This is a genomic window from Rhodoferax sp. GW822-FHT02D07 (assembly GCF_058802405.1).
On the sequence record NZ_JBXAOD010000001.1, the window covers coordinates 1 to 110,237 of the forward strand.

Here is a 110,237-nt window from a genome sequence, read left to right on the forward strand (position 1 = left end):
GGGTTGGCTTTAGACACGTTCGTTCGCTCCGGAGAAGTACCCCCCGTGATTACCATCGGGGGGTGTTGTCTGCGCCTGCGGCGCAGCGAGGCGGTGCTGCGCCCCGCTCTTCGCTGCGCCGTCTTGGTAGGCTGACCAAAGGTCAGAACCAACAGCGCAGCGTTTGCCGTACAAAGAACCGCGACCACCAGCGATGCACTGGATGCAGTTGATGTGGTGGCGGTTGTAGAGAACGGCGGCAGGTTCGCAGACTTGGGAGAGGGTGGAACCCAGCGCCGGAGACACTGGGGAAGCGGCCAAGCCACTCAGGGCCTTTTCGCCCGTCGCTGAGTTCCGTAATGTGGTTTGTTGCATGGCCGCTTAAACTTCGTTAATACTCAACGTGAGTACGAAGCGGATGCTACGAAATACACAACACGAGTACAAGCGAAAAGCGATAATTACTCATGTCGTGTAGCTTGTACACAACACGTGGAAAGGCCCTATATGCAAAACACAATGAATCTGCTTGACGATGCCTTGAAGGTCAAAGACATCGGCGAGTGGACGAAAGCGCTAAATCTTTCGGAAAAGGCCCTCTACAACGCAAAGTACAGAGGCCACCTAAGCCCTGCAATCGCTGGCGCAATTGCAGAAGACCTAGGTCAGGACAGCGACCAATGGATCGTCATCGCTGCACTTGAATCCGAACGCGACTCGGCGTGCAAAGAGCGCATGCTCAAGCGCCGAAAGAACATTAGTAATCTGTAATGACCGACCAGGAATTCATGGACCGTGCAGAAGCGCTGCTCAAGGCAGTGGAAGTCTGCTGCGACCGGATAAACGACGATTCGGACGCCGACATCGACAACCAGCGCGTGGGTGGCATGGTGACTTTGAGCTTTCCCAACCGCAGCCAGATCATCATCAACCTGCAAAAGCCGCTGCATGAAATCTGGATGGCGGCCAAATCGGGTGGCTACCACTACCGCTGGCTGGATGGGCAGTGGCAGGACACCAAGGGGCAGGGCGAGTTCTTTGCCGCACTGACTGCCAATGCCAGCCAGCAGGCAGGCATGGTGCTGCCGTTCAGCGCCTGATGCTCCCGGGCGTCATTGGCTGAACAAATCCAGAATCTTTTTCTTCTCCTCGGCTGCAGGAATAGGGATGGTAGTGGGCGCTTCACCTTCTGGCTTGTCGCCCATGCCCAAGGAGGACACGCCGGCGCCCTTGGCAAATTCATCGTAGTACCACTCGCCGCCTTGGTAGACCACGCCTTCGGGCGCTGAAAGCTCGGCCACCGGCACGCCCTTGAGCGCGGTTTCCATGAAGCTGATCCAGACTGGCAGACTCAGACCACCACCGGTTTCGCGGTCGCCCAGTTTGCGCGGGGTGTCATAACCAATCCAGGTCACCGCCGCCAGGGTGGGCTGGAAGCCAGCGAACCAAGCGTCCATGGAGTCGTTGGTGGTGCCGGTTTTGCCGTAAACGTCGGGGCGCTTGAGCGTTGCTTGCGCGCGTGCGGCGGTGCCCGAACGGGTGACTTCCTGCAACAGGCTGGTCATGATGAAAGCGTTGCGCGGCTCGATGGCCCGTTCCGTGTCAGACAGCACCGGGGGGGTTGATTCGACCAGCACCTTGCCGCGTTGCTCGCTGACCTTGGAGATCACCCAGGGATTGACGCGGTAGCCACCATTGGCAAATACGGCATAGCCCGTAGCCATTTGCATGGGTGTGACCGTCCCGGCGCCCAGGGCCATGGTCAGGTAGGCGGGGTGCTTCTCGGCCTCGAAGCCAAAGCGTGTGACCCATTGCTGGGCGTATTCGGTACCAATGGACTGCAGCACGCGGATGGAAATCATGTTCTTGGACTTGGCCAGGCCGCGTCGCAAGGTCATGGGGCCTTCAAAGGTGCCGTCGTAGTTCTTGGGCTCCCAGGGCTGGCCGCCCGTGACGCCGGCGCTGAAGAACAGCGGTGCGTCGTTGACCACGGTGGCTGGCGTGAAGCCTTTTTCCAGCGCCGCTGAATAAATGAAAGGTTTGAAGCTGGAGCCGGGCTGGCGCTGGGCTTGGACCACGTGGTTGAACTTGTTCTTGGCAAAGTCGAAGCCGCCCACCAGCGCCTTGATGGAGCCGTCGCGCGGGTCCAGCGCAACAAAGGCGCCTTCCACTTCGGGCAACTGGGTCATTTCCCAGCCGCCCTTGGCCGTTTTGGCCACGCGGATCACGGCGCCACGGCGTATCTTGATATTTGGGGGCGCCTTCTCGGACAGGCCGGATTGGGCGGGTTTGAGGCCGTCGCCGGTAATCTCCACCAACTCTGCGTTCTGGCGGATGGCTTTGATCAGCTTAGGGTTGGCTTCCAGCACCACGGCGGACATGACATCGCCGTTGTCGGGATGCTCGTCGAGCGCGTCGTCAATGGCGTCTTCGAGTTCCTGCGGGTTGGTGGGCAGGTTGAGGAATTTTTCAGGGCCGCGGTAGACCTGCCGGCGTTCGTAGTCCATGATGCCGCGGCGCAAGGCTTTGTAGGCGGCGATCTGGTCCTGGGTGCGCACGGTGGTCTGCACATTCAGGCCCCGGGTGTAGGTCTCCTCGCCATACTGGGCATAAACCAGCTGACGCACCATTTCTGCCACATATTCGGCGTGGATGGGGTTGGCAGCGGCGCCATGGCGGATTTTCAGCTCCTGGGCCTTGGCGGCCTCGGCCTGCTCTTCGGTGATGAAGTTGTTCTCCAGCATCCGGTCGATGATGTAGAGCTGGCGAGAGCGTGCGCGTTTGGGGTTGACGACGGGGTTGTAGGCTGAGGGGGCCTTGGGCAGGCCGGCCAGCATGGCAGCTTCGGCAATGGTGATGTCCTTGAGCGGTTTGCCGAAGTAGGTCTCGGAGGCGGCCGCGAACCCGTAGGCACGGTTGCCGAGGTAGATCTGGTTCATATAGATCTCGAGGATCTGGTCCTTGCTGAGGAAGTGCTCAAGTTTGAAGGTCAGCAGGATTTCATAGATCTTTCGAGTAAAGGTCTTCTCGGACGACAGGTAGACATTGCGGGCCACCTGCATGGTGATGGTCGACGCACCCTGGCTCTTGACCCGACCCACGTTGGCCAGACCCGCGCGCACCACGCCGACATAGTCGATGCCGCCGTGTTCGTAAAAACGGGCATCTTCCACTGCCAGGATGGCCTGGGTCATGACTTTGGGGATGTCCTTGATCGGAGTCAGGTTGCGCCGCTCCTCGCCAAACTCGCCGATCAAATCTCCGTCGGCGGAGAAAACGCGGAGTGGCAACTTGGGACGGTAGTCCGACAAATCAGATATGTCGGGCAGATTGGGAAACGCCATGGCCAAGGCCAAGGCGATCAATGCCAGCACGGAGACCAAGCCCGCCAATCCCAGCCCGACCAACCAGACAAGCAAGCGCAAGGCCCAATGCATGGGTTTGGTGGAGGCGGGAGATTCTGGTGTGGTGGCGGACATAAAGCGTGTGCGTAAGTGCGTGCCGGATTATAAAAATGGAGCACAGAGCTCTCCGGCACCCTGAGAATGGCGTTTCCCGAGCATAGCGGGCGCATGGGGTGGTCGTAGGCCGGGAAAGTTCCATGCGACTTACTTTGCGTAACAAAACGTCTGCTTTTGACAACGCTGCAATAAGTCGGAATGGCAAAAAACCTTTGCCGCTCAATGATCTTGCTGCTAGCATTGAAGTGATTTCTTAAGTTTTGCCGGCCTGCAGCTGGTTTCTTTCAGGGGACCGTTTTGATCTCATTGGGGTCGTTATTCAGTCGACAGCCTGCTCCCATGCTGGGGTTGGACATCAGTTCGTCCAGCGTCAAACTGGTGGAGCTTGGCCGTGATAAGGCGGGCAATCTGGTTTTGGAGCGCTGCGCCATAGAGCCTTTGGAGCGAGGCTGGATTTCCGATGGCAATATCGAGAAATTCGACGAAGTCGCCGAAGCGGTGCGTCGCTTGGTCAAGAAAAGCGGTACCAAGACCAAGCAGGTGGCCATGGCACTGCCTCCTTCGGCCGTGATTACCAAGAAGATCATCTTGCCTGGTGGCATGACCGATCAAGATCTGGAGCTGCAGGTCGAGTCAGAGGCCAATCAATACATTCCCTTTCCTTTGGACGAAGTGAGTCTGGACTTCTGTGTCATTGGCCCCAGTGCCTCTTCTGCTGGTGATATCGAAGTGCTGATCGCGGCCTCTCGCCGTGAAAAGGTCCAGGACGTGCAAGGCTTGGCAGAAGCTGCCGGATTGACGCCCGTGGTGGTCGATGTGGAGTCATACGCCTCACGTTTGGCTGCCGGACGGCTGATTGCCAACCTGCCCAATGAAGGCAGCGGATTGATCGTGGCCCTGTTTGAAATTGGCGCTCTGACCACCAGCATGCAGGTGATGCGTGACGAGGAAGTGCTCTATGACCGTGACCAGGCTTTTGGCGGCGCTCAATTGACCCAGCTCATCGTGCGCCAGTACGGCTTTTCCCAGGAAGAGGCCGAAAGCAAGAAGCGCAGCGGAGAGCTGCCCGAAGACTATGAGTCGGCGGTGCTCAAGCCATTTATTGACACCATGGTGCAGGAATTGGGCCGCGCGCTGCAGTTCTTCTTTACCAGCACGCCACACAACAAGGTGGACTACATCATGTTGGCAGGTGGTTCTGCTGCGCTGCCTGGACTCACCAATGCGGTGACGCAGCACACCAGTTTTCCTTGCAGCCTGCTCAATCCTTTTGACGGAATGGAAATTGGGGACGGAGTTCGCCTAAAACGCATGACGCGTGAAGCACCGTCGTACCTCACCTCGTGCGGGCTGGCTCTGCGGAGGTTTGCGCAGTGATCCTTATCAACCTACTGCCCCACCGCGAAGCGGCGCGCAAGCGACGCCGTGATGTCTTCAATGTTTCTCTGGGTGCCTCTGCACTATTGGGTGGATTGATTGCGGGTACCGTTTTCCTGTGGTATCAGGCGGCGATAACTTCACAGCAATCCAACAATTCATTGCTGGAAATTGAAATCAAGAAACTCGAGGCCCAGATCAAGGATATCGCGACCCTGGAATCCGAAATCGCGGCCTTGCGTGCACGCCAGCAGGCTGTGGAAGATCTTCAGTCTGATCGTAATTTGCCAGTTCATTTGCTGACAGAGCTAGTGAACCAATTGCCTGACGGTGTGTATGTGAACAAGGTCACGCAAGTTGACCAGTCGGTGACTTTGAATGGCGTAGCTCAGTCCAACGAGCGGGTTTCAGAGTTGTTGCGCAATCTTGCCAACAACACCCCTTGGTTTGCGAAGCCGGAACTGATAGAAATTGTTTCGGGTACCGTTGCAGTTTCGCCCAAGGATCAGAAGCGCGTGGGTAACTTTGTGATTAAAGTCCGTCTGGTGCGAGCCAGTGAAGCCGAAAAAATTGCAGCGCAAAAGGCTACCGCCACATCGGCGCCAGTGCAGCCTCCTGTCCCGGCAGCGTCCGCGCTTGTCAAACCATAAGTGGCGCGTATGGCAACAATCAAATCCCCTTCTATCGACTTCCAGGCATTGCAGGAGAAGCTGGCAAGTCAATTTCGCGATCTGGATCCCAAGGATCCGTCGTTGTGGCCCGCCATTCCTCAATATGCCCTATTTGCTTTTACCAGCTTGGCGATTTTGGTGGCGCTCTGGTTTATCTGGCTTAGCGGCTCAGAGGATTTGCTCAAACAAGAGCAAGAGAAGGAAATCGTTTTGCGGGAGGACTACAAAAAGAAACTCTCCAAGGCAGTCAACTTGGACGTTTTACGCAAGCAACGTGAGCAAGTACAGCAATATGTGACCCAATTGGAGAAGCAATTACCCAGCAAGGCGGAAATGGATGCTCTGCTGTCTGATATCAATCAGGCGGGTCTCGGGCGTAGTCTTCAGTTCGAATTGTTTCGCCCCGGACAGATCGCTGTCAAAGAATATTACGCAGAGTTGCCTATTACTTTGCGTGTCACTGGCCGCTACCACGATATTGGTGCGTTCGCTTCGGACGTTGCGCATCTCTCTCGTATTGTGACGTTGAACAATTTGACGGTGGCGCCGCGTGCAGACAACACACTCATATTGGATGCCACTGCCAAGACTTTCCGTTATCTGGACACAGAAGAGGTTGCCGCCCAGCGCAAGGCGACGGGAGCGAAGAAATGATAGCTACCCGTCCTCTCTTCCTGTTGCTTGCGGTCAGTGCTTTGCTGGCAGGTTGTGGTTCGTCCAGTGAAGATGAAATCCGGCAATGGATGGTGGATGAGCGCAACCAGACGCGCCCCAAGGTGGATGCTATTCCTGCGCCCAAGCAATTCGTCCCCCAACCCTATGACAATGTGGCCGCGATAGACCCTTTCAGCAATCAGAAGCTGACTCAAGCCCTGAAGCGGGATTCGGCCCAGACTGTATCCAACGCGGCCTTGGTGGCGCCAGAACTGTCGCGTCGCAAAGAGCCGCTTGAGGCCTTTCCCTTGGACTCCATGGCACTGGTGGGTAGCCTTATCAAGGCTGGTCAACCTGTGGCACTGGTTCGGGTGGACAACCTGCTCTACCAGGTCAAGGTGGGCAACTACCTTGGTGCAAATTTCGGTCGTGTGATGAAAATCAGCGAGACTGAAGTGACTCTGCGTGAAATTGTGCAGGATGCCGCTGGCGAGTGGATTGAACGCGCTGCAACCTTGGCGTTGCAAGAGGGGTCGAAATGATGATGCTTAAGTTAATGCGAGAACTTCGAATGTACAAAAGAGTTTGTGCGGCCTTTCTATTGTCCTTATCTGGGCTGGCGTTTGCACAACCGGCGATTGAGGCGGTGACGGGGTCGATGCAAGGTGGCGGCGAAGTGGTCAAGATTGACCTTTCTCAAGCCTTGACCTCTGTGCCAACGGGTTTTGCAATCCAATCCCCCGCACGCATTGCACTAGACTTTCCTGGCGTATCGAACGCTATGGGACGTTCCACAATCGATGTGAATCAGGGGAATTTGCGTTCTGTGAGTGTGGTACAAGCAGGAGAGCGAACACGTGTTGTTTTGAATCTGAAGCAGCCTGCTGCCTACAAAGCGGAGATTCAAGGCAAGTCCCTGCTGGTTGTACTGGCCCCAGTGGCTGCTACAGGCCCTACTACGGTGACCAATTTTGCGGAGAACCGCAATCGCGATAGCGCGCCGCTCAAGGATTTAGACTTCCGCAGGACTGCAGATGGTGCTGGCCGTATCGTTGTGTCCCTGCCAAACAACCAAGTAGGCGTTGATATCCGCCAACAAGGTCAGGCCTTGGTGGTTGATTTCATGAAGTCGACTTTGCCTGAGGGATTGCGTCGCAAGCTGGATGTCAGTGACTTTGGTACACCAGTTAAATCCGTTACCACCGTGCAGTCCGGTGATCGCGTGCGCATGACCATTGAGCCCCAAGGCCAGTGGGAGCACAGCGCTTATCAAAGCGATGATCAGTTTGTCGTGGAAGTCAAGGAGATCAAGGTTGATCCCAAGAAGCTGACCCAAGGCGTTGGCTACAACGGTCAGAAGCTGTCGCTGAATTTCCAGAACATTGAAGTGCGCAGCTTGCTGCAGGTGATTGCGGATTTCACCAATTTCAATATTGTGACTTCCGACTCCGTGTCGGGCTCTGTCACCCTGCGCTTGCAGGATGTGCCATGGGACCAAGCCTTGGACATTATTTTGCAAGCCAAGGGTTTGGGAATGCGCAAGACTGGCAATGTGCTCTGGGTTGCGCCTAAGGACGAGATTGCAGCTAAGGAAAAGCTGGATCTGGAGTCCGTCGTAGCTGTACAAAATCTGGAGCCCTTGCGGACCCAGGCCTTCCAGATCAATTACGGCAAAGCCTCTGATATCGCTGCTGGCTTGGTGGCAGCGGGTTCCGGCCCTGGCCAAGGCGTGACCCCTAGTCGCATTCTGAGCAGCCGCGGCAGCGTGATTTACGAAAATCGAACCAACCAGTTGTTTGTGACGGATATTCCAAGCAAGCTGGAGCAGGTGCAACAGTTGATTGCCAAGATTGACGTGGCGGTTCGCCAGGTTCTGATCGAAGCGCGTATCGTGGAAGCGTCGGACAGCTTTGGCAAGTCACTGGGTGTGAAGCTGGGCGGAGGCGGAACCGCGGCGGCATCTGGTGACAAGCCCGGTTTGGCTTTCGGATCCAGCTATGTTGTCGGCTCAGCTGCAACAACTTCCGGTAATTTTGTGAACTTACCTTCTACCGGGGCTTTGGGCTCTAATACGCCAGGCCAGTTTGCTGTATCGATCTTTGGTGCGGGTGCTGATCGTTTTCTGAACCTCGAAATTTCGGCGCTAGAAGCTGATGGTAAAGGCAAGGTGGTGTCCAGCCCCCGAGTAGTTACTGCCGACCAAATTAAGGCTTTGATTGAACAGGGAACTGAACTTCCCTATCAGGTGGCTTCCTCTAGCGGTGCTACTTCGATAGCGTTCCGCAAGGCCAATCTGAAACTAGAAGTACTGCCACAGATTACGCCTGAGGGTAACATCATCCTGACTCTGGACATTACTAAAGATACTGTGGGTCAATCGACACCGGCTGGATTTGCAATTGATACCAAGCATATTCAAACTCAAGTACTCGTAGAGAACGGTGGTACGGTGGTCATCGGTGGCATTTTCACCGAAGATCAGACTGACTCTGAGATCAAAGTGCCGTTCTTTGGTGACCTCCCTGGCTTGGGTGTGCTGTTCCGCAACCGCTCCAAGTCCACGACCAAGCGTGAAATGCTGGTGTTCATCACCCCCAAGGTGCTCTCTGACAAGGCGATTGCCCGCTAAATTGTTGCGGGGTGGGGTGGGTGTGTTTTGCAGTTGAGCATCAGTCTGGTGGGCTTGCCCGGATCGGGCAAGACCACGGTAGGGCGGCAGCTTGCACGCAGGCTACGCCTGCCATTTGTTGATTCAGACCATGCGATCGAGGCCCGTCTGGGTTGCTCTATCCGCGAGTTTTTCGACCGGGAAGGCGAAGCCAGATTCCGTGACATCGAGCAGGAAGTTCTGGACAGTCTGACGCAAGGGACTGTTTCTGTCATCTCCACGGGTGGTGGTGCGGTGTTGCGCCCCTTGAATCGCGAGCATTTGCGTGATCGCAGCCATGTGGTGTACCTAAAATCCACGCCCGAAGAGTTGTTCCGGCGTCTACGACACGATGTGAGTCGCCCACTCCTGCAAGTTGCCGATCCCCTCGCTCGCATGCGGGATCTCTTTTCCGTGCGTGACCCTCTGTATCGAGAAACAGCGCACTTTGTACTGGAAACAGGACGTCCCTCGGTGGCGACCTTGGTCAACATGGTGGTCATGCAGCTGGAGTTGTCGGGGCATTTGCCGGCGGCATAACCCGGGTGTCAAAGCGCCGCGAGTCAGGGGCAGCGGCCTCAGGCTCTAAACTCCGGGGATGACTACGCAAATTTTCTCTACTGTTTCCATTGATCTGGGGGAACGGAGCTACCCGATTCACATTGGCACCGGCCTGCTGGACCAGGGTGCCCACTATGCAGTCTTGCCCAAGGCCAGCCAAGCGGTAGTGGTCAGCAACACGACGGTATCCCCCCTGTACGCGGAGAAATTGATCAATGCCTTGCGGACCCAGTACAAGGCCGTGGAGTTGGTGGTTCTGCCGGATGGCGAGAGCCACAAGCATTGGCAGACGCTCAACCTGATTTTCGATGCCATGCTGGCCAAAGGTTGCGATCGCAAGACCGTGCTGTTTGCCTTGGGCGGTGGTGTCGTGGGCGACATGACTGGCTTTGCTGCTGCGAGCTACATGCGTGGGGTGCCCTTTGTGCAGGTCCCCACGACGCTGTTGTCGCAGGTGGATTCATCCGTGGGTGGCAAGACCGGCATCAATCACCCGCTGGGCAAGAACATGATCGGTGCGTTTTATCAGCCGCAGATGGTGGTGTGCGACATCGACAGTTTGAAGACCCTGCCCGCGCGCGAACTCAGCGCGGGGCTGGCGGAAGTCATCAAGTACGGACCGATCGCCGACCTCGCGTTTCTGCATTGGATCGAGAGTCATCTGGACGCTTTGCTGGCCCGTGACCCGCTGGCCCTCGCGTACGCCGTGCAGCGTAGTTGCGAAATCAAGACCTGGGTGGTGGGGCAGGACGAGCGTGAGGCGGGACTGCGTGCCATCCTGAACTTTGGCCATACCTTTGGCCACGCCATCGAGGCCGGCATGGGCTACGGTGAGTGGCTGCACGGTGAGGCCGTGGGCTGTGGCATGGTGATGGCGGCCCATCTCTCCAAGGATCTGGGGCTGGTAGATGTCGACTTCGTCGACCGTCTGACCCGTCTCATTGCCGCCGCAGGCCTGCCGGTGCGCGGTCCGCAACTGGATGCGAAGGACAACGCCGGGCGTTATCTGGAGCTCATGCGGCTGGACAAGAAATCGGAAGCGGGCGATATCCGCTTTGTGGTGATAGATGGCCCAGCCCGGGCGGCGGTGCGTGGTGCGCCGGATGCGGTGGTGCGCGCTGTCATTGACCGCTGCTGCGCCTGATTGCTATAAAGTTGATAGCTGCTTGCGCATATTCCATGGGGGCTAGTGCCTGTTTATGAGCGAAGAATTGCGGACATATGCTTGCGACCCTGCCCAGACGCGGGGACGCCGGTATGCACAGCCTGACGCGCCGACGCGCACGGCCTTCCAGCGGGACCGGGATCGCATCGTGCACTCCACGGCATTCCGTCGGCTGGTCTACAAGACGCAGGTCTTCATCAATCACGAGGGCGATCTGTTCCGTACGCGGTTGACCCACTCGCTGGAGGTGGCGCAGCTGGGGCGCTCCATGGCGCGTACTCTGGGCCTCAACGAAGACTTGGTGGAGACCATTGCCCTGGCGCATGACTTGGGCCACACCCCGTTCGGTCACGCGGGGCAGGACGCCTTGCACGACTGCATGGTGGCCCATGGCGGCTTTGAACACAACCTGCAGAGCCTGCGCGTGGTGGATTGGCTGGAAGAGCGTTACCCGCAGTTCAACGGACTCAATCTCAGCTTCGAGGCGCGCGAGGGCATTCTCAAGCACTGTTCGCGCGCCAATGCGGAGGCCATCGAGGCGCTGGAGCCGGCGTATGCCGATGGCGGCGGCGGTGTGGGGCAGCGCTTTCTGCACAAGACCCAGCCCAACCTCGAGGCCCAGCTCTGCAATCTGGCCGACGAGATCGCCTACAACGCGCACGACATTGATGATGGTGTGCGCTCCGGCCTGCTGCGTTTCGACCAGCTGCAGGATGTCCCACTGTTTGCAAGCTTCAGCGCCTCGGCGCTGCAGCAGCACCCGGAGCTGGGGCACATCCGCAATCAGAAACGGTGGCTGTACGAGTCCATTCGTCTCATGCTCTGCGCGCAGGTGTATGACCTGATGGACGCGACGCAGGCCGCCTTGGACACAGCTCGGCCTGCGTCCGTGGCCGACGTTCGTCAGCAGGGCAGGGGACTGGTTTGCTTCAGTGCGGACATGCGCGCGCAGTCGCAGGCGATGAAGACTTTCCTGTTTCGCCATCTGTACCGGCACCCGCAGGTTATGCAGACCATGGAGCAGGCCAAGCAGGTGATTGCCGACCTGTTTGTGGCTTATTGCAACAGCCCGGCGCACATGCAGAACGAAGCTACCGTGCCGGATGGCGTTGCCGGCAACCCCCAGGTGGTCAGTCTGGAGCGCCGGGTGGCGGACTACATTGCCGGCATGACCGATCGCTTTGCGCTGCGGGAGCACGAGCGCCTGACCGGTCGGCGCCTGTTTGCGGTTTGATGCAGGACTTGTGTATGGATACCGGAGCCTCGCCAGATTCCGGGGTGCCCTCTGATGCCCCCCAAGTGATTGCCGCCACACGGCTGTGGCTGGAGCGCGCGGTCATTGGCCTTAACCTCTGTCCTTTCGCCAAGGCGGTGCACGTCAAGGGGCAAATCCATTACGTGGTTTACGAGGGAGTTGACCCGGTCGAATGGCTGGTACAGCTCCGCCAGGAGCTGTTGGATCTTGCTGCCACCGATCCGCAGCTGCGCGACACGACCCTGCTGATGGCACCCCGCTGCCTGCCGGACTTTCTGGATTTCAACGACTTTTTGGACCGTGCGGACCGCGTATTGCGCAAAAGCAAGTTGGACGGCGTGTTGCAGATCGCCAGCTTTCATCCCCAGTTCCAGTTTGCCGATGCGCAGCCGGATGACATCGGCAACTACACCAACCGCGCGCCATTCCCGACGCTGCACCTTCTGCGCGAAGACAGTCTGGACCGTGCGGTGCAGGCCTTTCCCCAAGCCGAAAGCATTTTCGAGAAAAACATCGAAACCTTGCAGGCCCTCGGGCACAGCGGCTGGGATGCACTGGGCCTGTACGCCCCCAAGAAAACACCATGACCAAAAAATCCCGCCCCGCAACCCCAGCCAAATCAACCGCGCCAGCCGCGGCCCATCCCTTGGCTGACGAAGTGCGCCCTGGCCAGTCCTTGCGCCTGTTGCAGGAGCTGCACATCCTCACGCGCGAGGGCAAGCTCAACCAGGACTCGCGCCGCAAGCTCAAGCAGGTTTACCACCTCTACCAGTTCATCGAAAAGCTCATGCAGGAGTTGCCGCCCACCGCCGAGGGCGCACTGACGCTGGCAGACCACGGGGCCGGCAAGTCCTATCTGGGCTTCATCCTCTACGACCTGTTTTTCAAGAACCTGCCGGGTAGCCACCTCTATGGCATCGAGACCCGGGCCGAGCTGGTGCAGAAATCGCAGGCGCTGGCGAAAGAGCTGGGCTTTGAGCGCATGAGCTTTCTCAACACCAGCGTCGCTGAGTCCACCCAGTCCGCGGCCCTGCCCGCCAACTTTGACGTGGTAACCGCGCTGCACGCCTGTGACACGGCGACCGATGACGCCATCGCCTTCGGTCTGGAGAAGAAAGCGCGTGCCTTTGTGCTGGTGCCTTGCTGCCAGGCTGAGGTGGCGCGTCATCTGAGCCAGGGCAAGGCCCTGTCGCTGTCACGCACGCCATTGGCCGAGCTGTGGCGCCACCCGCTGCACACGCGGGAATTGGGCAGCCAGATTACCAACGTACTTCGCTGCCTGTATCTGGAAGCCCATGGTTACCAGGTCACGGTGACCGAGCTGGTGGGCTGGGAACATAGCATGAAAAATGAACTCATCCTGGCGCGCTACACGGGCCAGCGCAAGCGGGCTGCGGGCCAGCGCCTGCGGGTGATTCTGGAGGAGTTTGGGCTCTTAGCCCTGCTTGACACGCGGTTTACATTGCCGGACGACAATCGGCAGGACAACGCTTTGGCGGTCTGACCCGTTAAGGATGTTGGTGGCAAGCGCCACCGATGTGAAACAGGAGTTTGTATGCAGAAATTGATGAAACTGGTGGGCTCGGTGTCCGTGGTGCTGGCCTTGGCCGCTTGCGCCAGCAGCAGCCCCGACGTGATCCAGCGTGGCGATGCCCAGCGTTTGGCCCAGGTGCAAGACGGCGTGGTGCTGTCGGTGCGGAATGTGGTGGTGGACGGCAGCCAGTCTGGTATCGGCGCGGCTGTGGGTGGTGTAGTCGGTGCCATTGGCGGCTCGGCCGGCAGCGGTGTGCAGCGCGAAGCCCAGGTGCTGGGTGTGCTGGCCGGTGTGGCGGGTGCTGCAGCGGGCAATGCCATCGAGCGTTTCTCCACCAAGGAAGAAGCCATCGAAATCCTGGTCCAACTCAAGGGCGGCGACCGCCGTGCCATTGTCCAGGCCAAGGGCAGCGAACAACTGGCCGCCGGCGACCCGGTGATTCTGGTCACCACCGGTGGCAAGGTGCGCGTGACCAAGGCGCCCAAGTAAGTTGACCTGAGTCAATACCGGCCGGGAGCACCCGCTCCACAATGGAATCCAACGAGCGCATCGGGCGCTCGTTGTCTTTTGGGGTTCCATGCCATGCCGATCGAGCTGTACAGAGATGACCATCACTGCTGCGTGATGTTTACCGACCTGGTGTCGGACGAAGCGGAGGCGGTGCAGGCCAACCAGTTCCTCATCGTGGACCACGGTGCCGGCGTCATCCTCGATCCGGGCGGGAACATGACCTACAACGAGCTGAACCTGACCATGCGCAAGTACATTGCGCCCCAGGATCTGGACTACATCCTTGCTTCCCACGCCGACCCCGACATCATTGCCTCGCTGGACCGGTGGATGACGTCTTCCCAGGCCAAGCTGCTGATCTCCCAACTCTGGGCCCGCTTTGCGCCGCATTTCTGCAAGATCGGCAAGACCGAGGACCGCATCATCGCCATCCCCGACGAGGGCGGGCGCCTGCGCTACGGCAAGAGCGAACTCTGGCTGCTGCCCGCGCACTTCATGCACTCCGAGGGCAACTTCCAGTTCTACGATCCGGTCAGCAAGATACTGTTCTCCGGTGATCTGGGTGTCTCCCTCATCAGCGGCCAACAGGCGCAAGAGCCCATCACTTCGCTGACGCCCATGCCACCGGGCATGGAGGCCTTCCACCGCCGCTACATGGTCAGCAACAAGATTCTGCGGCTCTGGGTGCGCATGGTGCGGGAGCTTGATATCCGCATGGTCGTACCCCAGCACGGCGCGCCCTTGCAGGGGGAGGCCATTGGCCAGCTGTTCGATTGGCTGGAATCCCTGTCCTGCGGCATCGACCTCATGGGCGCCCCCCAGTACCAGCTTCCTGTCCAGCGGCTCTAAAGAGGGCGTTTAGGGCACACTAAGGCCATGGCACGTCTCCCCCGATTGACCCTGGCGGCGCATCCGCACCACGTGATACAGCGTGGCAACAACCGCCAGCCCATTTGCCTGGACACGGCGGACTTCCAGGTGCTCAAGGACGTGATCGCAGAGAGTGCCAGGCGCTACCAGGTGGCGGTGCACGCCTTTGTGCTGATGGACAACCACTTCCACCTGCTGGCTACGCCCCCCACCGACGATGCCCTGCCCAAGATGATGCAGGCCCTGGGCCGCAGCTATGTGCGCTACTTTAACGACCGGCACCAGCGCAGCGGCACCCTGTGGGAGGGGCGCTACCGTTCCACCCTGATCGATGCCGAACGCTACCTGTTGGCATGCATGGCCTATATCGACCTGAACCCGGTGCGTGCGGGGATGGTGCTGCAGGCGGCGGACTATCCTTGGTCCAGCTACGCCCATTACGCCGGCAGCCGGGCTGACAAGCTGCTCACGCCACATCCCCTGGTCTGGAATCTGGGCAACACCCCGTTCGCGCGCGAGGCCGCCTACGCCCAGATGGTGCAGGCCGGAATTGGCCAGACGCTGCAAGGTGCATTGACGGATGCAGTCTTGCGCGGCTGGGCCATGGGGGAGGGTGAGTTTCTGGACGCCCTGCAGAAAAAAACGCCGCGTCGCGTCCGCAAGGGACAACCAGGTCGTCCCCTCAGCCCTGCTGCTTCCGAATAAAAATTGGCTCTAACCACCGTCAAATAAGCGCAAGCAGCTATCAATTTTGATGTGTCCCCATTTAATTTCCGATTGTTTTGTTCAACAAATAATTATGATCTGACCCCATTTATTGTGCTTGGCACCTTTGTTGCATTGCAGTATTCTTCGCTTCCACTGCAATTTTCAGGAGTGCGCCATGACGACGGCAGCCGAAATCCAACACCTCAAAGACAACGGTCTGTATTCCAACGCCAATGAGCACGATGCCTGCGGCGTCGGCTTTGTGGCCCATATCCGTGGCGAGAAGAGCCACGACATCGTCAAGAACGCGCTCAAGATCCTCGAAAACCTGGACCACCGCGGTGCCGTGGGTGCCGACCCCCTGATGGGCGACGGCGCCGGCATCCTGATCCAGCTGCCCGACGCGCTGTACCGCGAGGAAATGGCGGCCCAGGGCGTCACCCTGCCGCCTTTGGGCGAGTACGGCGTGGGCATGATCTTCCTGCCCAAGGAGCACGCCTCCCGCCTGGCTTGTGAGCAGGAGATGGAACGTGCCATCAAGGCCGAAGGTCAGGTGCTGCTTGGCTGGCGCGATGTGCCGGTGAACCGCGACATGCCCATGTCGCCCACCGTGCGCGAAAAAGAGCCCATCCTGCGCCAGGTCTTCATCGGCCGTGGTGCCGACGTCATCATCCAGGACGCGCTGGAGCGCAAGCTGTATGTGATCCGCAAGACCGCCAGTGCAAACATCCAGGCCCTGGGCTTGAAGCACTCCAAAGAGTATTACGTGCCCAGCATGTCCAGTCGCACCGTGGTCTACAAGGGCCTGCTGCTGGCCGACCAGGTGGGTGTGTACTACCGCGACCTGGAAGACGCGCGCTGCGTGTCCGCCCTGGGTCTGGTGCACCAGCGCTTCTCCACCAACACATTCCCTGAGTGGCCGCTGGCCCACCCCTACCGCTATGTGGCGCACAACGGTGAAATCAACACCGTCAAAGGCAACTACAACTGGATGAAGGCGCGCGAAGGCGTGATGTCGTCGCCTGTGCTGGCAGCCGACCTGCAAAAGCTCTACCCCATCAGCTTTGCCGATCAGTCCGATACGGCCACCTTCGATAACTGCCTCGAGCTGTTGACCATGGCCGGCTACCCTATCAGCCAGGCCGTGATGATGATGATTCCCGAGCCCTGGGAACAGCACACCACCATGGACGAACGCCGCAAGGCCTTCTACGAATACCACGCCGCCATGATGGAACCCTGGGACGGCCCGGCCTCCATCGTGTTCACCGACGGTCGCCAGATCGGCGCCACCTTGGATCGCAACGGCCTGCGTCCCTCGCGCTACTGCATCACCGATGACGACTTGGTCATCATGGGCTCCGAGTCCGGCGTGCTGCCCGTGCCCGAAAACAAGATCGTGCGCAAATGGCGCCTGCAACCTGGCAAGATGTTCCTGATCGACTTGGAGCAGGGGCGCATGATCGACGACGAGGAGCTCAAGGCCAACCTCGCCAACAGCAAGCCCTACAAGCAATGGATCGAGAACCTGCGCATCAAGCTCGACGACGTCACGTTTGATGAGCGCCGCGCCGAGCCCGCCCTGTCGGCTGTGGTCGCCGGTGTGGAGCCCAAGCGCATCACCGACACCGTGAGCCTGCTGGACCGCCAACAGGCCTTTGGCTTCACCCAGGAAGACATCAAGTTCCTGATGGCCCCCATGGCCACCAATGGCGAAGAGGGCATTGGCTCCATGGGCAACGACAGCCCGCTGGCCGTGCTGTCTGACAAGAACAAGCCGCTATACAGCTACTTCAAGCAGTTGTTCGCGCAGGTGACCAACCCGCCCATCGACCCGATCCGCGAAGCCATCGTGATGTCGCTGGTGTCCTTCATCGGCCCCAAGCCCAACCTGCTGGACATCAACCAGGTCAACCCGCCCATGCGCCTCGAGGTGAGCCAACCGATCCTGGACTTCGCCGACATGGCCAAGGTGCGCGACATCGAGCAGCACACCCAGGGCAAGTTCCGCAGCTACACGCTGGACATCACCTACCCGCTGGCCTGGGGCCACGAGGGCGTGGAAGCCAAGCTGGCGTCGCTGTGCGCCGAAGCCGTGGACGCGATCAAGAGCGGCAAGAACATCCTCATCATCAGCGACCGCAGCATCAGCGCCACCCAGGTAGCCATCCCCGCGCTGCTGGCGCTCTCTGCAGTTCACCAGCACCTAGTGCGTGAAGGCCTGCGGACCACGGCCGGTCTGGTCGTGGAAACCGGTACTGCGCGTGAAGTGCATCACTTCGCAGTGCTGGCGGGTTACGGTGCCGAAGCCGTGCACCCCTACCTGGCGATGGAAACCCTCACCGACATCCACAAGGATCTGCCGGGCGACTTGAGCGCCGACAAGGCCATCTACAACTACATCAAGGCGATCGGCAAGGGCCTGTCCAAGATCATGTCCAAGATGGGCGTGAGCACCTACATGTCCTACTGCGGTGCCCAGCTGTTCGAAGCCATTGGCCTGAACAGCGAAACGATCGACAAGTACTTCACGCGTACCCCCAGCAAGGTGGAAGGCATTGGCGTGTTCGAGATCGCCGAAGAGTCCATCCGCATGCACCGCCTGGCCTTTGGCGACAGCCCCGTGCTGGCCAACGCGCTGGATGCTGGCGGCGAGTACGCCTGGCGCACCCGTGGCGAAGAGCACATGTGGACGCCTGACGCGATTGCCAAGCTGCAGCACAGCACGCGTGCCAACAACTGGAACACCTACAAGGAATACGCCCAGATCATCAACGACCAGAGCAAGCGCCACCTCACGCTGCGCGGCCTGTTCGAGTTCAGGATCGATCCGGCCAAGGCGATTTCCGTGGACGAAGTCGAACCCGCCAAGGAAATCGTCAAGCGGTTCGCCACTGGCGCCATGTCCCTGGGCTCCATCTCCACCGAGGCCCATGCCACCCTGGCTGTGGCCATGAACCGCATCGGCGGCAAGAGCAACACGGGTGAGGGCGGCGAGGACGCGGCCCGCTACCGCAACGAGCTCAAGGGCATCCCGATCAAGCAGGGCGACAGCCTCAAGAGTGTGATCGGTGCCGAGAACGTGGAAGTGGACCTGCCCCTGCAGGCCGGCGACTCGCTGCGCAGCCGCATCAAGCAGGTGGCTTCCGGCCGCTTTGGTGTGACCGCCGAGTACCTCTCCAGCGCCGACCAGATCCAGATCAAGATGGCCCAGGGCGCCAAGCCCGGCGAAGGCGGCCAGCTGCCTGGCGGCAAGGTGTCCGAGTACATCGGCAAGCTGCGCCACAGCGTGCCCGGCGTGGGCCTGATTTCGCCCCCGCCCCACCACGACATCTACTCCATCGAGGATTTGGCCCAGCTGATCCACGACCTGAAGAACGTGGCGCCGCACAGCGACATCTCGGTCAAGCTGGTCTCTGAAATCGGCGTTGGCACCATCGCCGCCGGCGTGGCCAAGTGCAAGGCCGACCATGTGGTGATCGCCGGCCATGACGGCGGTACCGGCGCCTCGCCCTGGTCCTCCATCAAGCACGCCGGCTCCCCTTGGGAAATCGGTCTGGCCGAAACCCAGCAGACTCTGGTGCTGAACCGCCTGCGCAGTCGCATCCGTGTGCAGGCCGACGGCCAGATGAAGACCGGCCGCGACGTCGCCATCGGCGCGCTGCTGGGCGCGGACGAATTCGGCTTCGCCACCGCACCGCTGGTGGTCGAGGGCTGCATCATGATGCGCAAGTGCCACCTCAACACCTGCCCCGTGGGCGTGGCCACGCAAGACCCCGAACTGCGTGCCAAGTTCTCCGGCAAGCCCGAGCACGTGGTCAACTACTTCTTCTTCATCGCAGAAGAAGTGCGCCAGATCATGGCCCAGCTGGGCATCCGCAAGTTCGACGACCTGATCGGCCGTGCCGACCTGCTCGATACCCGCAAGGGCATCGCCCACTGGAAGGCCCAGGGCTTGGACTTCGGCCGCCTGTTTGCGCAGCCGCAAGTGCCGGCCGATGTGCCCCGCTTCCAGGTGCTCACACAAGAGCACGGTCTGGAAAAGGCTTTGGACAACGTGCTCATTGCCAAGAGCCGTGCGGCGATCGACAAGGGCGAGCGCGTGCAGTTCATGGAAGTGGCCCGCAACGTGAACCGCTCCGTGGGCGCCATGCTCTCAGGTGCGGTGACCAAGGTTCATCCCGAGGGCTTGCCGGATGACACCATCCGCATCCAGCTCGAAGGCACGGGTGGCCAGTCCTTCGGCGCCTTCCTGACCCGCGGTATCACGCTTTACCTGATTGGTGATGCCAACGACTACACCGGCAAGGGCCTGTCCGGCGGCCGCGTGGTGGTGCGCCCCAGCATCGACTTCCGTGGCGACGCGATTCGCAACACCATCGTGGGCAACACCGTGATGTACGGCGCCACCACGGGTGAAGCCTTCTTCAGTGGCGTGGCTGGCGAACGTTTCGCCGTGCGCCTCTCCGGCGCCACTGCGGTGGTGGAAGGTACGGGTGACCACGGTTGCGAATACATGACTGGCGGCACCGTGGCTGTGCTGGGCAAGACCGGCCGCAACTTCGCCGCCGGCATGAGCGGTGGCCTGGCCTATGTGTACGACGAGGACGGTCAGTTCGCCAAGCGCTGCAACACCGCCATGGTGAGCCTGGAGAAGGTGCTGACCAGTGCCGAACAGGAGGCCACGATGGACAAGGCCATCTGGCACCGTGGCGAAAGCGACGAAGTCCAGCTCAAGAAGCTGCTGGAGGACCACAACCGTTGGACTGGCAGCAAGCGCGCACGTGAACTGCTGGACAACTGGGAAGTTTCCCGCGCCAAGTTCGTCAAGGTGTTCCCCAACGAGTACAAGCGTGCCCTGGGTGAGATCAATGCAAAGAAAGAGGCTCAAACCGCCGTCAAGACTGCGCAAGCAGCTACTAAAAAAGCAGCAGCTCCCGCCAAGTAAGACCGTTTGAACCAAGCAAGAAGGATAGACATCATGGGAAAAGTCACTGGCTTCATGGAGTACCAGCGCATCGAGGAGGGCTACAAGCCCGTTGCCGAGCGTCTGAAGCATTACAAAGAGTTCGTGGTGGGCCTGGACGATGCGCAGGCCAACAAGCAGGCTGCGCGCTGCATGGACTGCGGCACTCCGTTCTGCAACAACGGCTGCCCGGTCAACAACATCATCCCGGACTTCAACGACCTCGTGTTCCGCAAGGACTGGAAGGCTGCGATTGAGACGCTGCACAGCACCAACAACTTCCCCGAGTTCACCGGCCGCATCTGCCCCGCGCCTTGCGAGGCCGCCTGTACGCTCAACGTGAACGATGACGCGGTGGGCATCAAGTCCATCGAGCACGCCATCATCGACCGCGCCTGGGCCGAAGGCTGGGTGCAAGCCCAACCGGCCAAGATCAAGACCGGCAAGACCGTGGCCGTGGTTGGCTCCGGCCCCGCCGGCATGGCCGCTGCCCAGCAGCTGGCGCGCGCCGGCCACAGCGTCACACTGTTCGAAAAGAACGACCGTATTGGCGGCCTGCTGCGCTACGGCATCCCCGACTTCAAGATGGAGAAGTCCCATATCGACCGCCGTGCCGAACAATTGGTGGCCGAGGGCGTGACCATCCGCACCAGCGTGCTGGTGGGTGAAATGCCCAAGGGCTCCAAAGTCACCAATTGGGCCAAGGAAACCATTTCTGCAGACCAGCTCAAGAAAGACTTTGACGCTGTGCTGCTGACTGGGGGCTCCGAACAGTCGCGCGACCTGCCTGTGCCCGGCCGCGACCTGGACGGCATCCACTTCGCCATGGAATTCCTGCCCCAGCAGAACAAGGTCAACGCGGGCGACAAGCTCAAGAACCAATTGCGCGCCGATGGCAAACACGTCATCGTCATCGGCGGTGGCGACACCGGCTCTGATTGCGTGGGCACCAGCAACCGCCATGGCGCCGTCAGCGTGACCCAGTTCGAGGTGATGCCCCAGCCACCCGAAGAGGAAAACCGCCCCCTGACATGGCCCTACTGGCCGCTCAAGCTGCGCACCAGCTCCAGCCACGAAGAAGGCTGCGAACGCGTGTTCTCCATTTCCACCAAGGAGTTCATTGGTGAAAAAGGCAAGGTCACCGGCCTGAAGACCGTGCAGGTCGAGTTCAAGGACGGCAAACTGGTCGACGTGCCCGGTACCGAAAAAGTCCTGAAGGCCGACCTGGTGCTGTTGGCTATGGGCTTTGTGAACCCCGTGGCAACCATTCTGGACGTGTTTGGCGTGGACAAGGACGCCCGTGGTAATGCCAAGGCAAGTACCGAGTTCATCGGCGGTTACGCTACCAACGTGCCCAAGGTGTTTGCCGCCGGCGACATGCGCCGTGGCCAGTCTCTGGTGGTGTGGGCGATCCGCGAAGGCCGCCAGGCTGCCCGTGCAGTGGACGAGTTTCTGATGGGCTTTAGCGATCTGCCGCGCTGATTCCGGGTAATCCCTTATGATGCCAAGGCCGGGTAAACCCCGGCCTTGTTACTTGTATGGCCGAACACGTTTCTGACCCCCTCGTTGAACTGAAAGACATTTCGTTTGGATACGGCGACCGCCTGATCCTGGACGGTGTCAGCCTGACCATTCCGCGTGGCAAGGTGACCGCGCTCATGGGCGCGTCGGGCGGCGGCAAGACCACCGTGCTGCGGCTCATCAGTGGCCAGCATCGCGTGCAAAAGGGCCAGGTGCTGCTGCATGGCGAACGCCATGGGCAGGATGTGCAGGATATGGGCCTGGCCAACGCGCAGCAGCTTTACGCTGCACGGCGCCGCATGGGCATGCTGTTCCAGTTTGGCGCCTTGTTTACGGATTTGAGCGTGTTCGACAATGTGGCCTTTCCATTGCGCGAGCACACCAGCCTGTCTGCCGCCCTGGTGCGTGATGTCGTGCTGATGAAGCTCAATGCCGTGGGTTTGCGCGGTGCGCGGGACCTCATGCCCTCCGAGATTTCTGGCGGCATGGCGCGCCGGGTGGCGTTGGCCCGCGCCATCGCGCTGGATCCGGAACTGGTCATGTACGACGAACCCTTTGCCGGCCTGGACCCGATTTCGCTGGGTACAGCGGCGCGTCTGATTCGCCAGCTCAATGACACCATGGGCCTGACCAGTGTGATCGTCTCGCACGACCTCGAAGAAACTTTCCACATCGCCGATCAGGTCATCGTCCTGGCCAACGGCAAGATTGCGGCCCAGGGCACGCCCGATGAGGTGCGCCACAGTGTGGATCCGCTGGTGCACCAGTTTGTGCACGCCGAGGTCGAAGGCCCGGTACGGTTCCACTATCCCGCACCGGATGTGGACACCGACTTTTCCGTGGGAGCTGGTCGATGAGCTGGTACCGTCCTACGGACACGGGTTTTGCCGTGCGTTCCAAACTGGCTGATTTGGGCTATGGCGCGCGCCTGTTCCTGCGCCTGCTCGCCAGCCTGCCCGCTGCACTGCGCCGCTTTGGCCTGGTGCGCGACCAGATCCATTTCATGGGCAATTACTCGCTGGCCATCATTGCGGTGTCCGGCATTTTTGTGGGCTTTGTGATGGGCCTGCAGTACTACTACGGCCTGCAGCGCTTTGGCGCGGCGGACTCGGTGGGCATGCTGATCAGCCTGAGCCTGGTGCGAGAATTCGGCCCGGTGCTCACGGCCCTCTTGTTTGCGGGCCGGGCCGGTACCTCGCTGACGGCCGAGATTGGTTTGATGAAGGCGGGCGAGCAGCTCAGCGCCATGGAGATGATGGCGGTGGACCCGGTGACCCGCATTCTGGCGCCGCGCTTTTGGGGCGCCGTGATCGCCATGCCCTTGCTGGCGGCGGTGTTTAGCGCGGTGGGCGTGCTGGGTGGCTGGGTGGTCAGCGTGGTGATGATCGGGATTGACCCCGGCGCCTTCTGGGGCCAGATGCAAAGCAATGTGGACGTCTGGGCCGATGTGGGCAACGGCGTGATCAAGAGTGTGGTGTTCGGTTTTACCGTGAGCTTCATTGCCCTGCTGCAAGGCTATGAGGCCCAGCCCACGCCCGAAGGCGTGGCCCACGCGACCACGCGTACGGTGGTGGTGGCCTCGCTCACGGTGCTGGGGCTGGACTTTGTCCTGACCGCCATGATGTTCAGTATTTAGGGGAACGCGATGCAACGCTCCAACAAAGATGTGTGGGTGGGTCTGTTTGTCATGCTGGGTGCAGCGGCCATTCTGTTTCTGGCCCTGCAGTCGGCCAATCTGCTTTCGCTCAATTTCGAGCGCGGCTATCCGGTCACGGCCAAGTTCGACAACATTGGTGGTCTCAAGCCCAAGGCCGCCGTCAAGAGCGCTGGCGTCGTGGTGGGCCGTGTGGAGGCGATCACCTTTGACGACAAGAGCTTCCAGGCCAAGGTGATGATGTCCATGGACAAGCGCTTTGCCTTCCCCAAGGACAGTTCCCTCAAGATCCTCACCAGCGGCCTGCTGGGCGAGCAATACATCGGCATCGAAGCCGGCGCCGACTCGGCCAATCTGGTGGCGGGCGACAGCATCAGCACCACCCAGTCGGCCGTGGTGCTGGAGAACCTGATCAGCCAGTTCCTCTACAGCAAGGCGGCTGACGGCCCGTCCACCGCGAAAGAGGGCAAGTAAGCATGTTGCGCCGCGTCTGTTTGTCGGTGTTGCTGCTGGGCGCCCTGCTGCTGCAGGGGTGCGCCACCGTGAGCAACCCGGACCCGCGCGACCCGATCGAGTCTTTCAACCGCGGCATGTTCAGCTTCAACGATGGCGTGGACCGTGTGGTGCTCAAGCCTGTGGCTACGGTGTACCGCGACACCCTGCCCAGCTGGATGCGCAAAGGCGTGACCAACTTCTTTGGCAACCTCAGCGATGTCTGGTCTGCCATCAACACCGGGCTGCAGGGACGCGGCCAGGAATTTGGTGATAACGTGGGACGCGTCATGGTCAACAGCACCATAGGCTTGGGCGGCTTGATCGACGTCGCCAGTGATCTAAGTATCGATCGCCATCCCGCCAACTTCGGCCTGACGCTGGGCCGGTGGGGCGTGAGTCCCGGCCCCTACGTGGTGCTGCCTCTGCTGGGGCCGGCCACGCTGCGCGAGGTGGCGGCCTTGCCGGTGGATCAGCAGGGTAATCTGGTGACCCAGATGCCCGACGAGGCTACGCGCAACGCCCTCACCATCGTCAACGTGGTCGATACCCGGGCGAATTTCCTGGGTGCGGGCAATGTGGTGGACGGCGCGGCGCTGGATCGCTACTCTTTCATCCGTGATGCCTATTTGCAGCGCCAGCGCAATGCCGACTATGACGGCAACCCGCCCGAAGAGGAAAACCCGGATTCCAAGGAAAACACCGAGCCTTGAGGGGACATGCCGGCCCCGTGGCGCGGGGCCGGGCGGCTGTGGATAATGGGCTGCATTGGAGAACCCTGCATGATTCTGAGCAAACGACACCTGATGCGCGCCATGGCCTTTGCCGTGGCGGCTGGCGCTATGGCCTTTGTGCCGGCGGCGTACGCCGAAGACGAGGCGCCCGACGCCATGATCAAACGCCTGTCCACCGAGGTGCTGGACGCGATCAAGGCGGACAAGGCTATCAAGTCCGGCGATCTGGGCAAGGTTGTGGCTCTGGTTGACAGTCGCATCATGCCCAACGTCAATTTCCAGCGTATGACGGCTTCGGCTGTGGGGCCGGGCTGGCGCCAGGCCACACCCGAGCAGCAAAAACGCCTGCAGGACGAGTTCAAGACCCTGCTGGTGCGTACCTATGCGGGTGCGCTGGCCCAGGTCACCGACCAGACCATCGCCATGAAACCCCTACGCGCCGCGCCTGAGGACAAGGAAGTGGTGGTGCGCAGCGAGATCAAGGGCAAGGGTGACCCCATCCAGCTCGACTACCGCCTGGAGAAAACCCCCGGTGTGGGCGCGGGCTGGAAGATCTATAACCTCAATGTGTTGGGCGTGTGGCTGGTGGAAACTTACCGCAGCCAGTTTGCCCAGCAAATCAACGCCAAGGGCCTGGACGGCCTGATTGACGCCCTGGCTGAACAGAACAAGGCCAACGCCAAGAAAGGCTGATGTGCTGAACTTGCCCGCCACCCTGACCCAGGAAGTCGCCCACAGCTGCCTGGACACCCTGCGTTCTGGCCTCTCGGCCGAGCCGCAGACCATTGTGGTGGACGGTGCCTCGCTGCAGCGTTTTGACTCCTCGGCTCTGGCCGTGTTGCTGGAGTTGCGCCGCGAGTGCGCCCGGGTGGGCAAGCAGTTTGCGGTGCGTGGCCTGCCCGCGCGCCTGCGTGACCTGGCCGCTCTGTACGGGATTGAAGGCCTGCTGACCGCTGCCTGAGTCAGCCCGCGTAAAATGGCCGGTTCCCATGCCAGCCATATCCTTCCAATCCGTCTCCAAAGCCTACGCCTCGCCCAAAGGCCCCAAGGGCAGCACCTTTAAAGCCTTGGACCAGGTCAGCCTGGACATTGAGGAGGGCGAGTTCTTCGGCCTCCTGGGGCCCAACGGCGCCGGCAAAACCACCATGATCAGCATCCTGGCCGGGCTCACCCGCGCCAGCAGCGGGCGCGTCAGCGTCATGGGCAGCGATGTGCAGTCGGCCTACGCCGATGCGCGCCGCAAGCTCGGCGTGGTGCCGCAGGAACTGGTGTTTGACCCCTTCTTCAACGTGCGCGAAATGCTGCGCATCCAGTCCGGCTACTTTGGCGTCAAGAACAACGACGCCTGGGTGGACGAACTGCTCGAAGGCCTGGGCCTGACCGACAAGGCCAACGCCAACATGCGCCAGCTCTCGGGTGGCATGAAGCGCCGTGTGCTGGTGGCGCAGGCATTGGTGCACAAGCCGCCCGTCATCGTGCTGGACGAACCCACGGCCGGTGTGGACGTGGAACTGCGCCAGACCCTGTGGCAGTTCGTCGCCACGCTCAACAAGCAGGGCAGCACCGTACTGCTGACCACCCACTATCTGGAAGAGGCCGAGGCCCTGTGCGGGCGCATCGCCATGCTCAAGACCGGCAAGATCGTGGCGCTGGACAAGACCAGCGACCTGCTCAAGGCGGCCAGCAGCAATGTGCTGCGTTTCAAGACCGGCGATGCCTTGCCGATCGAGTTGGCGGCGCGTGCGCGCATCACCGGGCGCATCGTGCAACTGCCGGCACACAACGCGCTGGAGATTGAGCAGTACCTGGCCGCCGTGCGCCAGGCCGGCGTGACGGTGGAAGACGTGGAAATCCGCAAGGCCGATCTGGAGGATGTGTTCCTCGATGTCATGGGCAATACCGAGGAGGTCGGCGCATGAACGGCTGGCAAACACTTCTCTATAAAGAGACTCTGCGCTTCTGGAAGGTCGGCTTTCAAACAGTCGCGGCCCCCGTGTTGACGGCCCTGCTGTACCTGATGATTTTTGGTCATGCGCTCGGCGACCATGTGAAGGTTTACGAGACCATCAGCTACACCGCCTTTCTGGTGCCTGGCCTGGTGATGATGAGCGTGCTGCAGAACGCTTTTGCCAACAGCTCGTCCTCGCTGATCCAGAGCAAGATCATGGGTAACCTGGTGTTCCTGCTGCTTACGCCGCTGTCGCACTGGAGCTGGTTCTTTGCCTATGTGGGTTCCAGCATCGCGCGCGGTTTGGTAGTGGGTGCTGGCGTCATGCTGGTCACGGTGTTTTTCACACCGATCCATTTTGTCGCACCACTGTGGATTCTGGCCTTCGCCTTCATGGGCGCCGCCCTGTTGGGCACACTGGGACTGATTGCCGGCCTGTGGGCCGAGAAGTTCGACCAGCTCGCGGCCTTCCAGAACTTCATCATCATGCCGATGACGTTTCTGAGCGGCGTGTTCTATTCCATTCACTCGCTACCCGCCTTCTGGCAGGGCGTGAGCCACCTCAACCCCTTCTTCTACATGATTGACGGATTCCGTTTTGGCTTCTTTGGCCAAAGCGATGTGTCCCCCTGGCTCAGCCTGGGCATCGTCGGCGTCGCACTGGCAGTGACCAGTGCCGTGGCGGTGCACCTGCTGCGTACGGGCTACAAGATCCGCAGCTGATTGTTTTCTCCATGACCGCAGACCAACTCCAAGCGCTGATCACTGCCGGCCTGTCCTGCGAGCTGTGCCAGCTCGAAGGCGATGGCCGTCATTGGTACGCCACCATCGTGTCCCCCGCCTTTGAGGGCAAGCGCCTGATCCAGCGCCACCAGCAGGTCTATGCCACGCTGGGCAGCCGCATGCAGACCGACGAGGTGCACGCCCTGTCGATGAAGACCTACACCCCGGCCGAATGGGCCGCGCAATCCGCCTGAGCCCGCCATGGACAAACTTCTGATTCGTGGCGGCAACCGGCTCTCCGGTGAAGTCCTGATTTCCGGTGCCAAGAACGCCGCCCTGCCCGAGCTGTGCGCCACGCTGCTGACGGCCGATCCGGTCACGCTGCTGAATGTGCCGCGCCTGCAGGATGTTTCCACCATGCTCACGCTGATCCGCAATATGGGTGTGCAGGTGGAGCAGGGCGCCGACGGAGCCGTGCATATCAACGCCGGCCCGCTGAATTCGCCCGAAGCCCCCTACGAGCTGGTCAAGACCATGCGCGCGTCCGTGCTCGCGCTGGGCCCACTGCTGGCGCGCTTTGGTGAGGCCACGGTGTCCCTGCCCGGTGGCTGCGCCATCGGCTCGCGTCCCGTGGACCAGCACATCAAGGGCCTGCAGGCCATGGGCGCCGAGATCGTGGTCGAACACGGCTACATGATCGCCAAGCTGCCCAAGGGCTGGACACGCCTGAAGGGCGCGCGTATTGCCACCGACATGGTGACCGTGACCGGGACCGAGAACTTCCTCATGGCCGCCGCGCTGGCCGAGGGCGAGACGATTCTGGAAAACGCTGCCCAGGAACCTGAAATTCCTGATCTGGCTGAAATGCTCATCAAGATGGGCGCCAAGATCGAAGGCCACGGCACCAGCCGCATCCGTATTGAAGGCGTGGAAAAGCTGCACGGCTGCACCCACCAGGTGGTGGCCGACCGCATTGAAACCGGCACCTTCCTCTGCGCCGTGGCGGCTACTGGTGGTGAGGTGGTGCTCAAGCATGGCCGTGCCGACCATCTGGATGCCGTCATCGACAAGCTGCGCGATGCCGGCGCCACGGTGGAAGCCGTGGAGGGTGGTATCCGCGTCAAGTCCGAAGGCCGCCTCAAGGCGCAGAGCTTCCGCACGACGGAGTACCCCGGCTTTCCCACCGACATGCAGGCCCAGTTCATGGCGCTCAACGTCATCTCGCAGGGCGCCAGCAAGGTCACCGAGACCATTTTTGAGAACCGCTTCATGCACGTCAACGAGCTGGTGCGCCTGGGCGCACACATCCAGACCGATGGCAAGGTGGCAGTGATCGAGGGCGTGGAGAAGCTGTCTGGGGCCACCGTGATGGCGACCGACCTGCGGGCCTCGGCCAGTCTGGTGATTGCCGGCTTGGTGGCCGAGGGTGAAACCATGGTGGACCGCATCTATCACCTGGATCGCGGTTACGACCAGATGGAAGCCAAGCTGCGTGGCATCGGCGCCGACATTGAGCGAATCAAATGAGCACAGAAATGATCACCCTGGCCCTGTCCAAAGGCCGCATCTTTGAAGAAACCGTGCCCCTGCTCAAGGCAGCCGGCATCGAGGTGCTGGACGACCCCGAGAAATCGCGCAAACTGATTCTGGCCACCAACCAGCCGCATGTGCGCCTGCTGGTGGTGCGCGCCACCGACGTGCCCACCTATGTGCAGTACGGCGGGGCCGACCTCGGCATTACCGGCAAGGACACCTTGCTGGAGCACGGCAGCCAGGGCCTGTACCAGCCGCTGGACCTGCAGATCGCCAAGTGCCGCATCAGCGTGGCCGTGCGTGCCGACTTTGACTACGCCTCCGCCGTTAAGCAGGGCTCGCGCCTCAAGGTCGCCACCAAGTACGTGGCCATTGCGCGCGACTTCTTTGCCAGCAAGGGCGTGCACGTAGACCTGATCAAGCTCTACGGCAGCATGGAGCTGGCGCCCCTGGTGGGCCTGGCTGATGCCATCGTCGATCTGGTGTCCACCGGCAACACGCTGAAGGCCAACCACCTGGTCGAGGTAGAGCGCATCATGGACATCAGCTCGCGCCTCGTCGTGAACCAGGCTGCGCTCAAGCTCAAGCAGGAACCCATCCGCAAGATCATCGAAGCCTTTGCCGGCGCGGTGGGCAAGTAAACACTCTTTGAATTTGCTATGACTTTTGTAGCTGCTCCCGCACTGTTGACGACGGCTGATGCCCAGTTTGAGGCCCAATTCAAGGCGCGGCTGCACTGGTCTGCCGACACCGATGCGGCCATCGAGCAGCGCGTGGCCGACATCCTGGCCGATGTGCAGGCCCGAGGCGACGCCGCCGTGCTGGAGTACACCGCCCGTTTTGACGGCCTGAGCGCACCCAACATGCAGGCGCTGGAGCTGACGCAAACCGAGCTGAAGGCCGCGTTCGACAGCATCCCCACCGCGCAGCGCGAAGCACTGCAGGCCGCTGCCGCCCGCGTGCGCCGTTACCACGAGGCGCAAAAGAAGGCCTCCGGCGAGAGCTGGACCTACCGCGACGAAGACGGCACGCTCTTGGGCCAGAAGGTCACGCCGCTGGACCGCGTCGGGATCTATGTGCCCGGCGGCAAGGCGGCCTATCCATCCTCCGTGTTGATGAACGCCATTCCCGCCCACGTGGCCGGGGTGGGCGAAATCATCATGGTCGTGCCCACGCCCAAGGGCGAGAAAAACGCCCTGGTGCTGGCCGCTGCCTATGTGGCCGGCGTGACCCGCGCCTTCACCATCGGTGGCGCGCAAGCCGTGGCCGCGTTGGCCTATGGCACAGAGAGTATTCCCGCCGTGCACAAGATCACCGGCCCCGGCAACGCCTACGTGGCCGCTGCCAAGCGTCGTGTGTTTGGCACCGTGGGCATCGACATGATTGCCGGCCCCAGCGAAATCCTGGTGCTGGCCGATGGCACCACGCCGCCCGACTGGGTGGCCATGGACCTGTTCAGTCAGGCCGAGCACGATGAGCTGGCACAAAGCATTCTGCTGTGCCCCGATGCGGCCTACATTGCCCAGGTGCAGGCGTCCATCGACCGCCTGCTCAACGAAATGCCCCGCGCCGAGATCATCGCCAAGAGCCTCACCGGCCGTGGCGCGCTGATCCACACGCGCAGCATGGAAGAGGCCTGCGAGATCAGCAACCGCATTGCGCCCGAGCATTTGGAAGTGTCCAGCAACGACCCGCACAAGTGGGAGCCGCTGCTCAAGCACGCCGGCGCCATCTTCCTGGGCGCCTACACGTCCGAGAGCCTGGGCGACTACTGCGCGGGCCCCAACCACGTGCTGCCCACCAGCGGCACTGCACGCTTCAGCAGTCCGCTGGGTGTGTACGACTTCCAGAAACGCAGCAGCCTCATCGAGGTGAGCGAGCAGGGCGCGCAGGGGCTGGGCCAGATTGCCAGCGTGCTGGCGCATGGCGAAGGCCTGCAGGCCCATGCCCGCGCGGCCGAGATGCGCCTCAAATAAACGCGTAAGAATGGACGCTACCGGACGACCAACCCCCATGCGCCTTCAACACACACTCTTCACCGCCCTGCGCGCTGCGCTGGCCATCGGCCTGGGCGCAGCCCTTGCCTTACCTGCCAGCGCCATGACCATTCGCGAAATGCGCGCGCTGGAAAAGACCGAGAAGCAAGGCAGCACCTATAGCGACTACTACCTGGTCGGCGTCATGGAAGGCGCCGTCGAGGCGCAGACCCAGGCCTCGCGCGCCGGTGCTCAGCCCACCATCTGCCTCAACGGGCGGCGGCTGGAGCCCAGCATGGCCAAGAACCTCTACACCACCGAACTCAAACGCAACGCCGACCTCTACGAGGCCGACATGCCAGTGCAGATGGTGCTGGTGAACGCGCTCAGCACGGTCTACCCCTGCTAGCGCGGGGGCTGGGCTTAGTAGCTGTAGCGCATACCCAGCGTGGTGGCGCTCACCCGCTCGTTCTTGCCGGGGTACTTCACATAGTGCTCGTCGTACTGCAGCACGCCCGACCAGTTGGTGCTGAGGTGGTACTCCGCCCCCAGTCCATACGACCAGTCAAAACCGCGTTCCGTGCCCGTGGTCACGCCAGATGCGGGGCTGGCCGACACATCGGTACGGGCGTAGGTGGTCCCGACCTTGCCCAGCAGGTTGAAGCTGGGGCTCAGCGGCAGGCGGCCAATCAGGCTCAGGTTCAAGCCATCTACTTTGGTGGTGCCGCCTGACCGGTTCACCGACCCGAAGTCGGTGTAACCGATCTCCACGCCGTAGTTGCTGTTGTTGAAATAGTTGCCCAGGTACAGGCCGTAGGCGCCGGACTGGTTGCTGCCGCCCCAGTTGCCAAAGCCCGTGATGGGGCGCGACAAATCGGCCGAGCCACCGTTGAGGCCGAAGTAGCTGGACCCTGGGGTGCGCGCATTGTTCAAGCTCAGACCTGAACCCGAACTGGTGTTGGCGGTGCTGCCGTCGCTGGTGGTCGTGGTGTTTTGTGCCAAGGCCAGGCCGCCTGTGAGCAGGGCGCTCATACCCAGCAACAGGCTTGCCGACCGGAGTCGGCCCGAGGGAGTGTGGAGTGTGTGCATGATGACGGATTCCTCGTAGAAGGGTGAAACACCCGTCCACTGTGGATTTTTCGCCGTTCACGCTCTGTGCGATACCGTGCACAACAGAACATGGAAGGTAAGCAGTTGCAACACGCGATGCGGGTGGCTAACCTCTTCTCTGCTAATTTGCTATTGATTTGGTAGCTGCTTGCGCATATTCCACGCGGGCTAAGGACCTCTTTTATTCAAATCGTCAGCGCCGCCCGTCCCCAGAGCGATGAGAGCCAAAGCCAGAGCGCTACGTTGAGCAGCACCGTCGCCCAGAACACGGCGCGAAACGCCGGCTTGACCGACTTGTGCCGCAGCCACTGCTGTGCCAGCAGCGCCCCCGGCCAGCCGCCTGCCAGCGCCAGCAGGTGCAGCGTGGATTCCGCCGTCCGCCACCGCCCGGCCCGCGCCGCCGCCTTGTCCCAGGCGTAGACCGTGAAGGTGAGCAGACTCATGCTGGCGTAGAAAGCTGCGACCCACCGCGGAACTCCCCACGCCAGCGTCACGGCCAGGTACAAGCAGGCGAAGGCGGGGAGGGGCCACAGCGCAGCGTTACCGCGCGAACCAGATCGGCTGGCACCCATGTCAGATTGCCGGAGCTTCATCCAACCGCAGGTACATATGCACCTTGGCCTTGTAGCCTGTGGGCGTGGCAATCGCCATGGGCTCGGTGCCGAAGGCGTGGAAGCCGCAGCGGGTGTACAGGGCGATGGCGGCCGCATTGCCTTCGGTCACCGTGAGCGTGACAAGGTTGACTCCGGCACGCGCGCGGGCTGCTGCCAACGCGGCTTGCACCAACTGGTGGCCTGCGCCCAGCCCGCGGCACGAGGCGTCCACAAACATGCCGATTAGATGCGCCTTGTGGCGCGTTTTGCTGCGCTCCGAGAACTCCATGGTGGCGGTGCCGACCAGGCGACCGTCGTGAAACGCCCCCAGTCCCACACTCAGCCCCTTGGGGTCGGCCAGCCGCTGCACCCACCAGGCGTCTGGCAGCGCGGCGCGCTCTTCGGGCGTGGAGGTGAACGCATCCGGCTCGGCTGCGTAGGCGTGCAGCATGAGGGTGCGGTAGGTGGGGGCGTCGGCGGCGGTGAGTGGGGCGATGTGCATGGGGCCAAGTTCTGTGCTGGTCAATGGAGTGCTATGTCTAGAAACCATCTCAATGCAAAGACGGTGAGCCGTATTGCTGCAAACACCAGAAATCCAAACCAGATGGATCTCCATTTGGATCGGAATAGCCCGTTTTCATGGTGGAACTGGTTGTGAGTGTCGGATAACAGGTGTCGCACAACGATCCACCATAGGAAAACTTGTGGGATGTATGGGATGAGTTGGGAGATAAAGTCGGGCGGTACGACCAGAATCATGCAGATCCAGAGTGCGACCAGTGGTGTGAACCAAATCAACACGCGTCGGAATTTTTGGGGGTGACCGATCACCTGCAAGTCGCGATAGGTTAGCAGGAGGATGGCTAGTGGCCCACCTGAGAGACCTGCCAATGCGAGTCCGCTTGCGCTGTTGATTCGAGGCCTGCTATTGGGCTGATTCACTTTTTCCTCTCTCGATTGTTTGGCCGGACTATAGCGAGGTCTGGATACGTCGCAGCCCCCTTTGCTGTCGAAGATGTCAAAAATACACGAATTTCGTGTAACACGAATTTCGTGTAAACTGCATCCAAGATGAAAAACGTCACCATCACCGTCGAAGACGCCACCCTGGAGTGGGTGCGCATCGAGGCTGCCAGGCGCAATACCAGCGTGTCGCGGCTGGTGGGGGAGATGCTGACGGACAAGATGCAGCATGACGATGCCTACGCCCGCGCGCAGCGGGATTGGGTGGCGGATACCTCCTCGTTCAGTTCGGGCGGCCGGGCCTACCCCGTGCGGGAGCCGTTGAATGGCTAGCGCTTTGCCGGACCGCGGTGCGGTCGTCTTTGTGGACACCAATGTGCTGTTGGCGGCGGACGATGCCTTCGACGCGCAAAAGCAAGCCCGCGTGCGCGACTGGTTGCAGGCGCTGTGGGCGCGCCGGGCTGGGCGCATCAGCACGCAGGTGCTCAACGCCTATTACGTGGGTGCCACCCAGCATTTCGCCATGCCGCAGGGCGACGCGCGGGCCAAGCTGCGCCGCTACCAGCTCTGGCAGCCCTGGCAGATCGACCACCAGACGGTGGAAACCGCCTGGGGCGTGGAGGCGCGCTTTGGCCTGCCGTACTGGGACGCGCTCATCGTGGCCGCCGCGGCGCAAAGCGGCGCCAGCCACGTGCTCTCCCTGGACCTGCAGCATGGCCAGCAGATCGATGGCGTGACCATCCTCAGCCCCCTGCAGGCCGCGCCCGCCGATCTGGCGCTGACCGATTAACTTTTAGAAAGCCCTCGCATGACCACTGCCATCGACACCGCCGTGAACGCGCTGATTGCGCGCCGCATCCGCCAGGACGTGCAGGGCATGCACGCCTATGCGGTGCAGGAGTCCAAGGGCATGGTCAAGCTCGACGCGATGGAGAACCCCTTCTCCCTGCCGCCCGAGTTGCAGGCCGCGCTGGGCCAGCGCCTGGGCGCCCTGGCGCTGAATCGCTACCCCGATGGCCGCGTCAACGACCTGCGCACCGCGCTGGCCGCCTACGCCGACATGCCTGCCGGCTGCGAGATCATGCTGGGCAACGGTTCGGACGAACTCATCAGCCTGCTGGCCATGGCTTGCGATGTGCCGCCCGCGCCCGGCGCCGCCAAACCAGTGATCCTGGCGCCGGTGCCCGGTTTTGTGATGTACGCCATGAGCGCGGCCCTGCAGGGGCTAGACTTCTGTGGCGTGCCGCTGACTGCCGACTTTGCCCTGGATGTACCCGCCATGGTGGACGCCATCGCCCGCACGCAGCCCGCCATCGTTTACCTCGCCTACCCCAACAACCCCACGGCCAATCTGTGGGATGTGGCCGACATGCGCGCCGTCGTGGCCGCTGCCCGCGCGGCCGGCAGCATCGTGGCGGTGGACGAGGCCTACCAGCCCTTCTCCAGCCGCAGCTGGCTGGACGAAATGCACGCCCAGCCGTTGGATAACGCCCACGTGCTGCTGATGCGCACCCTCTCCAAATTCGGCCTGGCCGGCGTGCGCCTAGGCTACATGGTCGGTCCTGCCGCGCTGGTGGCGCAGGTGGACAAGGTGCGCCCGCCCTATAACGTGAGCGTGCTGAACTACGAGTGCGCGCTGTTTGCGCTGGAACACCAGGATGCTTTTGCGGCCCAAGCCCGCGAAATCTGTGCGCAACGCGCTATCCTTTTGGAAGCATTGCGCAAGTTGCCGGGTGTGAAAGCCTGGGACAGCGATGCCAATATGGTGCTGGTGCGCTTCGCCGGTGAGGGCGAGCCTGCACAAAAAGTGTTCGACGGCCTGAAGGCGCGCGGCGTTCTGGTCAAGAACGTTTCTAAAATGCACCCATTGCTGGCCCAATGTTTGCGTTTCACCGTTGGCACCGCCGACGAAAATACCCGTTTGCTGAAGGCCCTGCAGGAAATCCTATGAGCACCCCGAACTACCCTCTCACAGAAGTGACCGCTGCTGCGGCCCCCCGCATTGCGGAAGTGACGCGCAATACCGCCGAAACCAAGATCCGCGTGCGCGTGAATCTGGACGGCACCGGCCAGGCCCGCCTGGCTACGGGTATCGGCTTCTTCGACCACATGCTCGACCAGATCGCCCGCCACGGACTCATCGATCTGGAAATCGAGGCCGACGGTGACCTGCACATCGACGGCCACCACACGGTGGAAGACGTGGGCATCACCCTGGGCCAGGCCTTCCACAAGGCCATTGGCGACAAGAAGGGTATCCGCCGCTACGGCCACGCCTATGTGCCGCTGGACGAGGCCCTCTCCCGAGTGGTGATCGACTTCTCGGGCCGCCCCGGGCTGGAGCTGAATGTGCCTTTCAAGAGCGGCATGATCGGCGCGTTCGACACGCAGCTGACGCACGAGTTCTTCCAGGGCTTTGTGAACCACGCCTTTGTGACCCTGCACATCGACAACCTGAAGGGTGAGAACGCCCACCACCAGGCCGAGACCGTGTTCAAGGCCTTTGCGCGTGCGCTGCGTTCGGCCATCGAGTTTGATCCACGTGCGCTGGGCGTCATCCCGTCCACCAAGGGTTCGCTCTGATTTTCAAGAGAAATTGGCTGCCAGCCCGCATGGAATATGCGCAAGCAGCTACCAAAAACGTAGCATAGAGAAAGCAGCATGAAAAAGGTCGCGGTCGTCGATTACGGCATGGGCAATCTGCGTTCGGTCACCCAGGCAGTGATGCACGTGGCCGCCGATGCAGGCGTGGACGTGGTCTGGGCCCGTACGGCGCAGGAAGTGATGGACGCCGAGCGCGTGGTGTTGCCCGGCCAGGGCGCCATGCGCGACTGCATGCGCGAGCTGCACGACTCCGGCATGTTTGACGCTGTCATGCACGCCGCTGCCAACAAGCCGCTCATGGGCGTGTGTGTGGGCATGCAGATGCTGCTGGACCGCAGCGATGAACAGGACACCGCCAGCCTGGGCCTGATCCCCGGCAAGGTGGTCAAGTTCGAGCTGGCGGGGCAGACGCAGCCCGACGGCAGCCGCTACAAGGTGCCCCAGATGGGCTGGAACCAGGTCTGGCAAACCAACAACGGCGGCGTGCCTCGCCACCCCGTGTGGGGCGAGGTGCCCGATGGCAGCTACTTCTACTTTGTACACAGTTACTACGCCCGACCGTCAGATGCACGCCACAGCGTAGGTGAGACGGACTACGGCCAGCGCTTCTCGGCGGCGATTGCACGCGATAATATTTTTGCAACCCAATTCCACCCCGAAAAGAGCGCAGAACACGGCTTGGCCCTGTACCGCAACTTCCTTCACTGGAACCCCTGATTCACTCAACCCTTGCCGCATTTCTGCACCTGGCAACGCGTTCCGCTTTTCCTCCAACCCTGAAGCACCATGCTTTTAATTCCTGCAATTGACCTCAAAGACGGCCACTGCGTTCGCCTCAAACAAGGCGATATGGACCAATCCACCACTTTCGGCGAGGACCCCGCGGTCATGGCCCGCAGCTGGGTGGACAAGGGCGCGCGCCGCCTGCATCTGGTGGACCTGAACGGCGCCTTTGCCGGTCACCCCAAGAACGAGCAGGCCATCCGCAAGATCCTGAAGGAAGTGGGCAGCGAGATCGATGTGCAGCTGGGTGGCGGCATTCGTGACCTGGACACCATCGAGCGCTACCTCGACGCCGGCCTGCGCTACGTCATCATCGGTACCGCTGCGGTCAAGAACCCCGGCTTCCTGCAGGACGCCTGCACCGCCTTCGGCGGCCACATCATCGTCGGCCTGGACGCCCGCGACGGCAAGGTGGCTACCGACGGCTGGAGCAAGCTGACCCGCCACGACGTGATCGACCTGGGCAAGAAGTTCGAGGACTACGGCGTCGAATCCATCATCTACACCGACATCGGCCGCGACGGCATGCTATCGGGCATCAACATCGACGCCACCGTCAAGCTGGCACAGGCCCTGACCATCCCCGTCATCGCCTCCGGTGGCCTGTCCAACATGGCCGACATCGAAGCCCTGTGTGCGGTGGAAGACGAGGGCGTGGAAGGCGTGATCTGCGGCCGCGCGATTTACAGCGGGGATTTGGACTTTGCAGCTGCTCAGACACGCGCTGACGAGCTCAACGGCTGATGCTGGCCAAACGCATCATTCCTTGCCTGGATGTGACAGGCGGCCGGGTTGTCAAAGGCGTGAACTTTGTCGAGCTGCGCGACGCCGGTGACCCGGTGGAAATCGCCGCCCGCTACAACGACCAGGGCGCCGACGAACTCACCTTTCTGGACATCACCGCGACCAGCGACGGCCGCGACCTGATCCTGCACATCATCGAAGCCGTGGCCTCGCAGGTCTTCATCCCGCTGACCGTGGGCGGGGGCGTGCGCGTGGTCGAAGATGTGCGCCGCCTGCTCAATGCGGGTGCCGACAAGGTCAGCTTCAACTCCGCCGCCATTGCCAACCCGCAGGTGATTGAAGATTCCTCCCTCAAGTACGGCGCGCAGGCCATTGTGGTGGCCATCGACGCCAAGCGCCGTTCCGACGAAGACGCCGCCACGCGCGGTCCCGGCTGGGATGTGTACAGCCACGGCGGACGCAAGAACACCGGCCTGGACGCCGTGGCCTGGGCGACCGAGATGGCCCGCCGTGGTGCTGGAGAGATTCTGCTCACCAGCATGGACCGCGACGGCACCAAGAGCGGTTTTGACCTCGCGCTGACGCGCGCCGTGGCCGACGCCATCAGCGTGCCTGTGATTGCCAGCGGCGGCGTGGGCAACTTGGACCACCTGGCCGACGGTGTGCAGCAGGGCGGTGCCGACGCGGTGCTGGCCGCCAGCATCTTCCACTACGGTGAATACACCGTGGGCCAGGCCAAGGCCCGCATGGCCGAGCGCGGCATTCCGGTGCGCGCATGAGCTGGCTCGATGCTGTCCGCTGGGACGCCCAGGGCCTGGTGCCCGTGATCGCGCAGGAGCAGGGCACGAACGACGTGCTCATGTTCGCCTGGATGAATCGCGAGGCGCTGGAGAAAACCGCCGAGCTGGGCCGCGCGGTCTACTTCAGCCGCTCACGCAACAAGCTCTGGTTCAAGGGTGAGGAGTCCGGCCACGTGCAGACCGTGCACGAAATCCGCCTGGACTGCGACAACGACGTGGTGCTGCTCAAGGTGACCCAGCTGGGCCACGAGCCCGGCATCGCCTGCCACACGGGCCGCCACAGCTGTTTTTTCAGCGTGTTAAAAAACGGCGTCTGGCAGGCCGTCGATCCGGTCTTGAAAGACCCCGAATCCATCTACAAATAAGCGTATGTCTCCCCCCACCTCCCAGGATTCCCTGGCCGCCCTGGCCGCCGTTATCGAAAGCCGCAAGCCCGGCAACGGTGGCGACCCGGACGCGAGCTACGTCTCCCGCCTGCTGCACAAGGGCCCCGACGCCTTCCTGAAGAAGATTGGCGAAGAAGCGACCGAGGTGGTCATGGCGGCCAAGGATGCCGACCACGGCGGCGACGCGAGCAAGATCGTCTACGAGGTAGCCGATCTCTGGTTCCACAGCATGGTGGCGCTGGCGCACTACGGCCTGTCGCCCGCGGACGTGATTGCCGAGCTGGAGCGCCGCGTGGGTACCAGCGGTTTGGAAGAAAAAGCCCTGCGCAAGGCGATTGCGCGGGACAGCGAATCCAAGTAGCAGGAGGTTCTCCATGCCCGATGACGATTCCTTGAGCAAGGTACCGGCCAGTGTGAGCATGGAGCAGCTGCAGTCGCTCAACACGGTGGGCACCATCAGCTATGTGCTGCACCTCATCGTGGCGGTCAGCGCTTTCATCCCCGGTGGCCAGTTTGGCGTGGCGCTGCTGCTGGCCGCGCTGATTCTGGATATGGTCAAGCGCGATGACGCCGCAGGCACCTGGCACGCCTCCCATTTCCGCTGGCGCATCCGCTCGGTGCTGATCGCCGGCCTGCTCTACATCGTCACGGCGCCACTCTGGCTCCTGCTCATCATTCCGGGCTTTGTCGCCTGGGGGCTGGTGTCGCTGTGGTTCCTCTATCGCATCATCAGCGGCTTCATCGCCATGAACAAAGGACAGGAGATTGGTGCATGACTGCACACGGCCATACCGCCCACGACCCGAACTGCATCTTTTGCAAGATCGTCGCCAAGCAGATTCCGTCCAAGGCGGTCTACGAGGATGAGCAGGTCTACGCTTTCCATGACATCAACCCCTGGGCACCGGTGCATTTCCTGCTGATCCCGAAGGCCCATATCCCCAGCATGGCCCAGGTCGGGCCCGAGCACGGAGCCCTGTTGGGCCACATCATGGGTTTGGTGCCCAAGCTGGCGCTGGAGCAGGGCTGCAACCCCTACCCGGAAGGGGGCTATCGCGTGGTGACCAATACTGGCGCCGAAGGCGGGCAGGAAGTGCATCACCTGCACTTCCACGTCATGGGCGGTCCACGCCCTTGGGCGCGAGGATGAGCGGCTTTACTTGCCGCGACTAGAATTCAACACATCGTTAGGAGTTAATCATCATGGGTTCTTTTTCTATCTGGCACTGGCTGATTGTTTTGCTGATCGTCGTCATGGTCTTCGGCACCAAGAAGCTCAAGAACATCGGCTCCGACCTGGGCGGCGCCGTCAAGGGCTTCAAGGACGGCATGAAGGACGGTGGCACCGCAGCTGCTGACGACAAGCCTGCCGCTCCCGCGCAGCAAGTCACCAACACTGCAGCTGCTGACAAGACCACGATCGACGTGGAAGCCAAGCAAAAGAATTAAGCGAAGCACTGCGTGATTGATCTCGGCATATCCAAGATGGCGCTGATCGGCGCGGTGGCGCTGGTCGTCATCGGGCCCGAGAAGCTTCCCAAGGTGGCCCGCACCGTGGGCACCCTGCTGGGCAAGGCGCAGCGCTATGTGGCTGACGTCAAGGCCGAGGTCAACCGCTCCATGGAGCTCGACGAGCTAAAGAAGATGCGCGAGACGGTGGAAGGTGCCGCCCGCGACGTGGAAAGCAGCATCCAGACACAGGCCAGCGACTTCGAGAAGTCCTGGACCGACGCCACCGACGCCGCGCTGGAGCCGGAGCCCCTGCAGTACAAACACCCCCGCAAGAACTGGCGCCTGAAACAGGGCGCCACACCGCAGTGGTACAAGGCCCGCAATGGCGTGCGGACCAAGGCGCAGTCGGGCGCGGCGCGCGTGGCGCGCTTCCGGCCTCCGGGTCTGCGCTAAGTCGCCCTCACTTTCCCCCCCCCCATGGCATCAGACAACCAACCGCAAGACGAGCTTGCCGGCACCGAGCAGCCATTTGTGCAGCATTTGATGGAGCTGCGCGACCGCCTGCTCTATTCCATCTATGGGATCGTGTTGGCCACGGCCGCGTTGGCGATTTGGCCCGGTCCATCCCGTTTGATGGATTTTGTGGTTCACCCAATTTCTGCGCATCTGCCACCGGAGACACCGAAGATGATCGCGACGGGCGTCATCTCACCTTTCTTCATTCCGCTCAAGATACTGATGTTGGCTGCCATTCTTTTGGCGCTGCCCTGGTTGATCTACCAAGTCTGGCGGTTCGTGGCCCCAGGTCTATATAAGCATGAAAAGAACTTTGTACTGCCACTTATCCTGATGGGTAGCGTTCTGGCCTACTCGGGAATGGCGTTCGTGCAGTTCTTTGTGTTGGACAGGGTATTCGCGTTTGTGCAGCAATTCACGCCGGCATCGGTACAAGCTACGCCCGACATCGCCAATGCCGTGGAGTTCATTCTCTCCATGTACATTGCGTTTGGTGCTGCGTTTCAAGTTCCCGTGGTGGTCATTTTGGTGGCTCGAATGGGACTGGTCAGCATCGAGAAGCTCAAGGGCTTCCGCAGCTACTTCATCGTGGTGGCCTTTGTGGTGGCCGCCATCGTCACCCCGCCCGACGTGGTGTCCCAGCTGGCGCTGGCGATTCCCATGTGCATCTTGTACGAACTGGGTATCTGGGCTGCGGTGATCTTCATCAAGAAAACCCAAGCCCCGCCGGAAGAGGCGCCGGCTACGGATGCATCCTCCTAGCCGGATAAGGGTCTGAATGGCCCTTGGCCCCCGTGGATAGTGCGCAAAAAACTCCTGAATTCATAGCAAAAGGCGACCCGTAGGTCGCCTTTTTTTGTGCCCATCGTTCAGGGTCGGCGGGGTTTACCGCGCCGGTGTCGCCTTGGGCTTGGGGCGTACACCGGGAGTCACGTTGAGTTGCAGCTTCTGGTTCTTGCGCTCGACAGTGAATGCCGCCGGCGTACCGGGCTTGAGCGAAGCCACGATGGAGAGCAGCTGTGTGACATCGGCCACGGGCTTCTCGGCAATGCTCAGGATCACGTCACCCGGGCGCACGCCGGCCTGGGCGGCAGGACCGTTTTGCAGCACGCCCGTGATGATCACGCCTTCCTTGGTCTTGACGTCGAAAGTCTCGGCCAATTCGGGTGACAGATCGTTGGGTTCCACGCCAATCCAGCCGCGTGTGACCTGACCGTCCTTCACGATACCGTCCAGCACCATCTTGGCTGTGGCCACGGGGATGGCAAAGCCAATGCCCATGCTGCCGCCCGAGCGGGAGTAGATGGCGGTGTTGATGCCCAGCAGGTTGCCGTGCGTGTCCACCAGCGCGCCGCCCGAGTTGCCGGGGTTGATGGCGGCGTCGGTCTGGATGAAGTTTTCGAAGGTGTTGATGCCCAGCTGGTTGCGGCCCAGCGCGCTGACGATGCCGCTGGTCACGGTCTGGCCCACGCCAAAGGGGTTGCCAATGGCCAGGACCTGATCGCCCACTTGCAGGTTGTCGGAGTTGCCCAGCACGATGGTGGGCAGCTTGTCGAGCTCGACCTTGAGCACGGCGAGGTCGCTGTCCGGGTCGGTGCCAATCACCTTGGCGGGGGCATGGCGGCTGTCGTTGAAGAAGACTTCGATCTCGTCGGCGCCTTCGATCACGTGGTTGTTGGTCAGGATGTAGCCACTGGGGCTGACGATGACGCCGCTACCCAAGCCGCCCTGGGGTTCGTTGCCCTGGTCGCCATAGAAGAACTTGAACCAGGGGTCGTTGGCATTGGGGTTCTTGGTGGCGGCCTTGCTGGTGTTGATGCTGACCACGGCGGCCGAAGCCTTCTGCGCCGCCAGACGGAAGCTGCCGGGCGGTGCTTCGCCGGGTTCGCCGCCCGGGGCTTCCAGCAGGGCGATGGTGCCGCTGGCTGCTGTGTGCCCCAGCCATTGGGGTTTGAGGGTGGCGACCACGAAGTAGGCGGCCAGCAACACGGTGGTGGTCTGGGAAAACAGCAACCAGAGACGTTTCATGAGGGAGTCCAGCAGAGGGCGCCGAGAAGCGCCACAGGCTGCAAATTGTAGGCGCCCGGCGGCGGGCGTTACAGTGCGGAACTGCTGCCATGCCCACCATCTGGATCCAACCCGACGCTCCGCCCAAGCCCGCCGAGGGCGCGGCCTGCAATGGCTGCGGGGTCTGCTGCCTGGCCCAGCCCTGCCCGTTGGGCATGCTGCTGTCCGGGCGGCGCCAGGGCGCCTGTACGGCCTTGCGCTGGGATACCCCGGCGGCCGTGTACCGCTGCGGCGCCATCACCGAGCCGCAGGCCGTGTTGACCCAGTCCCTGCCACCGTGGCTGCGCGGGCTGGCGCCCGCCCTGTCGGCGCTGCTGGGGCGGCTGGCTCGGCGCTGGATTGCTGCGGGCCAGGGCTGCGACAGCGACTGGCAGCCCCCCGCCTCAACGACAATGCCAGCTTCAACCGACGACAGAGCGCCATGACAGACCGCATCACACTGCTTGCCCATCTGGACACCTTGCTCCAGCCCGAGCGATTCAAGGACTACGGCCCCAACGGCCTGCAGGTGGAAGGGCGCGCGCAGGTGCGCAAGATCGTCTCCGGCGTCACGGCCAGTCTGGCCCTGATCGAAGCGGCCGTGGCGGCGCAGGCCGATGCCATCTTTGTGCACCACGGCCTGTTCTGGCGCGGGCAGGATGGCCGGGTGACCGGCTGGATGCGCCAGCGCCTGGGCCTGCTGCTGGCGCATGACATCAATCTCTTTGCCTACCACCTGCCGCTGGACGCCCACCCTGAGTTGGGCAACAACGCCCAACTGGGGCGGGTGTTGGGTCTGCAGGGGGATGCGCGCTTTGGCGAGCAACAACTGGGGTGGCTGGGAAGCCGCGCAGGTGGCGAAGGCTTTGCCGATGCCCGGGCGTTGACGACGCATGTGGAGAAAGCATTGAATCGGCCTGCAACCCTTGTGGATAGTTCGCAAAGAGCTATTAAAAACATAGCGTGGTGCACTGGCGGAGCGCAGGGCTACTTTGAAGCGGCCATTGCTGCCGGGGCCGACGCCTACATCACCGGCGAGATTTCCGAGCCCCAGGCTCACTACGCGCGCGAGTGCGGCGTGGCCTACATCGCCTGCGGCCACCACGCCAGCGAACGCTACGGCGCGCCGGCTGTGGCAGCCCACGCAGCGGCAGCGCTGGGCCTGGAACACCAGTTCATCGACATCGACAACCCCGCATAGACACGATGCATCCGATTGCCATCACCCTGGGCGATGCTGCCGGCATCGGCCCCGAAATCATTGCCAAGAGCTATCTGGAGCAGTCCGAGTCTTTGGAAGGCTGTTTCGTGGCCGGAGACGTGCAGGCCATGCGCCGCGCGCTGGCCACCGTACAGGGCGGGGCGGGGCCGCTGCCCGTGGTGCAGATCTCCACGCCTGCCGAGGTGGCTGATTTGCCCCCGCGCTGCCTGCCGGTGCTGCAGGTGGGCGAGGCCCTGCCGCCGGTGGCGCTGGGCCAGGTCAGCGCCGCTGCGGGTGAGTTTGCCGGCCGCTGCGTGATGTGGGCGGCTGATGCCGCCTTGCGGGGTGAGGTGGCCGCGTTGGTGACTGCGCCGCTGCACAAGGAAGCGCTCTCTGCTGCTGGCGCCCCGTACGACGCCTTCCCCGGCCATACCGAAATGCTGCAGGCCGCCGCTGCGCGCCATGCGGGTGTGGCGGTGGATGCCATGCCGGTGCGCATGATGCTGGCGAACGACGAACTGCGCACGGTGCTGGTGAGCATCCACGTGTCCCTGCGTGACGCGCTGGCGGCCGTGACGCACGACAACGTGTTGCAAACCATCCTGATCACCGACGCCGCGCTGCGCCGTACGCTGGGCCGGGCCCCGCGCATTGCGGTGGCGGGCGTGAACCCGCATGCGGGGGAGGGTGGTCTCTTCGGCCGTGAGGAGCTGGATACCGTGATTCCGGCGGTGGAGGCAGCGCGCGCGCAGGGATGCCAGGTTTTTGGCCCCTACGCGCCGGACACCGTGTTCATGCGGGCCCGCAACGCACCTGGCCACCCGGGCGAGTTCGACGCGGTGGTGGCCATGTACCACGACCAGGGCCTGATTCCGGTGAAGTACCTAGGGGTGGAGCAGGGCGTGAACGTGACGCTGGGCCTGCCGCTGGTGCGTACCAGCCCGGACCACGGTACCGCGTTTGACATTGCCGGAACGGGCCAGGCCGATCCGTCCAGCTTGCTGGCGGCCATCCGCATGGCGCGGCAGCTCTGCCAAGCGGCCACGTCATAAGAAAAGGGGGCATCAGCCCCCGTATTCATTGCGCAAACAGCTACTGAATTGATAGCGTTTTGCGCTGCCTCCTAGCTTATTTCTTGAGGCTGTCGCGGATTTCACGCAGCAGTAGCACGTCTTCGGGTGTTACCACGGGTGCGGGTTCGGCGGCCGGGGCTTCCTTCTTCAGGCGGTTGATCTGCTTGACCATCAGGAAGATGATGAAAGCCAGAATCGCAAAGTTCACCGCCACGGTGATGAAGTTGCCATAGGCAAACACCGGCACGCCGGCCTTTTTGAGGCCTGCCAGCGTTGCATCGGTGCCCGGCGGCACGGCGCCCAGCACCACAAAGAGGTTGGAGAAGTCCAGCTTGCCGATCACTGCGCCCACCAGCGGCATGATCAAGTCGCCCACCACAGAGTCCACGATCTTGCCGAAGGCGCCACCGATGATCACACCCACGGCGAGGTCGATGACATTGCCCTTGACCGCGAAGTCCTTGAATTCTTGAATCATTCCCATCGCTGCATGCTCCAGAGTGTTTGAAAGGTGCCAAGTATTACCCACAAAACAGGGGTAAACCAGAGCGGTCGGGCCCATGGGCGCGTTGAATAACCCTACTGCCGTCAGCTACAATGCCCGCTTACCCCTACTAGCGATGTTCATTGAGGATTCTCATGAGTGAAACCCTTGTCGACACCAAACAGATCGACGCCAGCAAGCGGACGTGGTTGATTGCTTCCGGCTGCGCTGGTGCAGTGGGCGGCGTTGCAACCGCCGTCCCCTTTGTGAGCACCTTCCAGCCCTCCGAGCGCGCCAAGGCCGCCGGTGCTGCCGTGGAAGTGGACATCGCAGACATCAAGCCCGGTGAGAAAAAGACGGTGGAATGGCGCGGCAAGCCGGTCTGGATCGTGCGCCGCACGCCTGAACAGGTGGCCGCACTCCCCAGCCTGGACGCTGAGCTCGCCGACCCAAAGTCCGAGCGCAAGCCCAATGAACTGACCCCCGAATACGCGCGCAACGAAGGCCGCTCTATCAAGCCCGAAGTGTTTGTGGCCGTGGGCATCTGCTCCCACCTGGGTTGCTCGCCCTCCGACAAGTTCCAGCCCGGTGCCCAGCCCTCGCTGCCCGACAGCTGGAAGGGCGGTTTCCTCTGCCCCTGCCACGGTTCCACCTTTGACATGGCCGGTCGCGTGTTCAAGAACAAGCCCGCGCCGGACAACCTCGAAGTGCCGCCGCACATGTACCTGTCCGACAGCAAGTTGCTGATCGGCGAAGACAAGAAAGCCTGAGGACCGACGACATGGCGACATTCAAGGAAATCTCTCCCAACGCCTCGGCTGGCGAAAAGGTGACGAACTGGTTTGAAAACCGCTTCCCCACCGCCTTCGATGCCTACCGCGTCCACATGTCGGAGTATTACGCTCCGAAAAACTTCAACTTCTGGTACATCTTTGGTTCGCTGGCCCTGCTGGTGCTGGTGATCCAGATCGTCACCGGCATTTTCCTGGTGATGCACTACAAGCCCGACGCCAACCTGGCTTTCGGCTCGGTTGAGTACATCATGCGCGACGTGCCATGGGGCTGGTTGATCCGCTACATGCACTCCACCGGCGCCTCGGCATTCTTTGTGGTGGTCTACCTGCACATGTTCCGTGGCCTGCTCTACGGCAGCTATCGCAAGCCGCGCGAGCTGGTCTGGATCTTCGGCTGCGCCATCTTCCTGTGTCTGATGGCCGAAGCCTTCATGGGCTACCTGCTGCCCTGGGGCCAGATGTCCTACTGGGGTGCCCAGGTGATCGTGAACCTGTTTGCCGCCGTTCCCTTGGTCGGTCCCGACCTGGCGCTGCTGATTCGCGGTGACTACGTGGTGGGCGATGCGACCCTGAACCGCTTCTTCAGCTTCCACGTGATCGCTGTGCCCCTGGTCCTGCTGGGCTTGGTGGTGGCGCACTTGCTGGCGCTGCACGATGTGGGCTCCAACAACCCCGATGGCATCGAGATCAAGGGCCCCAACGCTCCCCGCGATGCGGCTGGCCACCCCCTGGACGGCGTGCCCTTCCACCCCTACTACACGGTGCATGACATCTTTGGCGTCAGCGTGTTCCTGATGGTGTTCACCGCCATCATCTTCTTCGCACCCGAGTTCGGTGGCTACTTCCTGGAGTACAACAACTTCATCCCGGCTGACCCGCTCAAGACCCCGGCCCACATCGCCCCGGTTTGGTACTTCACGCCCTTCTATTCGATGCTGCGTGCCATCACCAGCGAGATGATGTACGCGCTAATCGCCTGCGTGCTGGGTGCTGCTGCTTTCAGCATCTTCAAGTTCAAGATGCCCGTGATCTTCAAGGGCGTGTTGGCTGGTGCCGCCGTGGTGGCGACTGTGCTCATGCTCTCCATCGACGCCAAGTTCTGGGGTGTGGTGGTCATGGGTGGCGCGGTCATCATCCTGTTCTTCCTGCCATGGCTGGACCACAGTCCGGTCAAGTCCATCCGCTACCGCCCCGATTGGCACAAGTACCTCTACGGCATCTTCGTGATCAACTTCGTGGTGCTGGCCTACCTGGGCGTGCAGCCGCCGTCCCCCATTGGTGAGCGTGTCTCGCAAGTGGGCACCCTGTTTTACTTCGGCTTCTTCCTGCTGATGCCCTGGTGGAGCACGCTGGGCGAGTCCAAGCAGGTGCCTGACCGTGTGACCTTTGCGGCCCACTGAGCGCCGGAGACGACTGACATGAAAAAAATCCTCATCACTCTGTTGGCCGCCGTCGGCTTCGTGGCTGGTGCCCACGCCTCGGGCGGTGGCATTCCGCTGGACAAGGCCCCGATCAAGACCAATGACCTGGTGTCCCTGCAAAACGGTGCCAAACTGTTCGTCAACTACTGCCTGAACTGCCACTCGGCAGCCTTCATGCGCTTCAACCGCCTGAAGGACATTGGCCTGACGGACCAACAGATCAAGGACAACCTGCTCTTCACCACTGAAAAAGTGGGTGAGACCATGAAGGCCGCCATTGATCCCAAGCAGGCCAAGGAATGGTTTGGTGCCAATCCGCCCGACCTGACTGTGATCGCCCGTTCGCGTGCCGGTGCTGGTGGTTCGGGTGCAGATTACCTGTACACCTACCTGCGCACCTACTATCCTGACGAAACCAAGGCTACCGGTTGGAACAACCTGGTGTTCCCCAGCGTGGGCATGCCCCACGTGTTGTGGGAACTGCAGGGCAAGCGCGAACCTCAATACGATGTGCGCGAAGAACACGGCCACGAGGTTCATGTGCTCACCGGCTGGAAGCAACTGACCCCCGGCACCATGACGCCTGTGCAGTACGACCAGGCCATCGGGGATCTGGTGAACTATCTGCAGTGGATGGGCGAACCGGCCCAGAATACCCGTGTGCGTGTGGGCGTCTGGGTGTTGTTGTTCCTGGCTGTGCTGACCTTGTTCACATGGCGTCTGAATGCGTCGTTCTGGAAAGACGTCAAGTAAGCGTATCGTGCTGTCGCACGGGCCCTGAGGGCCTGCGGTGATGGTGTCAGAGTGGGTCTGCCAAGGCGACCCACTCTTTTTCATTTTTTAGGAGTCCCCCGCCATGATGGTGCTGTATTCAGGAACAACCTGCCCCTTCTCTCACCGTTGCCGTTTCGTCCTGTTCGAAAAGGGCATGGACTTCGAAATCCGCGATGTGGACTTGTACAACAAGCCCGAAGACATCAGCGTGATGAACCCCTATGGCCAAGTGCCGATTCTGGTCGAGCGCGACCTGATCCTGTACGAGTCCAACATCATCAACGAGTACATCGACGAGCGTTTCCCCCATCCCCAGCTGATGCCTGGCGATCCGGTGGATCGCGCACGCGTGCGCCTGTTCCTGCTCAACTTCGAGAAGGAGCTGTTCGTCCACGTGTCCACGCTGGAAGCGCGTGCCTCCAAGGGCAACGAGAAGGCGCTGGACAAGGCGCGCTCGCATATCCGCGACCGCCTCACGCAGCTGGCTCCCGTGTTCCTCAAGAACAAGTACATGCTGGGTGAGAACTTCTCCATGCTGGACGTGGCCATCGCGCCCCTTCTCTGGCGTCTGGACTACTACGGCATCGACCTCAGCAAGAACGCTGCGCCCTTGCTCAAGTACGCCGAGCGCATCTTCTCGCGCCCCGCGTACATTGAGGCGCTGACCCCCTCGGAAAAGGTGATGCGCAAGTAAGCAGGCACAATACAGCCATGATGGATGCCGACAACGCTTTGTCCACACGCCCGTACCTCATTCGTGCCCTGTACGAATGGTGTACGGACAATGGCTTTACCCCTTTCATTGCCGTTCAGGTTGACGACTCGGTGCGCGTACCGCACGAGTATGTGAAGGACGGCGAGATCGTTTTGAACATCAGCTTCGACGCTACCAGTGCCCTGCAACTGGGCAATGAGTTCATCGAGTTCAAGGGGCGCTTTGGGGGAGTGGCGCGGGACATTCTGGTGCCGGTGCATCGTGTTCTCGCTATCTATGCGCGCGAGAATGGCCAGGGCATGGCCTTTCCCGTGATGGCCGCTCACGATGTTGCCGGCAAGCCTGCAGCCGCAGAGCCCAAGCCGGCTGCCTTGGCCCCTGTGTCCAGCGGCGAAGAAGGTGGTGGACCAGAGACTCCGCGGCCGACTGGCGGTGGCAGGCCTGCGTTGACCCGTGTGAAATAGCGAGGCTTCCAGTCCAGAAGTCTCTTGGGGCTGATGTAGAATGCAGCCCGTGCCGCTTTAGCTCAGTTGGTAGAGCACCCGCCTTGTAAGCGGTAGGTCGTCAGTTCGAATCCGACAAGCGGCACCATTCTTTTCCCGTCCGGATTTACATCTTGCCCGACGGCGACACTTGGACCTTTAAGCGAATTGAGTTAACCTCCCAGCCTTTGGAGCGCAGGTGCGCTTGCATGGCGGGCAGCAGTTGGCGCAGCTTGGCCGCCACGGCATTGTTGTCCAGTAGCAGGCACCACTCGTCTCCTTCAATCGGACCCGCCTGTACCGCCTTTCGCAAGGCGCGCGGAATTACGGTGTCCAGACTCTTGAGCCGTGCCGAAGACTCTGCTGCAAGGTCGCTGAGCCGTGCCAGAGTTGGAGATTCGCGGCTGGCCTGCAGGGCCGTCACGGCACGGTGATTCCGGGTCAAGGATTGCATGAAGAAGGTGTTGGAGTATGCAAATCATTATCACGGATGCCTGGATGGCCAGAAGCCGGGCATTTCATTTGAGCGGCGGGCGTTTGGTCTTGTCCCTGCTGGCTCTTTCGCTGGCCCTGATGCTAGTATCCGCCGGTTTGTACCACTGGGTTTTTCTCAAGGGTGCGCGTGAAGGTTGGCCCATCATCGGTTCCCTCGTGCGTTTGGTGGTGAAGGACGAGTTCGCCCAGAGGGACCGCTACATGCGGGAGAACATCGACGTTCTCGCCAAAAAAGTCGGTGAAATGCAGGCCAAGCTGCTGCAACTGGAGTCACTCGGCGAGCGTGTATCGGGGTTGGCGGGCATCAATCCTGCCGAAATCAAGGTCAAACCCGGCCAGGGCGGGCTGCTGGTGGAAGGGCGGCCTTTGACGATGGAAGAGCTGGATTCCAGTCTGGGCGCGCTGGACCTGCTGGCGGGCCAGCGCGCGGACGCGATGACTGTCATGGAGTCGCGCCTGTTTGAGCAGAAGATCAAAAAGATGATGGTGCCGACGCAATTGCCGGTGCTGGATGCGAATCTGGGCTCGGCCTTTGGCTGGCGTATTGATCCCATCACTGGCCGTTCGGCACTGCATACCGGGCTGGACTTTCCTGCAGAGACAGGCACCCCCATTTATTCGGCTGCGGGCGGCATGGTGGTGACACAGGAGTTTCACTTCCAGTATGGAAACATGATCGAAATTGACCATGGGAACAACCTGATCACCCGGTACGCCCATGCGTCCAAGGTGTTTGTCAAAAAAGGCGATTTGATCAAGCGAGGACAAAAGATCGCCGAAGTGGGCACCTCGGGCCGTTCCACGGGCCCCCATTTGCATTTTGAAGTGCTGGTGCAAGGGGTGCCGCAGGATCCGCAGAAGTTCCTGAATGCGGGGCGCCAGCTGCCCGCTAGTCATTTGGCGCAGTCCAAAGCGGCTGATACGCAACGCTAAAATGGGCGGTTTGGTATTTGTGGTGGGGCCAAGTGCGCGGCGCTTGTCTTCCATCTGAATGCCCCCATTTACCCAGACGAGAAAAAGGACTGCGCTGATCTGCTGCCCATGGTGGGGAGCAGGCCAGTCTTGCATGCATGGCCATCAATATCCTCACCAAAATCTTTGGCAGTCGCAATGACCGCTTGCTCAAGCAGTACCGCTCCGTCGTCGCGCGCATCAATGCGCTGGAGCCGCAATTTGAAGGACTGAGTGACGAGGCCTTGCGCGGCAAGACCCAGGAATTCAAGGATCGCGTGGCCAAGGGCGAGACTCTGGATTCCATCCTGCCCGAGGCCTTTGCGGTGGTGCGTGAGGGCTCCAAGCGCGTCATGAAGATGCGCCATTTTGATGTGCAGCTGCTGGGTGGCATGTCCTTGCACTACGGCAAGATTTCTGAAATGCGGACAGGTGAAGGGAAGACGCTGACGGCCACGTTGCCGGTCTACCTCAACGCGCTGAGTGGTAGGGGCGTGCATGTGGTGACGGTCAACGATTACCTCGCCAGCCGCGATGCGACCTGGATGGGACGCCTCTACAACTTCCTGGGTCTGACGGTGGGTATCAACATGCCCCAGGTGCCTCGCGAGGAAAAGCAGGCTGCCTACCGCGCCGACATCACCTACGGTACCAACAACGAATACGGTTTCGACTACCTGCGTGACAACATGGTCTACGAAGTGGCCGACCGCGTGCAACGCGGCCTCAACTTCGCCATCGTCGATGAGGTGGACTCCATCCTGATTGACGAGGCGCGCACGCCGCTCATCATCAGCGGCCAAGCCGAAGACCATACCGACCTCTATATCGCCATCAACAAGGCCATTCCCAAGCTGGTCAAGCAGGAGGGCGAAGCCGATCCGCGCACTGGTGAGGGCATCATCAAGCCCGGCGACTTCACGCTCGACGAGAAGAGTCACCAGGTATTTCTGACCGAGCAAGGCCATGAGGTGGCCGAACAGATTTTTGCTGAGCTGGGATTGATCCCCGCCGGCTCTTCGCTTTATGACCCGGCGAACATCACGCTGATGCACCATCTGTATGCTGCGCTGCGGGCCAATCACCTTTACCACCGTGACCAACACTATGTGGTGCAGAACGGTGAGATCGTCATCGTTGACGAGTTCACCGGTCGCCTGATGTCGGGTCGCCGCTGGAGCGATGGCCTGCACCAGGCTGTGGAAGCCAAGGAAGGCGTGCAGATTCAGGCCGAGAACCAGACACTGGCTTCCATCACCTTCCAGAACTACTTCCGCCTCTACAGCAAACTCGCTGGCATGACCGGTACGGCCGACACCGAGGCCTATGAATTCCAGGAGATTTACGGCTTGGAGACGGTGGTGATTCCGCCGAACCGCATTAGCCGCCGCGAGGACCAGCTCGATCGCGTCTACAAGACCACGCGCGAGAAGTACGAGGCAGCGATCAAGGACATCCGCGAGTGTTATGAGCGTGGCCAGCCGGTGCTGGTGGGCACGACATCGATCGAAAACTCTGAAATCATCGCCCAACTGCTGGAGAAGGAAAAGCTGCCCCACCAAGTGCTCAACGCCAAGCAGCACGCGCGTGAGGCCGATATCGTGGCCCAGGCAGGTCGTGCCAAGATGATCACCATCGCTACCAATATGGCCGGTCGTGGGACCGACATTGTGTTGGGCGGCAATATCGAGAAAGACATCCAGGCCATCGAGGCCGATGAAGCGCTGGACGAGGCCGCCAAGGCTGCTGGTATTGCAGCCCTGCGTGCGCAGTGGTCGCAGGATCATGAAACCATCAAGGCCCTGGGCGGTCTGCGCATCATCGCCACCGAGCGCCATGAGTCGCGCCGTATCGACAACCAGTTGCGTGGCCGTTCGGGCCGTCAGGGCGACCCTGGTTCCTCGCGCTTCTACCTGAGCCTGGATGATTCGCTGATGCGCATCTTTGCAGGTGACCGCGTCAAGGCCATCATGGACCGCCTCAAGATGCCCGATGGCGAAGCCATCGAAGCCGGCATCGTGACGCGCAGCATCGAGAGTGCCCAGCGCAAGGTGGAAGCCCGCAACTTCGACATGCGCAAGCAACTGCTGGAATACGACGATGTGTCCAACGACCAGCGCAAGGTGATCTACCAGCAGCGCAATGCGATTCTGGATGCGCAGGATCTGGGTGCGCAGATTGCATCGCTGCGCGAAGGTGCGTTTGAAGACCTGGTGCGCCAGTATGTGCCGGCCGAGTCCGTTGAGGAGCAATGGGACATTCCCGCGCTGCAGCAGGCATTGAGCGACGACTGGCAGATCGCGCTGGACCTGCAAAAGCAGGTGTCGGACGCCAGCTCCATCACCGATGAAGAGCTAGTGACCCGCGTGGTGGAGGCGGCCAATGCGGCCTTCCAGGCCAAGGTGGATCTGGTGGGGGCTGAAAACTTCACCCAGTTCGAACGCATGGTATTGCTGCAAAGCATCGACAGCCATTGGCGCGACCACCTCAGCGCGCTGGACTACCTGCGCCAGGGCATCCATCTCCGCGGCTATGCGCAGAAGCAGCCAAAGCAGGAATACAAGCGAGAAGCCTTCGAACTGTTCGGCCAGTTGCTCGACTCGGTGAAGAACGAAGTCACCAAGATTCTCATGACGGTGAAGATCCAGTCCAGCGAGCAGCTGGAGCAGGCTGCTGACGCCATGGAAAGCCGTGGCGAAAGCATTGCCAATGTGACCTACAGCGCGCCCACCGAAACCGGTGAAGTGGAGACCACAGTGGATAACACCACCGTCAAGCCCAGCGCCAGCGATGTGCCGCGCGTGGGCCGCAACGACGCCTGCCCCTGCGGTAGCGGCAAGAAGTACAAACACTGCCACGGCCAACTGAGCTGAGGATCCCATGCCTGTGAACCTTCCCCTGCCCGATGCGGCATCCCTGTTCCCCATCGCGGGGGTGCGTATTGGTGTGACCGAAGCGGGCGTGCGCAAGCAAGGTCGCAAGGACTTGACTGTGGTGCTGCTCGATGCGGGCGCCAGCGTGTCGGGGGTATTCACCTCCAACCGCTTTTGCGCTGCGCCCGTGCAACTGTGCCGCGAACACCTGGCCGCAGGCCAAGGCGTGCGCGCACTGCTGATCAACACTGGGAACGCCAATGCGGGCACTGGTGCAGACGGCTTGGCGCGTGCGCAACGTAGCTGTGAGGCGCTAGCCGCCAAGCTGGGCATTGGTGCGCAACAGGTGCTGCCCTTTTCCACCGGTGTGATCATGGAGCCGCTGCCAGTGGACCGTATCGAGGCGGGGCTGGACGCGGCGATTGCTGATGCGCGCCTGGATCATTGGGCCAAGGCAGCCGAAGGCATCATGACCACTGACACCCAGCCCAAGGCCTATGGCGCGCAGCTGGAACTGGGCGGCAAGCGCATCAGCATCAGCGGTATCAGCAAGGGTGCTGGCATGATCCGCCCGAATATGGCCACCATGCTGGGCTTCATCGCTACCGACGCTTGTGTAAGCCAATCGGTCATGCACCAGCTTTCGCTGGCCCTGGCCGAAGGCTCCTTCAACCGCGTGACGGTGGATGGCGATACCTCCACCAACGATTCGCTGGTGGTGATTGCGAGCAACCAAGTAGGCAATGCCGAGATCACTTCGCTGGAGTCGGCCGATGGCCAGGCCTTGCTGGCCGCCATGCTGAGCGTGGCACGCCAGTTGGCCCAAGCCATTGTGCGTGACGGCGAGGGCGCGACTAAGTTCATCACCGTGCAGGTCCAGGGCGGCCGCACGGAAGACGAATGCCGCAAAGTAGCGTACGCGATTGCGCACTCGCCCTTGGTGAAGACGGCCTTTTATGCCAGTGACCCGAATCTGGGCCGTATCCTCGCGGCCGTGGGCTATGCGGGCATTGAGGACCTGGACCAGACTGGTATCGAGTTGCATCTGGACGATGTGCATGTGGCAACGCGCGGCGGGCGCAACCCCAGCTACCGTGAGGAAGACGGCCAGCGCGTGATGAAGCAGAGCGAAATCACCGTGCGCGTGGGCTTGGGTCGTGGCAAGGCGGCACAAACTGTCTGGACCTGTGACTTCAGCCACGAGTACGTGACCATCAACGCCGATTACCGTTCCTGAGCCGGCCCATGAGTGACAGTCTGAGCAAGGAACTGGTGAGCTTTCTGGCGCGTGCGGAGCAGTTCATGGCACGGGTGGAGGCCTCGTTGCCGCACGGGGTGGAGCAACCGGACTGGAATGCCTCCATCGCCTTCCGTTACCGCCGTCGCCGCTCCGGCCAGGGTGTGATCACGCCGGTGCAGCACGTGGGTGCCATGGCGCTGGACGATCTCAAGGAGATCGATGACCAGAAGGAAAAAATCCAGCGCAACACGGCCCAGTTTGTGCGCGGCGCGACGGCCAACAATGTGCTGCTGACCGGCGCACGCGGTACTGGCAAGTCCTCGCTGATCCGGGCCTGTCTGCACACCTATGCCGCCCAGGGCCTGCGCCTCATCGAGGTGGACAAATCGGACCTGGTGGACCTGACCGACATTGTGGAGTTGGTCGCTCAGCGGCCCGAGAAGTTCATCGTGTTTTGCGACGACCTGAGTTTTGATGAGGGTGAAGCGGGCTACAAGGCCCTCAAGTCGGTGCTCGATGGCTCCGTGGCAGCAGCCACGCCGAATGTGCTGATCTATGCGACCAGCAACCGCCGCCACCTGCTCCCTGAGTACATGTCGGAGAACCTCAGCTACAAGCACACGGACGATGGCGAAGTACACCCGGGAGAGGTAGTTGAAGAAAAGATTTCGCTATCCGAGCGATTTGGCCTCTGGGTCAGCTTCTACCCCTTCAGTCAGGACGAGTACCTGACGATCGTCGGCCAGTGGCTGGGGGCCCTGGGCATCAGCGCAGAACGCATTGCCAGTGCACGCGCCGAGGCCCTGCTGTGGGCGCTGGAGCGCGGTTCGCGCAGCGGACGCGTGGCCTACCAGTTTGCCAAGGATTTTGCAGGGCGGGCGCCGGCATGAACCAGCCTTTGGTTGCGGATCCAAAAGCGGCACGCGAAGGCGGACCAGACCGCAAGGCGGTGGAAGTGGCCGTGGGTGTGCTGGTGCGCGCCGACGGTGCGTTTCTGCTGACTTCGCGCCCTGCGGGCAAGGCCTATGCGGGCTACTGGGAGTTTCCTGGCGGTAAGCTGGAAGCGGGGGAGACCGTGGAGCAGGCGCTGCGGCGCGAGTTGCAGGAAGAGATTGGCATCACCATAGCGGCCGCTGTGCCTTGGAAGGTGGAGCTGGTGGACTACCCGCACGCCTTGGTGCGGCTGAACTTCTGCAAGGTATTTGCCTGGGAAGGTGAGTTACAGATGCGCGAAGCACAGACCTGCTCTTGGGAGCAGCTACCGGTGCAGGTACAACCCGTATTGCCCGGGACGATTCCCGTGTTGGAATGGTTTGCGACTGAGCGAGAGCACATGGGTGCTACACATTCAGGAGCTGCTTGCGCAGATTCCTAGCGGGCTAAGCCCTGTTTTGAATGTGGAGCTATTGCAGTTTGGGGTCACCAAACTGTAGGTCTTCGGGCGGTGCTTCGCTGGGAACGCGAAAGGACTCGCTAGCCCAGGCGCCCAAGTCCAGACTTTTGCAGCGCTCGCCGCAGAAGGGACGGTAGGGGTTGCTTGCGGCGTAGATGCTGTCGCCGCCACATTGCGGACAGACTACGACTTTTTCGTGCACGGAAGCTGTCATGCCGCAGCTCCACTCAGGAGCAGAGGGTTAGTTCAAACGCGCCATCTTCACCTGCTGGGTGCAGGCGGTCATCCTCGTCATGGCGCATCAGACGGATGGACACCATCAGGCGGTTGCCACTGATTTCGGGGATGAGTTGCTGCGCAGGATCCAGCGCCAAACGCAGGAGCTGGAAGGTGCGACCTTGCGGCAAGTTTTGCTGGAACTGCCCGCCCACGGCCACGACCTTTTGGGGGGCGCCCGAGTCGCGCAACATCTTGAGCAGCAGGTGTATGGATTCGGCCAATGGCGCCAAGGTGGAGGCCCAGCGCTGCAGGTCTTTTTGGCGGACCGCAGGTGAGCGGTGCTGCCAAGCGTAATAGGCGGGCAGGTCAAACTCGCAGGTTCCGCCGGGAATACCCACGCGGCTGCGGATGCTCATGAGCCAATCGTTTTCGGTCAACGACTGGCCAGCCTTGCCGGTGAGTCCGTTGAGCGAGGTAAAGCAGTGGTCCAGCTGGCCAATGACCTGGTCCAATACTGATTCAGCAATGGCCGGGTTGCCACGGTAGCCATTGAGCACCTGCTTTTGTTTGTCCAGGTCCTTGAGCACATCGGACTTCAGATCCGCCCTTGCGCCCACGTCCATGACTTCAAAAATCGTGGCTAGCGCGAAATGGTGGTCCAGCGGCTCCGAACGCGCCATCAACTCACCAAGGCGCAAGAACAGATGTTCGAGCCGCAAATAGGTGCGAATGCGTTCGTTGAAGGGGTATTCGTAGAGGATCACGCTGTATTTTCCGGACGACGAATCATAGCCCGAACTGCTCTGCAATTTGCTGCACCTGCCGGGCTAAAACAGGCAAGGTGATGCCGTCGTTGTAGAGCACCACATCGGCAGCGTGCAGGCGCTGTGCACGGCTGGCCTGGGCCGCCAAAATGCGCTCGACTTCAGGGCGGCTCAGGCCGTTGCGTTGCATCACCCGCTGTATCTGTGTTTCGGGTTCGCAGTCCACCACCAGCACGCGCTGCAGCCGGGTGCGCCAATGGCCGGATTCCACCAGCAGGGGGATATCAAAGACCAGGCAACGACTGCCCTGGGATTCTGCTGATTGCGCTGCTTGCTCGATGGCTAGGCCGACCAGGGGGTGGACGATGGCTTCCAGGCGGGCGCGGGCGCCGGAGTCGTTGAAGGCCAGGGTTCGCATCGCGTCCCGGTTCAGGGCGCCGCTGGCATCCAGAAGTTCGGGGCCAAAGGTGGCTTCAATGGCCGGGATGGCTGCACCGCCAGCGGCCGTACAGGCCTTGGCGAGTTGGTCCGCATCGATGAGGGCAGCGCCCATGGCCTGCCATTGGGCGGCCACGGTGCTTTTGCCGCTGCCGATGCCGCCTGTGAGGCCCAAGCGCAAGGCCATCGCCATGGTCTAGAGGTTCACCCACTGCAGCAGGGTGCGTGGGCCCAGCAGCAGGGCGGCCAGGCCGGCGCCTGCGAGGAAGGGGCCAAACGGTACATAGCGGCCTTCGCGCAGGCTGCTGTTGAACTTCATGGCAATGCCCACGATGGCGCCTATCACCGAGGCGATGAGGATCATGGGGATCAGCAGAGGCCAGCCAAACCAGGCCCCCAGCGCCGCAAACAGCTTGAAGTCGCCGTAGCCCATACCTTCCTTGCCGGTTACGAGCTTGAATACCCAGTAGATGGACCATAGCGAGAGGTAGCCAGCCACGGCACCCCAGAAGGCAATAACCAATGGCACCTGCGTCCATTGCAGGGCCGATGCCACCAAGCCCAGCCACATCAGTGGTAGCGTCATGGTGTCAGGCAGCAGGGTGGTGTCCCAGTCTATGCAGGCCAAGCCCAGCAACAGTGCGCAGAAGGCACACCAAGCCAAGGCAGTTGCGCTGGCCCCCCATTGCAGCCCGCACCAGAGAAATAGCGCCCCTGTTGCCAATTCCACCGCAGGGTAACGCAGGCTGATAAGGGCCTTGCAATCCGCGCATTTCCCACCCAGGACTGCGTAACTAAGCACAGGTATATTTTCGAACCATCGGATTGTGTGGCCACAGTGCGGACAGCGTGAGCGCGGCACCATGAGGTTGAAGGGCTCGGTGGCAGGGGCTTCCTTGCCCGTCATCTCGGCGGCCTCGGTCGCCCATTCCCGCTCCATCATGGTCGGCAGGCGGTAAATGACCACATTGAGAAAGCTACCAACCAGCAAGCCCAAGACGCCGATCAGACTGGCGTCCAGCCAGAGTACGCCCGTCAGCATCAAACCACTTGTCCCAACTTGAAGATGGGCAGGTACATGGAGACCACAATGCCGCCGATGATGGTACCCAGCACCACGATGATAATGGGCTCCATGAGGCTGGAGATGCCGGCCACCATGTCGTCCACTTCCGCTTCAAAGAAGTCAGCTGCCTTGCCCAGCATGTGGTCAATCGAGCCGGACTCTTCGCCAATCGCGCACATCTGCAGCACCATACTAGGGAACAAGTTGGCATTGGTCATGGCAGCGGTAAGTGCAGTGCCCGTGGAGACCTCTTGCTGAATTTTTTGGGTCGCCGTTTGGTAAACAATGTTACCGGAGGCGCCTCCGACGGAGTCCAGTGCCTCGACCAGCGGTACGCCGGCTGCAAACATGGTGGATAGCGTACGGGTCCAGCGAGCCACGCAACTCTTGTCGACCATTACGCCAAAGATGGGCAACTTGAGCATCAGGCGGTCCATGAAGGCTTGGACTTTTTCATTGCGCTTCCAAGACTGCAGGAAGAAGTAGATGCCGCCGCCCAGACCACCGAAAATCAGGTACCAGTAACTGATGAAAAACTCGCTCATGGCGATCACCAAAAGCGTAGGGGCGGGTAACTCACCGCCGAAAGAAGTGAACACTTGTTTGAAGGAGGGGATCACAAAAATCATGATCACTGACACCACGACAAAGGCTACCACCAGCACTGCAATGGGGTACATCAGCGCTGACTTGATCTTGGATTTAATGGCTTCCGTCTTCTCCATATAAACTGCGAGACGGTCCAGCAACTGGTCCAAAATACCGGCCGACTCGCCAGCTTCGACCAGATTGCAATAGAGGTTGTCGAAGTAGATGGGGTACTTGCGGAAGGCCGTACTCAAAGATGTGCCTGTCTCAACGTCCTGACGAATATCGTTGAGAAGTTTGGTGACGCTGGGGTTGGGGTTGCCGCGGCCCACAATGTCAAAGGCTTGCAGCAAAGGCACACCAGCTTTCATCATGGTGGCCAGTTGGCGTGTAAAAATGGCAAGATCCTTCGGTTTAATGCTCTTGCCCGAGCGCATGCGGCGTTTTTTGATCTTGGTTGGTGTAACGCCCTGGCGACGCAGGGAAGACTTGACTTGGTTTTCACCTTGGGCGCGGATTTCCCCCCGCACCTGCTTGCCATTGCGATCCTTGCCTTCCCATTCGAAAACTGCGTCTTTGGTGTCTGCAGACTTTGCCGTTGCCATAGGATCCCCTGGGTTATCTCTTATTCGTTGGTGACGGCTAGCACTTCTTCCAACGAAGTCAGCCCGAGTTTCACTTTGTGCAAGCCGGCTTGCCGCAGGGAGCGCACGCCTTCCGCCTCCGATTGCGCAGCGATGTCCATGGCACTTCCGTCTCGCAGGATGATGCGCTGAATCTCTTCGCTGATGGGCATCACTTGGTAAATGCCGACACGCCCTTTGTAACCGTTGTTACACATGGAGCAGCCTACTGCACGGTAGGGCTTCCAACTGCCGTCAATTTCGGACTCCTTGTAGCCAGCATCCAGGAGCGCCGCTTGCGGCACGTCTGCTGGTTGCTTGCAGTTCAAACAGAGCCGGCGTGCCAGACGTTGGGCCGTGATGAGGATCACGCTTGATGCAATATTGAAGGGTTGTATGCCCATATTGCGCATGCGCGTGAGTGTTGTGGGCGCGTCGTTGGTGTGCAGAGTGGACAGAACCAAGTGGCCAGTCTGGGCCGCTTTGATCGAGATATCTGCAGTCTCCAGATCCCGTATTTCACCGACCATAATGATGTCAGGATCTTGGCGCAGGAAGGACTTGAGCGCTGCTGCAAAGGTCAGTCCCGCCTTTTCGTTGACGTTGACCTGGTTGACGCCGGGGAGGTTGATTTCCGATGGGTCTTCTGCGGTTGCAATATTGACGCCGGGCTGGTTGAGCAGGTTCAGGCAGGTGTACAACGACACGGTCTTGCCCGACCCAGTGGGACCGGTGACCAGAATCATGCCGTAGGGGCGGCCGATCGCCTTGAGCAGGCGCTCCTTTTCCTCTGCCTCATAGCCCAAGGCATCAATGCCAAGCTTGGCGCTGCTCGGGTCCAGAATCCGGATCACGATTTTTTCGCCAAATAGCGTGGGCAGTGTGCTGACGCGAAAGTCGATGACGCGGTCCGCGCCCACCTTGAGCTTCATGCGTCCGTCTTGGGGCACCCGCTTCTCGGAGATATCCATACGGGAGATCACCTTGATGCGCGAGGCAAGCTTGTCCTTGATGGCGATCGGAGGGCTGGCGATCTCGCGCAACTCCCCGTCGATCCGGAAACGCACGCGATAGGTGTGTTCGTACGGCTCGAAGTGCAGGTCGGATGCTCGCATGCTGAAGGCGTCCATGAGCATCTTGTGCAGGAAACGCACCACCGGTGCATCTTCAACCTCCGCTGTGGTCGCAGTGGTTTCGGTGGCAACTTCCGCCGCACTTTCATCAAACTCAAAGTCACCGCCAATGATGTCTTCCATTGCCTCGCTGGCGGTGGTGGTGTTGGCGTCTACCAGTTTGGAGAGTTTGTCGAACTCGGCAATGACCCAGTCAAAGCCCATTTGGGTGGAGAACTTGATGCGTTCGGCAGCGGCTTGATCCGATGGGTCTGCCGTTGCAATGATGAGGCGGTTACCACGCTTGCTGAGTACCAATACGCGGAAGTCGGCGCAAATCTTGGGGTCCAGCAGGCCTTTAGGCAGACGCTGGGGGTCTACCGCATCCAGGTCCACCAAAGGAGCTGCAAATGCGGCGGACAGGGTGTGTGCCAAGTCAGCGGGGGAGACTGCACCAGAACCGACCAGCTCCGCCATGAAGCTGCTTTTGCCGCCCATGGCCTTGCGGTACAGGTCTTCGGCAGCCTTTTGAGGCAGCTTGCCAGCCGCCACCAGCGCCCGCCCGATACCGGGAAGCGCGACGGTGTTGGTATCGCGGGATACAGAGTCAGCTACAGCCATAGCCAACTAGGATATACGAAGCAGAGGCCATTGGTGCAATTCATGGTCGATTGGCACCCAAATATTGCGCAATCGGCGTCGCATATTCCCCACCGCTACGTACAGTGCCGACGCTACCCCCTTGGACCGATCAGACTTGCGCAAATGCCAAACCATCAGCGTCCTTGGCTGATAGTTGGGGTGGGATATCCAGAGAGGGCCAAGCAATGGCCAGATCCGGGTCGTTCCATGCGATGCAACGCTCAAAAGCCGGTGCGTAATAGTCCGTGGTTTTGTACAGAAACTCGGCCGACTCTGAAAGCACCAGGAAGCCATGCGCCAAACCGGGAGGTACCCACAGCTGTCGTTTGTTGTCTGCCGACAGGATTTCGCCCACCCACTGGCCGTAAGTTGGTGAGTCGCGGCGTATATCGACTGCGACGTCAAATACTTCGCCGGCGGCTACGCGCACCAGCTTGCCCTGTGCATGCTGGGTTTGGTAGTGCAGGCCGCGCAATACGCCGCGTGCGGACTTGGAGTGGTTGTCTTGCACGAACGGCAGCCGGATCCCGGTCGTTTCCCGGAATGCGCGTTCGTTGAAACTCTCGAAGAAAAAACCACGCTCGTCCCCGAATACCTTGGGTTCGATCAGCAAAACGTCGGCAATCGCGGTGGGTGTGACCTTCATCAGAACACCTTATCCTTCAGCAGTCGCAACAGATATTGGCCGTAACCGGATTTTGCCAACGGTTGCGCCAGCTTCTGCAATTGCGCATCATCAATCCAGCCGCTGCGCCAAGCGATTTCCTCGGGGCAAGCCACCTTGAGGCCTTGGCGGTTTTCGATCGTGTAAATGAACTGGCTGGCCTCCAGCATGGACTCGTGCGTGCCCGTATCCAGCCAAGCATAGCCGCGCCCCATGGTCTGTACATCCAGCTGACCACGCTCCAAGTAGAGCTGATTTAGATCAGTGATTTCGAGTTCGCCGCGGGCGGATGGTTTGACCTGTTTGGCCAGTGTCACGACTTGCTCGTCATAGAAGTACAGGCCGGTCACGGCGTAGCGCGACTTGGGGGCCTTGGGCTTTTCCTCTAGGCTGATCGCCCGGCCCTCGGGATTGAATTCCACGACACCGTAACGCTCGGGATCGTTCACCGCATAGGCAAACACCGTCGCGCCGGTTTGTTGTCGGGTGGCGTTTTGCAGCAGGCCTGCAAAGTCGTGGCCGTAGAAAATGTTGTCCCCCAGAACCAGCGTGCTTGGCGCTCCGTCCAAAAAATTCTCGCCAATCAGGAAGGCCTGGGCGAGTCCATCCGGGGACGGTTGAATAGCGTACTGAATCGAGATACCCCACTGGCTTCCATCGCCCAGCAGCTGTTCAAAGCGGGGAGTGTCCTGCGGGGTGCTGATGACCAGCACTTCCTTGATGCCCGCCAGCAGCAAAACGCTGAGCGGGTAATAGATCATGGGCTTGTCATAAATGGGCAGCAACTGCTTGCTGACGACTTGTGTGGCAGGGTACAGACGCGTGCCGGAGCCGCCCGCCAGAATGATGCCTTTGCGCTGCTTGGCGCCTGTGTTGTTGGTCATGGTCATTTCCCTGAAATCTCGGTCAGCATGCGCGCTACACCTACCTGCCAGTGTGGCAGCGCCAGACCAAAAGCCGCCTGCAGCTTATGGGTGTCTAGGCGCGAGTTGAGTGGGCGCTTGGCGGGGGTGGGGTAGCTGCTTGTGGGGGTAGGGGCCACCTGTGCGGGGCCCGCCTTGAGGGTCATGCCCAAGGCCCGTGCTTGGGCGAGTACAAACTGTGCGTAGCCATGCCAACTGGTCTCTCCCCCAGCAGTGCAGTGATAGGTGCCAGCCAAGGCGGGCCGGATTTGCAGTTGCCGCAGCGCATGTGCAGTCACATCTGCCAGCAACTCCGCAGAGGTTGGGGCGCCAAACTGGTCATTGATGACGGTGAGGGATTCCCTTTCGCCAGCCAGACGCAGCATGGTCTTGGCAAAGTTGCCGCCACGCGCAGCGTAGACCCAACTGGTGCGCAGGATCAGGTGCTTGGGGGTACTGGCTACGGCCCGTTCACCCTCCAGTTTGGTTTGACCGTACACGCTCAGGGGCGCGGTTGCGTCCGTCTCTTTCCAGGGCATTGAGCCGCTGCCGTCAAACACATAGTCAGTGCTGTAGTGCACCAACCATGCTCCTGTTTTTGTAGCTGCTTGCGCAAGAGCCGCCGGGGCTAGGGCGTTAATTGTTTGTGCAAGCTCAGGTTCGCTCTCGGCCTTGTCCACGGCGGTGTGGGCTGCTGCATTGACGATGACATCCGGCTGCACTTGCAATACGGTTTGCTCCAAACCTACTAGGTCGGTGAAGTTGCCGCAAAGTTCGTCAGGATTTTTCGTGGCATCCGAGCCCAGTGCCACCACCTCGCCTAGCACGCTCAATGCGCGCTGTAGTTCCCAGCCCACTTGGCCATTGCGACCCAGCAACAGGATCTTCATGCGGCAGCCTTTGTGGCGTTGCCGTACTGCTTGCTGACCCAATCACGGTAGCCACCACTTTGCACGTTGCTGACCCAGTCCGGGTGATCCAGATACCACTGCACCGTCTTGCGGATTCCGGTTTCGAACGTTTCGGCGGGTTTCCAGCCCAGCTGCCGTTCAATCTTGCGCGCGTCGATGGCGTAGCGCCGGTCGTGGCCCGGACGGTCCGTCACGTAAGTGATCTGTTCCTTGTAGGGCTTGCCGTCTGCGCGGGGCTTGAGTTCGTCCAGCAGAGCACACACGGTGTGGACGATCTCCAGATTCGGCTTTTCGTTCCAGCCACCCACGTTATAGGTCTCGCCCACCGTGCCTGCTTCCAGCACACGGCGGATCGCGCTGCAGTGATCTTTGACATACAGCCAGTCGCGGATCTGCTGACCGTCGCCGTAGACCGGCAGGGGCTTATCCGCCTGTGCGTTCACGATCATCAGCGGAATCAGCTTCTCCGGAAAATGGAAGGGGCCGTAGTTGTTGCTGCAGTTGGTGGTCAGCACTGGCAGGCCGTAGGTGTGGTGGTAGGCACGCACCAAGTGGTCGCTGGCGGCCTTGCTGGCGCTGTAGGGACTATTGGGTTCGTATTTGTTGGTTTCGGAGAATGCCGGGTCCGTTTGGGCCAGTGAGCCGTACACCTCGTCGGTAGACACATGTAGGAAGCGGAAGGCTGCCTCGGCCTCGCCTTGCAGGCCCGCAAAGTAGGCGCGAGCGCATTCCAGCAAATGGAAGGTGCCCACGATATTGGTCTGGATGAAGTCTTCCGGCCCGTGGATGGAACGGTCCACATGGCTTTCTGCTGCGAAATTGAGAATGGCGCGGGGCTGGTACTGCGTCAGCAGGCGACTCACCAGCGCAGCGTCGCCAAAGTCGCCCTGCACGAACACATGGCGGGCATCGCCCTGCAGGCTGGCCAGATTCTCCAGATTGCCGGCATAGGTCAGCTTGTCCAGATTGATGACGGTTTCGTTAGACTGCGCCAGCCAGTCCAGCACGAAGTTGCTGCCAATGAAGCCGGCACCGCCGGTTACCAGAATAGTCATTGTGAAAGTGCCCCTGAAACGCGAAAGCGCAGACGATTATCGCCGCCGCAATTGCCGGTTTTGCTCCGGCCACCGCGGCCTAGTCCGATCAGGCTATGTGTAGGCAGGGCAAGTTTGGTGCCAGGCTATAGATTGTGGTCCTTAATATGCCCATGAGGACTGTGACTGCTGCATAGGGCGATTTTGAGTAGTGGCGAAGACGGACTGAAGTTCGCCCCCAGTTGATCTTGCGCCGTTGCACATGAAAATGGCATCCAGCCCCCATAGATAGTGCGCAAGCAGCCCCTGAATTCATAGCAAAAAGGCGACCCGCAGGTCGCCTTTTCTCTTTGGGTGCCCCGCTCTTTAGCGCTGTGCCGTCGCTAGGCGCAGCGCCAGACCCACGAACACCACGCGGGCAATCCGGTTCAGCACGCGCTGGGTGCGCAGGGAACGCTTGAACACCTGGCCAAAGTCGGCGGCGAACCAGGCAATACTGCTGAAGGTGAGCAAGACAGTGGCGATGAACACACCCCCAGTGCGGCGATCTGCAGCGCCACCTAGCCACGGACCGGATCGGCAAACTGCGGCAGGAAGGCTGGGAAGAAGATCGCCACCTTGGGGTTGGTGATGTCCATCAGCACCTCGCGAATAGGTCTGCGGCGCCCGATCAACTGCTGTTCTGCCCATAGTCTTAGCGGGCTATTTGTGGGTTTGGCTTTTCTGCATATGATTGGCGGTAACAACTTGTTACTTCTAGCCTGGCTGCTTGGATGCGCCCCAAATTCACCTTGCCGTACACCAGCCTTCATTTGCTGCACGAAAAGACTCATCAGCGTGGCTTCACGCTGATTGAGTTGGTCATGGTGATTGTGATCTTGGGGGTATTGGGGGCGGTGGCGATTCCGAAGTTTGTGGATTTGAGTTCGGATGCGCAGGTAGCGGCGACGCGGGGCGTTGCGGGGGGGATTTCCTCTGCTTCGGCCATTAATTATTCAAGTCGTAAAGCGAACGGGAGTCTCGGGTTTGCGATTACGCAGTGTGAAGATGCAGGCACTCTGTTGCAGGGGGGCTTGCCAAATGGGTACTCGATGGGGCCGGTGGGGTTTCCGACAGCGATTGGGCCGAATGTGACGATCAATTGCACAGTGACAGGGCCCAAGAGCACCACGGCCACTGCCACGATGACAGGCATTCTTTGAAGAAATAAGGGAGAACCATCATGCAAATCACAACCAAAGCCTTGGGCGTGTTGCTTGGTCTGAGTGCCATGCTCGGTGGGCAATCGGCTGCCGCCAGCACGATCAACTTTGAAGACCTGTCGAGCCCGCTGGCTGCAAGCAGCACTTCTTTGATCAGCTCCGGCTACCAGTTCACGACGACGGACCTGCACGGCATTTTTGACGCTGCGGGCTATGGGGCCAGCAATGGCACGCATTTTTTAGTCTACCGATCCAGCGGTGCCGGTACAGAGTCCTTCTCCGCGGTATCGGGAACGGCGTTCAATGTCTCCAGTCTGGATTTGGGTGGCTGGCACAACTTTGGCCCCACGCCGCTGGCGCTAGAGATCACGGGCTACCGGGCCAATGGTTCCAGTGTTTCCAGCACCGTGTCTGTGGCGTATGGGGCCTTTGAGTCCTATGCGCTGACGGGTTTTACCAATCTGACGTCGGTGCGGTTGGGCAGCTTTGCAGGCGCCTATCTGGCGGTCGACAACATCAATGTGTCGCCCGTCCCGGAACCCGAGTCCCTGGCCATGCTGCTGGCGGGCCTGGGCGTTCTCGGTTGGCAGCTGCGCCGCCGCAAGGTACGCTGAATCAGCCCGCCACCTGCAGCACGCGCAGCAGGCAGGCATCGCAGAGCTTGCGGGCGTTCGTGGCGGTGCTGGATTCGGCGTAGCAACGCAGCTCCGGCGCGTTGCCCGAGGGGCGCAGGTGCACGATGTCTCCTGATGCAAAGAAGGCGCGCAGGCCATCGGTTTCATCCAGCGCTTCCAGCGGGCCGGAGTGGGGCGCTAGTAGCTGGCTGATCAGCCCGGTGTCGTCTTTCAGGCGGGCGAGCAATGCCTGGCTGGCTTGGGTGGCAAAGTTCTGCAGCCGGTCGCTGGCGGTAAAGCGCTTGGGCAGTTTGTGGCCCAGCTCTGACATCTTGAGGTTGTGCTCCTTGGCGGCGCACAGCAGCGCCACGATGGGCAGCACGGCATCTCGCGTGGGCAAAGGCCCGAGGCGTTGGCCGTTGCGAAGCACTTGGCTGCCCAGTAGAAAGCCGCCATTGGCCTCGTAGCCCACCACTAGCTCGGCGCCCTGGGCCAGCGCGCTCTCCATACCGGCAATCACGTAGGGCGAGCCAATACGTGTGCGCACCACCTGAAGGAAGGCCTGGCTGCGCTCCAGCGCCGTGTTGCTGCTCACCGGTGTGACCACGGCTTGCGCCCGCAGATACTGGGCACAGATAATGCCAACCACATCACCACGCAGCCACTCTCCGTTTTCGTCGCCGATCAGTGGGCGGTCTGCATCACCGTCTGTGGAAACGACAGCATCAAAGTCATAAACGGCAGCCCATTCGCGCGCCCGTTCCACATCTTCGTGACGCACGGCCTCGGTGTCGATGGGGACGAACTCGTCCGAGCGTTCCAGCGGAATCACTTCCGCGCCCAGGCCGCGCAAGATGTCAGGCAGCACATCACGCGCCACACTGGAGTGCTCGTACATGGCTACCGTCGTGCCCGCCAAAGCCTCGCTGCCGAAGAAGGGCACATAGCGTGCCAGATACGCTTGGCGCACCGCGGGCTGCGGTTCTGGTAAGGGGGCTAGCTGCAGGTTCTTGGGCAGTCCCACCAAGTGGTTGAGCATGGCCTGCTCGTCCGCCTTGCTGATCTCACCGTCTTCGCGGTAGAACTTGATGCCATTGCGGTCAAAGGGGATGTGGCTGCCGGTGACCACCACGGTGGGCGCCCCGGTTTGCGCGCCGTACAGTGCCAATGCGGGTGTGGGCAGGGCGCCTGCATAGACCACTTCCATGCCGAGGTCTATGGCCGCTTGTGCACACGCAGCAGCGATGGCCGGACTGCTGGGACGCAAGTCGTGGCCCAGCACCACGCTGGTTGCCTTGGGCGCCACCGCCAGCAAAAACGCCGTGGTGTAGGCGTGGCACAACGCGGGTGTCATGTCGGTTACCAAACCACGCGCACCGCTGGTGCCAAAGGCCACGCCGGATTGGGTGGCGATCTCTTGCAGGGTCATTACATTCATGGGGTTGGCATCCTAGAAGGCGCTTGGAGCGGCGTCTATAGTTCCTTCAGGTTTTCATGAATATGGGCTTCTAGCCTCCGTCAATACTGCGCAACGCGCTTCTGTATTGATAGCATATAAAAATATCAGGGCTTTGGGGTGCGGAGAAAGTCTGCGTTGGCGCGCTCAAGTCCCTGGCGCAGAGGTGTCGCTGCACGGAATCCGGTCGCGTGCAGTCGGGACACATCCATCAGCTTGCGCGGCGTGCCGTCGGGTTTGGTCGTGTCAAACACGATCCTTCCTTCGTAGCCCACCACGTCCTGCACCAACTCTGCCAGTTCCCGAATGCTCAGGTCTTCGCCCACCCCGATGTTGACCAGTGGAGGCTCGAAGCGGCCACTCACGCTTTCATCACTGCCCAGCAGGGCAGCGTATGCCGCGTCCGGCAGGTTCATCAGGTGCACGCAAGCCGCTGCCATGTCCTCGCTGTACATGAACTCCCGTTTCGGCGTGCCTGTGCCCCACACCACTACTTCAGTTGTCCCAGTCTGCTTGGCTTCGTTGAATTTTCGTAGCAGCGCCGGAATCACGTGGCTGTTGCTGGGGTGGTAGTTGTCGCCCGGCCCGTACAGGTTGGTGGGCATGGCAGCCAAATACCGGGTGCCGTGCTGCCGGTTGTAGCTCCAGCACATTTCGATGCCGGCAATCTTGGCCAGCGCGTAGGGCCGGTTGGTGGGCTCCAGGGGGCCGGTCAGCAAGTCCTGCTCACGCATGGGCTGGGGTGCCAGTTTGGGGTAAATGCAGCTCGACCCCAGAAACATCAGCCGCTGGGCCTGGTTGAGGTAGGCCGCATGGATGATGTTGTTCTGGATGGACAGGTTGTCGCGGATAAAGTCCGCCGGGTAGCTGTTGTTGGCCAGAATGCCGCCGACCCTGGCAGCGGCCAGAAACACATAGTCCGGCTTCTCTTTGGCAAAGAATGCTTCCGTGGCACCCTGGTTGGCCAGATCCAGCTCGGCATGGGTACGCAGCAGGAGCTTGCTGTAGCCCGCAGCTTGCAGGTGGCGAACAATGGCCGAGCCCACCAGGCCGCGGTGGCCGGCCACGTAGATCCGGGCAGCCTTGTGCATGTGCGCCGTCATTGCCCGTTACTCGTTGTGGTCGTAGGTCTGGAAGCCAGCCAGCTGCACCATGGCATCGCGTTTGGCGCTGGTGAAGTCGGCTTGCACCATCTCGGCCACCAGTTCCCGGACCGTGGTCTTGGGGGTCCAACCCAGCTTCTCCTTGGCCTTGCTCGGGTCGCCGAGCAGGGTTTCCACTTCGGTGGGGCGGTAGTAGCGGGGGTCCACCTTCACGACCACATCGCCCACCTTGCATTTGGTCTGCTTGCCAGAGACGCCAGTCACCGTGCCTGTCTCCTGCTCGTTGCTGCCGCTCCAGGCCAACTGGATGCCGAGTTCGGCCGCAGCAAACTCCACAAACTGGCGCACGCTGTATTGCACACCGGTAGCGATGACGAAGTCCTCCGGCTTGTCCTGCTGCAGCATCAACCACTGCATTTCGACATAGTCACGTGCATGGCCCCAGTCGCGCAGGGCGCTCAGGTTGCCCAGGTACAGGCAGTCCTGCAGGCCCAGTGCAATGCGGGCGATGGCCCGTGTGATCTTGCGGGTGACAAAAGTCTCACCGCGCAGCGGGCTCTCATGGTTGAACAGGATGCCGTTGCACGCGTACATGCCATAGGCCTCACGGTAGTTCACCGTGATCCAGTAGGCATACAGCTTGGCCACGGCATAGGGGCTGCGAGGGTAGAACGGAGTGGTTTCTTTTTGCGGTGTTTCCTGTACCAAGCCATACAGCTCCGAGGTGGACGCCTGGTAGAACCGGGTTTTTTTCTCCAGACCCAGGATGCGGATGGCCTCCAGGATGCGCAGGGTGCCCATGCCATCGGCATCGGCCGTGTACTCCGGGCTCTCGAAGCTCACTGCCACGTGGCTCATGGCACCCAGGTTGTAGATCTCATCGGGCTGCACCAGCTGGATGATGCGGATCAGGTTGCTGCTGTCGGTCAGGTCACCATAGTGCAGCGTGAAGTTACGCTTGGACACATGCGGGTCCTGGTACAGGTGGTCGATCCGGTCCGTGTTGAAGCTGGACGCACGGCGTTTGATGCCGTGTACCGCGTAGCCCTTGGAAAGCAACAGCTCAGCCAGATAGGCGCCGTCCTGACCGGTCACGCCGGTGATGAGTGCAACTTTGGTCATACGTGGTGGTACGTGGGGCAAAAAGAAACGCCACCATTATCGGTGGCGCACTTGGGTCAAACGGGTGAAAAGCCGGGCGATTGGGGGGCACATTCTCGGGATGCGTGCTGCGAGATCACGTTGTCGCCAAGCAATCTATGGGAAATTGGTAAATGGACCGCGTGGATATTGAGCGAGCAGCTTCATTTTTGATAGCAATTTACGCCGGCAGATAACGCAGCAACAGGTCTTCGTACTGCTTCAGCACATGGGGCCAGGTGAATTCCTGCAGGTAGCGCATCTGTCCTTGCTGCCGCAGCTCAGTCAGCATGTCGGGCTGGGCCTGCACCTTGTCCATGCATGCGGCAAAGCCCTCCGCTGCGCTGAAATACACCGCGCCTTCGCCCACCACCCATCGGTTGAAGCGGTTGTCGTGCGCAATGACGGCATTGCCCGCCCCCAAAGCCTCTACCAAAGATGGATTGGTTCCGCCGACCTGGTGCCCATGTACGTAGGCGGCACTGTGAAAGCGCAGCGCCTGCACCACTGTCTTGTCGTAAATGGCCCCTACAAACTTCACTTCAGGGCTTGCCACCTCCTTGACCGCACGGTGGTACACGTTGGACTCCGCATATTTGCCGAGCACTACCAACTGCATGCCCCGGGGACTGGCAGAAAATCCCTTGACGATTTCCAGCAGCGAGTTCTCCGGCTCCGGCCGTGCAATGACGCTCATATACCGCCCGGGCTGCAGACCCAGTGCCTCCACCGGGCCCGTTGGAGCGCTGGTGATGGCGTCGGCCCCGTACGGGATGGTGGTGATCTTGGCGGCACGCACGCGGCTGGTCAGGTGCACGTTGATCTGCGGATGATCTGCCACAAGGTGGTTGCCCAGCCAGCAGCCGGCCCAATCATTGAGCCAGAACCAAGTCTTGGCCACAGGCCCCCACTTCATACGTGACCACTCGATGCCGTCCATGTTGATGACATTGGGAATGCCCTTGAGGCGCAGCAGCGCACAGAAAACCGCTGTGTTGTAGCCCAGTGTCAGGCACAAATCCTGATGGCGTGCGGCATGGGCTGTGGCCTGCCAGTCAAACACGATGGTGCCCTTGGGGCCTTCCTGGCTCACAGGAATACGGACGCGCTCCACACCCTGCCAACTGTCCTCAAACACCGGGCCTGTGCCGTCTTCCTGGCAATACACCACCACGCGCCAGCCTTGGGCGACCAGGTACAGCGACAAATATTCCGCAAAGGTTTCAAAGCCGCCGTGGGCGGCAGGCACGCCGCGGGTTCCGAGGATACGAAGGGTTTTTGGCATGAGTTGTTACGGCTTGCGATAGCCAGAGAGTGGGGGCTGGATGATGCGTCTGGACAAGAGGACGTGCCGATGCGCGAATCCACGTGATGTCAGGTTGCGTTGGAGAAGTTGTTCTTGGGCTTTGATCGCACGCTCACGTGCTGCGTGCGGGTCGGAAGACAGCGCCAGAATGGCCCGACGCAAGGCTGCTGCATCACCTTGGGCTACGTAGCATATGCCGCTATCGTCAATATATGTTTCCAGCCCCCCTGTCTGAGTTGCAATCACCGGAATACCAGAGGCGATGGCCTCAAGGATCGCAGTGATGCCGGACGCGTGCAGATTGGGCTTGAGTGGAACGGTGACGCAGTCTGCCCATCCATATGCCGAACGCACTTCTGCCTGCCTCATCACCTTTGCGCTGGTATTGGTCGCGGTAAAGGCTCTGGGCCAAGTGCCTGAGCCGACACGCAATTCGAACTCAGGATGCCCGCCTAAGGCTTTGTAGAGCGTATCCCAGTCCCTGTGGCGGTCATTTCCAAGAGCGAGCACGCGTATGGCTCTGCTGGGGTCAAAGCGTGTACGGGGCTTCTGCAATGGAAAGCTGTCCAGCGAGATACCAAATGGCACCACTTCCGTTGGAGTTTCGGAAAAAATGCCCCTGGCAATGGCCTCGTTCTTTGTCGAATGAAATGTTGCAACGGTTGCTTGTCGCAGCAGCAAGCGGTACAGCCAGCGCTTTGGACCCCAGAGTCCAGGCCACACATCGATCAACCAGACCGACTGGGCAATAACCGGAGGGGCCGGACGCGGACTCAGCAGACGCAATGCCGCTATCGCCAGGTGTTCGTACTCTGTGTGGGTCCAGATCACATCGTGCTTGCGGCCCAGCAGCTCGGAGCGATTTTTCCACGCATGCCTGACATCAAAGCCCAGCAAGCGCTTGACAACGCGATCCAGGAATCCTGCCAGCCCCGTTGGCGTTACTGTGGGGCGAGAGAAGCTGACTTCGGCTCCCAGCTCAGCGGCAAAGTGATAGCCATACGGCGTCTTGTCCGGCACTGTTCCATCAACAAAGTCTTTCCCCCACTTCTGGGTGTCCAGGTGGCGCGGCAACATGATGAAAACACGCAAACTCACACGCGCTCTCCGGGGGATATTGTTCCAGTCTGTGCATACCGTTCTGCAAAAAAGCGTCGATAGGCGGTCACCAATGTCCGTGCCGAAGCCGCCCAGCTGAATTTCTGAACCTGCGCAAGCCCCTGGGCCACGAGTCGTTCGATTGGCTGCGCAGGGTCCAAGGCACGGTTGATGCCAGCGGCGATGTCGGCAATGTCCAGGGGATCGACAAGAATCGCTGCGCCGCCAGCAACCTCGGGTAACGAGGTCGTGTTGCTGGTCACCACGGGTACGCCGCTGGCCAGTGCCTCTGCGACAGGCATGCCAAAACCCTCTGCGATGGCAGGAAACACAAATGCGCGCGCATTGCGCATCAACGCTGGCAGAACATCGTCCCCCACCTTCTCGAGGAAATGCACGCGATCAGCCACACCAAGCGCACTTGCGGCTGCCAGTGCAGGTTCGTAACCAAAGTCGCGTTGCCCAACACATACCAAAGGTGGCGCATCAGGACCCAGCTGTGCATATGCCTGGATCAGACGAACATGGTTTTTGCGGGGCTCCAAACGCCCTACCGTTAGCAGGTAGCCAGCCCTCTCAAGACCTAACTGGGCCAGGAGTTCCACCCCTGCGGCTCCGGGAAAGAAGCGGTGGAGATCAACACCGTTGTACACAATCTCGATGCGATCCGGTGCAATCCCGTATCGCGTGGAAATTTCGGTGCGAGAAAACGCACTGACGCTAAACAACAAACGCGAGAGATGTGCGGCAAGCCTGAAAGTTAATTTTGATTGCCATGTAAAAGTCTTGGGAAAGTATTCCGGGTGGCTTTCGAACAGCACATCATGGATCGTGCAGGCACATGGCCCTAGCGGTACGAAAGGAAGCCGATACTGCGTGTGCAACAAATCCAGCTTTTCACGCACTTGAAGCCAGGGTAGTTGCCAGCCCAGTCGTACCGGCCCGGGACGATGCGGCATGCGCACCGTGCGTACATGAGGCAAATCAAACTCCGGATGCTCTGCTAGCAGGCGTTCGGGATTGTCCAGGAACAGGATGAAATTTATCTCGGGGGCCATGCGCACTGCTTCTTTGAAGAGACCAAGCACATGACTGCGGCTCCCTTGAAATATCCCGTCGAAGGTGTGGAAGTCCACTCCAATCACCGGCCGGCGTGCACCGGGCCGCAGGGAGGTAGTGCGGTGCACGCTCATTCCTTGCTGCTCCCAAAAACAGAGCGCAACCGCTGCAAGTAAGCCAGACCATGGCGTTTGGTGGGCTCGATATAAGAACCCTCGCCGAACTCGTTCCAGCAACAAACCATGCCAATGCCTCTGGTCTTGCCCGGGTACGCCTTGATCACCGCCTTGGCTTTGAGCAAATGCTGCTCAAAACTATCAGGTGTTGACATCGAGTTGTCGTGCAAGGGGTCTTTGCCACTGCCACCCCATGGGCGCTTGTCCCAGCCAGATGTCATGGGGACAAAGTAGGGTAGCTTGCTGTTTTTCAGTATCCATTGCCATTGCATTTGGTAGCCGCTGTCCAACTCTTCAAAGCTATGTGAGTCTGCGGTACGCTTGTTTGCGTCTCCGGCAACACCAAAGTGGTAGTTGTAGGCAGTGAGTGCGTCCACACCGGATTTGGGTGCAAAGTCAAGCACCCAATAATCGGTAGCAGCTACGCACAACACAAAGTAAATCCCGGGTAACCCCAGTGCCTTGGCCCGGTCCCGTGCCATGTCCAGCATCGCGGCCACCGGCAATCCCAAATGCTTGGCTTGATCGCGCAACATATCCGGGGAAAAGATGGTCAGCACGGGTTTGCCGTCCAGGCGCAGGTACTCCGGGTTCTGCATGTGCCGGTTGAGCCAGTAGTCCACCAGGGCTTGCCATTCGACGAGTGTGCGGGGCTCCTTATTGTGGTTGGCCCAGAGCAGGTTGTACTGCACACGGCTACGTCCCGCAGACTGCAAGTAGGCGCGCAAAGACGACTCTGGCGCCGGGCGTCCGTTTTCCCAGTACCAGTCAAAGGTCACAAAATCAATGCCGTGGTCCGCCATCCAGCCCAACTGCTGTTCCAAGGTCTCACGCTTTCCATCGTGGTACCAACCCAGCAATGGCTCACGCTCCGGGTACGCCTGAATCGCTTGCCAAGGATCTGGCTCCTTGGGGCCCTTGGTATACGGTGACCAACCAGGGTAGTAGAAAACACCCAAGGTGATGTCGCGAGCAGCACTGGGGAGGCAGCAACACAGGAGCAAGAGGGCTAACCCCCACGCGGCACGGCCCTGGATCAATGCTGTTCTCATAACTGCTTGCCGAGTTTGAGGAGTAGCGAAGCTGCCGCCATGTGCTGAACTACCGGCCGTAGTTTCTTGATTTGGATTTTTGTGTGTTCCAGGCTGTCCAGTTGTCGACACACACGCAGGTACAACTGTTCTGCTGAGCACACGTCTGCAGGCTCCATCAATTGTTCTTGGCCCAAACCGAAATGAGCCAAGGCGCCGGCGAACTTTCCTTGATACTCCATGGCGAGTACGGGCACATCCCTGCCGAGGGCAGCGATCATCAAGTGCATGCGGCCTGTCAGGACAAAGTCGAAATGTGCACACATCTGCTTGACATCGGCCGCCGCATAAGGGCCTTGTGCCAGCATCACGCGCGCGCGTGTCTCATCCGGAAGCTGCGTATAAATGTCTGCCAGCATGGAAGGATCACTGGCATGGGGACGGAAGTCGTGGGGGACCAGCACTATGGTGGCGCCGCGCTCCGCTACCAGCCGCTCGATCGTTCTAGCTGCAGATTTTGTTGCTGCGAACCGTTGGGTTTCAGTGAGTAGCATCAGTGAGTGGGGCGACATGTTCCAGCCAATGACGGGGCCAGGTCCACGGTGTCCATCAGCCAGCCATGCGGCTAAGCGTGCCTCAACATCGCTGTTGGACGAAGGCTGCAGCAGATAGGCGAGATCGGACGTGAGCTCCACCCGTGTGTCACCGACTACTTTGGCGAGGCGATCGCGGGAAATGGCATCTCGGCAAAAAATGGATACCCCCTGAGGGAGCTTTCGGAAGGCATTGACTGTGGCTTGGTCAGGTGTTTCGTTGAAACTAAAGCTGCACAGGATGGACGGTACGCCGCGTGCAGCTGCGAAGCCAGCGACCTGGATGCGCAGCAGAGATTCAAACCGTGAATAGAAACCGTCCAGTGTGTCGGCTCCGACCACTATCAGACCGCGCGATGTAGTGATTTCCTTACCTAGGCGATGCGCATTTGCAAAGCTTCCCCATAAAGGAAGCGGCTTCAAAGTAAGGCCCTCTACTGTGGGTAAAGCGACGTTTGGGCGACAAAGCACTCGAGCGTGAGATACACCCGCCTCACGAAGCAGATCAATAAGCCCTCCAAAAAGGGCTTGATCACCCACGGAGCCTGTGATGGAGTAGGCATCGCCAAAAACTAAGATAAGACTGCCACGGTCGGGATCGGAAATAGCCGAGCGAAAGCTCCAGCTCAACAGTAGTTGATACAGCCGAACAGACATGCTGTCTTCGAGTCGAATGACTGTGTTCAACATTCTTTCAGAATTTTGTGCAGCCAAGCTTGGCAGCTTCCGACTAAGTTTCAACAACTGGTTCGGTGCCAGAAGAACTGCGAATCCAATAAAAACTGAGCCGCATGTAATGGCCCCGATCAAAGTCGTCCAAGCTTGGGGCATATTCCCTTGCAGCGCATGCGTCACCAGCGCGCCGACGATTGCGGCGCTTAGGGCAGCGAGTATTGGTTTGATGATTTGAGGTAGCAACTTCATGGGAGACCAACCTAACTTCGTGCGAAGACTGACAAAAATGAAAGGAACAGAAATCAGTTGGCCTATCAGCAGACTTGCCGCTGCTCCCTCCGGCCCATAGGGCAAGAGGAATAGCAAGGCGCACATGGAGGCCAGTGAGCGGACCAGGGTGTTCTTTGCAACCGATCCAGCTGCACCTGTTGCCTGCAGGGCGGCTCCATATAACGCGGTGAATGAACGTACGGCAATGAGCAAACATAGCAACTGAAAGGGAATCACAGAGTCATGCCATTGCTCTCCAAACACGGTCAGCACCAACGATTCTGCGGTGGCCGCAGCAAATAGAAACGCGGGGGCGACGACGAATGCGGCAAGCAAGGATCGCTCGCGCAGCGAGTTCAGCAAATCTCCGGAGTCGGCTTGGCGTCGTGCAAATATCGGGATGGACGATGCCCATAACGGCGCTGCAAGCAATTGAGTTGCCGCTGTCTGTGCCCTGGCCGCAACCGAAAAGTTGCCTACCGCCACAATGCCGAGATGGCGGGCGATGATGAGCTCTACAACGCGCGTTTCGACTAAATCCAAAAGCTTTCCAGCCGTAACGCGTGCCGAGAAACTCAATAGTTCGCGCAAAGCATGTGGGCTGAAAACTCTGTGCGGGCGCCAGGCTTCGCTGTGCCAGAGCACGGCAGTGCTGACCGCTTGAAACACCAGTTGCTGGAGCACAAACGTCCATACGCCCCAGTCTGCAATAGCCGCTGCAATGGCTGCGCCCCCGCTAAACAGATTGGCGAATGCTGTGCGGCGGGTGAGGGTCCGGTAGTCCAGTTCACGAAACAGCAGTGCTGCAGGCACGCTGTTGAGCGCCATGAAGACGAAAACCGGTGTGATGCCCATGATGAGTGGCGCGGAGTCCGGACTGTCGAAGGCCGAGGCAAAGTGGGGCGCTGCAATGAATGCGCCGAGGGTCATGATCAGACCCAGTAGCAACGTGGCCCAGAAGGCTGTGCTCAAATGGGATTCGGTGAGTTCCTTGCGCTGAACAATGGCGTGGCCAAATAACTGTTCGACAAAGATTTCTCCTAGGGTGATGAATACCATGGTGATGGCGAAGGTTCCGAACTCCGCAGGGGACAGAACCCGCACCAATACAAAGAACACGAGCAGCGATATTCCCCTGGCGGCCCAGTTCTGTATGTAAGCCCACAGCGTACCTGTGGCGTCTGATACGCGATTCGCTGTATTGGACTTAGCCATGGCTTGATACCGTGCGGGCTAGCACTTGGGCAACCTTGCTGGTCCAGGCGGATACGGAGAATTGCTGTGCTGCGCGTGCCTTGGCTGAGGTCGCTATGCGTTCGCGCAGGGGGGCGTCCGTGAGCAAATTGACGACTGCGTCTGCGAACGCGTCTGGATGGTCGGCAATCATGGCGTCCTGGCCGTGCATTGCGCCAATACCCTCAATGCCGATGCGAGTAGAAACCAGTGCACTGCCGGCCAGCATGGCTTCGACGGATTTGATCTTCACGCCGCCGCCGCTGACCATGGGTGCCACGGTAACGGTATTGGATGCATAGAATGTAGAAATATCGGGCACGAATCCAGCGAACTCAACACTGGGGTCATGGTTGGTGGTCAGGCTATTGGGCGCATGGCGCCCGGCCACCAGAAGGCTGGCGTTGGGCACTTGCTCTCGAACTTTGGGCCAGACCTGGGTCAGGAACCACGTCAGACCTTCCACGTTGGGTTTGTGTCCAAACGCTCCTGCAAAGCCTACCCGCATGGGGACTGGCAGGGAGGCGCTTTCCACAACCTGTGCCAGGGGAAGTCCGAGAGCTATGGGGGTTGTCTGCGGATTCATGGCGTGGAGCACGTTGGCGTCTTGTTCAGATAGCGTGAGAACGGCGGAGAACTTGGGGTACAACGCCGCCTCGTGGCGGGACCAGCACACCCAATCCAGGAAGGAGCGGAACTGGCCCAACAGCCCCTTGATACGTTGGGCCTGCCGAAAACCAGACAAGGTGTAGGCGTCTTGCACGTCCATGACGCAGGGCACTTCGTCACAGACAAGAACATACTGGGCCATTTGTGGAAACTGTATCCAGACCACATCCGGCTGGAGCTTCAGGATGCGGTCGCGCAGAGTGTCACGCATAGGGGGCAGCCAGCAAATCGAAGCAAGATGCGGGCGACGCAGCAGCAGGGAGCCCAGCGCGGCGGTCACCACTCGCCAGCGGTCAATTTGCATGGGAACGGTATCTACATGAGTGCAAACTTGCTTGAGTGCCTGGGTGCATTGCGCTTCCACATCGACGGGCAGGATGCCGGAGAACGAGAGGAAAGAAACCGCATGGTTTTGCGCTAATGTCGAAATTTGCCGATAGGTGAGTACGCCGCCTCCATTGCCGGAGTTCGGTCCGCACAGAAATGGGGAGAGGACCAGGATTTTCATTTCAGCCACTCTTTGCGCTCAATGATTGAAAGTGAAAACCCCAGTAGCAAGAGCACGGCAAAGAGAGCCGACTTGTTGAATGGTCCAGATATCAACCAAGAGGTGAACAGCAAGACGGCGACACAGCCCTGGACGACTCTTCCTGCAAACGGTTCGCTACCGGTTTCGTTTCGAGATGCGTCGGAACCGCGTTTGAAAACCCATGCCAGTGTGAGTAAATAAAAGATCAGCCCCAGGGCACCTGTCTTCACCAGGACATAGATGATTCCGTTGTGCAATATGGGGATGTAGCGCATGGGGCCTTCTCCCAGATTGAGGAAAACACCAAGGTCTACAAAGTGTCCAAATCCGCGGCCACCGAGCCAGCTGGAGATACCTCCGGCAGCATAGGATTTCAGCGCTCTGGCGCTTTCAAATCCGCGAAAGTTGTCGTTAATGCTTTGCTCGTCTTGATAGTCTGAGACAGTGAGTTCCTGCGCGGAACGCAGCAGTTTGCCGGTGAACGTCTTCTTCTCCATTTCTGTAGCTTTGGGCAGCAGTGACGCCACGGTGCCCAATACAGCGAGCGTGATGATGGCGAGCACCACGACCTTGACAAAGCGCGAACCGACCATGTAGCCGCGCAGAGCTACCCAGAAGACCATTGCCACCAATACCAATGTGCGGGAATAGGCCAAGCCGACGGAAGCTGCGCACATACCCAGCATGAACCAGCCCAGCATGGGGTGAATGGCAAAGGATTCGCGCCATTTTCCAAAGCGACCCAGCAATAGTGCGAATGCCAACCCCACGACAAAATTCCCGTTGCCTGCGATAGCTCGGACTTCGGTGGCAGGCAGGCTGAAAAGCGAGGGATTCAGTGCGAATTTTGAAAGATGATAGGAGGCAAGAATGAGTCCTGCGATCAACACAATACGCAGTGCGTTGCGCAGCAGTGGTGTTTGCGCACCAAAGCAGTAGCCGACCGTGATCACAACGACGGGGTTCACGAAGTACCAAGCATCCTTTAGGTAGGGGTAGAGCTCGTTCTCCAAGCCGGTCACCATACCCACGGCCAGCATGGCAAGAAAGCCCCAATACACCACTGCTAGTGATTTGGGAAGTGGCCGCTTCTTTGATATCCAGACGAATAGTGCCAAGAGAAGAAAGTATCCGTTCAGGGCACTGAGCAGCTCTACAGGAAGAACGGAGTTGGCCAGCAGAAGAAAGAGAAGTGAGTAAAGCGGCCAAGCCGCATACTTCAGGGGGACTTCAGATAACACATCCGGTGTTGTCGCCTTCATTTAGCGCGCTCCTGCAACAGGATCGACACCATGTAGAGCCTGACGGGTGAGGAAGCGACCTACGGAGAAATAGGCTTTGCTTTTTTCTGCAGCGATGTGATGGTCGCGTTGGCCCAGTTTCTGCAGCATGGCTTGCACGCTGAAGGCTATTGCTCGCAGGAAGAAAACTGCGGCGACACCAAATGATGTCATTCTTGCCACGGAATTTGAATGGTGCTTCTGCAGATACAGGCCATAAGAGCGCGCCGTGCGTTGAAGGGCAGACTCACCGATCCACGGGCGTCCAGAGCCTTCGTAGTGGGTGACCAGCGTATCTGCAGCGTAAGCAACTCGATGTCCGGCCTTGCGCACCCGTAGGCAGTAGTCCACATCTTCACAGTACATAAAGAAGGAGTCGTCTAGGCCGCGGAGTTGCTGCCAGAGTTGTCTAGGGGTGGCAAGACAGGCACCTGACACCCAATCCACTTCTGCATGGGACTGGTCGTAGAAAGAAGGATCGGACTCTATCCTTCTGAATATCGCTGGGACGAGATGTCTTTTCTCCAGGCCTATCCACGAGAGTACAAGTCTGATGGGGCTGTGATGAAGTCCGACGGAATACTGTTTTCTTCCATCGCCGTAGATCAGCCGCGCACCGACTGCCCCCGCCCCGCAACGCACCACTTGGTCAATCAGCGGGTCCAAGCCAGCATTTACTTTGGTGTCGTTGTTCAGCAGCAAAAGCGTACGGCCACTTGCGTGCTCTGCAGCCAAATTGTTTCCGCCCGTAAAACCCAAATTGGACGTCGATTCGACGTAGCGGATGTCCGCTCGGTTTTTCAGATACAGCTGGCTTCCGTCTTGTGATGCGTTGTCAACAACCACGATTTCAAAGCTGTATTTGCTGAAAGCGGTTTGAACCGACGTCAAGCATTCTTCGAGAAAACGAAGCCCGTTGTAGTTCACGATGAGTACAGAGACATCTGGCCTCTCTGTGTTGGAGATCGGCATTGCCTGCGTCATCGTTCTTCCGTAGTCGCTGCAGTGCCAATACTTCCGATCAGGAATCGACGCATTTCTGGCGATACTGCGGCCAACAGCGCATCAACAAAACTCTCCTGCAATCGGTAGGCATTGACTGGGTCACCGGACAAAGACGAAACGCGGAAAACCAAGCCGTCCGGAATCTGTCCTTTGAGGCCATAGCTGAGCTGGGCAAGTTTGGCCTGGGTACCGCCTTGCACAACCTGGTCACCAACAGTGGACCAATAGGTCAGGGGTTCTTTACGGTTGCCCAACTGCGTGCTGAGTTGCTTGACCGGAATGTGGCCAAAATCGGTATTCAGCACTGTTTTCGTTGTCGACTTCACCTGAAAGCCTTGTGCGGGATAACAGACATCCGGGAAGTGCAGTGCCAATCCATCACTCTGATTGGCTCCGTAGGCAATGGACAGCATCATCAGTTCACCCTTGGCATTCACATAACTTCTCGTGAGAATTTGTGAATAGAGTTTATTGAGGAGCTCAGTCTGCTGGGGGTTAACAAGTTGCCCCGATGAAAGGGGCAGGGCGCGCCATGTCCCGAATTGTTGGGGGATGTTCTTCTCCAATTCCACATCGCTGCGTGACTCTGCCAGAACGATGCGAGGCTTTGTCATGCTAGCGGTTGCCGCAGACATCACCATGAGCACCAAGATGCACCATTTTTTGACTGTGGGGCTCATACCAATGGCCTATTCTTCTGAAAAGAGCGATTGCGTAAGCCTTCAAATTTTTGTAAGGCACTGTCGAAGCTGATAATTAACAGGAGCGCGCTCAAAAACAACACCATGCCGGCAAAACCATGCAGGAAACCTTGGCCTGCTGCATCTCCAAAGTGATAGGTAATCAGGCTCAATGCCATCACGCGGATGACATTGGCAGTGAATGAGATGGGAACAATGAGCAGGGCAAGTCCTGCATTGCGAAAGAGAGAATCGCGGCGCACGATGTTCAGATACAGCAGGCCTAGAGCCTCTAGTGTCAACAAAGTGTGTAGTCCTGCGCAGGCATCAGCGACTAGCAGCATGTATTGGCCAATCTGAAGGATCACTCCATTCCGACCAATCGGGTAGCCCAGCCAGAACAGGACTTGTTCGGCAACATACGATACAGCCATCTTCATGGGCATAGTGACGGTGTCAACCACTGCGCCAGGTAAAGGGACCATAAACAGCATGAAGAACAAGGCAAACCATTGCGCCTTCACTGCTTTGGCGCTCAGATTGAGTAAAGCAATGCCAGTCAAAAGCCATATGACAGATCCAACTTCGAACAGCAGGATGTCTTGTGAGCGACCGAGTGTGTAGAGCAGCAGACCCACTACCAGTAGCGGCCAGCCCCACGCACTCGCTGGCTCGCCACGGCTGTTGGCCAACATGTCTGGCCAAGTTCGATGGATGAGCCAGCAGGAAATTGCGAGCACGATGGGGCCGTGCATCTGCTCATCCTGGGCCCAGATGCCCGTGAACAAGTCATACAAACTGGGGAGATACAGGATCCCAAGACCGAAGATGACTGGCAACCAGGCCCACAGCTCAGCCCACCGTGCCGGCTTACCGTGGTAGATACCGGGCATGGGCGTGCTCATGCATCGTTGAGCACAGAGCCCACCAGTGCGACACCGCTGTCCTGCAGGCGATGGGCCAATTGATTGGCTTGAGGGACGCGGCTCTGATTTTTGCGGGCTACCAGTAAAGCTGCCCCCGCACGCGCTGCCGTTACCTCTGCGTCGGCGAATTCGGTACCTGATGGGGTATCTATGATGACGACATCAAACTGCTGGCTAGCACCGCGTAGCAGGTTGCCAAAAGCGGGGCGGCCTAGCAACTCCTGCGGATTGGGTGGTGTGGCGCCCGCGGGCAGTACGGCCAGGCCTGGCAGACCTGGAATGAGTTGCGCAACTTCCAGTCCGGCACGGTTGGCCAGAATGCCGGATAGGCCGGCGCTCTTGCCAAGTTTGAAGAGGGCCTGCTGGCCGCGGCCTGGTTGGGCGCGCAGGTCGGCGTCAATCAGCAGCGTGCGCTCTCCTTGCTGGGCAAACACCACAGCCAGGTTGGCAGCGATGAAACTGCGGCCTTCGCCGCGGCCAGGGCTGACGATGGCGATGACCTTGTGGGCCGGGTCAGTATTGAACCAGCGCAGCATGAGCTGACTGCGTACGGCGCGCAGGTTTTCGCCCACGCGGCTGAAGGGTTTGTAGGCCGCCACGATTTCATGGCTGACGGTGTCGTCCTGGTCGCTGAGGTAGGCGTAGTCAAACTGCTTGCTTAGCGCAAAGTCGATGTCGTCTTTGGTGAGTACCTTCAGGGCTAGTGCAGCATCGCCAAACTGCACTTTGTCGGCGTGCTGTCGCTCCACAATGCGGGCCGCATCATCCTGGCTCAGGCGGCCGGTTGCGACCAGAATGTCACCAATGGTTCGGACCTGGTTCATGCGCTGACTCCCAAGGTGGTGCGTTTGAACATGCCAGATGCCGAGCTGACGGCACCGAGTACAGGGAGCTGCAGGGCTTCCACTAAGTCATCGGTGGAGCGTACACGGCGGTTTGCAAGCTCCAGCAGCAGAGCCAAGCCAATACCCAACAGGGCACCCAAGAATATAGATACCAGAACGTTGAGGAGTACGCGAGGTTTGGACGGCGCAGGCGGCGCGATCGCGGGATTCAGCACCGCAATATTAGTCTGGTTGGTCTGGCTCTCGATATTGGTCTGTGAGGCGCGTTGGCTCACAATTTCAAAAGAGCGTTGGGCCGATTCAATATCGCGGCGTAGCACATTGAGCTCATCACGCTGCTTGTTGAGGAGCAGCACGCGAGCCTTTTGACTGGCCAACGCGCCTTGCAACTGTGCCTCACGCTGCTTGCTCACCTGGTAGGTTGTTTCAATGGAGCTGGTGATCTTGCGTGTCTCGGCGTCGAGTTGGGCGCGCAGGGTGGCCAGTTCGGACTCGGAACGCAAAATCTGTGGATGGTTGGCGCCAAGATTGCCCCTGCTTTCATTGAGTTTGGCTTCCAGGCGGGCGATGTCCGCCTTGAGCCCGTTGATAAGGGGGCTTTGCATTACCTCGGCAACGGTGTCTGCCTTGCCGCTGGCACGCTTGCTCTGGCTGTCTGTCGTCTGGCCTTGGATGCCGGTGAGCTGGCTGCTGGTTTCATTGAGTTTTGCGGTTTCAAAGTCCAGGCGCTCGTCGGTGCTTGTGATGCCATTTTTCTGTTGGTAGTCGGACAGCGCTTGCTGGGCCTTTTCCAGTTTCTCGCGTGCAGCTTTGGTCTGTTCGTCAAAGAAGGAGGCGTACTGGCGGGCTGGTGCTACGCGCAAGTCCAGGTTCACATCGATATAGGCTTGGGCAAAGGCATTGGCGACAGCTGCAGCAAACTCGGGGTCAGAGCCGGTGTAGTTGATGTTGATGACATTGCTTTCCCGGCTGGGTTTGACGTCCAGCTGTTTTTGCAACAGGGTTGCCAGCCAGTCACGCAACTGGCCTTTGCCTTGAGTCGCCTCTTGCCATTGGGCCTGGATGGCGGGGCTTTTTTCCATGCCCAGACTCTTCACTACCATTTGTGCAACGCGGTCACTATTGATGATGTCGACCTGGGTGGCCATATAGCCCGGCGCCATCATGCCTTGCAGCATCAGGCCGCTGACCGGGTCGGGTGAGCGCACATCCACCACCACGGCCGTACTGGCGGTGTACTGCTTGGGCAGCAGGAGGCTAATGATCACCGTGGTGGCTACGGTGAGGGCGAACACCAGCAGGCCGATCTTCCAGCGTGCCCGGAGTATGAGGAGGAACTGTTGAAGTGTCATGGTGGGGCCGTGCTTAGAAAATGCTTTCCTTGACGTAGAGCACGTCGTTGGGAAGGATGGGGTCGGTCAGCTGGGGCTCAAGCTGTTGGATGCTGCCGTTGTCGGCCTTGCGATGCAGGCGCAGCCGCTTTTCACTGCCGCGCGCGCTGGGGCCGCCACCTTGGGCCAGGGCCTGCATAACGGTCATGCTGCGTTCTACGCGGTAGGAGCCGGGGCGTTGTACCTCGCCATAAATATAGAAAACCGTGGCGCGGTGTACGTAGATGGTGTCACCGCCCTGGAGCAGCACGTTGTCGGTGGTGCTGGGGGCCAAAAAGAGTTGCGGAATGTCAATTTCTTTGCGGAAGGGCTGTCCATTGCGCACACCGGTCAGGATGGCAATGTCATCGCCGTTGGGTGTCGCACCGCCCGCATTGGCCAGCATGTCGCTGAGGCGGGTGTTCACCGTTTCCAGCGGAAAGCGGCCCGGGCGCGCCACTTGACCAAGGACGGAAACCTGGTTGCCGCGGATCTGGATCAGTGCGATATTGACTTGAGGCTTCTGGATGAACCCGCCGGTTTGCAACGCATTCGCAATCTTCTTTTCTGCGGCCGCGACAGACAGGCCACCAAGCTCTACGGCGCCAATGAGCGGATAGGTGATGCTGCCGAGCTCGGAGACGCGGGTTTCGATGGTGAGGTCGGGGTTCTGGAAGACCTGGATGCGGATGGTGTCACCTGCGCCTAGCGGGTAATCAGCCTGACCCTGGGCATGCACCAGCAGCCCCCACAAGGCCAGTGTGGTGCAAGCCAATAGACGAAGAACGCGGAGAGTGCTCATAAGTATTCCTGCTATGTGGAAGGGCTTACTTCAGTCCGGCCACGCCTTTTTCGATGGCGGATTTGGCGGGAGCAGTTGCCGGTGCTGCGGGCACTGGCTCCGCACTGGCTGCAGGCGCGACGGGCGCATTGGCAAATTCGCCCATGTAGGTGATCTTGGTGCTGGCGCGCAGTTGCTTGAGATTGGCTGCCACGGCCTCTCCGGCGCGCTGGTTCACCAGAAACTGCTCAATACGGGGCAGGGCAGCCTCTTGGGGGACCGGCGCGGACTGGGACGACACCACACGCAGCAACGTGACCGTCTGTGGCGTTTCGATCAGCGTGCTCTGACCATCTTTGAGCGCGTGGATGCGGGGCAGCACCTCCAGCGGGATTTGCTCTGCGGCGCGGGTGGCACTGCCACCGCCAAACTGGATGTTCTTGCTCTTGAGCAGGGTGGCCGCTTCTTCCAGGGGGCGGCCGGTGCTGGCAATCGGGCGCAGCAGATCGGCAACACCGGCAGCGGCCGGCACCACGATTTCCTGCACGTTGTAGATGCGGCGTTCGCTGAACAGTGCGGGATTGTCCGCAAAGTACTTCTTGCTTTCTTCCGCAGTAGGTTTCTGTGTAGCGCTCGTGATTTGCTGGATGTAGGCGCGGGCCAGGATGTCGCGGCGCGCGGCCTCGATTTGGGCAACAACCTCGGGTGAGCGGTGCAGCTTGTTTTCAGTGGCTTGGTCCACGGCGAGTTGCTGGTCAATGAGTTTTTCCAGCACTTCGCGGCCCATGGCTTGCGCGTTTTGTGCACCATTTGCAGCAGACGTACGGCTGAGCACCTGGTTGATCTGGTGCACAGAGATCTCTTCGGAGCCTACTTTGGCCGCTACTTGGGTGGCTACTTTCTTGTCGTCCTTGTTGCCGCAGGCGGCCAAACCCAAGGCAATGGCGCAGGCAATGGCGGTGGTACTGAGCTGGCGTGATGTGAAGCGCATGGAAAGTTGTCCCGGTTAGTAGGTGAGTTGGGCAGTGAAGAGCACCTGGGTGCTGTCGTAATCGAGCCCCGCCTGGTTGGAGCCTCTTGATGAACCCTGCAAGGCTGCACTCAGGGCGAGTTGCTGGAAGGGTTGCCAGTTGACGGAAATGGATGTGTCGCGGGTGGTGTCGCGTCGCGTGCTGGCCGTACCTCCCGGCGAGCCCAGGTAGTCACGCTGCGCCCAGTCGTAACGCAGGCGCAATGCCGCTTTCGGACTGAACTGCCAGACGGGGCCTAGGCTCAGTTTGTCTGTCTGGCTGTAATTGCTGTTGGCAGTGGCGTAGGCGTCCAGTGTGTGGCTGAAGCCCAGGTTCATCCCCGTCTTCCCGCTGATGGCCCAGTCCAGCGTGGCTCCGGTGTTGAAGCCGCTGTAATCGCGCTGGCCATAAGTGGGGTGGGTGCGATTGACGTGGGTGATGTACAGCTCTGCGGTGTTGCCGCCGCCGAGTACCCAGTGAAGGCGCAGATCGTTGTCCAACTGCTTGAAACTGTCATCGTATTGACCGGCATTGGGAATGGTGCGGTTCAGGTAATTGCCGCTGCCAAGGCGAGCCTGATAGGTCATGCCGCTGCCGGATGGAAAGGCATACCGTACGCCGGCGCTGGCCGAGTTGCTGGTGTAGTCGCTACCTGCGGAGACCGCAAGTTGGTTCGCTTGACGCGTTGTACCAATGCCTCCAAGCACGCGCCAGTTGCCATCCAATTGGTATTCCCCATTCAAGGCTGTAGATGTATCCGTGCGCTGGTTGCGTTGGCTATAACTCGTGTAATCGCTGAAATTGTTGAGCGTTTCCTTGCGGTTGGAACTGAGCGTACCAGTGAAGCGCGGTGTCAGGGCCCATTGCCAAGTTGCGTTGTAGTTAGTGGCCGTAAAGCTGAGGTAGTTGAAATTCTGGTACTTGTAGTCCACCAGATTGACATCAAACTCCAGCTTCTGCAGACTCTGTTGGGTATTCAGCCCGATACCCAAGGTGGTCACGCCAATCTGTTCTGCTGCACTGTCCTTACCTATCAATGCCTGTGTGTTGGCACTGGAGGGAAGGCGGAACAAGTTGCTGTCGGTTTGCGCCGCGTAGCTGGCAGTCAGCGTCAACGGCCCCTCTTGCGCCTGCGCAGTGCCGGCGCAGGCACATATCGCCACGACAGTGTGGATGGAGTCGCGTGCAAACATGCTCAGTAGGCCTGCTGGTCTTTGATGACCAGACGCACGGTCTTGAGGATGATGTGGATATCCAGTCGCAGAGACCAGTTGCGCAGGTAGTCCAGGTCGTAGTCGATGCGGCCCTGCATCTTGTCCAGTGTTTCGGTTTCACCGCGGTAGCCGTTGACCTGTGCCCAGCCGGTAATGCCGGGCTTGACCTTGTGGCGCACCATATAGCCCTTGATGAGCTTGCGGTAGAGCTCGTTGTGTGCCACGGCGTGCGGGCGAGGACCAACGATGCTCATGCGGCCTTGCAGCACGTTGATGAATTGGGGTAACTCATCCAGAGATGTCTTGCGCAGGATGCCCCCTAGCGGGGTGATGCGGGAGTCGTTCTTCTGCGCCTGCTGGATGCTGCCGCCATCTTCCGTCACCGTCATGGAACGGAACTTGTAGACCAGGATTTCCTCGCCATCCAGACCGTAGCGGCGCTGCTTGAAGATGATGGGACCTGGTGAAGTGAATTTCACGGCCGCAGCGATGATCAGCAGGATGGGGGCAATCAGCGCGAGGATGATGAGCGAGAACACGATGTCGCTGAGCCGCTTGACTGTGCCGTTCTGGCCACGGAATGGGGTTTCACAGACAGAGATGACTGGCATGCCGCAGACGGAGCTGGGGTGTCCCTGGATCAGGTCGGTCACAAACATGTCGGGCACAAAGTAGATCGATGCCGTGGTGTCCTTGAGCTCATCGAGGATGGCCAGGATGCGCGGCTGTGAAGCCATGGGCAGCGACAGGTAGATGACCTGGATTCGATTTTGTTGCGCAATGCAGGCCAACTGGTCGATCTTGCCGAGAAGCGGGTGGGAGTTACCCGGGTGCAAGCGTTCGGTGCTTCGGCTGTCTACAAAGCCGGCAAGCTCGACGCGGGAATACGGTGAGTCCTTGAGTTTGGATGCCAACGCGAGGCCTTGCTCATTCATGCCCACAATCAGTGCGCGCTGCTTGGGGCCTTGCAGTTTGAGCACCACGGGGGCCGCCATGCGCAGCCCCAAGGTGGCGAGCACTTCGGTGGCCGGAGCCACCCACAGCCAGGCGAGCAGGGCCTCTTGAGAGAACTCGCGGATATAGCCGGTGGCATAGCCGGTGATGCCCAGCAGGCCAGCGATCCATACCCAGTTGATGGCGATATCCAGCAGCACGGTGCCGATGGACGACTGCAGGCGTGATTCCCCGGGAAAGGTCAGGGCGAAGGTGAGCACTGACAGCAGCATGTAGGCTGGCAGCACACTGCCTTCTGCGTAGTAGGCTAATCCCCAGAGGGACGTGACCAAGGCCGCTGGGCAGACCGCAGACTCGAAAAGGCTCAGCAGGTTGTCTTTGCCAATGGTGGGGTGTTCGCCGCCACGGTTGAGTGCCGCTGCCGACAGGGTGACGTGGGCCTTATGCATGGTTGACCCATGACCGGAATTTGCCTACTGCCTGTGCCCGGTTGGATACGTCCAGTTTCTTGAACACGCGCTGCATGTGGTTTTTGACGGTGAAGGCGCTGATTTCCAGGATGCAGCCGATTTCGGGGTTGGTCTTGCCCAAGGCGACCCATTTGAGGATTTCGGCTTCCCGGTCCGACAGGTCGTGGTTGATTCTGAGCAATCCATCATCAAAGCTGGTCGGTGCGTTGGGGGGCTGCGACTGGTGAGGCAGGTGCTCCACCTGGCGCAAGGCTGTATCAATGTAGGGAAGCACCATGGCCATGGCTCCACGCTCCATTTCGGTGAATTGCTCGCGGCTGCTGAATGCAACGTAAAGGCAGTCGTGGCTGCCGCGCTCATCGCGGATACCGTGCACCGCTGCGGAACGCATTTTTTGCAGTGCTCCACCCAAAGCACTTTTCAAGCCAGTGTCTTCCAGTAGAAAGCCACTTTCACCGGTATTCAGGCTGAAAGGTTTATTGTTGAACTCGGCCCAGCGGGTGAACAAACGCATCAGCAGGGGGGTAATGGCTCCGGCATGGGATGCATGGGACCGAACGCCCGCTAGGGCAGAAATGATGTCATGCTGAACCGCTCCGGACGCAAAATCTCCCCAGGCCGCAACCAGAATGTCGTGCGGAAGGTAGCGTTGCATGTCTCCTTGTAACCAGATGAGCACATCAAAATGGCTGCGCACTTCCACGGAGTGGGTCACCACCCGGTGGTACTGCTGCAATTCTTCAGGGGCCAGCGAAGGTAGGAAAGACATGGCTGGGGTGGGGTAAGGGTTAATGCTAATTACCTAGAGCGAGTGGCGGATGTTACTGATCTGATTGGACTACGCCCATCCCCCAAACGGGTGAATTTGCATCCAATCGTTGCAGGCGCTGAAAACTGTGAACTTTTTCACGTTTTGGTGCTACCCAATTGCACGAACCCTAGGGAAAGAACTCCAAAACTATTGGAATAGCCTTGTATGGATGTGCAAATTTTTTACAAAGTCTGATGGCAATTGTGTGACATTTCGGTACGAAATTTCTGCCTATGCCATGACGATTGTGCATATGGTTAGTCCTTATGGACTAGGTGCGGGCGATACACTTTGGCAATCAAATGGCTGTTACTCGGCCGGCTTTGGGGGACCTCCATGAACTGCAGATATGGCAAGGAACAATAAATGGCAAAAGGAATGATCTTGGCGGCCGGTCAGGGAACGCGTGTGCGTCCCCTGACCAAGGATCTGCCCAAACCGATGGTGCCCATCTTGGGCAAACCGGTGATGGAGTACCTGATTGAGCATCTGGCACGCCACGGCATCAAGGAAATCATGGTGAACGTGGCCTACCACCATCAGCGTATTGAGCAGTACTTCGGCGATGGAAGCCGCTGGGGTGTGGAGATTGGGTATTCCTATGAAGGGGTGCGTGAGCACGGGGATATCCTGCCGCGACCTCTGGGGTCGGCGGGGGGGATGCGCCACATTCAGGATTTCAGTGGTTTCTTTGATGACACTACTTTGGTGCTGTGCGGTGATGCCTTGATTGATCTGGACATCACTGCTGCCTTGGCTGAACACAAGGCGAAGGGGGCCTTGGCAAGCGTTGTTGCTTTGGATGTGCCACGCGAGGATGTGCAGTCCTACGGCATGGTGGTCGCGGATGCCGATGGCCGAATCCAATCCTTCCAGGAAAAACCCAAACCGGAAGAGGCGCTGTCTACATTGGCCAGTACGGGCATCTACATATTTGAACCAGATGTCCTATGCAAGGTCCCCGCGGGGCAGGTCTATGACATCGGCTCCCAGCTGTTTCCCCAGCTGGCACAAGAAAAGCAGCCTTTCTATGTGCAGAATCGCCCATTCAACTGGTTGGACATTGGTCGGGTGAGCGATTATTGGTCTGTCCTGCAGCGCGTGCTGAGTGGTGAGATCGATTACATGCGCATGCCCGGCAAGGAAGTGCGGCCGGGTGTCTGGGTGGGTCTGAATACGCGGGTGCCATGGGACAAGGTCAAGATTGAAGGGCCGGTGTACATCGGTTCCAGCGTACAGATTGAGCCGGGAGCCACCATCATTGGGCCGGCTTGGATTGGCAATGGAAGTGTGATCCGGACGGGCGCGCGCATCACCCGTGGCGTGCTGTTTGAATACACCCGCATTCCAGCAGACATGCACTTCTTCGAGATGATTGTGTCGCGCCACTATTGCGTCAATCGCCATGGCGAAACCCTATACCGTGGCGATGACACATCTCGGTTGCGCTGGGGTGATGCTCGCGCCTAAAGCTTTTGTATTGAACTGGAATTGCTATGTTGATTCAACCGGTAGTGCTCTCGGGCGGATCGGGCACGCGCCTTTGGCCCTTGTCACGTGAAAAATACCCCAAGCAACTTCTTCCCCTGATTGGCGATGACTCGTTGTTGCAGGCAACTGTGCGTCGTATCGACGGCGCAGCTGGCCTGGAAGTCGCGCCCCCTTTGGTCGTGTGCAACGAGGAGTACCGCTTTGTGATTGCTGAGCAATTGCGCCTGATGGGAAAGAGCGGCACTGTGGTCTTGGAGCCTTTGGGTAGAAATACTGCTCCTGCGCTCACTGTTGCTGCGCGAGCAGCTATCGAAAAAGGAGCGGACCCCGTCTTGCTGGTCATGCCGGCAGACCATGTCATCGTGGATACTAGTGCGTTTCAGGCGGTGGTGCGACAAGGTGCCGCACTTGCGGAGCAGGGGGCTGTGGTGACCTTTGGGATCACCCCGGATGCGCCGGAGACGGGCTATGGATATATCCAGTCTGGTGCTGACTTTGGCGCAGACGGTGCGAGACGCATCGCGCGTTTTGTTGAAAAGCCCAATCTGGAAACGGCTCAATCGTATCTGCAGGAAGGCACGTATTCTTGGAACAGTGGTCTGTTCATGATGCGAGCGTCAGTGTGGCTGAAGGCCCTTTCCGTGTGCCGTGCAGATATTGCCGAGGCTTGCGAGCAGGCTTGGGCACATCGCCGTGAAGATGGGGAGTTTGTGCGGGTAGGCAAAGATGCATTCAGCCAGTGCCCCAGTGACTCCATCGACTATGCGGTCATGGAGCGTCTGGCCGGCAATGGCATGTCGGCCCCGTCGGCCCTGCCGCCGGGGGTTGTCATTCCGCTGTCTGCGGGTTGGTCGGATGTTGGGGCCTGGGAGGCTCTGTGGAATGTGCTTCCCAAGGATGGGCAAGGCAACGTGGCGCAGGGGGATGTCTTGATGCAGGACAGCCACAACACCTTGGCACTCTCGGAGGGGCGTTTGATCGCGTGCGTCGGAGTGGACGACCTGATCGTGGTGGAAACTGCCGATGCGGTCTTGGTGGCCCACAAGAACAAGACGCAGGATGTGAAGAAGATTGTGGACCGGCTCAAGAAGGCAGGACGCAGCGAGGGCCAGGTGCATCGCAAGGTATTTCGGCCTTGGGGCTGGTACGACAGCGTCGATAGCGGCGAGCGGTTCCAGGTCAAGCGCATTGTGGTGAAGCCCGGAGCCGCACTGTCCCTCCAGATGCACCACCATCGTGCAGAGCATTGGATCGTGGTGAGCGGTACGGCGAAAGTCACACAAGGTGAGAAGGCCTATCTGCTGTCCGAGAACGAATCCACCTACATCCCGTTGGGGACTACCCACCGTCTGGAGAACCCTGGCAAGGTGGCGCTGGAAATGATTGAGGTGCAGTCTGGCAGCTATCTGGGTGAGGACGATATTGTGCGATTTGAGGACGTGTACGGCCGCTGATTCAGCGGGGATGGATCGCAAAAGCAAAACAAAAGGGCTTGTCTTAAGACAAGCCCTTTGTGCATTTGAAGAGCGGTTGAACCGCAAAAGATGGTCGGGGTGAGAGGATTCGAACCTCCGATCTCTTCGTCCCGAACGAAGCGCCTTACCGGACTAGGCCACACCCCGTGTGTGGAAAGCAAGACCTATTGAAGTCAATGGTTTCGCTCTAAAAGCTGAGTCGCCAATTGTACCAAACAGTCGGTGTGCGGACCGGCTGGCAGACGTTGTGCCGCCGTGATGGCGCGCTGTGCTTCGCTGCGAGCTGCAGCCTGTGCCACCTCAAGTGCGCCAGTCTTTTTAACAATGGCAATCACTTGATCCAGCATGGACACATCTCCTGTCTCTATGGCGGTCTGGATCGTCAGTCGCTCTGATTCGGCTCCGCGCTGCATGGCTGCAATCAGGGGCAGGGTGGTCTTGCCCTCCCGCAGATCGTCGCCCAGGTTTTTGCCCATGACGGTCGCGTCGCCCGTGTAGTCCAGTACATCATCGATGACCTGAAAGGCGGTTCCCAGCGCTTGACCATAATCTGCGCAGGCCTCTTCTTGGTCTGTGGTCGACTGGGACAGGATGGCGCCCACACGCGCGCTGGCCTCGAACAGCTTGGCTGTTTTGGAGCGAATGACTTGGAGGTACCCAGCTTCATCCAGCGCGGCGTTGTGCATATTCATGAGTTGAAGCACTTCGCCCTCGGCTATCACATTGGTGGCGTCGGCCAGCACTTGCATGATGCGCATGCTCTGGGCTTCGACCATCATCTGGAAGGCGCGGGAGTAAAGAAAGTCGCCCACCAGCACGCTGGCGGGGTTGCCGAACTTGGCATTGGCGGTGGCGTGGCCGCGGCGCAGGGCGGAGTCGTCCACCACATCGTCATGCAACAGTGTGGCCGTATGAATGAATTCCACCACGGCAGCCAAGTTGTAGCGCTGGGCGCCTTCGTAACCCAAGGCCCCGCAACACAGCAGCAACAGCACAGGACGCAACCGCTTGCCACCGGCAGAGATGATGTACTGGGAGACGCTGCCAACCAGCGGTACACCCGAGTCCAACCTCTGGGTGATGACCCTGTCGACGTGGCGCATGTCGTTTTCGACGATGGACAGAGCCGTCGAAGAGCCGGGAGTAGTGACTTGCAAGGCGGTAAACCGGTTTGTTTATCTGGATTATAGAGAGCACCCACCAAGGGGTGCCGTTCAGCCAGGGCAGGGGTTTCCTGATTTTTTTGAAATGGTATACTCGCAGGCTCTGTGAAAATTCTTTCGCAGACTTTCCTATTCAAGAGGTCAACATGTACGCGGTCATAAAAACCGGTGGCAAGCAATATCGCGTTGCTACTGGCGAAAAAATTAAAGTAGAACAGATTGCTGCGGACGTAGGCCAAGAGATCGTGATCGACCAGGTTCTGGCAGTCGGCAACGGCGCTGAACTGAAGGTTGGCACTCCCTTGGTGTCCGGCGCAAAAGTTACAGTCACAGTAGTGGCTCACGGCAAGCACGACAAGGTCAAGATTTTCAAGATGCGTCGTCGCAAGCACTATCAGAAACGTCAAGGACACCGCCAACAGTTCACCGAACTGCAAATCGGCGCGATTTCCGCTTAAGGGGCATAGGTCATGGCACAGAAAAAAGGCGGCGGCTCTACGCGCAACGGACGTGATTCCAAGCCAAAGATGCTCGGCGTGAAGGCTTTTGGTGGCGAACTGGTGAGTGCCGGTTCCATCATCGTGCGCCAGCGCGGCACCAAGTTCCACCCCGGCGATAACGTCGGTATCGGCGTGGACCACACCTTGTTTGCACTGGTGGACGGCCACGTGTCGTTCGCAGTCAAGGGCGCGCTGAACAAGCACACTGTGAGCATCACTGCAGCGTAAACTGCCCATGCTCCCCCGAGAAACCCTGCGCCCTTCGCGCGGGGTTTTTCATTTCTAACCTAGGAACTCGCCATGAAGTTTGTTGACGAAGCCTACATTGATATCGCCGCAGGAGATGGTGGCAACGGCTGCGTCTCCTTCCGACACGAGAAGTACAAGGAATTTGGGGGGCCCAACGGTGGTGATGGTGGTCGGGGTGGCCACGTCTATGCAGTAGCTGACATCAATCTCAATACCCTGGTGGACTACCGCTTTGCGCGGCGTTACGACGCCAAGCGCGGTGAACACGGCATGGGCTCCGACATGTTTGGTGCAGCTGGTGACGACATCACCCTCAAGATGCCCGTGGGCACCATCATCAGCGATGCCGAAACGGGCGAAGTGCTGTTCGAGCTGCTCACGCCAGGCGAGGTCATCACCATTGCCAAGGGGGGGGACGGTGGTTTTGGCAACTTGCGCTTCAAGAGCGCCATCAACCGCGCTCCGCGCCAGAAGACGCCCGGCTGGCCTGGCGAAAAGCGCAATCTCAAGCTCGAGCTCAAGGTGTTGGCCGATGTGGGTCTGTTGGGCATGCCCAACGCGGGCAAGTCGACGCTGATAGCCGCCGTCTCCAACGCCCGCCCCAAGATTGCCGACTACCCGTTCACCACGCTGCACCCCAACCTGGGCGTGGTGCGTGTGGGACCGGAGCAAAGCTTTGTGGTGGCGGATATTCCTGGCTTGATTGAAGGCGCTTCCGAAGGCGCCGGTCTGGGGCACCAGTTCCTGCGCCATTTGCAACGCACCCGCCTGCTATTGCACGTGGTGGACATGGCGCCATTTGACGAGAGCGTGGACACAGTGGCGCAGGCCAAGGCTATCGTCAATGAGCTCAAGAAGTATGACGAAGCCCTGTACAACAAGCCGCGTTGGCTGGTGCTCAACAAACTGGACATGGTGCCGGGCGATGAGCGGCCGGCGCTGATCAAGGATTTCGTCAAGCGTTTCAAGTTCAAGGGCCCGGTGTTTGAAATCTCGGCATTGACGCGCGAGGGCTGCGAGCCCCTGATCAAGGAAATCTACAAGCACGTCAAGGCGCAACAGCTGGCGGAGCAGCCGAATGTGGAGGTGGACCCCCGTTTCTTGGCAAGTGCTTCGGATGAGGGCGATACAAGCGCCTCTTGATTGCTATAAATTAGATAGCTGCTCGCGCAGTAATGATGAGGGCTATAGGCTAAAATGACTCAAAAATTCAGCTCCCCGGTATTGCGTGAAGCGCGGCGTGTGGTGGTCAAGGTGGGGTCCAGTCTGGTCACCAACGAGGGCCGGGGACTGGATGAGCAGGCGATTGGCGAATGGTGCCGCCAACTGGCCTTGCTGATCCGTGATGGGCGCGAAGTCATCATGGTGTCCAGTGGGGCGATTGCCGAAGGCATGAAGCGCTTGGGGTGGGCCAGCCGACCCAAGGAAGTTCACGAGCTGCAGGCTGCGGCTGCCGTGGGGCAGATGGGGCTGGCTCAGATGTACGAGTCCAAACTCTCTGCGAACGGCCTGGGCAGCGCCCAAGTGCTGCTGACCCACGCCGATTTGGCTGACCGTGAGCGCTACCTCAACGCGCGATCGACGCTGCTGACACTTCTGAAGCTGGGTGTGGTGCCGGTGATCAACGAGAACGATACCGTGGTCAATGACGAGATCAAGTTCGGTGACAACGACACCCTTGGCGCCTTGGTTGCCAATCTGGTGGAAGCTGATGCGCTGGTTATCTTGACCGATCAGAAGGGCTTGTATACAGCTGACCCGCGCAAGGATCCGGCCGCTGAGTTTGTGCATGAGGCCAAGGCGGGTGATCCTGCACTGGAGTTGATGGCGGGCGGTGCGGGTTCGAGTATTGGGCGCGGTGGCATGCTGACCAAGATACTCGCGGCCAAGCGTGCAGCGGGTTCCGGAGCGTCTACCGTGATTGCCTGGGGGCGCGAGGCTGATGCCTTGGTGCGGCTCACGCAGGGTGATGCCATTGGAACACTGTTGATTGCCCAAACCCAGAAGAACCAGGCCCGCAAGCAATGGATGGCCGACCACTTGCAGATGCGCGGTGCAGTGGTCGTGGATTCCGGCGCCGCCGCCAAGGTGCGGGACGAAGGCAAGAGCCTGCTGCCGATCGGCATGGTGTTGGTGGATGGGGACTTCTCACGCGGCGATGTGATCGCCGTGCGCGACGAGGCGGGCCAAGAGATTGCACGCGGCTTGGCCAACTATTCCAGTGCGGAGGCACGGCTCATTTGCCGCAAACCGTCAAGTGAATTTGAGCGCCTGCTGGGCTACGCGGCGGAGCCTGAGATGCTGCACCGGGACAACTTGGTGCTAAGCCGTTAAGTCGCCCCCCGGGTACTTCAAAAGTCGGAGTATTTTTCGCCAGTGGTGGGTTTCTTGCCGGTTTGCAGCGCCTTGGTGATCTCTGCCTTGCTGTTGGCGACATGTGATTGACAGGCTGCTTGGCGTGCAAATATATGGGCATGCCGTGAGGGCTGGTTGTCATTCAGATCACGCCAAGCCGGTGTTTCCACCAAGCCCCATGTGCCAGAACTGCCCGCCCGTGCATAGGTTTTCACCTGGTCACTGGCGCAGCGTATACCTTCGTAGGCCGCATTGACCGTGCCAGTGGCATTGCTCATGACCACGACGTAGCGCACGATGCCATCGTTGCCAACCAGCACGGTCGCCGGGTCTATGGCTACGCGAACCGATACGTAGCTGGGCATTTCCAGTGGCAGCGCGCGTTCCTTGGAGAACGCAGGTGGAGGCGGCTCCTTTTCTTCAACCCAGTCCAGATTATCGAGTCCGTTACCGTTTTGTGCCCAGGCTTGGGGCAGTGTGGCAGCCAGCAGCAGGCCGGCCAGTACCGGTCGCAAATACTTACTCATGATGACTTGGTGGCATTGCGCCGGGCAAAGGTTCCAGCGTTGCACCCGGAGGCAGTGCGATGGCTCCACTGGTGCCTGCAGGCGCGTTGCCATGTTCCTCGTGGCTGCGGGGTCTGTGGTTGTGGCGCAGATAGCGATTGCGCGGCTCGTGTCGGGGCAGGTAGCGTGCGAGTTCGGTCAGCGCCATTTCATAGACGCCGCGCTTGAATTCCACCACGGCGTCCAGCGGTACCCAGTAGTCGTTCCAGCGCCAGGCGTCAAACTCTGGATGGTCGGTGGCGCGCAGGTTCAGGTCCCAGTCATGCCCCACCAACTGGAGCAAGAACCAGATCTGTTTTTGGCCTTTGTAGTGACCGCGTGCGTCACGTCGGATGTACCGGTCTGGCACCTCGTAGCGCAACCAGTCTCGGGTACGGGCAACAATGCTGACGTGCTCCGGCTGGAGCCCCACTTCCTCGTGCAATTCGCGGAACATGGCCTGCTCGGGCGTCTCGCCCCGGTCAATGCCGCCCTGCGGAAACTGCCACGAATGGGTACGTATGCGCTTGCCCCAAAATACCTGATTTCTCTGGTTGAGCAGGACGATGCCGACATTGGGCCGAAATCCGTCCCGGTCAAGCATAATCAAACCCCAATTTTTAAACTTCGTTCATTATGCACAGCGAATGCGGTGCATCAAGCGCAGAACGCCTCCCCCGTCAGCGAGTTCCGTCATGAAAGCCTCCCAATTCCTTATCTCCACCCTCAAAGAAGCGCCCGCAGACGCCGAGGTGGCCAGCCACAAGCTCATGATGCGGGCCGGCATGATCAAGAAGCTGGGCGCAGGGATCTACACCTACATGCCTATGGGCCTGCGCGTGATCCGCAAGGTGGAGGCCATCGTGCGCGAGGAGATGAATCGTGCGGGCGCCGTGGAGTGCACCATGCCCGTGGTGCAGCCGGCCGAGCTGTGGCAGGAAACCGGCCGCTTCGACAAGATGGGGCCTGAGCTGCTGCGCATCAAGGACCGGCATGACCGCGACTTCGTCATCCAGCCCACCAGCGAAGAGGTGGTGACCGACATCGCGCGCCAGGAAATCAAGAGCTACAAGCAGCTGCCCAAAAACCTGTACCAGATCCAGACCAAGTTCCGTGACGAGCGCCGTCCCCGTTTTGGCCTCATGCGCGGGCGCGAATTCATCATGAAGGACGCGTACAGCTTCGACCGCGATCAGGAATCAGCCAAGGCCAGCTACCAGGTCATGGCCGGCGCCTACCGCAAGATCTTTGACCGCTTCGGCCTGCGCTACCGCGCGGTGGCGGCGGACAGCGGTGCGATTGGTGGCGATTTGTCCGAAGAGTTCCAGGTGATCGCCTCCACCGGGGAAGACGCCATCATCTACTGCCCGACTAGCGACTACGCGGCCAATATCGAAAAAGCAGAGGCTTTGGCCCCTACAGGCCCCAGAGCGGCTGCGCGGGCTGCTATGGAAAAAGTCGCGACACCCGGCAAGAGCACCTGTGAAGACGTGGCTGCGTATCTGAATGTGCCGCTGGAGCGGTCGCTCAAGTCGCTGGTGGTGGCGACCGATGTGCACGATGACAAGGGGGCCGTGGTGTCCTCGCAAGTCTGGCTGCTGCTGATCCGTGGCGACCGCAGCATGAACGAAGTCAAGGTCGGCAAGCTGCCAGGCTTGGCAGATTTCCGCTTTGCCACACTCGCCGAAATCGATGAACATTTTGGTTGCGAGCCGGGTTATCTTGGCCCCGTCGGTTTGAAGAAACCGCTGAAGGTGATTGCGGACCGCGAAGTGGCGCTGATGGCGGACATGGTCTGCGGCGCCAACGAGGTGGACTACCACTTGACCGGCGTGAACTGGGGCCGCGACCTGCCCGAGCCCGATCTGGTGGCCGACCTGCGCAACGTGGTGGCGGGCGACGCCTCGCCTGACGGCAAGGGCGTGCTGGCCATCGAGCGCGGTATCGAAGTGGGCCATGTGTTCTACCTGGGCACCAAGTACAGCAAGGCCATGAACGCGACCTTCCTGGGTGAAAACGGCAAGCCGCAGTTCATGGAAATGGGTTGCTACGGCATCGGCATCACCCGCCTGCCCGCCGCAGCCATTGAGCAGAACCATGACGACAAGGGCATCATCTGGCCCGACGCGCTGGCACCCTTCACAGTGGTGCTGTGCCCCATCAGCCCCGACCGCTTTGCCGACGTCAAGGCTGCTGCCGACACGCTGTATGCCGAGCTGCTGGCCGCGGGTGTAGACGTAATCCTGGACGATCGCAACGAGCGCCCCGGTGCCATGTTTGCCGACTGGGAGCTGATCGGCGTGCCGCACCGCGTGACCATTGGCGACCGCGCGCTCAAGGAAGGCGTGGTGGAGTACCAGCATCGCCGCGACACCGAGGCCACCAAGGTACCCGTGGGCGAGATTGCCGCGCTGCTGCGCGCCCGCCTGCAGGCATGAAGCCTGCCCCGGTAGACTGTCTGTTTTCAAGGCGAACTGGCCTGCAAGCCCTGTTGGGTCTGTGCGGGGCTCTATCGTTTACGCAGCAGGCGCAGGCCGGTGCCCAGGTGGAGGAACCGCTGGCCGATGCCGTGCGCACGGCGTTGAGCGCTGCCATTGCCAATACCGCGCCGCCCGAGCCCGTGTTTGCGGATACCGAGGCGCGCCTCAAGTACCTGCGCTGGCTGGGCGCCATGAGCGAGCGCCTCAAGAAGAAAAAGCCCGACTGGCAGACCCGCAAGGACTTTCTGCAGACCGTCTGGTACGAGAGCAAGCGCGCGGGGCTGGATGTCTCCTTGGTGCTGGGTCTGATCCAGGTGGAGAGCAACTTCCGCAAGTTCGCCGTGAGCAGCGTGGGCGCGCGTGGCTACATGCAGGTCATGCCGTTCTGGACGCGTGTGATTGGCGATGGTGATGCGGGCAAGCTGTTCCACATGGGTACCAACCTGCGCTTTGGCTGCGTGATCCTGCGCCACTACCTGGACCGCGAGCGCGGCGATGTGTTCATGGCACTGGGGCGCTACAACGGTTCGCGCGGCAAGGCGCCGTACCCCAACGCCGTCATGGGCGCTAAGCGGAACTGGGACTGGGCGGGATAGGTACCACGCCCGGGCGCATTGCCGGGGCCGCCAGCTGCTTGCGCCAGAAGGCCTCAAACTGCGCCGCGGGCATAGGCTTGGCAAACCAGTAGCCTTGGGCCTGGTCGCAATCCATGCGTTTCAGCGCATCGCGTGTCTCGACGTTCTCCACCCCTTCGGCAGTTACCATGAGGTTCAGGCTCTTGGCCAGATGGATGATGGCGCTGACCATGGTCACATCCTTTTCACCGTCGAGCAGGCGGCGCACAAAAGACTGGTCGATCTTGAGCTTGTCCACCGAGAAACGCTGCAGGTAGGACAGGTTGGAGTAACCGGTGCCAAAGTCGTCGATGGCCAGGTGGATGCCCATGGCTTTGATGCGTTGCAGGGTCTGCACAAACTTTTCGGTGTCCTGGATCAGGGTGGACTCCGTCACTTCCAGCTCCAGCTGTTCGGGGGCCAGTCCGGTGTGTTGCAGCACCCGTTCGATGATGGCTTCCACGTCGCCCCGACGAAACTGCACCGGTGACAAGTTGACGGCCACGCGCAAGGGTGGCGCACCCGCCATGCGCCAGGCCTGCATCTGGCGGCAGGCTTCCTGCAGCACCCATTGGCCAATGTCTACGATCAGCCCGGATTTTTCTGCCACGGGAATGAACAGGCCGGGCGAGACGAGCCCCAGTTTGGGGTTCTGCCAGCGGACCAGCGCCTCGGCGCCGACCAGTTCGTTATTGCCCAGGTCAAACACGGGTTGGTAGTGCAGCACCAGTTCGTTCTGCGCAATCGCCTGGCGCAGGCTGGAGATGAGGTGCAGGTTCTCGCGGATGCTGGTATTGATTTCTTCATCGAAGAAGCGGTAGGCGTTGCGGCCCGACTCCTTGGCCTGGTACATGGCGAGATCGGCGTGGCGCAGCAGTTCCTCGAAGGTGGCGCCATCCTTGGGATACACCGCGATTCCGATGGAACAACTGGCCAAGATTTCCAGACCGCGCAGATGAAAGGGCTCCTGCATGCGCTGCAGGACTTGGGCGGCCGCCTGGGCAATGCCCTGGGTGTCAGAGACACCAGTGACGCCCACCAGAAACTCGTCGCCGCCCTGGCGGCAGACGATGTCGGCATGGCGTACCGCGTCGCGCAAGCGCAGGGCGACCTGCTGGAGAAACTCGTCTCCGGCGGAATGGCCCACCGAGTCGTTCACGTCCTTGAAGTTGTCCAGATCCACGAAGAGCAGGGCCACCAGCTGCTGGTGCCGCGCGCTGGTGGCGATCGCCTGCTCGACCAGTTCGCTGCCCAATATGCGGTTGGGCAGGTGGGTCAGGGCATCGTGCTGCGCCAAGTGGGTCAGGTTTTTTTCGGACTCCCGATAGCGGGTAATCTGCACCCGCAGGCGGGCCAAGGCCTTCTGCATGTCATAGGCCATGAACCACACCACCACGCCGTTGACCAGCAGGATCGTGAGGCTGTCGGTCAGGCGGTCCAGATCGGTACCTGGTGTCGTTTCGCTGCGCCAGCCATACAGCGTGCCCAGCCCGACCAGCAGCACCGACAGCACCATGCCTGCCAGCAACCACCAGAACTGTTTGGGTTTGAGCAACTGGCCCGCAGCGATCAGGATGACGGGGAAGCCGAGGAGGGAGGAGTCACGCAGACCATCGCTGCGCCACATGATGCAAGAGAGGGCCAGCGTGGCCGCACCCAGAATCATCACGGCAGATGCCTGCTGGTGCCCGCGGCGGTTGAGCCACTCGCTGGGCAGCATCAGCAGGGCGGCGGTGACCAGAATGAGCACCACATCCCAGCGGTGCTGGAAGCCATACTGCAGGGCTGTGCCCGTAAAGGCAACGAACAGGAGTGCAGCAAACTGGGACAGCCGCCGGCTGCGCAAGGCTGCTTCGCCGGTGTCGGTCGGGATGGAGTCTGGCACGATGGGGCCGTTGGCGGGGTGCCTGGCCCCGGAGATGTGCGCCGGGCTCAGGTACCGGCGTGGTGATCAGGCGGGGCTCTTGCCCAGGGTTTGGGCCAGTTCACCGGACTCGTACATCTCCATCATGATGTCGGAGCCTCCGATGAATTCGCCCTTGATGTAGAGCTGGGGAATGGTGGGCCAGCTGCTGTATTCCTTGATGCCCTGGCGGATCTCGTCGTCTTCCAGCACGTTCACGGTCTTGACGGTCTTGGTGTCCACGCCGCAGGCCTTGAGGATCTGGATGGCGCGGCCGGAGAAGCCGCACTGGGGAAAGCTGGCGGTGCCCTTCATGAAGAGCAGGATCTCGTTGGATTTCACCAGTTCGTCAATGCGTTGTTGTGCGTCGCTCATGTCAATACTTCCGGATAGATAGATACCCTGATTATTTCACCTTCACCCGCGCTTGTGCAGGGAGGTCGGGGGAGGGCTGGGCCGGGACCGGGGCTTTTCCCGATAATAGAGGGCATGAACATCAGCAAAAACACCGCAGTCACCCTGCAATTCAAGGTCACCGACACCACCGGCAAGCTGCTGGACCAGAGCCAGGAGCCCATCGCCTACCTGCATGGTGGCTACGGCAATACCTTTGCCAAGATCGAAGAGGCCTTGGAAGGCCAGACCGTCGGTTTTTCCACCACCGTGGAACTGGCGCCCGCCGACGCTTTTGGCGAGTACAACGAGGCCCTGCTGCAAACCATCCCCAAGACCCAGTTTCCCCCGGGCGTGAAGGTGGGCGGCCAGCTCGAAGGCCGTGGCGAGGATGGCCAGGTGCACGTGTTCACCGTGACCAAAATCAAGGGCCCGGTGGTGCATCTGGACGGCAATCACCCCCACGCCGGCAAGACCCTGCGCTTTGCCGTCAAGGTGATGGAAGTGCGTGCTGCCAGCGAAGAGGAAATCGCCCACGGCCATGTGCATGGCGCCCACGGCCATCACCACTGATTGCCTTAATTCCTATAGTCATTTCATGAAAATGGCTGGATTCTTAAGAATCCAGCCATTTTTTGCTTCTGGAGTGGTGTTTTGAGCACCATATCGCAATCGGATGCCCCACCTCCCGGCCTACGATAGCTATCAATGTCCCGTATCTGCCAACAGGAGTTTTGCCGTGCTGTCCAACCCCGCCACCAAATACCGCGCCTTCCCCGCCATTGACTTGCCACAGCGCCAATGGCCCAGCTGTACCATCACCCAGGCCCCGATCTGGATGAGCACCGACCTGCGCGACGGCAACCAGTCCCTGTTCGAGCCCATGAACGCCGAGCGCAAGATGCGCATGTTCCGTACCCTGTGCCAGATCGGCTTCAAGGAGATCGAGGTCGGCTTTCCCAGCGCCTCGCAGACCGACTTTGACTTTGTGCGCCAGCTCATCGAGGGCGGCCATGTGCCCGAGGACGTGACCATCGAGGTATTGACCCAGTCGCGTGACCACCTCATTACCCGCACCATCGAGTCCCTCAAGGGCGCGCGCCGCGCCATCGTCCACGTCTACAACGCCACGGCTCCCGTGTTCCGCGAAGTGGTGTTTGGCATGAACAAGGACGAGGTCAAGGAGCTCGCGGTCTCCTCGGTGCGTCTCATCAAGCAGATCACCTCCACCATGCCCGAGACCGAATGGGTGCTGCAGTACAGCCCCGAGGTCTTCACCAGCACTGAGCTGGACTTTGCCTGCGAGGTCTGCGACGCAGTCACTGCGGAGTGGGGCGCCACGCCGGACAACAAGGTCATCCTCAACCTGCCCGCCACTGTGGAAGTGGCCACGCCCAATGTGTATGCCGACCAGATCGAGTGGATGCACACCCACCTGGCGCGTCGCGACAGCGTCATCCTCAGCCTGCACCCGCACAACGACCGGGGCACCGGTGTGGCCGCGGCCGAGCTGGGTGTCATGGCCGGTGCTGACCGTGTCGAAGGCTGCCTGTTTGGCAATGGCGAGCGCACCGGCAATGTGGACCTGGTCACGCTGGCGCTTAACCTCTATACCCAGGGTGTGTCCCCGGGCCTGGACTTTTCCGACATCAACGCCATTGCGCGCACCGTGGAGCACTGCAACCAGCTGCCCATCCACCCGCGCCACCCCTATGTGGGTGACCTCGTGTTCACCGCCTTCAGCGGCTCGCACCAGGACGCGATCAAGAAAGGCTTTGCCGCGCAAAAGGCGGACGGCCTGTGGCAAGTGCCCTACATGCCCATCGACCCGGCCGACGTGGGCCGCAGCTATGACTCGGTGATCCGCGTCAACAGCCAGAGCGGCAAGGGCGGTGTGGCCTACCTCATGGAGGCCGAGTTTGGCGTGGTGATGCCGCGCCGCCTGCAGGTGGAGTTCTCGGGCGAGGTGCAGAGTTACACAGACACCCACGGCGGCGAGATGACGGCGCAGGCCATCTGGGATCTGTTCGACGCCACCTACCTGAACCCGGCCGAGGCCTCGGTGCGCTATCTGGAGCACCACCTCTTTGAGCACCCCACCGAGCCCGGTAAAAAGCATGTGCAAGGCATCCGCCTGGCCTTAGAAGTGGATGGCCAGCGCGTCATCGCCAGCGGCGAGGGCAATGGCCCCATCGACGCCGCAGTGCATGCGCTGCACACCCTGGGCATCCGCGTCCAGGTGCGCAGCTATGAAGAACGCAGCACCAAGGCCAGCGCTGATGCGGGCGAGGCCCAGGCCTGCGCCTTCATGGAGTTGTCTGCCGGCTCGGGCAGTGGCGAGCGCTTTGGCGTGGGCCTGGACACCAATATCGTGACCGCCTCGGTCAAGGCGCTGGTGAGTGGCGTGAACCGCTTGGGGCTGATGACGCAAGAAGCTTCCGCAGTGGCGGCGTGAGGCGAAAAAAAAACGAGGCTAGGGCCTCGTTTTTTTATTCGGAAGATCCGAGTTAGACGCGTTGGCGGCGACGTGCGGCCGCACCAAGGAGTCCCAAGCCTGCCAACAGCATTGCATAGGTCTCTGGTTCAGGGACTGCGGTAGTGAATTTGACTTCAGACAGGCCGGTGTAGTTGTCACCGTAGTTGCTATTGAGGCTGAACTGAATGTAACGGGCGTTGAAGCCCAAACCAAAGGTTTGGCCGTTGAAAGGTAGATCCTCTGTTTTGTTCAGTACGAAATCGGAAAAATGGGTGTAGGTGACGCCATCTACCGAGTAACTGATACCCAAGTCTTTGACCGAGCGCTCAACGCCACAGCAGCCGGCCCCGTAGTTCCAGATGGTGGTGCTGCCAATTTTCTGGGCAGATCCGACATCAAATGTCAGGGTACCGGTAACGGCGCCATTGGTGAGCCACTTGGTTTGCCAGTCTCCGCTGTGCGAGTTACCGGAAAGGCCAGCACCATTGATCAGGTTGTTAACGTTGTATGTATAGAAGGTGCTGGACGCAGTCACGCTGGAAACTGGAATGTCAGCTGCGAATGCGGTGGCGGACAACAGACTGGTCATAGCGATACAGCCTGCAGCGACGGTCATGCGAATTGTTTTGATGTAGTTCATGAAAAACCCCTGTGGGAAAAGTAGTTGCGGGCGGAGTCTCTGGGATATCGCGGTATCCGTCGATAGTCCGATCGGGTCTTCATTTCAATGTAACAAACTGCTACTTGAAGGGGTCTAGGCTACAGATTTACTATGGCTGCGTTGCTCCACAATCAGGTGGACAGGTATGAATTGCTCCTGAATTCATAGCCGCTCGCGCAATGTCAACGAGGGCTAGTGGGTGTTTTTCTTAAGCGCCTCCACCACATGGTCGATCCACACCCGCACCTTGGCAGGCAGAAAGCGGTTGGAGGGGTAGAGCAGCCAGGCCGTTCCGGCGTAGTAGGTCTGGTGTTGCCAGTCATTCAGCACGGTGACCAGTGCGCCACTGGCCAGGGCTTTGCGCGCCGTGAATTCGGGCAGGCTGGCCAAGCCCAAGTGGTGCAGGGCGGCTTCCAGCCGGACCTCGCTGTGGTTGGCCGCGTAGCGGCCGCTTACTTTCACACGCACTTCTTCGCCCTGGCCGTTGGCAGCGCCGGTGCCGTTGCGGCGAAAGCGCCAGTGGCGGTCGTCCTCCGTCTCTCCCAGGTAAATACAGCTGTGTTCCGCCAGTTCGCGGGGGTGTTGCGGCGTGCCATGGGTGGTCAGGTACTGGGGGCTGGCGCACACGATGTGGTGTACCGGCATTAACGGGCGACCTGCCAGGCCTGGCGGTGGTGCATCGGTGGCACGTATGGCCAGGTCAATCGGTTCCTGCAGCAAATCGACCTGCCGGTCGGTAATGACCAGCTGCACATCCACCTCGGGATAGCGGGCCAAAAAGGCGGGCATCAACGGGTGGATGACCTGACGGCCCACGGCCTTGGCCATGCTCACGCGCACCAGGCCGCGCGGCGTGGCGGTGTGGGTGTCACTCAGCGCCAGCACCTCGCGCGCAGCGCCCACCAAGGCCTGGCAGCGGCTGTAGGCGGCGGTTCCGGCCTCGGTCATGCGCAGCTTGCGCGTGGTGCGCTCCAGCAGGCGCACCCGCAGCACGCCCTCCAGTCGCGCCACCTGCCGGCTGGCAGCAGAGGGGGTGATTCCCAGCTCACGCGCTGCGGCGGAGAAGCTGCCCGCCTCCACCACGCGGGCGAACACGGCCATGTCGGGCAGGCTGTCCAAGGGGGTATTGATGCTCATGGCGCACAAGTGATGTTCTATTGAAAAGGATTATCACTTTCATGGCGGCAATCAACAATTCTGGCCTGTTCACTCTTTTCTTGCCCGCGCCATGAGCACCGCCGCCTTGTCACCCCCCACCGCGCTGCTGCGCTTGTCTGATCTGGCGCTGCTGCTGGTCGCCCTGGTCTGGGGCACCAGCTACGGCGTGGCCAAGGGTGCGCTGGCGTACTACCCGGTGCTGGGTTTTCTGGCGGTGCGCTTTCTGCTGACGTTGGTGTTGCTGCTGCCCGCGCTGTGGCGCGCCAACGCGCAGCAGCGGCGCGATGCCTTCGCCGCCGGTCTGCCGCTGGGCGGGCTGATGCTGTGCATCTTCCTGTCCGAAACCTATGGCGTGGCCCACACGCAGGCCAGCAATGCAGCTTTCCTCATCAGCCTGTGCGTGGTGTTTACGCCGGTGGTGGAGTGGTGGCTGCTGGGGCAGCGCCCGGCGCGTGCCCTGTGGGGCTTTGCCGCCGTGTCTCTGCTGGGGGCGCTGTTGCTGAGCGGCGGCTTTCAGGGCGCGCTGGGCTGGGGCGACGGTCTGATGCTGGCGGCCGCCGTGCTGCGCGCCATCACCGTGTGCCAGACCACGCGGCTCACGCGCCACCGCACGGCGCCTGCGCTGGCGCTTACCGCCGTGCAGTCTGGCGTGATTGGTCTGGGCTGCCTGGGGCTGGCGCTGGCCGTGCCTGGAGGCTTGCCGCCCCTACCCACAGAGCCCGCATTCTGGCAGTCCACGGTGTACCTGGTGCTGGGCTGCACGGTGTTTGCCTTCTTTGCGCAGAACTGGGCGCTGAAGTTCAGCGCCCCCAGCCGTGTGGCCCTGCTCACCAGCAGTGAGCCGGTGTTTGGCGCCCTGTTTGCCGTGCTGTGGCTGAATGAAAGCCTGAGCCCGCTGGGCTGGCTGGGTGGGGCGCTGATTGTGCTGGCTGCGCTGTGGACGACGGCGCGGCGCTGAGACAGCGCTATCGAGTTGATAGCTGCTCACGCACTATGGACGGGGGCTAGAGGCTTATTTTGTTGCTCAAGGCCGCTTACGCAGCCGCCCAGCACCCACCGCTGCAGCGCTCAATGCCGGCCAAGTCGCGCCGGCTTTGCACTTCGGTGAATCCGGCCGCCATGAGCAGTGCGCGCACCGCGGGTGCCTGGTCATAGCCATGCTCCAGCAGCAGCCAGCCGCCAGGCTGCAGGCGGCTGCGGGCTTGGTCGATGATGGTGCGGATGTCGTCTAGTCCATCGGCGCCGGCGGTCAGGGCCTGGCGCGGCTCGTGGCGCAGGGCGGGCAGGTGTTCGTCGTTGTCGCGGATGTAGGGCGGGTTGGAGACGATGGCGTGGAACGGGCCAGTCACGTCCTCTAGCCACGAGCCCTGTGCAAATGCCACGTTCAGGCCCAGGCGTTGCGCGTTGGCCTGTGCCACCGCCAGCGCGTCATGGCTGTAGTCCACGGCCTGCACCTGCAGGGCAGGTCGGGTGTGCTTC

Annotated in this window: 116 protein-coding genes and 2 tRNA genes (1 of these 118 running past the window's edge); 71 read left to right on the forward strand and 47 right to left on the reverse strand. The window is 60.4% G+C overall.

Features of this window, described 5'->3' with window-relative positions; genetic code table 11:
• Positions 1–498: 498 nt before the first annotated feature.
• Positions 499–750: a hypothetical protein gene (locus tag AC1RNN_RS00005; protein WP_493087051.1), complete on the forward strand. Its 252-nt coding sequence runs from the start codon at positions 499–501 to the stop codon at positions 748–750.
• Positions 750–1,079: an iron donor protein CyaY gene (gene cyaY, locus AC1RNN_RS00010; RefSeq protein ID WP_493087050.1), complete on the forward strand. Its 330-nt coding sequence runs from the start codon at positions 750–752 to the stop codon at positions 1,077–1,079. Before AC1RNN_RS00005 ends, cyaY begins: the two co-directional genes overlap by 1 nt.
• A gap of 12 nt (positions 1,080–1,091) precedes the next feature.
• Here the strand turns inward: cyaY and AC1RNN_RS00015 are convergent, their stop codons facing one another.
• Positions 1,092–3,458: a penicillin-binding protein 1A gene (locus AC1RNN_RS00015; RefSeq protein ID WP_493087049.1), complete on the reverse strand. Its 2,367-nt coding sequence runs from the start codon at positions 3,456–3,458 to the stop codon at positions 1,092–1,094.
• Positions 3,459–3,737: 279 nt separating this feature from the next.
• Here AC1RNN_RS00015 and AC1RNN_RS00020 point away from each other — a divergent pair, with 279 nt between their 5' ends.
• The 28 genes from AC1RNN_RS00020 to AC1RNN_RS00155 all read left to right on the forward strand — a co-directional run bounded on the left by AC1RNN_RS00020 (position 3,738) and on the right by AC1RNN_RS00155 (position 31,348).
• A complete protein-coding gene (locus AC1RNN_RS00020) occupies positions 3,738–4,817 on the forward strand; it encodes a pilus assembly protein PilM (protein WP_493087048.1) in 1,080 nt (359 codons plus the stop codon).
• Entirely contained in the window at positions 4,814–5,467 is a 654-nt protein-coding gene (locus AC1RNN_RS00025; protein ID WP_493087047.1) for a PilN domain-containing protein, read from the forward strand. The genes AC1RNN_RS00020 and AC1RNN_RS00025 overlap by 4 nt, the downstream gene beginning before the upstream one ends.
• 9 nt (positions 5,468–5,476) lie before the next feature.
• On the forward strand, positions 5,477–6,142 hold the full coding sequence (locus AC1RNN_RS00030) for a type IV pilus inner membrane component PilO (protein ID WP_493087045.1): 666 nt from the start codon (positions 5,477–5,479) through the stop codon (positions 6,140–6,142).
• Positions 6,139–6,684, forward strand: coding sequence for a pilus assembly protein PilP (locus AC1RNN_RS00035; protein ID WP_493087043.1), 546 nt, complete (start codon positions 6,139–6,141; stop codon positions 6,682–6,684). Before AC1RNN_RS00030 ends, AC1RNN_RS00035 begins: the two co-directional genes overlap by 4 nt.
• A gap of 29 nt (positions 6,685–6,713) precedes the next feature.
• Positions 6,714–8,771: a type IV pilus secretin PilQ gene (locus AC1RNN_RS00040; protein WP_493087041.1), complete on the forward strand. Its 2,058-nt coding sequence runs from the start codon at positions 6,714–6,716 to the stop codon at positions 8,769–8,771.
• Between the two features lie 33 nt (positions 8,772–8,804).
• Entirely contained in the window at positions 8,805–9,329 is a 525-nt protein-coding gene (locus AC1RNN_RS00045; protein WP_493087100.1) for a shikimate kinase, read from the forward strand.
• Between the two features lie 58 nt (positions 9,330–9,387).
• Positions 9,388–10,494, forward strand: a complete 1,107-nt coding sequence (aroB, locus tag AC1RNN_RS00050; RefSeq protein WP_493087040.1) for a 3-dehydroquinate synthase — start codon at positions 9,388–9,390, stop codon at positions 10,492–10,494.
• A 55-nt stretch (positions 10,495–10,549) separates the two neighbouring features.
• A complete protein-coding gene (locus tag AC1RNN_RS00055; RefSeq protein WP_493087039.1) occupies positions 10,550–11,749 on the forward strand; it encodes a deoxyguanosinetriphosphate triphosphohydrolase in 1,200 nt (399 codons plus the stop codon).
• Positions 11,750–11,763: 14 nt separating this feature from the next.
• Positions 11,764–12,357 (forward strand): DUF1415 domain-containing protein, encoded by a 594-nt coding sequence (locus tag AC1RNN_RS00060; RefSeq protein ID WP_493087037.1) that lies wholly within the window; start codon positions 11,764–11,766, stop codon positions 12,355–12,357.
• On the forward strand, positions 12,354–13,274 hold the full coding sequence (locus AC1RNN_RS00065) for a class I SAM-dependent methyltransferase (protein WP_493087035.1): 921 nt from the start codon (positions 12,354–12,356) through the stop codon (positions 13,272–13,274). Before AC1RNN_RS00060 ends, AC1RNN_RS00065 begins: the two co-directional genes overlap by 4 nt.
• A 51-nt stretch (positions 13,275–13,325) precedes the next feature.
• Positions 13,326–13,793 carry a glycine zipper 2TM domain-containing protein gene (locus AC1RNN_RS00070; RefSeq protein ID WP_493087034.1) on the forward strand — a complete coding sequence of 156 codons (468 nt, stop codon included), beginning with the start codon at positions 13,326–13,328 and terminating at the stop codon, positions 13,791–13,793.
• A gap of 93 nt (positions 13,794–13,886) precedes the next feature.
• Positions 13,887–14,663, forward strand: a complete 777-nt coding sequence (locus AC1RNN_RS00075; RefSeq protein ID WP_493087032.1) for an oxygen-binding di-iron domain-containing protein — start codon at positions 13,887–13,889, stop codon at positions 14,661–14,663.
• Positions 14,664–14,690: 27 nt separating this feature from the next.
• The gene (locus tag AC1RNN_RS00080) at positions 14,691–15,389 is read left to right on the forward strand and encodes an REP-associated tyrosine transposase (RefSeq protein WP_493087030.1); all 699 of its coding nucleotides are present in this window, start codon (positions 14,691–14,693) and stop codon (positions 15,387–15,389) included.
• A 178-nt stretch (positions 15,390–15,567) separates the two neighbouring features.
• Complete coding sequence (locus AC1RNN_RS00085; RefSeq protein ID WP_493087028.1) at positions 15,568–20,340, forward strand: glutamate synthase-related protein; 4,773 nt, start codon at positions 15,568–15,570, stop codon at positions 20,338–20,340.
• A 33-nt stretch (positions 20,341–20,373) separates the two neighbouring features.
• Positions 20,374–21,840: a glutamate synthase subunit beta gene (locus tag AC1RNN_RS00090; protein WP_493087026.1), complete on the forward strand. Its 1,467-nt coding sequence runs from the start codon at positions 20,374–20,376 to the stop codon at positions 21,838–21,840.
• Positions 21,841–21,896: 56 nt separating this feature from the next.
• Positions 21,897–22,736, forward strand: a complete 840-nt coding sequence (locus tag AC1RNN_RS00095) for an ABC transporter ATP-binding protein (RefSeq protein ID WP_493087025.1) — start codon at positions 21,897–21,899, stop codon at positions 22,734–22,736.
• Complete coding sequence (gene mlaE, locus AC1RNN_RS00100) at positions 22,733–23,515, forward strand: lipid asymmetry maintenance ABC transporter permease subunit MlaE (RefSeq protein WP_493087023.1); 783 nt, start codon at positions 22,733–22,735, stop codon at positions 23,513–23,515. Before AC1RNN_RS00095 ends, mlaE begins: the two co-directional genes overlap by 4 nt.
• A gap of 9 nt (positions 23,516–23,524) precedes the next feature.
• Positions 23,525–24,007 carry an outer membrane lipid asymmetry maintenance protein MlaD gene (mlaD, locus tag AC1RNN_RS00105; RefSeq protein ID WP_493087021.1) on the forward strand — a complete coding sequence of 161 codons (483 nt, stop codon included), beginning with the start codon at positions 23,525–23,527 and terminating at the stop codon, positions 24,005–24,007.
• Between the two features lie 2 nt (positions 24,008–24,009).
• Complete coding sequence (locus tag AC1RNN_RS00110) at positions 24,010–24,738, forward strand: MlaA family lipoprotein (RefSeq protein WP_493087019.1); 729 nt, start codon at positions 24,010–24,012, stop codon at positions 24,736–24,738.
• 93 nt (positions 24,739–24,831) lie between these two features.
• A complete protein-coding gene (locus tag AC1RNN_RS00115) occupies positions 24,832–25,452 on the forward strand; it encodes an MlaC/ttg2D family ABC transporter substrate-binding protein (protein ID WP_493087099.1) in 621 nt (206 codons plus the stop codon).
• Position 25,453: 1 nt separating this feature from the next.
• Entirely contained in the window at positions 25,454–25,720 is a 267-nt protein-coding gene (locus tag AC1RNN_RS00120) for an STAS domain-containing protein (RefSeq protein ID WP_493087017.1), read from the forward strand.
• 28 nt (positions 25,721–25,748) lie between these two features.
• Positions 25,749–26,678 (forward strand): ABC transporter ATP-binding protein, encoded by a 930-nt coding sequence (locus tag AC1RNN_RS00125; protein WP_493087015.1) that lies wholly within the window; start codon positions 25,749–25,751, stop codon positions 26,676–26,678.
• The gene (locus AC1RNN_RS00130) at positions 26,675–27,430 is read left to right on the forward strand and encodes an ABC transporter permease (protein WP_493087013.1); all 756 of its coding nucleotides are present in this window, start codon (positions 26,675–26,677) and stop codon (positions 27,428–27,430) included. Before AC1RNN_RS00125 ends, AC1RNN_RS00130 begins: the two co-directional genes overlap by 4 nt.
• Positions 27,431–27,441: 11 nt before the next feature.
• A complete protein-coding gene (locus tag AC1RNN_RS00135; RefSeq protein WP_493087011.1) occupies positions 27,442–27,684 on the forward strand; it encodes a BolA family protein in 243 nt (80 codons plus the stop codon).
• Between the two features lie 7 nt (positions 27,685–27,691).
• A complete protein-coding gene (gene murA, locus AC1RNN_RS00140; protein ID WP_493087009.1) occupies positions 27,692–28,957 on the forward strand; it encodes a UDP-N-acetylglucosamine 1-carboxyvinyltransferase in 1,266 nt (421 codons plus the stop codon).
• 8 nt (positions 28,958–28,965) lie between these two features.
• Entirely contained in the window at positions 28,966–29,604 is a 639-nt protein-coding gene (hisG, locus tag AC1RNN_RS00145) for an ATP phosphoribosyltransferase (RefSeq protein ID WP_493087097.1), read from the forward strand.
• An 18-nt stretch (positions 29,605–29,622) separates the two neighbouring features.
• The gene (gene hisD, locus AC1RNN_RS00150) at positions 29,623–30,939 is read left to right on the forward strand and encodes a histidinol dehydrogenase (protein WP_493087008.1); all 1,317 of its coding nucleotides are present in this window, start codon (positions 29,623–29,625) and stop codon (positions 30,937–30,939) included.
• A 37-nt stretch (positions 30,940–30,976) separates the two neighbouring features.
• The gene (locus AC1RNN_RS00155) at positions 30,977–31,348 is read left to right on the forward strand and encodes a Rap1a/Tai family immunity protein (protein ID WP_493087006.1); all 372 of its coding nucleotides are present in this window, start codon (positions 30,977–30,979) and stop codon (positions 31,346–31,348) included.
• A gap of 14 nt (positions 31,349–31,362) precedes the next feature.
• Here the strand turns inward: AC1RNN_RS00155 and AC1RNN_RS00160 are convergent, their stop codons facing one another.
• The 3 genes from AC1RNN_RS00160 to AC1RNN_RS00170 all read right to left on the reverse strand — a co-directional run bounded on the left by AC1RNN_RS00160 (position 31,363) and on the right by AC1RNN_RS00170 (position 33,144).
• Positions 31,363–32,028 carry an outer membrane beta-barrel protein gene (locus tag AC1RNN_RS00160; protein WP_493087005.1) on the reverse strand — a complete coding sequence of 222 codons (666 nt, stop codon included), beginning with the start codon at positions 32,026–32,028 and terminating at the stop codon, positions 31,363–31,365.
• Between the two features lie 206 nt (positions 32,029–32,234).
• On the reverse strand, positions 32,235–32,492 hold the full coding sequence (locus tag AC1RNN_RS00165; RefSeq protein WP_493087004.1) for a DUF1294 domain-containing protein: 258 nt from the start codon (positions 32,490–32,492) through the stop codon (positions 32,235–32,237).
• A gap of 130 nt (positions 32,493–32,622) precedes the next feature.
• Positions 32,623–33,144, reverse strand: a complete 522-nt coding sequence (locus tag AC1RNN_RS00170) for a GNAT family N-acetyltransferase (RefSeq protein ID WP_493087003.1) — start codon at positions 33,142–33,144, stop codon at positions 32,623–32,625.
• A gap of 569 nt (positions 33,145–33,713) precedes the next feature.
• Here AC1RNN_RS00170 and AC1RNN_RS00175 point away from each other — a divergent pair.
• The 14 genes from AC1RNN_RS00175 (at position 33,714) to tatC (ending at position 41,652) form a co-directional block, all read left to right on the forward strand.
• Positions 33,714–33,938, forward strand: a complete 225-nt coding sequence (locus AC1RNN_RS00175) for a CopG family transcriptional regulator (RefSeq protein ID WP_493087001.1) — start codon at positions 33,714–33,716, stop codon at positions 33,936–33,938.
• Positions 33,931–34,395: a PIN domain-containing protein gene (locus tag AC1RNN_RS00180; RefSeq protein ID WP_493086999.1), complete on the forward strand. Its 465-nt coding sequence runs from the start codon at positions 33,931–33,933 to the stop codon at positions 34,393–34,395. The genes AC1RNN_RS00175 and AC1RNN_RS00180 overlap by 8 nt, the downstream gene beginning before the upstream one ends.
• A gap of 18 nt (positions 34,396–34,413) precedes the next feature.
• Positions 34,414–35,556: a histidinol-phosphate transaminase gene (gene hisC / locus AC1RNN_RS00185; protein WP_493086997.1), complete on the forward strand. Its 1,143-nt coding sequence runs from the start codon at positions 34,414–34,416 to the stop codon at positions 35,554–35,556.
• Entirely contained in the window at positions 35,553–36,188 is a 636-nt protein-coding gene (hisB, locus tag AC1RNN_RS00190) for an imidazoleglycerol-phosphate dehydratase HisB (protein ID WP_493086996.1), read from the forward strand. Before hisC ends, hisB begins: the two co-directional genes overlap by 4 nt.
• Positions 36,189–36,266: 78 nt before the next feature.
• Positions 36,267–36,926: an imidazole glycerol phosphate synthase subunit HisH gene (hisH, locus tag AC1RNN_RS00195; protein WP_493086995.1), complete on the forward strand. Its 660-nt coding sequence runs from the start codon at positions 36,267–36,269 to the stop codon at positions 36,924–36,926.
• A gap of 69 nt (positions 36,927–36,995) precedes the next feature.
• Positions 36,996–37,736: a 1-(5-phosphoribosyl)-5-[(5-phosphoribosylamino)methylideneamino]imidazole-4-carboxamide isomerase gene (gene hisA / locus AC1RNN_RS00200; RefSeq protein ID WP_294765972.1), complete on the forward strand. Its 741-nt coding sequence runs from the start codon at positions 36,996–36,998 to the stop codon at positions 37,734–37,736.
• The gene (gene hisF, locus AC1RNN_RS00205) at positions 37,736–38,515 is read left to right on the forward strand and encodes an imidazole glycerol phosphate synthase subunit HisF (protein WP_493086993.1); all 780 of its coding nucleotides are present in this window, start codon (positions 37,736–37,738) and stop codon (positions 38,513–38,515) included. Before hisA ends, hisF begins: the two co-directional genes overlap by 1 nt.
• The gene (hisI, locus tag AC1RNN_RS00210; RefSeq protein WP_493086991.1) at positions 38,512–38,901 is read left to right on the forward strand and encodes a phosphoribosyl-AMP cyclohydrolase; all 390 of its coding nucleotides are present in this window, start codon (positions 38,512–38,514) and stop codon (positions 38,899–38,901) included. Before hisF ends, hisI begins: the two co-directional genes overlap by 4 nt.
• A 4-nt stretch (positions 38,902–38,905) precedes the next feature.
• Positions 38,906–39,283 (forward strand): phosphoribosyl-ATP diphosphatase, encoded by a 378-nt coding sequence (locus tag AC1RNN_RS00215; RefSeq protein ID WP_493086989.1) that lies wholly within the window; start codon positions 38,906–38,908, stop codon positions 39,281–39,283.
• 13 nt (positions 39,284–39,296) lie between these two features.
• On the forward strand, positions 39,297–39,698 hold the full coding sequence (locus AC1RNN_RS00220) for a DUF4870 family protein (protein WP_493086987.1): 402 nt from the start codon (positions 39,297–39,299) through the stop codon (positions 39,696–39,698).
• A complete protein-coding gene (locus AC1RNN_RS00225) occupies positions 39,695–40,072 on the forward strand; it encodes a histidine triad nucleotide-binding protein (protein ID WP_493086985.1) in 378 nt (125 codons plus the stop codon). The genes AC1RNN_RS00220 and AC1RNN_RS00225 overlap by 4 nt, the downstream gene beginning before the upstream one ends.
• A 53-nt stretch (positions 40,073–40,125) precedes the next feature.
• Positions 40,126–40,371 (forward strand): Sec-independent protein translocase subunit TatA, encoded by a 246-nt coding sequence (gene tatA / locus AC1RNN_RS00230; RefSeq protein ID WP_493086983.1) that lies wholly within the window; start codon positions 40,126–40,128, stop codon positions 40,369–40,371.
• Between the two features lie 12 nt (positions 40,372–40,383).
• Entirely contained in the window at positions 40,384–40,827 is a 444-nt protein-coding gene (tatB, locus tag AC1RNN_RS00235; RefSeq protein WP_493086981.1) for a Sec-independent protein translocase protein TatB, read from the forward strand.
• A gap of 24 nt (positions 40,828–40,851) precedes the next feature.
• On the forward strand, positions 40,852–41,652 hold the full coding sequence (tatC, locus tag AC1RNN_RS00240) for a twin-arginine translocase subunit TatC (protein ID WP_493086979.1): 801 nt from the start codon (positions 40,852–40,854) through the stop codon (positions 41,650–41,652).
• Between the two features lie 123 nt (positions 41,653–41,775).
• Here the strand turns inward: tatC and AC1RNN_RS00245 are convergent, their stop codons facing one another.
• On the reverse strand, positions 41,776–42,918 hold the full coding sequence (locus tag AC1RNN_RS00245; RefSeq protein ID WP_493086977.1) for a S1C family serine protease: 1,143 nt from the start codon (positions 42,916–42,918) through the stop codon (positions 41,776–41,778).
• An 89-nt stretch (positions 42,919–43,007) separates the two neighbouring features.
• Here AC1RNN_RS00245 and AC1RNN_RS00250 point away from each other — a divergent pair, with 89 nt between their 5' ends.
• From AC1RNN_RS00250 to pdxA, 3 genes are read left to right on the forward strand one after another with little or no spacing between them, the layout of a single operon-like run.
• Entirely contained in the window at positions 43,008–43,382 is a 375-nt protein-coding gene (locus AC1RNN_RS00250) for a hypothetical protein (RefSeq protein WP_493086975.1), read from the forward strand.
• A complete protein-coding gene (locus AC1RNN_RS00255; RefSeq protein ID WP_493086973.1) occupies positions 43,379–44,137 on the forward strand; it encodes a Nif3-like dinuclear metal center hexameric protein in 759 nt (252 codons plus the stop codon). The genes AC1RNN_RS00250 and AC1RNN_RS00255 overlap by 4 nt, the downstream gene beginning before the upstream one ends.
• 5 nt (positions 44,138–44,142) lie before the next feature.
• A complete protein-coding gene (gene pdxA, locus AC1RNN_RS00260) occupies positions 44,143–45,189 on the forward strand; it encodes a 4-hydroxythreonine-4-phosphate dehydrogenase PdxA (protein ID WP_493086971.1) in 1,047 nt (348 codons plus the stop codon).
• 76 nt (positions 45,190–45,265) lie between these two features.
• Here pdxA and mscL read toward each other — a convergent pair whose 3' ends face one another.
• Positions 45,266–45,694, reverse strand: coding sequence for a large conductance mechanosensitive channel protein MscL (gene mscL / locus AC1RNN_RS00265; RefSeq protein WP_493086969.1), 429 nt, complete (start codon positions 45,692–45,694; stop codon positions 45,266–45,268).
• Between the two features lie 155 nt (positions 45,695–45,849).
• On the opposite strand from mscL, the gene petA reads away from it, so the two are divergent.
• The 6 genes from petA (at position 45,850) to AC1RNN_RS00295 (ending at position 49,989) form a co-directional block, all read left to right on the forward strand.
• Positions 45,850–46,464, forward strand: coding sequence for a ubiquinol-cytochrome c reductase iron-sulfur subunit (gene petA, locus AC1RNN_RS00270; protein WP_493086968.1), 615 nt, complete (start codon positions 45,850–45,852; stop codon positions 46,462–46,464).
• 11 nt (positions 46,465–46,475) lie between these two features.
• Positions 46,476–47,888, forward strand: coding sequence for a cytochrome b (locus tag AC1RNN_RS00275; protein WP_493086966.1), 1,413 nt, complete (start codon positions 46,476–46,478; stop codon positions 47,886–47,888).
• Between the two features lie 18 nt (positions 47,889–47,906).
• Complete coding sequence (locus tag AC1RNN_RS00280) at positions 47,907–48,662, forward strand: cytochrome c1 (protein WP_493086964.1); 756 nt, start codon at positions 47,907–47,909, stop codon at positions 48,660–48,662.
• A 103-nt stretch (positions 48,663–48,765) separates the two neighbouring features.
• Complete coding sequence (locus AC1RNN_RS00285) at positions 48,766–49,377, forward strand: glutathione S-transferase N-terminal domain-containing protein (protein ID WP_493086962.1); 612 nt, start codon at positions 48,766–48,768, stop codon at positions 49,375–49,377.
• A gap of 20 nt (positions 49,378–49,397) precedes the next feature.
• Entirely contained in the window at positions 49,398–49,862 is a 465-nt protein-coding gene (locus AC1RNN_RS00290) for a ClpXP protease specificity-enhancing factor (protein ID WP_493087095.1), read from the forward strand.
• Between the two features lie 51 nt (positions 49,863–49,913).
• Positions 49,914–49,989, forward strand: a tRNA-Thr gene (locus AC1RNN_RS00295).
• Positions 49,990–50,007: 18 nt separating this feature from the next.
• Here AC1RNN_RS00295 and AC1RNN_RS00300 read toward each other — a convergent pair.
• On the reverse strand, positions 50,008–50,325 hold the full coding sequence (locus AC1RNN_RS00300; protein ID WP_493087093.1) for a hypothetical protein: 318 nt from the start codon (positions 50,323–50,325) through the stop codon (positions 50,008–50,010).
• A 26-nt stretch (positions 50,326–50,351) separates the two neighbouring features.
• On the opposite strand from AC1RNN_RS00300, the gene AC1RNN_RS00305 reads away from it, so the two are divergent.
• From AC1RNN_RS00305 to AC1RNN_RS00325, 5 genes are all read left to right on the forward strand, one after another.
• Positions 50,352–51,308 (forward strand): M23 family metallopeptidase, encoded by a 957-nt coding sequence (locus AC1RNN_RS00305; protein ID WP_493086960.1) that lies wholly within the window; start codon positions 50,352–50,354, stop codon positions 51,306–51,308.
• A gap of 137 nt (positions 51,309–51,445) precedes the next feature.
• A complete protein-coding gene (gene secA / locus AC1RNN_RS00310; protein ID WP_493086959.1) occupies positions 51,446–54,199 on the forward strand; it encodes a preprotein translocase subunit SecA in 2,754 nt (917 codons plus the stop codon).
• 7 nt (positions 54,200–54,206) lie between these two features.
• Positions 54,207–55,436, forward strand: coding sequence for a bifunctional glutamate N-acetyltransferase/amino-acid acetyltransferase ArgJ (gene argJ / locus AC1RNN_RS00315; RefSeq protein WP_493086957.1), 1,230 nt, complete (start codon positions 54,207–54,209; stop codon positions 55,434–55,436).
• A gap of 8 nt (positions 55,437–55,444) precedes the next feature.
• Complete coding sequence (locus tag AC1RNN_RS00320) at positions 55,445–56,329, forward strand: ATP-binding protein (RefSeq protein ID WP_493086955.1); 885 nt, start codon at positions 55,445–55,447, stop codon at positions 56,327–56,329.
• Positions 56,326–56,814, forward strand: coding sequence for an NUDIX domain-containing protein (locus tag AC1RNN_RS00325; RefSeq protein WP_493086953.1), 489 nt, complete (start codon positions 56,326–56,328; stop codon positions 56,812–56,814). The genes AC1RNN_RS00320 and AC1RNN_RS00325 overlap by 4 nt, the downstream gene beginning before the upstream one ends.
• Positions 56,815–56,842: 28 nt before the next feature.
• On the opposite strand, the gene AC1RNN_RS00330 is transcribed toward AC1RNN_RS00325, so the two are convergent.
• The 11 genes from AC1RNN_RS00330 to AC1RNN_RS00380 form a co-directional block, all read right to left on the reverse strand.
• Positions 56,843–57,046 (reverse strand): DNA gyrase inhibitor YacG, encoded by a 204-nt coding sequence (locus AC1RNN_RS00330; protein WP_493086951.1) that lies wholly within the window; start codon positions 57,044–57,046, stop codon positions 56,843–56,845.
• Positions 57,047–57,059: 13 nt separating this feature from the next.
• Positions 57,060–57,815 (reverse strand): cell division protein ZapD, encoded by a 756-nt coding sequence (gene zapD, locus AC1RNN_RS00335; protein WP_493086949.1) that lies wholly within the window; start codon positions 57,813–57,815, stop codon positions 57,060–57,062.
• A gap of 22 nt (positions 57,816–57,837) precedes the next feature.
• A complete protein-coding gene (gene coaE, locus AC1RNN_RS00340; RefSeq protein ID WP_493086947.1) occupies positions 57,838–58,446 on the reverse strand; it encodes a dephospho-CoA kinase in 609 nt (202 codons plus the stop codon).
• A gap of 3 nt (positions 58,447–58,449) precedes the next feature.
• Positions 58,450–59,295 (reverse strand): prepilin peptidase, encoded by an 846-nt coding sequence (locus tag AC1RNN_RS00345; protein ID WP_493086945.1) that lies wholly within the window; start codon positions 59,293–59,295, stop codon positions 58,450–58,452.
• Positions 59,295–60,512, reverse strand: coding sequence for a type II secretion system F family protein (locus AC1RNN_RS00350; protein ID WP_493086943.1), 1,218 nt, complete (start codon positions 60,510–60,512; stop codon positions 59,295–59,297). Before AC1RNN_RS00350 ends, AC1RNN_RS00345 begins: the two co-directional genes overlap by 1 nt.
• 20 nt (positions 60,513–60,532) lie before the next feature.
• Positions 60,533–62,263, reverse strand: coding sequence for a type IV-A pilus assembly ATPase PilB (gene pilB, locus AC1RNN_RS00355; RefSeq protein ID WP_493086941.1), 1,731 nt, complete (start codon positions 62,261–62,263; stop codon positions 60,533–60,535).
• Between the two features lie 130 nt (positions 62,264–62,393).
• Positions 62,394–62,930, reverse strand: a complete 537-nt coding sequence (gene rfbC, locus AC1RNN_RS00360) for a dTDP-4-dehydrorhamnose 3,5-epimerase (protein WP_493086939.1) — start codon at positions 62,928–62,930, stop codon at positions 62,394–62,396.
• Positions 62,930–63,838 (reverse strand): glucose-1-phosphate thymidylyltransferase RfbA, encoded by a 909-nt coding sequence (rfbA, locus tag AC1RNN_RS00365; RefSeq protein WP_493086937.1) that lies wholly within the window; start codon positions 63,836–63,838, stop codon positions 62,930–62,932. Before rfbA ends, rfbC begins: the two co-directional genes overlap by 1 nt.
• Positions 63,835–64,740: a dTDP-4-dehydrorhamnose reductase gene (gene rfbD, locus AC1RNN_RS00370; protein WP_493086935.1), complete on the reverse strand. Its 906-nt coding sequence runs from the start codon at positions 64,738–64,740 to the stop codon at positions 63,835–63,837. Before rfbD ends, rfbA begins: the two co-directional genes overlap by 4 nt.
• Entirely contained in the window at positions 64,737–65,816 is a 1,080-nt protein-coding gene (rfbB, locus tag AC1RNN_RS00375; RefSeq protein WP_493086933.1) for a dTDP-glucose 4,6-dehydratase, read from the reverse strand. Before rfbB ends, rfbD begins: the two co-directional genes overlap by 4 nt.
• 345 nt (positions 65,817–66,161) lie before the next feature.
• Positions 66,162–66,326 carry a hypothetical protein gene (locus AC1RNN_RS00380; protein WP_493086932.1) on the reverse strand — a complete coding sequence of 55 codons (165 nt, stop codon included), beginning with the start codon at positions 66,324–66,326 and terminating at the stop codon, positions 66,162–66,164.
• Positions 66,327–66,568: 242 nt separating this feature from the next.
• On the opposite strand from AC1RNN_RS00380, the gene AC1RNN_RS00385 reads away from it, so the two are divergent.
• Both AC1RNN_RS00385 and AC1RNN_RS00390 read left to right on the forward strand, forming a co-directional pair.
• Positions 66,569–66,997 carry a type II secretion system protein gene (locus tag AC1RNN_RS00385; protein ID WP_493086930.1) on the forward strand — a complete coding sequence of 143 codons (429 nt, stop codon included), beginning with the start codon at positions 66,569–66,571 and terminating at the stop codon, positions 66,995–66,997.
• Positions 66,998–67,017: 20 nt separating this feature from the next.
• Positions 67,018–67,611, forward strand: a complete 594-nt coding sequence (locus tag AC1RNN_RS00390; protein ID WP_493086928.1) for a PEP-CTERM sorting domain-containing protein — start codon at positions 67,018–67,020, stop codon at positions 67,609–67,611.
• Position 67,612: 1 nt separating this feature from the next.
• Here the strand turns inward: AC1RNN_RS00390 and AC1RNN_RS00395 are convergent, their stop codons facing one another.
• The 20 genes from AC1RNN_RS00395 to epsA form a co-directional block, all read right to left on the reverse strand.
• The gene (locus tag AC1RNN_RS00395) at positions 67,613–69,049 is read right to left on the reverse strand and encodes a phosphomannomutase (RefSeq protein WP_493086926.1); all 1,437 of its coding nucleotides are present in this window, start codon (positions 69,047–69,049) and stop codon (positions 67,613–67,615) included.
• Positions 69,050–69,174: 125 nt separating this feature from the next.
• Positions 69,175–70,158, reverse strand: coding sequence for a GDP-L-fucose synthase family protein (locus AC1RNN_RS00400; protein WP_493086924.1), 984 nt, complete (start codon positions 70,156–70,158; stop codon positions 69,175–69,177).
• 18 nt (positions 70,159–70,176) lie between these two features.
• Positions 70,177–71,292, reverse strand: coding sequence for a GDP-mannose 4,6-dehydratase (gene gmd / locus AC1RNN_RS00405; protein WP_493086922.1), 1,116 nt, complete (start codon positions 71,290–71,292; stop codon positions 70,177–70,179).
• Positions 71,293–71,491: 199 nt separating this feature from the next.
• Entirely contained in the window at positions 71,492–72,595 is a 1,104-nt protein-coding gene (locus tag AC1RNN_RS00410; RefSeq protein WP_493086921.1) for a DUF1972 domain-containing protein, read from the reverse strand.
• A 6-nt stretch (positions 72,596–72,601) separates the two neighbouring features.
• A complete protein-coding gene (locus AC1RNN_RS00415; protein WP_493086919.1) occupies positions 72,602–73,714 on the reverse strand; it encodes a glycosyltransferase family 4 protein in 1,113 nt (370 codons plus the stop codon).
• Positions 73,711–74,850: a glycosyltransferase family 4 protein gene (locus AC1RNN_RS00420; RefSeq protein WP_493086917.1), complete on the reverse strand. Its 1,140-nt coding sequence runs from the start codon at positions 74,848–74,850 to the stop codon at positions 73,711–73,713. Before AC1RNN_RS00420 ends, AC1RNN_RS00415 begins: the two co-directional genes overlap by 4 nt.
• A gap of 53 nt (positions 74,851–74,903) precedes the next feature.
• Positions 74,904–75,908, reverse strand: coding sequence for a glycoside hydrolase family 99-like domain-containing protein (locus AC1RNN_RS00425; RefSeq protein WP_493086915.1), 1,005 nt, complete (start codon positions 75,906–75,908; stop codon positions 74,904–74,906).
• 89 nt (positions 75,909–75,997) lie between these two features.
• Positions 75,998–78,733 carry an oligosaccharide flippase family protein gene (locus tag AC1RNN_RS00430; RefSeq protein WP_493086914.1) on the reverse strand — a complete coding sequence of 912 codons (2,736 nt, stop codon included), beginning with the start codon at positions 78,731–78,733 and terminating at the stop codon, positions 75,998–76,000.
• Positions 78,726–79,928 carry a glycosyltransferase family 4 protein gene (locus tag AC1RNN_RS00435; RefSeq protein WP_493086913.1) on the reverse strand — a complete coding sequence of 401 codons (1,203 nt, stop codon included), beginning with the start codon at positions 79,926–79,928 and terminating at the stop codon, positions 78,726–78,728. The genes AC1RNN_RS00430 and AC1RNN_RS00435 overlap by 8 nt, the downstream gene beginning before the upstream one ends.
• Positions 79,925–81,211: a hypothetical protein gene (locus AC1RNN_RS00440; protein WP_493086911.1), complete on the reverse strand. Its 1,287-nt coding sequence runs from the start codon at positions 81,209–81,211 to the stop codon at positions 79,925–79,927. The genes AC1RNN_RS00435 and AC1RNN_RS00440 overlap by 4 nt, the downstream gene beginning before the upstream one ends.
• Positions 81,212–82,213 (reverse strand): glycosyltransferase family 2 protein, encoded by a 1,002-nt coding sequence (locus AC1RNN_RS00445; protein ID WP_493137289.1) that lies wholly within the window; start codon positions 82,211–82,213, stop codon positions 81,212–81,214. It abuts the gene before it with no gap.
• Positions 82,210–82,914 (reverse strand): exosortase-associated protein EpsI, B-type, encoded by a 705-nt coding sequence (gene epsI / locus AC1RNN_RS00450; protein ID WP_493086908.1) that lies wholly within the window; start codon positions 82,912–82,914, stop codon positions 82,210–82,212. Before epsI ends, AC1RNN_RS00445 begins: the two co-directional genes overlap by 4 nt.
• Positions 82,911–83,807, reverse strand: a complete 897-nt coding sequence (gene xrtB, locus AC1RNN_RS00455; protein WP_493086907.1) for an exosortase B — start codon at positions 83,805–83,807, stop codon at positions 82,911–82,913. Before xrtB ends, epsI begins: the two co-directional genes overlap by 4 nt.
• 8 nt (positions 83,808–83,815) lie before the next feature.
• A complete protein-coding gene (gene epsG / locus AC1RNN_RS00460) occupies positions 83,816–84,664 on the reverse strand; it encodes a chain length determinant protein tyrosine kinase EpsG (protein WP_493086905.1) in 849 nt (282 codons plus the stop codon).
• Positions 84,661–86,037: a chain length determinant protein EpsF gene (gene epsF, locus AC1RNN_RS00465; RefSeq protein WP_493086903.1), complete on the reverse strand. Its 1,377-nt coding sequence runs from the start codon at positions 86,035–86,037 to the stop codon at positions 84,661–84,663. The genes epsG and epsF overlap by 4 nt, the downstream gene beginning before the upstream one ends.
• A 13-nt stretch (positions 86,038–86,050) precedes the next feature.
• Positions 86,051–86,857: a polysaccharide export protein EpsE gene (gene epsE, locus AC1RNN_RS00470; RefSeq protein ID WP_493086901.1), complete on the reverse strand. Its 807-nt coding sequence runs from the start codon at positions 86,855–86,857 to the stop codon at positions 86,051–86,053.
• Positions 86,858–86,882: 25 nt separating this feature from the next.
• Positions 86,883–87,827 (reverse strand): EpsD family peptidyl-prolyl cis-trans isomerase, encoded by a 945-nt coding sequence (locus AC1RNN_RS00475; RefSeq protein WP_493086899.1) that lies wholly within the window; start codon positions 87,825–87,827, stop codon positions 86,883–86,885.
• 15 nt (positions 87,828–87,842) lie between these two features.
• A complete protein-coding gene (epsL, locus tag AC1RNN_RS00480) occupies positions 87,843–89,039 on the reverse strand; it encodes an XrtB/PEP-CTERM-associated polysaccharide biosynthesis outer membrane protein EpsL (RefSeq protein WP_493086897.1) in 1,197 nt (398 codons plus the stop codon).
• Positions 89,040–89,041: 2 nt separating this feature from the next.
• Entirely contained in the window at positions 89,042–90,463 is a 1,422-nt protein-coding gene (locus AC1RNN_RS00485) for an undecaprenyl-phosphate glucose phosphotransferase (protein ID WP_493086895.1), read from the reverse strand.
• Entirely contained in the window at positions 90,456–91,253 is a 798-nt protein-coding gene (epsA, locus tag AC1RNN_RS00490; protein ID WP_493086893.1) for an XrtB/PEP-CTERM-associated transcriptional regulator EpsA, read from the reverse strand. Before epsA ends, AC1RNN_RS00485 begins: the two co-directional genes overlap by 8 nt.
• Positions 91,254–91,661: 408 nt before the next feature.
• Here epsA and AC1RNN_RS00495 point away from each other — a divergent pair, with 408 nt between their 5' ends.
• Positions 91,662–92,765, forward strand: coding sequence for a nucleotidyltransferase family protein (locus AC1RNN_RS00495; RefSeq protein ID WP_493086891.1), 1,104 nt, complete (start codon positions 91,662–91,664; stop codon positions 92,763–92,765).
• Positions 92,766–92,791: 26 nt separating this feature from the next.
• Positions 92,792–94,240 carry a mannose-1-phosphate guanylyltransferase/mannose-6-phosphate isomerase gene (locus tag AC1RNN_RS00500; protein ID WP_493086890.1) on the forward strand — a complete coding sequence of 483 codons (1,449 nt, stop codon included), beginning with the start codon at positions 92,792–92,794 and terminating at the stop codon, positions 94,238–94,240.
• A gap of 91 nt (positions 94,241–94,331) precedes the next feature.
• Here the strand turns inward: AC1RNN_RS00500 and AC1RNN_RS00505 are convergent.
• Positions 94,332–94,408, reverse strand: a tRNA-Pro gene (locus AC1RNN_RS00505).
• Positions 94,409–94,434: 26 nt separating this feature from the next.
• Positions 94,435–95,364 (reverse strand): polyprenyl synthetase family protein, encoded by a 930-nt coding sequence (locus AC1RNN_RS00510; protein WP_493087091.1) that lies wholly within the window; start codon positions 95,362–95,364, stop codon positions 94,435–94,437.
• A 206-nt stretch (positions 95,365–95,570) separates the two neighbouring features.
• Between AC1RNN_RS00510 and rplU the strand changes: the two genes are divergently transcribed.
• The 4 genes from rplU (at position 95,571) to proB (ending at position 98,507) form a co-directional block, all read left to right on the forward strand.
• Entirely contained in the window at positions 95,571–95,882 is a 312-nt protein-coding gene (rplU, locus tag AC1RNN_RS00515) for a 50S ribosomal protein L21 (protein ID WP_294766080.1), read from the forward strand.
• A 12-nt stretch (positions 95,883–95,894) separates the two neighbouring features.
• Positions 95,895–96,152, forward strand: a complete 258-nt coding sequence (gene rpmA, locus AC1RNN_RS00520; RefSeq protein WP_493086888.1) for a 50S ribosomal protein L27 — start codon at positions 95,895–95,897, stop codon at positions 96,150–96,152.
• 72 nt (positions 96,153–96,224) lie between these two features.
• On the forward strand, positions 96,225–97,316 hold the full coding sequence (gene cgtA, locus AC1RNN_RS00525; RefSeq protein WP_493086886.1) for an Obg family GTPase CgtA: 1,092 nt from the start codon (positions 96,225–96,227) through the stop codon (positions 97,314–97,316).
• A 54-nt stretch (positions 97,317–97,370) separates the two neighbouring features.
• On the forward strand, positions 97,371–98,507 hold the full coding sequence (gene proB / locus AC1RNN_RS00530; protein ID WP_493086884.1) for a glutamate 5-kinase: 1,137 nt from the start codon (positions 97,371–97,373) through the stop codon (positions 98,505–98,507).
• A 17-nt stretch (positions 98,508–98,524) separates the two neighbouring features.
• Here proB and AC1RNN_RS00535 read toward each other — a convergent pair whose 3' ends face one another.
• Positions 98,525–99,055 carry a CNP1-like family protein gene (locus tag AC1RNN_RS00535; protein WP_493086883.1) on the reverse strand — a complete coding sequence of 177 codons (531 nt, stop codon included), beginning with the start codon at positions 99,053–99,055 and terminating at the stop codon, positions 98,525–98,527.
• The gene (locus tag AC1RNN_RS00540; protein WP_493086882.1) at positions 99,048–99,677 is read right to left on the reverse strand and encodes an RNA pyrophosphohydrolase; all 630 of its coding nucleotides are present in this window, start codon (positions 99,675–99,677) and stop codon (positions 99,048–99,050) included. The genes AC1RNN_RS00535 and AC1RNN_RS00540 overlap by 8 nt, the downstream gene beginning before the upstream one ends.
• Positions 99,678–99,768: 91 nt before the next feature.
• On the opposite strand from AC1RNN_RS00540, the gene AC1RNN_RS00545 reads away from it, so the two are divergent.
• Positions 99,769–101,511, forward strand: coding sequence for a proline--tRNA ligase (locus AC1RNN_RS00545; RefSeq protein ID WP_493086880.1), 1,743 nt, complete (start codon positions 99,769–99,771; stop codon positions 101,509–101,511).
• The gene (locus tag AC1RNN_RS00550) at positions 101,508–102,149 is read left to right on the forward strand and encodes a lytic transglycosylase domain-containing protein (RefSeq protein ID WP_493086878.1); all 642 of its coding nucleotides are present in this window, start codon (positions 101,508–101,510) and stop codon (positions 102,147–102,149) included. Before AC1RNN_RS00545 ends, AC1RNN_RS00550 begins: the two co-directional genes overlap by 4 nt.
• Here the strand turns inward: AC1RNN_RS00550 and AC1RNN_RS00555 are convergent.
• Both AC1RNN_RS00555 and grxD read right to left on the reverse strand, forming a co-directional pair.
• Entirely contained in the window at positions 102,121–104,052 is a 1,932-nt protein-coding gene (locus tag AC1RNN_RS00555) for a putative bifunctional diguanylate cyclase/phosphodiesterase (RefSeq protein WP_493086876.1), read from the reverse strand. The genes AC1RNN_RS00550 and AC1RNN_RS00555 overlap by 29 nt on opposite strands.
• A gap of 66 nt (positions 104,053–104,118) precedes the next feature.
• A complete protein-coding gene (gene grxD / locus AC1RNN_RS00560) occupies positions 104,119–104,445 on the reverse strand; it encodes a Grx4 family monothiol glutaredoxin (RefSeq protein WP_493086874.1) in 327 nt (108 codons plus the stop codon).
• A gap of 114 nt (positions 104,446–104,559) precedes the next feature.
• Between grxD and AC1RNN_RS00565 the strand changes: the two genes are divergently transcribed.
• Entirely contained in the window at positions 104,560–105,036 is a 477-nt protein-coding gene (locus AC1RNN_RS00565) for an FKBP-type peptidyl-prolyl cis-trans isomerase (protein ID WP_493086872.1), read from the forward strand.
• Positions 105,037–105,202: 166 nt separating this feature from the next.
• Positions 105,203–106,918 (forward strand): 2-isopropylmalate synthase, encoded by a 1,716-nt coding sequence (gene leuA, locus AC1RNN_RS00570; RefSeq protein ID WP_493086870.1) that lies wholly within the window; start codon positions 105,203–105,205, stop codon positions 106,916–106,918.
• Positions 106,919–106,970: 52 nt separating this feature from the next.
• Here leuA and AC1RNN_RS00575 read toward each other — a convergent pair whose 3' ends face one another.
• Both AC1RNN_RS00575 and AC1RNN_RS00580 read right to left on the reverse strand, forming a co-directional pair.
• Positions 106,971–107,579 (reverse strand): discoidin domain-containing protein, encoded by a 609-nt coding sequence (locus tag AC1RNN_RS00575; protein WP_493086868.1) that lies wholly within the window; start codon positions 107,577–107,579, stop codon positions 106,971–106,973.
• A gap of 213 nt (positions 107,580–107,792) precedes the next feature.
• Entirely contained in the window at positions 107,793–108,737 is a 945-nt protein-coding gene (locus AC1RNN_RS00580; RefSeq protein WP_493086866.1) for a LysR family transcriptional regulator, read from the reverse strand.
• A 91-nt stretch (positions 108,738–108,828) separates the two neighbouring features.
• Between AC1RNN_RS00580 and AC1RNN_RS00585 the strand changes: the two genes are divergently transcribed.
• Positions 108,829–109,716 carry a DMT family transporter gene (locus tag AC1RNN_RS00585; protein WP_493086864.1) on the forward strand — a complete coding sequence of 296 codons (888 nt, stop codon included), beginning with the start codon at positions 108,829–108,831 and terminating at the stop codon, positions 109,714–109,716.
• 76 nt (positions 109,717–109,792) lie between these two features.
• Here AC1RNN_RS00585 and prmC read toward each other — a convergent pair whose 3' ends face one another.
• Positions 109,793–110,237, reverse strand: partial view of a peptide chain release factor N(5)-glutamine methyltransferase gene (prmC, locus tag AC1RNN_RS00590; protein WP_493086862.1) — the 3' portion only. 383 nt of this gene lie beyond the right edge of the window; 445 of the gene's 828 nt are visible here — the last part of the coding sequence; the start codon falls outside the window, past its right edge; the stop codon is at positions 109,793–109,795.

Excerpts from the sequence above, each read along its gene's own strand:
- AC1RNN_RS00005 (WP_493087051.1), top strand. The coding sequence starts at position 499 with ATGAATCTGCTTGACGATGCCTTGAAGGTCAAAGACATCGGCGAGTGG.
- cyaY (WP_493087050.1), top strand. The coding sequence starts at position 750 with ATGACCGACCAGGAATTCATGGACCGTGCAGAAGCGCTGCTCAAGGCA.
- AC1RNN_RS00015 (WP_493087049.1), bottom strand. The coding sequence starts at position 3,458 with ATGTCCGCCACCACACCAGAATCTCCCGCCTCCACCAAACCCATGCAT.
- AC1RNN_RS00030 (WP_493087045.1), top strand. The coding sequence starts at position 5,477 with ATGGCAACAATCAAATCCCCTTCTATCGACTTCCAGGCATTGCAGGAG.
- AC1RNN_RS00035 (WP_493087043.1), top strand. The coding sequence starts at position 6,139 with ATGATAGCTACCCGTCCTCTCTTCCTGTTGCTTGCGGTCAGTGCTTTG.
- AC1RNN_RS00040 (WP_493087041.1), top strand. The coding sequence starts at position 6,714 with ATGTACAAAAGAGTTTGTGCGGCCTTTCTATTGTCCTTATCTGGGCTG.
- aroB (WP_493087040.1), top strand. The coding sequence starts at position 9,388 with ATGACTACGCAAATTTTCTCTACTGTTTCCATTGATCTGGGGGAACGG.
- AC1RNN_RS00055 (WP_493087039.1), top strand. The coding sequence starts at position 10,550 with ATGAGCGAAGAATTGCGGACATATGCTTGCGACCCTGCCCAGACGCGG.
- AC1RNN_RS00060 (WP_493087037.1), top strand. The coding sequence starts at position 11,764 with ATGGATACCGGAGCCTCGCCAGATTCCGGGGTGCCCTCTGATGCCCCC.
- AC1RNN_RS00065 (WP_493087035.1), top strand. The coding sequence starts at position 12,354 with ATGACCAAAAAATCCCGCCCCGCAACCCCAGCCAAATCAACCGCGCCA.
- AC1RNN_RS00070 (WP_493087034.1), top strand. The coding sequence starts at position 13,326 with ATGCAGAAATTGATGAAACTGGTGGGCTCGGTGTCCGTGGTGCTGGCC.
- AC1RNN_RS00075 (WP_493087032.1), top strand. The coding sequence starts at position 13,887 with ATGCCGATCGAGCTGTACAGAGATGACCATCACTGCTGCGTGATGTTT.
- AC1RNN_RS00080 (WP_493087030.1), top strand. The coding sequence starts at position 14,691 with ATGGCACGTCTCCCCCGATTGACCCTGGCGGCGCATCCGCACCACGTG.
- AC1RNN_RS00085 (WP_493087028.1), top strand. The coding sequence starts at position 15,568 with ATGACGACGGCAGCCGAAATCCAACACCTCAAAGACAACGGTCTGTAT.
- AC1RNN_RS00090 (WP_493087026.1), top strand. The coding sequence starts at position 20,374 with ATGGGAAAAGTCACTGGCTTCATGGAGTACCAGCGCATCGAGGAGGGC.
- AC1RNN_RS00095 (WP_493087025.1), top strand. The coding sequence starts at position 21,897 with ATGGCCGAACACGTTTCTGACCCCCTCGTTGAACTGAAAGACATTTCG.
- mlaE (WP_493087023.1), top strand. The coding sequence starts at position 22,733 with ATGAGCTGGTACCGTCCTACGGACACGGGTTTTGCCGTGCGTTCCAAA.
- mlaD (WP_493087021.1), top strand. The coding sequence starts at position 23,525 with ATGCAACGCTCCAACAAAGATGTGTGGGTGGGTCTGTTTGTCATGCTG.
- AC1RNN_RS00110 (WP_493087019.1), top strand. The coding sequence starts at position 24,010 with ATGTTGCGCCGCGTCTGTTTGTCGGTGTTGCTGCTGGGCGCCCTGCTG.
- AC1RNN_RS00115 (WP_493087099.1), top strand. The coding sequence starts at position 24,832 with ATGCGCGCCATGGCCTTTGCCGTGGCGGCTGGCGCTATGGCCTTTGTG.
- AC1RNN_RS00125 (WP_493087015.1), top strand. The coding sequence starts at position 25,749 with ATGCCAGCCATATCCTTCCAATCCGTCTCCAAAGCCTACGCCTCGCCC.
- AC1RNN_RS00130 (WP_493087013.1), top strand. The coding sequence starts at position 26,675 with ATGAACGGCTGGCAAACACTTCTCTATAAAGAGACTCTGCGCTTCTGG.
- AC1RNN_RS00135 (WP_493087011.1), top strand. The coding sequence starts at position 27,442 with ATGACCGCAGACCAACTCCAAGCGCTGATCACTGCCGGCCTGTCCTGC.
- murA (WP_493087009.1), top strand. The coding sequence starts at position 27,692 with ATGGACAAACTTCTGATTCGTGGCGGCAACCGGCTCTCCGGTGAAGTC.
- hisG (WP_493087097.1), top strand. The coding sequence starts at position 28,966 with ATGATCACCCTGGCCCTGTCCAAAGGCCGCATCTTTGAAGAAACCGTG.
- hisD (WP_493087008.1), top strand. The coding sequence starts at position 29,623 with ATGACTTTTGTAGCTGCTCCCGCACTGTTGACGACGGCTGATGCCCAG.
- AC1RNN_RS00155 (WP_493087006.1), top strand. The coding sequence starts at position 30,977 with ATGCGCCTTCAACACACACTCTTCACCGCCCTGCGCGCTGCGCTGGCC.
- AC1RNN_RS00160 (WP_493087005.1), bottom strand. The coding sequence starts at position 32,028 with ATGCACACACTCCACACTCCCTCGGGCCGACTCCGGTCGGCAAGCCTG.
- AC1RNN_RS00165 (WP_493087004.1), bottom strand. The coding sequence starts at position 32,492 with ATGAGTCTGCTCACCTTCACGGTCTACGCCTGGGACAAGGCGGCGGCG.
- AC1RNN_RS00170 (WP_493087003.1), bottom strand. The coding sequence starts at position 33,144 with ATGCACATCGCCCCACTCACCGCCGCCGACGCCCCCACCTACCGCACC.
- AC1RNN_RS00175 (WP_493087001.1), top strand. The coding sequence starts at position 33,714 with ATGAAAAACGTCACCATCACCGTCGAAGACGCCACCCTGGAGTGGGTG.
- AC1RNN_RS00180 (WP_493086999.1), top strand. The coding sequence starts at position 33,931 with ATGGCTAGCGCTTTGCCGGACCGCGGTGCGGTCGTCTTTGTGGACACC.
- hisC (WP_493086997.1), top strand. The coding sequence starts at position 34,414 with ATGACCACTGCCATCGACACCGCCGTGAACGCGCTGATTGCGCGCCGC.
- hisB (WP_493086996.1), top strand. The coding sequence starts at position 35,553 with ATGAGCACCCCGAACTACCCTCTCACAGAAGTGACCGCTGCTGCGGCC.
- hisH (WP_493086995.1), top strand. The coding sequence starts at position 36,267 with ATGAAAAAGGTCGCGGTCGTCGATTACGGCATGGGCAATCTGCGTTCG.
- hisA (WP_294765972.1), top strand. The coding sequence starts at position 36,996 with ATGCTTTTAATTCCTGCAATTGACCTCAAAGACGGCCACTGCGTTCGC.
- hisF (WP_493086993.1), top strand. The coding sequence starts at position 37,736 with ATGCTGGCCAAACGCATCATTCCTTGCCTGGATGTGACAGGCGGCCGG.
- hisI (WP_493086991.1), top strand. The coding sequence starts at position 38,512 with ATGAGCTGGCTCGATGCTGTCCGCTGGGACGCCCAGGGCCTGGTGCCC.
- AC1RNN_RS00215 (WP_493086989.1), top strand. The coding sequence starts at position 38,906 with ATGTCTCCCCCCACCTCCCAGGATTCCCTGGCCGCCCTGGCCGCCGTT.
- AC1RNN_RS00220 (WP_493086987.1), top strand. The coding sequence starts at position 39,297 with ATGCCCGATGACGATTCCTTGAGCAAGGTACCGGCCAGTGTGAGCATG.
- AC1RNN_RS00225 (WP_493086985.1), top strand. The coding sequence starts at position 39,695 with ATGACTGCACACGGCCATACCGCCCACGACCCGAACTGCATCTTTTGC.
- tatA (WP_493086983.1), top strand. The coding sequence starts at position 40,126 with ATGGGTTCTTTTTCTATCTGGCACTGGCTGATTGTTTTGCTGATCGTC.
- tatC (WP_493086979.1), top strand. The coding sequence starts at position 40,852 with ATGGCATCAGACAACCAACCGCAAGACGAGCTTGCCGGCACCGAGCAG.
- AC1RNN_RS00245 (WP_493086977.1), bottom strand. The coding sequence starts at position 42,918 with ATGAAACGTCTCTGGTTGCTGTTTTCCCAGACCACCACCGTGTTGCTG.
- AC1RNN_RS00250 (WP_493086975.1), top strand. The coding sequence starts at position 43,008 with ATGCCCACCATCTGGATCCAACCCGACGCTCCGCCCAAGCCCGCCGAG.
- AC1RNN_RS00255 (WP_493086973.1), top strand. The coding sequence starts at position 43,379 with ATGACAGACCGCATCACACTGCTTGCCCATCTGGACACCTTGCTCCAG.
- pdxA (WP_493086971.1), top strand. The coding sequence starts at position 44,143 with ATGCATCCGATTGCCATCACCCTGGGCGATGCTGCCGGCATCGGCCCC.
- mscL (WP_493086969.1), bottom strand. The coding sequence starts at position 45,694 with ATGGGAATGATTCAAGAATTCAAGGACTTCGCGGTCAAGGGCAATGTC.
- petA (WP_493086968.1), top strand. The coding sequence starts at position 45,850 with ATGAGTGAAACCCTTGTCGACACCAAACAGATCGACGCCAGCAAGCGG.
- AC1RNN_RS00275 (WP_493086966.1), top strand. The coding sequence starts at position 46,476 with ATGGCGACATTCAAGGAAATCTCTCCCAACGCCTCGGCTGGCGAAAAG.
- AC1RNN_RS00280 (WP_493086964.1), top strand. The coding sequence starts at position 47,907 with ATGAAAAAAATCCTCATCACTCTGTTGGCCGCCGTCGGCTTCGTGGCT.
- AC1RNN_RS00285 (WP_493086962.1), top strand. The coding sequence starts at position 48,766 with ATGATGGTGCTGTATTCAGGAACAACCTGCCCCTTCTCTCACCGTTGC.
- AC1RNN_RS00290 (WP_493087095.1), top strand. The coding sequence starts at position 49,398 with ATGGATGCCGACAACGCTTTGTCCACACGCCCGTACCTCATTCGTGCC.
- AC1RNN_RS00305 (WP_493086960.1), top strand. The coding sequence starts at position 50,352 with ATGCAAATCATTATCACGGATGCCTGGATGGCCAGAAGCCGGGCATTT.
- secA (WP_493086959.1), top strand. The coding sequence starts at position 51,446 with ATGGCCATCAATATCCTCACCAAAATCTTTGGCAGTCGCAATGACCGC.
- argJ (WP_493086957.1), top strand. The coding sequence starts at position 54,207 with ATGCCTGTGAACCTTCCCCTGCCCGATGCGGCATCCCTGTTCCCCATC.
- AC1RNN_RS00320 (WP_493086955.1), top strand. The coding sequence starts at position 55,445 with ATGAGTGACAGTCTGAGCAAGGAACTGGTGAGCTTTCTGGCGCGTGCG.
- AC1RNN_RS00325 (WP_493086953.1), top strand. The coding sequence starts at position 56,326 with ATGAACCAGCCTTTGGTTGCGGATCCAAAAGCGGCACGCGAAGGCGGA.
- AC1RNN_RS00330 (WP_493086951.1), bottom strand. The coding sequence starts at position 57,046 with ATGACAGCTTCCGTGCACGAAAAAGTCGTAGTCTGTCCGCAATGTGGC.
- coaE (WP_493086947.1), bottom strand. The coding sequence starts at position 58,446 with ATGGCGATGGCCTTGCGCTTGGGCCTCACAGGCGGCATCGGCAGCGGC.
- AC1RNN_RS00345 (WP_493086945.1), bottom strand. The coding sequence starts at position 59,295 with ATGCTGACGGGCGTACTCTGGCTGGACGCCAGTCTGATCGGCGTCTTG.
- AC1RNN_RS00350 (WP_493086943.1), bottom strand. The coding sequence starts at position 60,512 with ATGGCAACGGCAAAGTCTGCAGACACCAAAGACGCAGTTTTCGAATGG.
- pilB (WP_493086941.1), bottom strand. The coding sequence starts at position 62,263 with ATGGCTGTAGCTGACTCTGTATCCCGCGATACCAACACCGTCGCGCTT.
- rfbC (WP_493086939.1), bottom strand. The coding sequence starts at position 62,930 with ATGAAGGTCACACCCACCGCGATTGCCGACGTTTTGCTGATCGAACCC.
- rfbA (WP_493086937.1), bottom strand. The coding sequence starts at position 63,838 with ATGACCATGACCAACAACACAGGCGCCAAGCAGCGCAAAGGCATCATT.
- rfbD (WP_493086935.1), bottom strand. The coding sequence starts at position 64,740 with ATGAAGATCCTGTTGCTGGGTCGCAATGGCCAAGTGGGCTGGGAACTA.
- rfbB (WP_493086933.1), bottom strand. The coding sequence starts at position 65,816 with ATGACTATTCTGGTAACCGGCGGTGCCGGCTTCATTGGCAGCAACTTC.
- AC1RNN_RS00385 (WP_493086930.1), top strand. The coding sequence starts at position 66,569 with ATGCGCCCCAAATTCACCTTGCCGTACACCAGCCTTCATTTGCTGCAC.
- AC1RNN_RS00390 (WP_493086928.1), top strand. The coding sequence starts at position 67,018 with ATGCAAATCACAACCAAAGCCTTGGGCGTGTTGCTTGGTCTGAGTGCC.
- AC1RNN_RS00395 (WP_493086926.1), bottom strand. The coding sequence starts at position 69,049 with ATGAATGTAATGACCCTGCAAGAGATCGCCACCCAATCCGGCGTGGCC.
- AC1RNN_RS00400 (WP_493086924.1), bottom strand. The coding sequence starts at position 70,158 with ATGCACAAGGCTGCCCGGATCTACGTGGCCGGCCACCGCGGCCTGGTG.
- gmd (WP_493086922.1), bottom strand. The coding sequence starts at position 71,292 with ATGACCAAAGTTGCACTCATCACCGGCGTGACCGGTCAGGACGGCGCC.
- AC1RNN_RS00410 (WP_493086921.1), bottom strand. The coding sequence starts at position 72,595 with ATGCCAAAAACCCTTCGTATCCTCGGAACCCGCGGCGTGCCTGCCGCC.
- AC1RNN_RS00430 (WP_493086914.1), bottom strand. The coding sequence starts at position 78,733 with ATGGCTAAGTCCAATACAGCGAATCGCGTATCAGACGCCACAGGTACG.
- AC1RNN_RS00435 (WP_493086913.1), bottom strand. The coding sequence starts at position 79,928 with ATGAAAATCCTGGTCCTCTCCCCATTTCTGTGCGGACCGAACTCCGGC.
- AC1RNN_RS00440 (WP_493086911.1), bottom strand. The coding sequence starts at position 81,211 with ATGAAGGCGACAACACCGGATGTGTTATCTGAAGTCCCCCTGAAGTAT.
- AC1RNN_RS00445 (WP_493137289.1), bottom strand. The coding sequence starts at position 82,213 with ATGACGCAGGCAATGCCGATCTCCAACACAGAGAGGCCAGATGTCTCT.
- epsI (WP_493086908.1), bottom strand. The coding sequence starts at position 82,914 with ATGAGCCCCACAGTCAAAAAATGGTGCATCTTGGTGCTCATGGTGATG.
- xrtB (WP_493086907.1), bottom strand. The coding sequence starts at position 83,807 with ATGCCCGGTATCTACCACGGTAAGCCGGCACGGTGGGCTGAGCTGTGG.
- epsG (WP_493086905.1), bottom strand. The coding sequence starts at position 84,664 with ATGAACCAGGTCCGAACCATTGGTGACATTCTGGTCGCAACCGGCCGC.
- epsF (WP_493086903.1), bottom strand. The coding sequence starts at position 86,037 with ATGACACTTCAACAGTTCCTCCTCATACTCCGGGCACGCTGGAAGATC.
- epsE (WP_493086901.1), bottom strand. The coding sequence starts at position 86,857 with ATGAGCACTCTCCGCGTTCTTCGTCTATTGGCTTGCACCACACTGGCC.
- AC1RNN_RS00475 (WP_493086899.1), bottom strand. The coding sequence starts at position 87,827 with ATGCGCTTCACATCACGCCAGCTCAGTACCACCGCCATTGCCTGCGCC.
- epsL (WP_493086897.1), bottom strand. The coding sequence starts at position 89,039 with ATGTTTGCACGCGACTCCATCCACACTGTCGTGGCGATATGTGCCTGC.
- AC1RNN_RS00485 (WP_493086895.1), bottom strand. The coding sequence starts at position 90,463 with ATGCATAAGGCCCACGTCACCCTGTCGGCAGCGGCACTCAACCGTGGC.
- epsA (WP_493086893.1), bottom strand. The coding sequence starts at position 91,253 with ATGTCTTTCCTACCTTCGCTGGCCCCTGAAGAATTGCAGCAGTACCAC.
- AC1RNN_RS00495 (WP_493086891.1), top strand. The coding sequence starts at position 91,662 with ATGGCAAAAGGAATGATCTTGGCGGCCGGTCAGGGAACGCGTGTGCGT.
- AC1RNN_RS00500 (WP_493086890.1), top strand. The coding sequence starts at position 92,792 with ATGTTGATTCAACCGGTAGTGCTCTCGGGCGGATCGGGCACGCGCCTT.
- AC1RNN_RS00510 (WP_493087091.1), bottom strand. The coding sequence starts at position 95,364 with ATGCGCCACGTCGACAGGGTCATCACCCAGAGGTTGGACTCGGGTGTA.
- rplU (WP_294766080.1), top strand. The coding sequence starts at position 95,571 with ATGTACGCGGTCATAAAAACCGGTGGCAAGCAATATCGCGTTGCTACT.
- rpmA (WP_493086888.1), top strand. The coding sequence starts at position 95,895 with ATGGCACAGAAAAAAGGCGGCGGCTCTACGCGCAACGGACGTGATTCC.
- cgtA (WP_493086886.1), top strand. The coding sequence starts at position 96,225 with ATGAAGTTTGTTGACGAAGCCTACATTGATATCGCCGCAGGAGATGGT.
- proB (WP_493086884.1), top strand. The coding sequence starts at position 97,371 with ATGACTCAAAAATTCAGCTCCCCGGTATTGCGTGAAGCGCGGCGTGTG.
- AC1RNN_RS00535 (WP_493086883.1), bottom strand. The coding sequence starts at position 99,055 with ATGAGTAAGTATTTGCGACCGGTACTGGCCGGCCTGCTGCTGGCTGCC.
- AC1RNN_RS00540 (WP_493086882.1), bottom strand. The coding sequence starts at position 99,677 with ATGCTTGACCGGGACGGATTTCGGCCCAATGTCGGCATCGTCCTGCTC.
- AC1RNN_RS00545 (WP_493086880.1), top strand. The coding sequence starts at position 99,769 with ATGAAAGCCTCCCAATTCCTTATCTCCACCCTCAAAGAAGCGCCCGCA.
- AC1RNN_RS00550 (WP_493086878.1), top strand. The coding sequence starts at position 101,508 with ATGAAGCCTGCCCCGGTAGACTGTCTGTTTTCAAGGCGAACTGGCCTG.
- grxD (WP_493086874.1), bottom strand. The coding sequence starts at position 104,445 with ATGAGCGACGCACAACAACGCATTGACGAACTGGTGAAATCCAACGAG.
- AC1RNN_RS00565 (WP_493086872.1), top strand. The coding sequence starts at position 104,560 with ATGAACATCAGCAAAAACACCGCAGTCACCCTGCAATTCAAGGTCACC.
- AC1RNN_RS00575 (WP_493086868.1), bottom strand. The coding sequence starts at position 107,579 with ATGAACTACATCAAAACAATTCGCATGACCGTCGCTGCAGGCTGTATC.
- AC1RNN_RS00580 (WP_493086866.1), bottom strand. The coding sequence starts at position 108,737 with ATGAGCATCAATACCCCCTTGGACAGCCTGCCCGACATGGCCGTGTTC.
- AC1RNN_RS00585 (WP_493086864.1), top strand. The coding sequence starts at position 108,829 with ATGAGCACCGCCGCCTTGTCACCCCCCACCGCGCTGCTGCGCTTGTCT.